The following is a 114,374-nucleotide window of genomic DNA, read 5'->3' on the forward strand; positions in this document are numbered from 1 at the left end:
CAGGGCGGCGCGGCGCGTGAAGTGCATATAGAGCTCCTTGAGGTTTGGTGCGCGGGTGGTGTCGGGCAGTCCCGCGTGCAGGCATCAGACTACGCCGGGATTGTCCGGTTCGCGTTGTTACAACTTCAATACATATAGAACTGCCGGATGGCAGGCAACTCGACATGACGCGAAAATTCCCACTAATCGATCCTACATTTCCCTCGTGTTTCAGGCGTGGGAGAACATTGTGTGTGCCAAAAGCGGGGGCTAGGGTTTGACCGTCGCTGCAAATTCAGCGACACGGGATGCTTTGTTGGACGGCTCACCATCGCCTCATCCAGTGTCTCCGTCATAGCAGAGCTGTTATTTGATTGGATTGGAAACACTCTCAAGCCAGGCCGAGATTTGTGGCGAGCGGGCTTGCCCGCGTTGGGGGGGGGGCGAAGCCCCCCTAAAACCTATGCGCGCGGTGCATCAGACATAACGCGGACTATGGTTTTACGACTGCTTCGCAGCCGAACGCGGCGGTGCGGCGTTCCGACAAGCCCGCTCGCCACAAGACCGTGCTCGGCTTCACATTGGCATCAGGGGGAGGCTCCCTCCGCTACCCTGCGCCGATGTTTGCCAGCTGTGGCGGTTTGCCGCAGATTCGCCTGTCCGAGCCCCGGCTTGGTTATACTCCTGGCGATCCGCCTGGAGCGCTCATCAGGAGAGCTCATGCTCGCCCCCGTCCAATTGCTGTCTGCGACTCGCCAGAATCTCTGGCGCCTGACCTTTATCCGCATTCTGGTCCTGGCGGCCCAGGCCGGCTCCGTGGGTATCGCCTACTGGTTCCAGCTGCTGCCGCTGCCCTGGCTGCAACTGGCGATCACCTTGGGCTGCTCTATGGTGCTCTGTGCCTTCACGGTGGTACGCCTGCGCACCACCTGGCCGGTCACCGAACTCGAATACGCCGTGCAACTGGCCTGCGACCTGTTTATCCACAGCGCCTTGCTGTATTTCTCCGGCGGCTCGACCAACCCCTTCGTCTCCTATTACCTGGTGCCCCTGACCATCGCCGCGGTGACCCTGCCCTGGCGCTATTCGGTGGTTCTCTCCGGCGCGGCGCTGGTGCTGTACACCTTGCTGCTGGTGCAGTTCTACCCGCTGGAAACCTTCCCGATCTCCCGCGAGAAACTGCAGATCTACGGCATGTGGCTGAGCTTTGCCCTGGCCGCCGCGGTGATCACCTTCTTCGCCGCGAAAATGGCCGAGGAACTGCGCCGCCAGGAAGAGTTGCGCGCCTTGCGTCGCGAAGAGGGCCTGCGTGACCAGCAACTGCTGGCCGTGGCCACCCAGGCCGCTGGCGCCGCCCACGAACTGGGCACGCCCCTGGCGACCATGAGCGTGTTGCTCAAGGAGATGCGCCAGGATCATCCGGACCCGCTGCTCCAGGACGACCTGAGCGTGCTCCAGGACCAGGTCAAGCTGTGCAAGCAGACCCTGCAGCAACTGGTCCGCGCCGCCGAAGCCAATCGCCGGCTGGCGGTGGAGATGCAGGACGTCACGGTCTGGCTCGACGAAGCATTGAACCGTTGGCACCTGATGCGTCCGGAAGCCAGTTACCGCTTCCAGCGCCTGGGGCAGGGCGAGGTGCCGCGCCTGGCGCCACCGCCGGACCTGACCCAGGCCTTGCTCAACTTGCTGAACAACGCCGCCGATGCTTGTCCGGATGGCCTGGAGGTCAAGCTGGACTGGACCATCGAGACCCTGACCATCAGCATTCGTGACCACGGCGCCGGTGTGCCGCTGGCCATCGCCGAGCAGATCGGCAAACCGTTTTTTACCACCAAGGGCAAAGGTTTCGGCCTCGGCCTGTTCTTGAGCAAGGCCAGCGTGACACGCGCCGGCGGCTCGGTGAAACTCTACAGTCATGAGGACGGCGGCACGCTCACCGAGCTGCGCCTGCCCCGTGTTGCCCGAGGAGAAGAAGCATGAGTGACGAGATCCAGGTCGAAGGCGAGGAACTGCCGCACCTGTTGCTGGTGGACGACGACGCCACCTTTACCCGCGTGATGGCGCGAGCCATGAGCCGCCGCGGTTTTCGCGTCAGCACCGCCGGTTCCGCCGAAGAGGGCCTGATCCTGGCCCAGCAGGACTTGCCGGACTATGCCGCGCTGGACCTGAAGATGGACGGCGATTCCGGCCTGGTGCTGCTGCCCAAGCTGTTGGAACTCGATCCGGAGATGCGCGTGCTGATCCTCACCGGCTATTCGAGCATCGCCACGGCGGTGGAAGCGATCAAGCGCGGCGCCTGCAACTACCTGTGCAAGCCGGCGGATGCCGACGATGTGCTGGCGGCTTTGCTTTCCGAGCATGCCGACCTCGATACCCTGGTGCCGGAAAACCCGATGTCGGTGGATCGCCTGCAATGGGAGCATATCCAGCGCGTGCTGACCGAGCACGAAGGCAATATCTCCGCCACCGCCCGCGCCCTGGGCATGCATCGGCGGACCTTGCAGCGCAAATTGCAGAAACGGCCGGTACGGCGCTGAACCGGCGCTGAACAGAATCCTTTCAATTCGCACGATATCCCGTGCGAATCATCTATGATCGGCTGGTGAAATTTCTTACGCCAACCGAGCCTTAGAATGACTAAGAACGCTGAATATTCCGTGGTCAACGATGCAGTAAAAGGGCATTTTTTTCGTAGGGTCTGGCAACTGGCCTCGCCTTACTGGCGTAGCGAGGAGAAGGGCAAGGCCTGGTTGTTGCTGATCAGTGTCGTGGCCCTGTCGCTATTCAGCGTCGGCATTTCGGTCTGGTTCAACAATTGGTACAAGGATTTCTACAACGCCTTGCAGGAGAAAAACAGTGAGGCCTTCTGGCACCTGATCCTGTATTTCTGCGGTATTGCCGCGGTTGCCATCCTCGGGGCGGTCTATCGGCTGTACCTGACCCAGATGCTGACCATCAGTTGGCGCCGCTGGCTGACCGAGCAGCATTTCAAACGCTGGCTCGAACACAAGAACTACTACCAGATGGAGGCGAGCGGAAACACCGATAACCCGGACCAGCGACTGAGCGAAGACCTCAACAGCTTTACCAGCGACACCTTGACCCTGGGCTTGGGGCTGTTTCGCACGGTGGTCAGCCTGGTGTCGTTCTCCATCATTCTCTGGGGGATATCGGGAAGCATCGAAGTCTTTGGCATCAGCATTCCCGGCTACATGTTCTGGTGCGCCTTCCTCTATGCGGTAATCGGCAGTTGGTTGACCCGGGTGATCGGCAGCCACTTGATCCCGCTGAATAATCAACAACAACGCTTTGAAGCCGATATGCGCTTTTCGTTGGTGCGGGTTCGTGAGAACGCCGAAAGCATTGCCCTGTATGATGGCGAGCCCAATGAGAACCAGCGTCTCAGTACACGTTTCGGCAAGGTCTGGTCCAACTACTGGGCGCTGATGCGGGTCACCAAGCGCCTGACGTTCTTCACCTCCGGTTACACTCAAATCGCGATCATCTTCCCCTTCATGGTGGCGGCGCCGCGCTATTTCGCCGGCAAGATCCAGCTCGGTGAGCTGATGCAGATCAACTCGGCTTTTGGCAATGTGCAGGAAAACTTCAGCTGGTTCATCGAGGCTTACTCCACTATCGCGGTATGGAAGGCGACCTGTGACCGATTGCTGAGTTTCCGTCAGGCCATGGACGACAATGAAGGCCGTGCGCCTGCCATTGATGTGCAGAACCAGGGCGAGACATTGCAGGTGAGCAACCTGAACCTGGATCTGGCGGACGGTCGGCATTTGCTGACCGGCGCGAGCATGAGTGTGGCCCCCGGCGAACGCTTGATGCTCAGTGGACGCTCCGGCAGTGGCAAAAGTACCCTGCTGCGCGCCATGGGCAATCTCTGGCCGCGTGGGGCCGGCAGCATTCGCTTGCCGGCCAGTCGTTCGCTGTTCCTGCCGCAGAAGCCCTACCTGCCGATCGGCAGCCTGCGTGAGGTGATGAGTTATCCACAGTCCGGCGATGTCTATCTGGATGAACGCTATCAGGAGGTATTGCACACCTGCCGCCTGCCGCATCTGGTCACGCGACTGGATGAGAGCAATCACTGGCAACGGATGTTGTCGCCGGGTGAACAGCAACGCCTCGGCTTCGCCCGTGCGCTGCTCTATGCCCCGCAATGGCTGTTCCTCGACGAGGCCACTGCGGCCATGGACGAGGAGGATGAAGCCGTGCTGTATCAGGCGCTGATCGATCAGATCCCGGGCTTGAGCATTGTCAGCGTCGGCCACCGCAGCAGCTTGAACAAGTTCCACCCGCGACATCTGCGTATCGAGCGCGGACACCTGGTCATTCAGGCGGCCGTCAGCGCATAGTCAACGGTGATCGTACAACCTGGTTGAGCTATGATGCGCGCTCAGCCGTTCAGCCGAGATAGATGTTCTATATGGAAAACCAGAGCGCCGGGCTTCGCCCGACCCGAAAGCGCCGTAGTCTTGCCCAGGAGTTGGTCACGGTGCTCTCCGAGCAGATCCGCGATGGCCAGCTCAAGCGCGGGGACAAGTTGCCCACCGAGTCGGCGATCATGGAGACCCATGGTGTCAGCCGTACCGTGGTGCGCGAGGCAATCTCGCGCCTGCAGGCGGCCGGGCAGGTGGAAACCCGCCACGGTATCGGCACCTTTGTGCTGGATACGCCGAGCCCCAGCGGTTTTCGTATCGATCCGGCGACGGTGGTGACCTTGCGCGATGTGCTGGCGATCCTGGAGTTGCGTATCAGCCTGGAAGTCGAGTCGGCGGGGTTGGCGGCGCAGCGCCGCAGCGTCGAGCAGTTGGCGGCGATGCGCGCGGCACTGGACGCGTTGAATGAAAGCGCGGCCCATGCCAGCGATGCGGTGGCTTCGGATTTCCAGTTCCACCTGCAGATCGCGCTGTCCACCGGCAACCGTTACTTCACCGATATCATGACTCACCTGGGCACCAGCATCATTCCCCGGACCCGCTTGAATTCGGCGCGGCTGGCCCATGATGACCAGCAGCACTACATGAATCGGCTGGGGCGCGAGCACGAAGAAATCTATGAAGCGATAGCGCGCCAGGATTCCGATGCGGCGCGGGCGGCGATGCGCCTGCACCTGACCAACAGCCGCGAGCGGCTGCGCCAGGCCCATGAAGAGGCCGAGGCGCAGAAGGGCTAGTCAGTGATCAAAGCCTGAAATACGGACATTGTGGGAGCGGAGCTTGCCCGCGAAGCTTTTGGCGGCTTCAAGGCCGCCTTCGCGGGCAAGCACCGCTCCCACACAAGCACCACTCTCACATTGCAGGTGCTCTATGCGCTTTTCAGGAGTGTGCGATCCACACGCACCGCCCATTTTGCTGCTTTTGCCCGCACATCAAACACGACTTTGCCGGTCGCATCCGCCTTCGCCCGGGCAACTGCCACGCCATCGGCCAGCAGTTCCAGCGGCATATCCTTGAGTGACTGAGCGGAAGCCAGTTCGAGTTTTACGGTAAAGGTCATGACTGATCTCCCTGTCACTGATGGTTGTCGATAAAGGTGCCGGCCTGGCCGTCCAACGTGCCGATCAGCTCCGGCGAACCTCCACGGAACTGCCGGAACACATTCCGTCCCGTCGCCCCCACTGAGCCATCCATCGGCACGGTCAAGGTCGGCTGAAAGCGCTCGGTCAGTTCGGCATAGGCCGTCCACGGGCCGATATAGGACTCATCCAGGCTCCTGGTGTAGCTGAAGGCATAACGCACGGCATTGCCCGGCAGCCAGTTGGGTTCGCTGGGAGTTTGGCTCTGCCAGCCATCGACCTTGATCGCCGGCGCCACGCCGGGCGGATTGAGGTAGCCCGTCGGTTTGTTCGGCTGGTAGTCCTTGAGCAGCAGGTAGGTACTCCAACCCCACCAACTGTCGCTCTGGCTGCGCTCGTTGAGGTTGTTGACGTCGTTGCGGCGCAGCACGGTCTTGCCCTTGAGGGCGAACAAGGGGGCGAAATTCAGGCTGTCCTGGCTATTTTCCACCTTCGCCAGGTCAGGCACCGAACGCAGCGCGGCATAGGCTTCGGCGGGGACGACGGCGCCGCTGAGAAACACCGCGAACACCTCATCCACCGATTGCTGCACCGCCTGTTTGACCAGTCGCCGATTGCTGCTGTCCAGCGTGTCGAAGTAGCGCTTGTCACCGTAGCAGTTCCACTTGTCGCCCCGGCCATTGCTGACTTTCAGGCCGAACTTGCTGTCTTCGTCGTGCATGAAGCGAGAGATCAGCGAACCGACGTCGCTGGGTGTCACGCTGTCGGCCAGTTGCTTGCGCGGCACGCGCAGATGACCGCTGGAGAACAGGTCGGTGAGGAAATGATCGGCAAAGGCGTTCATGGCATAAGCCAGTTCCAGGTCCTGGTCGGCACCGCTCTTGTGGGCCAGGACCGCCTGTTGCAGAGCGGCGGCGTGGCCGGCCTGGTAGGCCAGCAAGGCCCACTCGCCGAAGTGGTCCCAGTTGCTCGCGGCCAGTTTCAGGTAGCGGCCGAGGGGGAACAGCGGCGAGGCAAAGCTGCCGCCTCCGGTGATCTTGTTCCACTCGCCGGACAGGCTATCGCCCAGTTCGTCGTAGGCTTCATGAGGTTGCTTGCCGTCCTTGATCGCCTGGTTGGCGGCGTTGATCTCGGTTTTCATCACCTGGAGGATTTTCTGCGCTTCCTCGCGGGAAGCGGGCAGCACCGCCAGCGAGTTGAAGGCTGCGGTAAAGCGCGCCTGACGGTCCGCCGGGGTGCCGCCATCGGCGATCGGCCGGTCCGGGATACCGTAGAAGTCGCCGCCCAGGGCGACGATCTGGCCGTAGGTCAAGGCCAGGCCGTTGGTCAGATGGAGTTCGACCTGCCAGGCCGGAATGGCCGGTGCGTCCTTGGCAAAACGCAGCAGGGCGCTGTCGCCGATGGCGCTGTGTTCGCCGCCTTCGAAGCGTGCCTGTGGCTTGCCCTTGAGTGCGCTGTCGAACGCTGTTGGTTGGTGATACTTGAGAGTGTGGTGACCTTCGGCGAGAAGGATCAGCGCCGCGCCATCGCCCGGAATGGCAATACCTTGTTCAGTGAAGAGGCTGTCCAGTTCGGCAATGACCTTGCCGTCGTGCAGCAGGAAATCCCGCGCGCGTTGTTGAGTGGCTGACATGTCTGGCTCCTTGATATGTCGTCTTTTTCGTTCAAGCTAGCTGTATGTATATACAGTTAAAATTGATCTTAGATGAAAAATTTCCTACGTCAAGGAGGGAAAACTTGTGGGATCTGTTGAGCGATTCCTGTTGACCTTTGTTATTTAAGTTGTACGATGACGTACGACATCAGCCAGCCTGCGCTGTCTCTTTCATCACAACGTGCTTTCCAGGGTGTTCGAATAATGAATCCACAAGAACTGAAGTCCATCCTCTCTTCCGGTCTGCTGTCCTTCCCGGTGACCGATTTCAATGCCCAGGGCGATTTCCATCGCGCCGGCTACGTCAAGCGCCTGGAATGGCTGGCCCCTTACGGCGCCACCGCGCTGTTTGCTGCCGGCGGTACCGGTGAGTTCTTCTCCCTGGCGGCCAGTGAATATTCCGAAGTCGTCAAAACCGCCGTCGATACCTGTGCCGGCAGCGTGCCGATCCTCGCCGGTGTCGGTGGTGCGACCCGCCAGGCCATCGAGTACGCCCAGGAAGCCGAACGCCTGGGGGCCAAGGGCCTGCTGTTGCTGCCGCACTATCTGACCGAAGCCAGCCAGGAAGGGGTTGCCGCCCACGTTGAAGCGGTGTGCAAGTCGGTGAAGATCGGGGTGGTGGTGTACAACCGCAACGTCTGCCGCCTGACTGCTCCTCTGCTGGAACGTCTGGCCGAGCGCTGCCCGAACCTGATCGGCTACAAGGATGGCCTTGGTGATATCGAACTGATGGTGTCGATCCGTCACCGTCTCGGTGATCGTTTCAGCTACCTCGGCGGCCTGCCCACCGCGGAAGTCTACGCCGCGGCCTACAAGGCCCTGGGTGTACCGGTCTACTCCTCGGCGGTGTTCAACTTCATCCCGAAAACCGCGATGGATTTCTACCACGCCATTGCCCGGGACGATCACGCCACCGTCGGCAAGATCATCGACGACTTCTTCCTGCCGTATCTGGATATCCGCAACCGTCGCGCCGGCTACGCTGTGAGCATCGTCAAGGCCGGGGCGAAGATCGTCGGTTATGACGCCGGCCCCGTGCGCACGCCGCTGACCGACCTGCTGCCGGACGAATACGACGCCCTGGCCGCGCTGATTGACAAGCAAGGCGCACAGTAAGAGCGAACAAACCAGGCCGCTGAGCAATCAGCGGCTTTTTCGGTTCAGGAGGTTTTCCGTGGCAGATGCAAAACGTTTCGACAACTACATCGGCGGCCAGTGGGTCGCCGGTGCCGAGTACTCGGCCAATATCAACCCGTCGGATTTGTCCGATGTCATTGGCCAGTACGCCAAGGCTGACCTGGCCCAGGTACAGTCGGCCATCGACGCCGCCCGTGAGGCCTTTCCCGCCTGGTCCACCTCCGGCATCCAGGCCCGTAGCGATGCGCTGGACAAGGTCGGTTCGGAAATTCTCGCCCGTCGTGAAGAGCTGGGAAACCTGCTGGCCCGGGAAGAGGGCAAGACCCTGCCCGAAGCCATTGGCGAAGTCAGCCGCGCCGGTAATATCTTCAAGTTCTTCGCCGGCGAATGCCTGCGTCTGTCTGGCGACTACCTGCCGTCGGTGCGACCGGGCGTCAATGTTGAAGTGACCCGTGAAGCGCTGGGCGTGGTCGGCCTGATCACCCCGTGGAACTTCCCGATCGCGATTCCGGCCTGGAAGATCGCCCCGGCCCTGGCCTACGGTAACTGCGTGGTGCTCAAACCGGCCGAACTGGTGCCGGGTTGTGCCTGGGCCCTGGCGGAAATCATTTCCCGCGCCGGCTTCCCGGCCGGTGTGTTCAACCTGGTGATGGGCAGCGGCCGGCTGGTCGGTGACGCCATGGTCAACAGCCCGAAAGTCGACGGTATCAGCTTCACCGGCTCGGTTGGCGTCGGTCGGCAGATCGCGGTCAACTGTGTGTCACGCCAAGCCAAGGTGCAGTTGGAGATGGGCGGCAAGAACCCGCAGGTCATCCTCGATGACGCCGACCTCAAGCAGGCCGTCGAGCTGGCGGTGCAGAGTGCGTTCTACTCCACCGGCCAACGCTGCACGGCGTCCAGCCGCTTGATCGTTACCGCCGGGATTCACGACAAGTTCGTCGAAGCCATGGCCGAGCGCATGCGTTCGATCAAGGTCGGCCACGCCCTCAAGAGTGCTACCGACATCGGTCCGGTGGTGTCCCAGGCGCAACTGGAGCAGGATCTGAGCTATATCAACATCGGCCAGTCCGAAGGCGCACGGCTGGTCTCCGGCGGCGGCCTGGTGACCTGCGATACCGAAGGCTATTTCCTCGCGCCGACATTGTTTGCCGACAGCGAAGCCTCGATGCGCATCAGCCGCGAAGAGATCTTCGGCCCGGTGGCCAATATCGTCCGCGTCGCCGATTACGAAGCCGCGCTGGCCATGGCCAACGATACCGAGTTTGGCCTCTCCGCCGGTATCGCCACGACCTCGCTGAAGTATGCCAACCACTTCAAGCGTCACTCCCAGGCCGGGATGGTGATGGTCAACCTGCCGACCGCGGGCGTGGATTATCACGTGCCGTTCGGTGGGCGCAAAGGTTCGTCCTACGGCTCCCGTGAGCAGGGTCGCTACGCCCAGGAGTTCTACACCGTGGTCAAGACCAGCTACATCGGTTCGTAACCCGCTTTACCCGCACGGGGCCCTTGCCTGAAGCCCCGTGCGGTACATAACTGAATGTTTTACCCGCGTAAAAAAATAAAGAGTGGGAGTACATCTACATGCAAGCGACCAAGCAGACACACGTCCGCTATTTGATACTGTTCATGCTGTTCCTGGTGACCACGATCAACTACGCCGACCGTGCCACCATCGCCATTGCCGGCTCCAGCCTGCAAAAAAGCCTCGGCATCGACGCCGTCACCCTCGGTTATATCTTCTCCGCCTTCGGCTGGGCCTATGTGCTCGGGCAGATTCCCGGCGGCTGGCTGCTCGACCGTTTCGGCTCGAAAAAAGTCTATGCCCTGAGCATCTTCACCTGGTCGCTGTTCACCGCGCTGCAAGGTTATGTCGGCGAGTTCGGCGTCTCCACCGCGGTGGTCGCGCTGTTCATGTTGCGCTTCCTGGTGGGCCTGGCCGAAGCGCCATCCTTTCCCGGTAACGCCCGTATCGTCGCGGCCTGGTTCCCCACGGCCGAACGCGGTACCGCCTCGGCGATCTTCAACTCCGCGCAATACTTCGCCACCGTGCTCTTCGCACCGCTGATGGGCTGGATCGTGTTCAGCTTCGGCTGGCAGCACGTGTTCCTGGTGATGGGCGCCCTGGGCGTGGTGTTTTCGCTGATCTGGCTGAAAGTTATCCACAGTCCGCGCCAGCACCCGATGATCAACGACGCCGAGTTCAACCATATCGCCGAAAACGGCGGTATGGTCGACATGGACCAGGGCAAGGCCGCCGGTGGCGGTCCGAAATGGGACTACGTGCGCCAACTGCTGACCAACCGCATGATGCTCGGCGTCTACCTGGGCCAGTACTGCATCAACGGCATCACCTATTTCTTCCTGACCTGGTTCCCGGTGTACTTGGTGCAGGAACGCGGCATGACCATCCTCAAGGCCGGCTTCATCGCCTCCTTGCCGGCGATCTGCGGCTTTATCGGTGGTGTGCTGGGCGGGATCATCTCCGACTACCTGCTGCGTCGCGGCCACACCCTGACGTTTGCCCGCAAGGCGCCGATCATTGGCGGCCTGTTGCTCTCGACCACCATCGTCGCCTGCAACTATGTGGACATCGAATGGATGGTGGTGGGCTTCATGGCCCTGGCCTTCTTCGGCAAGGGCGTCGGCGCGCTGGGTTGGGCAGTGGTTTCCGATACCTCGCCGAAGCAGATCGCCGGCCTGAGTGGCGGCCTGTTCAACATGTTCGGCAATATCGCTTCCATCACCACGCCGATCGTGATCGGCTACATCATCAGTTCCACCGGTTCGTTCAAGTGGGCCCTGGTGTTTGTCGGCGCCAACGCGCTGTTGGCGGTGATCAGCTATGTGGTGATCGTCGGTGAGATCAAGCGCGTCGAACTGCGCGAGCCACCGGCCGGCCCCAAGCATAGTAACGAGCCCCGTCTGTCCCAAGCCCATTCCTGAGGAGCGGCGTCATGCAGTTGATTGAACATTCCGACTCGCCGCGCTACATCCGCCTGCACGAGCGGGACAATGTAGTGATCGTGGTCAATGACCAGGGCGTGCCGGCCGGTACCGCGTTCGCGGACGGCCTGGTGACCCGCGAGCACATTCCCCAGAGTCACAAGGTGACGCTGGTGGATATCGCCGAGGGCGGCGAAGTGATCCGCTACGGCCAGGTCATCGGTTATGCGTTGCTGCCGATTCCCCGGGGCAGTTGGGTCAAGGAAGATCAACTGCGCATGCCGACCGCGCCGCCGCTCGACAGCCTGCCGCTGTCCACCGATGTGCCGGCGGCCCAGGCGCCGCTTGAGGGCTTCACCTTCGAAGGTTATCGCAATGCCGACGGCACCGTCGGCACGCGCAATATCCTCGGCATCACCACCACGGTGCAGTGCGTCACCGGTGTGCTGGACCATGCGGTCAAGCGCATCAAGGACGAGCTGCTGCCCAAGTACCCACATGTCGATGACGTGGTGGCGTTGACCCATAGCTACGGTTGCGGCGTGGCAATTACCGCGACCGATGCCTATATCCCGATCCGTACCGTGCGCAACCTGGCCCGCAACCCGAACCTGGGCGGCGAAGCCTTGGTGATCAGCCTGGGCTGCGAGAAGTTGCAGGCCGGGCAGGTGATGCACGAGGGCGACAGTTCGGTGGACCTGAGTGAGCCGTGGTTGTATCGGCTGCAGGATTCCAGCCACGGGTTTACCGAGATGATCGAGCAGATCATGGCGTTGGCGGAAATCCGTTTGAAGAAGCTCGATCAGCGGCGTCGGGAAACCGTGCCGGCGTCGGAGCTGATCCTCGGCATGCAATGCGGTGGCAGCGATGCGTTTTCCGGGATCACCGCCAACCCGGCCTTGGGGTATGCGTCTGACCTGTTGTTGCGGGCCGGGGCGACGGTGATGTTTTCCGAAGTGACCGAAGTGCGCGATGCGATCTACCTGCTGACTTCGCGGGCGGAGAGCCTGCCGGTGGCCGAGGCGCTGGTGCGCGAGATGGACTGGTACGACCGCTACCTGGCCAAGGGCGAGGCCGACCGCAGCGCCAATACCACGCCGGGGAACAAGAAGGGCGGGTTGTCGAATATCGTCGAGAAGTCCCTGGGTTCCATCGTCAAGTCCGGCAGCAGCGCGATCAACGGTGTGCTCGGCCCGGGCGAGCGTTTCACGCGCAAGGGCCTGATCTTCTGCGCGACGCCGGCCAGTGACTTTGTCTGCGGCACCTTGCAACTGGCGGCCGGGATGAACCTGCATGTGTTCACCACCGGGCGTGGCACGCCTTATGGGCTGGCGATGGCACCGGTGGTCAAGGTTTCGACCCGTACCGAGCTGGCCCAGCGCTGGCCGGACCTGATCGACATCGATGCCGGGCGGATTGCCACGGGGCGGGCTTCCATCGAGGACCTGGGTTGGGAGTTGTTCAACTACTACCTGGATGTCGCCAGCGGGCGGAAAAAGACCTGGGCCGAGCAGCACAAGCTGCACAACGACATTACCTTGTTCAATCCGGCGCCGATTACCTGAGTCTCAGGGCCGGCACCGGATCTTGCGGGTGCCGAGGTCGTGTGGGAGCGGAGCTTGCCCGCGAAAGGGTCCCTGAGGGCGCCAAAAGCTTCGCGGGCAAGCTCCGCTCCCACATACATCGCATTGCCACACAAACCGGTCTCCACAAAGTTTGTGATCAGAACACCGACCAACCAATCCGCTCGCTCAGCAGTTCCAGCGCTGCCATCCCCACCAGCGAGTTGCCGGCCACATTCAGCTCCGGTGCCCAGACGCACACGGTAAAGCGCCCCGGCACCACCGCGACAATCCCGCCACCCACGCCGCTCTTGCCCGGCAAACCGACCCGATAGGCAAAGTTCCCGGCCTCGTCGTACAGCCCGCTGGTGGCCATGATCGAGTTGACCTGCTGGGTCTGGCGCCGGGTCAGGATCTGTTCGCCGCTGTGCTTGCAGAACCCGTCGTTGGCCAGGAAGCCGAACGCCCGCGCCAGGTCGATGCAGTTCATACGCAGGGCACAGTGACTGAAATAGCTGCGCAGGACGGCTTCCACATCGTTGTGAAAGTTGCCGAACGACTGCATCAGATAGGCCATGGCCGCGTTGCGTGCCCGGTGCTGGTATTCCGACTCGGCCACCTTGCCGTCGACCATGACCTGCATATTGCCCGACAGGCGCCGGGCAAAATCGCGCATCGACAGCGCCGGAGCGGCGAAGCGCGATTGATTGATGTCGCAGATCACCAGGGCCCCGGCATTGATAAACGGGTTACGTGGACGGCCGCGTTCGAACTCCAGCTGCACCAGCGAGTTGAACGGCTGCCCGGAGGGTTCATGGCCCAGCCGTTCCCAGATCGCCTCGCCGGAGTGGTTGATCGCCTGCACCAGGCTGAAGACCTTGGAAATACTCTGGATCGAGAACGGTGTCTGCGCGTCGCCGGCACAGAACATTTCGCCGTCATTGCCATACACGGCAATGCCCAGTTGATTGGCCGGCACATCCGCCAGCGCCGGAATGTAATTGGCCACCTTGCCCTGGCCGATCAATGGCCGGACTTCATCGAGGATCTCGTTCAACAGCGCTTGCATGCTCGGGCTCGCAGTCACTTCCCGCCGGGTTGCGGGGCTACATGCTGCTAGACGCTGCGTGCGGGCTTCGGAGCACAGTTTTTACTGTCAGGTTTGCTTCGTTGGCAGACGTATGGAGCGGATCAGTTAGTACTCGTTGAGACCGGAGCAGAGGCGGGGGTAAACTGCCTGCCCCGTGTAATGTCTGTTGGCTGGAGCCGGTAATGCGCAAAGATAAGAAACAGGTGATTGGTGACGAGATCGGCGATGCGCAGATCAAGTTGTTTCTCGATTTCGAGCCGGTCGACGCCACTTCGCCGTCCCTGCACAAACTGATCAAGGCCTACCGCGGCCTGCGTATCGACGATTTCGAGCGCTTCCTGGGGTTCTTCAAGGAAGCCGGTTACGACCTCGATGGCAAGGACGAGCACGGCCAGGACTTCGTGAGCCTGATCCGCGATCAGCGCAACGCTGGCGACTATATCGAGCTGATCGATAACGCTCGCGGCTGATCCGAACCTTTGTGGCGAGCGAGCTTGTTGTGGCGAGCGGGCTTGCCCGCGCTGGGCTGCGAAGCAGCCCTAAAGCCAGCGACCTCATAGTGTCAGGCAGAACGCAATCACAGGTTTTGCGACTGCTTCGCAGCCCAGCGCGGGCGAGCCCGCTCGCCACTTTTTGCGGTTCTGATCCATAAAAAACGCCCCGCTCTTCAACCGAAGGGCGGGGCGTTTTTGTCAGCGATCAGCTCAAGCGTAGCTTTCGGTCTCGCTGCTCGGCTCAACCAGTTCCAGACGCAGGTTGTTCTGTGCGTTGATCTGGTGATACAACTGCGCATCCGTCTCCAGGACCTTTTCCCGTGCCGGGAAGATCTCATGGAGCTTGGTCGCCCACTCACCCTTGGCTTTTTCCGGGAAGCAGCGTTCGATCAGTTCGAGCATGATCGACACCGTTACCGATGCGCCCGGCGAGGCGCCGAGCAGGGCGGCCAACGAGCCGTCCTTCGCCGCCACCAGTTCGGTACCGAACTGCAGGACGCCGCCTTTCTTCGGGTCCTTCTTGATGATCTGCACCCGCTGGCCGGCCGTTTCCAGGCGCCAGTCCTCGGCTTTCACCTCCGGATAGAAGCGGCGCAGGGATTCCAGGCGCTGTTCCATGGACTGCATCACTTCGCTGATCAGGTACTTGGTCAGGTCCATGTTGTCGCGGGCCACGGCCAGCATCGGGCCGATGTTGCCGGCACGTACCGAGAGCGGCAGGTCCATCAGCGAACCGTGCTTGAGGAACTTGGTGGTGAAACCGGCATAAGGCCCGAACAGCAGGGATTTCTGGCCGTCGACCACACGGGTGTCCAGGTGCGGCACGGACATCGGCGGCGAACCCACGGCAGCCTGGCTGTAGACCTTGGCCTGGTGGTGCTTGACCACTTCCGGGTTGTCGCAACGCAGCCACTGGCCGCTCACCGGGAAACCGCCGAAGCCTTTGCTTTCCTCGATACCCGACGCTTGCAGCAACGGCAACGCCGCGCCGCCGGCGCCGAGGAAGACGAACTTGGCATCGACGTCACGGCTGTTGCCGCTGTTCACGTCCTTGATGCTCACGGTCCAGCCGGTGCCGTTGCGCTTGAGGCCGGTGACGCGCTTGCAGTACTTGACCTGGGCGTCGGGCGCACTGGTCAGGTGCTTGAGCAACTGATTGGTCAGGGCGCCGAAGTTGACGTCGGTGCCTTTCATCACGCGGGTCGCGGCAATCGCCTCGTCGGCCGTACGACCCGGCATCATCAGCGGCATCCACTCGGCCATCTTCGCGCGGTCTTCGGTGTATTCCATCTCGGCGAAGGCGTGGTGCGGATGCAAGGTTTCAAAGCGCTTCTTGAGGAAGGCCACGCCCTTGTCGCCCTGGACGAAGCTCAGGTGCGGCACCGGACTGATGAAGGACTTGCACGAACCGAAGGTGCCTTTCTGCGCCAGATAGGCCCAGAACTGCTTCGACACCTCGAACTGGGTGTTGATGTGCACGGCTTTCTTGATGTCGATGGAGCCGTCAGCCGCCTGCGGCGTGTAGTTCAGCTCGCACAGCCCGGCATGGCCGGTACCGGCGTTGTTCCACGGGTTGGAACTCTCCGCGGCACCGGAATCCATCAGCTCGACGACTTCCAGCTTGATCGTCGGGTCGAGCTCCTTGAGCAGCACCGCAAGGGTGGCACTCATGATGCCGGCCCCAACCAGGACCACATCAACTGCTTCGTTATGCGCCATTAACGCGTCTCCAAAATCTGCAGCACCACATTGACGGCATGGCTGCCGGGCATGGGCGGGGCTCGTTTGACGTTAGCCCAGCAATGACCCGACCAGGATGGCCATGTCCGATTCTTCGCAATTTCTTGCAACTTCAGCGGACGCTGCCGGTGGGCCCAAGGTGCGTATGAACGCATGTGCGGGCAACACGGGCAATTCGACTTATGGTCAAGAGCGTCCGATTCGTGCAACCAAATCCGTAAGCGAACAGGCGTCAAGCACCTGTCGGGGTGTATCGGGTCCTGTGTGATGAGGCCGTTGGGGACGCTGATGGTGCCTGTTCAGACGCGAAACTATTCATTTGTTCGCCACACTCTCGTGAAGTTGTGAAAACCCGTTTTTTCACGCTCTTTTGAAGACGTGAACCTCAAAAAAGGGCTGCCGCGGTCTGTCACCGGGCCCGCGGTGCGAATACCCGCCGGGAAGGGCAGGCGGCACGGGCCAACAACTCAGTGAGCGAGCACAAGGGCAGCTCTGGCAGATTCGCTGAAAACGGTGGTTTGCGCAGGTAACGGCAAGCTCGCCGGCTTCACTCGATCTGTGTGGGCGGCTCTCTGTGGGCAGTACGAAGGTGCCGATGCAAGCGCATTGGCGGTGCTGCGAGGCCCGATCAGGAGACGTCCTTATAATCGGGGGGAGATTGTAACTAAGAAACGCGGAAAAATGGTCGTGTTTAATGACTTTTATTCGACATCTGGTCAGATGCCGGGCAGCGGCGTCGATCAGCGGCTGTGCGCGGGGGCGCTGGCCGGTGTGACAGGCATGTGACGGGAACGCTGGCTGGGCGTACTGGTCAGACTTTTCAGCAAGCACTGGTGGCGCTGGTGAGCGACGCCCGGGCCCCGCTATACTCAGCGCCTGAATGATGCCTGGTCCTTGGAGAGATGAGCATGTTGCAACGCCTGTTGTTCGGTTTGATCACTGTAACCAGTTTGACGCTTGTCGGCTGTGCCAACAGCCCGCAACAACTCAGCCCGCAACCCACGCTCACCACTCAGTTGGCGCCGGTCGGCCATGGTCAGCCGGTGGTGGTGCGGGTGGTGGACGGTCGTCGTTCGCCGGTGTTGGGCACGCGGGGCGGCCTGTACCCTGAAACCAGCGCGATTACCGTGCAAGGGGCCGACCTGGTCCCGAAACTGCAGGCCCAGGCTGATGCGGCGGTACGCCTGCTGGGCTTTACCCCTTCGCCCAATGCCATGAATGCGCCGACCCTGACCGTGACCTTGTCCGATCTGACCTACCAGTCGCCGAAAGAGGGTGTCTATGTGACCGAGGCGACCATCGGCGCCAACTTCCGTTCTGACGTGACCAATGCCAACCGTCGTTACAGCGGTAGCTACGGGGCGTCGTTGAACCAGCGCTTCGGCATGGCGCCGAACGAAGAGGCGAACACCAAGTTGATCAGCGACGTGTTGAGCGATGCGCTGACCCGGGTGTTCAAGGACCCGAAAATCGGCCAGGTACTGGGCGAATAACCCGTAGGGACAGGCTTGCCGGCGATGGGGCCCTCAAGGGCAGCCAAAGGCTTGGCGTGGCAGCCTCACGCCGCCTCCACATAAAGATCCAGCATGCTGACCCCGGTCAGCAGATCGGCTTCCGGCAGGTCGGCGTGCTGGTGCCCGCCCAGGGCGCAATACACCAGCCAGTGGCGGTCCTGGACGTTGAACGACATGGCGTCCACCAGGGCCTCCTGTTCGTCGCTGGGGGCGATCAGATAAAGACGATCCTGGTTCTCTGCGTGCAGCATGACAAGCTCCGTGGGCTATCGAGGGGCGACAGACTGGCTTGTTAAGGTGACGTTCCGGTGACAATGGAAATTAACCCGACCAACAGAAACAACAACGGCGCCCATGGGCGCCGTTGTTGTTTATAAGCGTTGCTATTAAAGCTAAAGCGCCAGGCCGGCCTTGACCCGGTACTGATTGCGCACCGGCGTCGCGTATTGCTGCACCAGGTAGGGCCGGTGCTCGGCCGGGCAGGCATCCAGGCGGCTGCGCCATTGCGTCTCGGCCTTGGCCAGTTCGTCGGCGGCAAACACCTGGGCGGCGGCAGGTACCTGCAACTGCGGATCGGCGCCGCTCCATTGGGCATACGCCAGGTAGTGCACCGGGAACAGGCGATAACCTTCGAGGATCTGCCGGTCCATTTCCGTGGCCAGGACCTTGGTGTCCTCGAACTCGCCGGTCAGGGGCGCGGCGAAGTTCACATGCACCCGGCCCTTGTAGCCGGTGATGCCCTTGGCGATGCTGACGTCATCCTCGCCCGGCGCCTTGGTGTAGTGGCCAGTGGTGGCGCGGATATACAGCTCGCGAGCCTTGGCCTGGTCGCAGGGGTCGTACTCGTAGCTGATGGACACCGGCGTCAGGTTCAGCGAGCGGATAACCTCGGCGAACGGCTCGTCCTTGCGGCTCATGTGGAACATTTTCAGGATCGCCGACTCGGTACGGTCGTCGCCATCCTTGGCCCGGCCTTCGGCCTGGGCGATCCAGATCGACTGGCAGTCGTGGCGGATCGAATGGTTGATATAGGCCGAGAGCAACTGATAGGCGGCCATCTTTTCCCGCCGTCCGGCGATCGAGCGGTGCACGATAAAGCTCTTGTTCAGGCGCATCAGGTCGCTGACAAAGGGCTTTTGCAGCAGGTTGTCGCCGATGGCGATGCGCGGTGTGGGCAGACCGGCGTGATACACGGCATAGTTGACGAACGCCGGGTCCATCACGATGTCCCGGTGGTTGGCCAGGAACAGGTAGGCCTGGCCTGACTTGAACTGTTCGACGCCGGTGTAGGTGACGCCGTCGGTGGCGCGTTCGATGGTCTGGTCGACGTAGACCTCGACCTTGTCCTGCAAGGTGGCGACCGAAGTGACGCCGGCGAATTCACGACGCAGGCGGTAGGCGATCAGTGGTCTGAGCAGCCAGCCAAAGGCGCCGGCCAGGCGCGGGAAGCGGAAGTGGGTGAGGATATCCAGAAACGCCTGGTCGCGGAACAGCCGGGCCATGACGGCCGGTACTTCACTGTCGTCGTAAGGTCGGATGGCATCGAATTCGCCCATCATGCTCTCTTGTTGGAAACGGCTAGGGTAAGTAGAGGTTTGAGTGATAAATAACAAAGCCCGGTCTGGAAAATAAAGCCCAGACATAAAATAGCCTTGCAAATAGACCGGCGATTATACGCACAAGTCACTTCGGAGGCCGCGATGCTGGAAACTGAGCGTTACGAATGTCCTTATTGTGGTGAAATCGGTGAGGCGGTACTGGATCTGTCCGGCGGCGACCAGACCTATATCGAGGACTGCGCGGTGTGCTGTCGACCGATTACCTTTGTCCTGCAGACCGATGGCGAGGAATGGATGCTCGACGTTTACAGCGAGAACGAGTGATGAGGGCCTTTCCATGCAGCGTATCTACGAGCCGGAAAACCTGATGGAAGGCGAGTTGTTGCAGGGCATGCTCGCCAGCGAAGGGATTCAGGCGCACCTGGTGGGACGTGACCTGCTGGGTGGGGTGGGGGAGTTGCCGGTCTTCGGCTTGCTGGCCCTGGCGGTGGACAATGACCAGGCGCAATGCGCGCGGGAGCTGATCGCCGCGTACAATGCGGCGCTGCCGCTGGCCGGCGATGAGCCGGAGAGTTTCCCGGATGTGCTGGTCTGTTAGCCTGGGTGGGCAAGATTGGATGCGCCGCGCACCTTGTAGGAGCTGGCGACGTCCGTCAGCGCACTGCAAGGCTTAAGGGGCTCATTGCTGGCAAGCCTGGCGAGGGTGATGTTTGCCTTGATGAAAAACCAAAGCGATTACACACCTAACCCATGCTTGGGGGTTCCCCCCCCCAAAAAAAACATAGAATCTCCCACAGGGATCGTGTTGCGCCTTGGCCAACTTTGATATGAAGTCTCTTGTTGGCCCTTGTCCCGAGTTTTTGAAAAGAGCCGTATTGCCCCATGTGTGGACGTTATGCCCTGTTTCGCTGGAACCCCACCTTCGCGGCCTTGCCCGGCTTTCCCGCCGACCAGCAGGCGCAATGGAACATCTCGCCGAATGATTCGGTGCTGATCCTGCGTGCTGCCGCGGGGCAGCGGGAGTTGGCCCGGGCCCGTTGGGGACTGACCCCGGCCTGGCTGACCGATCTGTCGAAGACGCCGGCGCATGCCCGGGCGGAAACCCTGGCCGAGCAGCCGATGTTTCGCCAGGCGTTCCGCGAGCGCCGTTGCCTGCTGCCGGCCAACGGTTTCTACGAATGGCGCGGCACCCAGCGCAAACGACCTTATTGGCTGACCCCGGCGGAAGGTTCGAGCCTGTTTTTCGCGGCGATCTGGGAAGCCTATCCGGTGGATGGGCATGTCTGGTTGAGTACCGCGGTGGTGACCCAGGCGGCGTCGAATCAGCGCCGCCCATTGATCCTGGATGCGGCGGGGCAGGAAGCCTGGTTGTCCGCGGACACCTCGCTGGCGGATTTGCAGGCTTTGCTGGCCAGTCCCCAGGCGCCTTTGCGCGAGCGGGTGCTGGCCAATCTGGTGAATGATCCGAAGCTCAATGCGCCGGAGTGTTTGACCCCGGGTTGAGGCACACTGCGGTTCAAGGCCGAACGCGGTTCCGTGGCGAGCGGGCTTGCCCGCGTTGGGGGCGAAGCCCCCCTGGATCCAGAAAACTGGGTGTGTCAGGTTGACCGAGATCGCTGGTTTTGCGACTGCTGCGCAGCCGAACAGGGCGGTGCGGCGTCCCGACAATCCCCCTCGCCACAGGTATGCCTCTGCTCACGGGCCGTATGCTGCAACTCGCCTACACCCTGAACTGATTGATCAACCGCCGCTGCTGCTCCGCCAGCTTGGTCAACTGCGCACTGGCCGCGCTCGACTCGTCGGCACCGCCCGCCACTTCGTTGGCCACCTGGCCGATGTTGATCACGTTGCGGTTGATATCGTCGGCCACCGCGCTCTGTTCCTCGGCGGCGCTGGCGATCTGGGTGTTCATGTCGTTGATCACCGATACCGCCTGGGTAATGCTTTCCAGCGCCTGGGCCGCCTTGGCCGCGTGCTGCACGCTTTCGTCGGTCTTGGCCTGGCTGTCTTCCATGACCTTGACCACGTCGCGGGTGCCTTGCTGCAACTGCTGGATCATCGACTGGATTTCTTCCGTCGCCTTCTGGGTTTTCTGCGCCAGGTTGCGCACTTCGTCGGCCACCACCGCAAAGCCCCGGCCCTGCTCGCCGGCCCGGGCCGCTTCGATGGCGGCGTTGAGCGCCAGCAGGTTGGTCTGTTCGGCAATGCCGCGGATGGCCGTGAGGATCGCGTTGATGTTCTCGCTGTCCTTGGCCAGGGTCTGCACCACGCTGACCGCGCGGCCGATCTCTAGCGCCAGGGCGCCAATGGAGGTCGAGGTGTCCTTGACGATGCGCATGCCGTCGCTGGCGGCCAGGTCGGCATGGCTGGCGGCCTGGGCCGCCTGGGTCGCGTTGCGTGCCACGTCCTGGGCGGTCGCGGTCATTTCCTGAACAGCGGTGGCTACCTGGTCGATCTCGGCCATCTGCTTGTGCACGCCCTGGTTGGTGCGGATCGCGATGTCCGCGGTGTGTTCGGAGGAGTCGCTGACACTCTGCACCGAGGTCACCACCTGACTGATCATCGCCTGCAACTTGATCAGGAAGGTGTTGAAACCCTTGGCGATCGAGCCCAGTTCGTCGGCGCGGTCGCTGCTCAGGCGACGGGTCAGGTCGCCTTCGCCCTGGGCGATGTCGTCGAGCATGGCGACCATTTGCTTGAGAGGGCGGGCGATGCCGTGGCCGACCAGCCAGATCACCAGTAGACCGAGGCCGGCGATCACCAGGCCGACCATCGCCATGCCGAAGATATCGGCCTTGCGCTGGGTGTCCAGGTCGCCCTGCAGCTTGTGCAGGTCGGCCATCACCGCGTCCAGCGGCAGTTGCAGCATCAGGGTCCAACGCGCGTCGGTCTGGCCGATGCCAAAGGGCAGGTAGAGTTCGATGATGCCTTTGTCCTTGTCGACGTTGTAGGTCACTTCGCCGCGATTGAGCTTGCCCATGGCCGCGACTTTGTCGGCCCCGAGCACGTCGCCGGCTTTCTCGCCGAACTTGCTCGAATCCTTGGTGTAGGCGACCAGGCGTCCATTGGTGCCCACCAGCGCCATGTTGCCGGCGCCGCCATAGAGTTTCTGGTTGGCGCCCAGCAGCATGTCCTGGATGAAGTTCACCGACAGGTCGGCGCCGACGATGCCCTGGAAGGCGCCGTTGAGCATGATCGGTTCGATAAAGGAGGCGAGCATGACCATCTTGTCACCGACCTTGTAGGGAGCCGGGTCGATCACGCAGGGTTTTTTGCTTTCCTTGGAGCACAGGTAGTACTCGCTGGCGCGGATACCGGTGGAGAGCAGCTTCTGGTCATCCACATCCACCAGGCTGGACTGGCCGAGGCTGCCGTCGTCGTTACGGAACCACCAGGGCAGGAAGCGCCCGTCCTTGGGGTCGATCCCGACGACCTTGGTATCGACATAGGCGGCGTCGTTGTGGTCCAGGGCATTCTTTTCCCAGCCGATATAGGTGCCGAGAATCTTCGGATTCTGCTGGACGTTTTCCTTGACCAGGCTGATCAGTTGTTCGCGGCTGAGGCTCAAGGCGGGCTTGCCGTCGGCGCCGGCGCTGCCGATCAGGCTGTTGACCCGGACCAGGCCGCCGGCAATCAGCAGCGGTGCTTCGAGTTCGCGCTGGATCTGGCTGACCTGGGTGCGCGCCAGGGCATCCAGGCGTTGCTGGATCACCTGTTCGAATTGCGCCTGGGTCCGCTGTTGCACCATGTCCTGGGTCCTGGCTCCGGAGAACAGGGCATAGACCACCAGGGCCCCGACCACGCTGAGGATAATGGCGCCGGCCAGGGCCGCGACGGAAAACTGGATTGACTTGAATTTCATGAGAGCTCCGGACGCAAGGCGTGACATCTGCCAATAGCTATCGGCCGGGATTTTTATCGACGTTAGGCGCGGACGACGAAATGACTGTTTTGAATGCGTCTGTGTCGCAAATGGATAGGTAGGAGAGCGTTATCTGTCGTGGCTTGGGCTGGTTTATGAATCTTTTCCTACGAGGAAGGTGGGATGTATCTGAAAATGATGTGCTACGTGTCGCTTGTATCTGGCGTAGATACAATTCGCCGCCTAGGATAACCGGCAGTTTTCAGGGAGAGTGTTCATGGCTAGAAGTTGGGTATTGGGTGCGTTGGGCGCGGGTTTGTTGCTGGGCGGATGCCAGGCCGTGAATACCACCAATGGTGGTGCGGTCGGGGTGGAGCGCAAGCAGTACATGTTCAGTATGTTGTCGAGCCAGCAGGTCGACCAGATGTACGCGCAGTCGTACCAGAAGACCCTGGGTGAGGCGGGTGGCAAGGGCGTGCTGGACAAGAGCAGTGCCAATGCCAAGCGGGTCCAGGCGATTGCCAGGCGCTTGATCGCCCAGGCGCCGACCTTCCGTCCGGACTCGGCGCAATGGCAATGGGAGGTCAATCTGATCAAGAGTGACGAGCTCAATGCCAATTGCGGCCCGGGCGGCAAGATCATCTTTTATAGCGGCCTGATCGATCAGCTCAAGCTGAGCGACGACGAGATTGCCGCGGTGATGGGGCATGAAATTGCCCATGCCTTGCGCGAGCACGGCCGTGAGGCGATGTCCAAGGCTTATGGGATCGAGATGGCGAAGCAGGGCGCGGGGGCCTTGTTCGGCCTGGGGCAGGACAGCCTGGCGCTGGCCGATACCGTGGCCAACTACGGCATGACCTTGCCCAATAGCCGGGCCAACGAGAACGAGGCGGACCTGATCGGCCTGGAACTGGCGGCCCGTGCCGGCTACAACCCGAACGCGGCCATCAGCCTGTGGAACAAGATGAGCAAGGCGGCTGAAGGTGCGCCGCCGGAGTTCATGAGTACCCACCCGGCGTCCGCCAGTCGGATTGCCTCGCTGGAGGCGGCGATTCCGAAGGTGATGCCATTGTACCAGCAGGCCAGGAAATCCTGAGTCACTACGCGCCTATCGGTGATGCAGCTTGTGGCGAGCGGGCTTGTCGGGACGCCGCAGCGCCCCGTTCGGCTTAAAACCAGCGACGGTGTTCTACCTGGCACTATGAAGTTGCTGATTTTAGGGCAGCTTCGCAGCCCAGCGCGGGCAAGCCCGCTCGCCACACAAACCTACTCATCCAGACGGATCTAGATCCAGCCGCTGCTCTGCATCGCCTTGTACACCGCGACCAGCGCGAGGATGAAGAACGCCGTCGCCGCCAGGCGGCGGATCAGGGTCAACGGCAGCTTGTCGGCGGCGAAGTTGCCCGCCAGCACCACCGGGACGTTGGCGATCAACATGCCCAGGGTGGTGCCGATGATCACCAGCCACAGCTCCGGATATTGCGCCGCCAGCATCACCGTGGCGATCTGGGTCTTGTCACCGATTTCGGCGAGGAAGAATGCGATCAGGGTGGTCAGGAACGGGCCGAACTTGCGCGCCGTGGTGGTCTCGTCATCGTCGATCTTGTCCGGTACCAGGGTCCACAGGGCTGTGGCGGTAAAGCTCGCCGCGAGGATCCAGTGCAATACCGCATCGGAGAAGAAACTGCCGAACCAGGCGCCTACCGCGCCGGCCGCCGCATGGTTGGCCAGGGTCGCCGCGATGATACCGGCAATGATCGGCCAGGGTTTGCGAAACCGTGCAGCCAGAATGAGTGCGAGCAGCTGCGTCTTGTCGCCGATTTCGGCCAAGGCAACGATTGCGGTGGGGACGAGCAGGGAGTCCAGCATCAGGTTTTCCTAAGGGGCGGGTCGACACGGCTATGACACGTACAGCCTTCCCGCCCCGGGTAAGGTGTGCGTGTCATAGGTCTTGTCAAACCCTGGGCCCGTCTGTGCGGACCCTGGGTCGCATGCGCCATGGTCTGTTGACCAAGTATGTTGACGCATGCCGGACGAGCGTGGCGCTCGTGGGAGACTACTCCCCTAGGACGGAGCGGATTCTGCCTAGGCAGAATCCATTGCGCAAGCCTTCTTTTTCAGCCGCGCTTGGCGCTGTAGACCCGGAAGCCCTGGCCCTCGGCCTTGGTCACGCAACGTCCGAGATGCTCTTCGATCAACGGTTGATAGCGCAGGAAGCTGTTTGCCACCAATCGTAGTTCGCCGCCGTTTTTCAGATGTTTGGCTGCTTTTCGCAACAAGTTCTCTGTCGCCAGGTAATCGGTGTGAACCCCGACATGGAACGGCGGATTGCTCAGGATCGCACTCAAGCCCATGGGTGCGGCATCGATACCGTCACCGGTCAGAACTTCGCCATCGAGGCCGTTGGCGGCCAGGGTCAGGCGACTGCTGGCAGTGGCGAACGCATCGACGTCAAGCAGGATCACGTGGTTGTGCGGGTAACGGCGCTTCACCGCCGCGCCGAGGACGCCGGCGCCACAACCGAAGTCCAGCAGGTTGCCGCTCGGCAGTTTGTCCAGATGCTCCAGCAGCAGGGCGCTGCCGCGATCGAGGCGGCCGTGGCTGAATACCCCGGGCAGGCTGACCACCTTGAGCGGTCCTTCGGCCAGGTCCAGTTCGTAGTGACGGGCCAGGCTTTCCAGCGGCTGGACAAGCGGCGCCTCGGCCACGCTGACCTGCCACAGCTGGCAGTGTCGGGCGCTGTCGAGCTTGCGCGGCTTGCCGAAGGGGTTGAGCTGCTTGGCCGCGCCTTCGATGCCGCTGCGTTTTTCCCCGACCAGGAACACCTCGCCGCCGGGCAGGCGCGAGGCCACGGCGTTGAGCAGGTAGTCGGTCAGGTCCTTGGCCTTGGGCAGGAACACCACGGCGCTGTCGAACGGGATCTCGGGGATATTCACGCCGAAATGGCTGCGGCCTTCGAAGCGCGCCTCCAGCGCCGCCTGATCGCCGGCGTGCCAGCACCAGCCGTGGGCGTTGGGCAGGCGTCCGAGCAGGTCGTCGGCGGGCAGCCCGGCGAGCAACAGCTTGCCCTGGAAATAATCGGCCTGACGAAGCAGTACTTCACTGCGCGGATCCATGGTCTGCTCCCTGAAAAAAAGTGCCGCAGTCTATCAACTGACAACCCGCAACGCTGCACCGTTGAAGAAACCCCGGGCGTTTTCCGTCAACTGGCCGACGATTCGTTGCCGGGCTTCACGGCTGCCCCAGGCGTTATGCGGGGTGACGATCAGGCGTGGGATATCGCCGGCCAGCAGCGGATTGCCGTTAGTCGGCGGTTCGACGCTCAGCACATCGGTGGCGGCCCCGCCCAGGTGGCCGCTGCGCAGGGCATCGGCCAGGGCCAGTTCATCGATCAGGCCGCCGCGGGCGGTATTGACCACCAAGGCCCCGGGCTTGAGCAACGCCAGTTCGGCGGCACCGATGAAGTGGCGGGTGTATTCGTTGAGCGGGCAGTGCAGGGTCAGCGCATCGACCTGCGGCAGCAGTTGCTCCAGCGGCACGCGATCGGCCCGGGCCGGACGCCCGGGAATCTGCCCGAGCAACACGCGCATGCCGAAGGCTTCGGCGAGGCGGGCCACCGCGCCGCCGAGTTCGCCATGGCCGAGCAGGCCGAGGGTCTTGCCTTCCAGTTCGACAATCGGGAAGTCCAGCAGGCAGAACTGCTTGGCCTGTTGCCAGCGGCCTTCGCCGACGGCTTTCTGGTAGTCGGTCAGGCGCGTGGCCAGGGCCAACAGCAGCATCAAGGTGTGCTGGGCCACCGACGGCGTGCCGTAGCCCTGGCAGTTGCTCACGGTAATGCCCTGGGCGCGGGCGGCGGCCAGGTCGACATTGTTGGTGCCGGTGGCGCTGATCAGGATCAGCTTCAGCTCGGGGCAGGCGGCCAGGGTCGCGGCGCTCAAGGGGACTTTGTTGCTGATGGCAACGCTGGCGCCTTTCAGGTGTTCGACGACAGTCTCCGGCGTGGTCGTGGCACACAGCCGCAGCTCATCGAAGCAGGCCCGCAGCGGCTCAAGGTCCAGATCGCCGAGATCCAGGGAGGGGTGATCGAGGAAGACCGCGCGGCGGGAGTTGCTCATCAACTGTACCTTTTGTGCTAGGGGGTGAAGGCGTAAGGTGACGAGCCTAACAGACATATTCAGTGACTGAGGAGCCCAGCGCCGTGTCCATCTACCTGACGGAATTCTTGACCGTTGCCCTGATTCACCTGCTGGCGGTGGCCAGTCCCGGCCCGGACTTTGCCGTGGTGGTGCGCGAGAGCGTGACCCATGGTCGACGTGCCGGCACCTGGACCGCGCTGGGCGTCGGCACGGCGATTTTCCTGCATGTGGGCTATTCGCTGCTGGGTATCGGCCTGATCGTGTCGCAATCGATCGTGCTGTTCAACGCCTTGAAATGGCTGGCGGCGGCCTACCTGCTGTACATCGGCTTCAAGGCTATCCGCGCCAAGCCGGCGAAGCCCGCGACCGACGACCTGGCCTTGCAGGTGGGCGAGCGTACTGCCCGTGGCGCCTTTACCTCGGGCTTTGTGACCAATGGCCTGAATCCCAAGGCCACGCTGTTTTTCCTCTCGCTGTTCACCGTGGTGATCAACCCGCACACGCCGCTGTTGGTCCAGGCCGGCTACGGCGTGTATCTGGCCGTGGCCACCGCGCTGTGGTTCTGTCTGGTGGCGATGCTGTTCAGCCAGCAGCGTGTACGCGCCGGTTTCGCCCGCATGGGCCACTGGTTCGACCGGACCATGGGCGCGGTGTTGATCGCCATCGGGGTCAAGCTGGCCTTCACCGAGATGCATTGATCGAGCTGAACTGATTCAAGGCATTCAGGTAGTCCCGCGGGTTGTCGCCGAGCAGGCGCCGAAACATCGAACTGAAAGCCCGGGCGCTGCCATAGCCCAGGACCTTGGCCACGTGCTGCACGCTTTCCCCGGCGATCAGGCGTGGCAAGGCTTCCATCAGGCGTAGTTGCTGGCGCCAGGCATTGAAATTCATCCGCACTTGCTGCTGGAACAATCGCGCCAGGGTCCGGGTACTGGCGCCGACCTGCTGCGCCCAGTCCTCCAGGCTGTTGGGGTGATCCGGGGTTTCCAGCAGGGCCAGGCAGATCCGTTGCAGGCGCCGGTCGGTCGGCATCGGGATATGCAGCGGCAGATTCTCCAGGGCAGCCAGTTCTTCCAGCATAAGCTGCTGGATCAGCGGGTTCTTCGCCTGTTCCGGCCCTTGTACCGCGCGCACGATCAACTCCCGCAGCAACGGCGTCACCGCCAGTACACAGCAGCCGCGCAGGTTGGCCGGGGAATACTCGGCGGCGATAAATAACGAGCGCATGCGTACCTCGCCGCTCATGAAAATCTCATGCTCGACCCAGGGCGGAATCCACACCGCGCGGGTCGGCGGGATGATCCACGCACCTTCGGCGGTGACCAGGCGCATCACCCCGCACACGGCATAGAGCAACTGCGCTTCCTGATGGACGTGCAGTTCCTGGTGCGCGCCATCGGCATAATCGCGGGGATAGGCGCTGACCGGGCCGTGCAGGAAATGGCTGATTAACATGTCCGATTCCACAAGTCTGTCTGGTTTGATGAGTTTGTTGGCAGAAATGCGTTTTGTCGCCAATTTAGCATAACGGACCGCTAACCTTCCTGACGTGTGTGCCGTGATGAACCAAGCCCGAAACGTAATCCGCTACATCAACGCAGCCCATGTGATCGACCACATGTTCATGCTGATTTACCCTGCCGCCGTGCTTGGCATGGGGCAGGCCTTCGGCCTCGACTTCGCCCGGATGATCGGCCTGTCCCTGGGCGGCTTCATTGCCTTCGGCGCCTGTTCGCTGCCGGCCGGCTGGCTGGGGGACCGCTGGAGCCGGCGCAGCATGATGCTGCTGTTCTTCTTCGGGATCGGCGCCGCGTCGATCTTTACCGGCCTGAGCAGCACGGCGCCGATGCTGACCCTGGGGCTGACCCTGGTGGGTGTGTTCGCCGCGATCTACCACCCGGTGGGCACCGCGATGCTGGTCAGCTACGCGCGCAACCGGGGGCGTGAAATCGGCGTCAACGGCATGTGGGGCAACCTGGGCGTGGCGTTTTCGGCGCTGGTCACCGGCTTTCTGGTGGCGCAGTTCGGCTGGCGTTCGGCGTTTATCCTGCCGGGGGCGGTATCGATCCTGCTCGGTGTGCTGTTTGCCTGGCAGGTGCGCGAAGAACCGATCCCGCAGTTGCCCCATGTGAAACTGCGCAACGCCAGCGGCCAGCAGATCTCCATGATCATGGTCTTCAGTGTCCTGGCGCTGGTCACGGCCACCGGCGGGGTGGTGTTCAATGCCACCACCATGACCTACCCGAAACTGTTCCAGGAGCGCCTGTATGAGTGGCTCGCCTCGCCGCAGTTGCTCGGCGTGATCGTCAGCCTGGCCTATGCCTTTGGCGCGGTGGCGCAATTGAGCATCGGCCGGGTGCTCGACCGCATGAGCCTGAAGTGGCCGTTCGTGGTGCTGACCCTGTGCCAGGCGCCGTTGCTGTTCGGCCTGGCCTACGTCGACGGCCTGGCGGTGATGCTCCTGGGCGCGGCGCTGATGTTCGTGGTGTTCGGCCAGGTGACGGTGAATGATGCGATGGTCGCCAATTTTGTCGCGCCGCAGTGGCAATCGCGGGTCTTTGCCTTGCGCTACTGCCTGTCGTTCGGGGCCAGCGCGACGGCGATCCCGTTGATCGCCTTTGTCGAGCCGCGCCAGGGCTTTGCCGGCCTGTACCTGATCCTCGCGGGCTTCGCCGCGCTGACTTTTGTCGCCGCGCTGGTGTTCCCGCGCACTCCGGCCCAGCAGCCCGCGGGGCAGCCGGCCTGAGCCTTGGCGGAGGTTTGTGTGGGTGCTGGCTGTGAGCTAGCACTCACGTTCGTCTGCAAATCATTCCTTTGGGTGATTTAGTGAGTGCGCGACGGCTCTAGAGTGCCTATCTTTAGCCACGACCGTGCAGTCAGACCAAGGAAGTTCCATGTTGCAGACTCGTATCATTCCGCCCGCCGAAGGGGCTTATCAATACCCTCTGTTGATCAAGCGCTTGCTGATGTCCGGCAGCCGCTACGAGAAAACCCGCGAGATCGTCTATCGCGACAAGCTGCGCTACAGCTATCCGACCTTGAGCGAGCGGGTCGCGCGCCTGGCCAACGTGCTCACGGCGGCGGGGGTCAAGGCCGGCGATACCGTCGCGGTGATGGACTGGGACAGCCATCGCTACCTGGAATGCATGTTCGCCATCCCGATGATCGGCGCGGTGATCCACACCATCAACGTGCGCCTCTCCCCCGAGCAGATCCTCTACACCATGAACCACGCCGAGGACCGCTTCGTGCTGGTCAACAGCGAGTTCGTCGGCCTGTACCAGGCGATTGCCGGGCACCTGACCACGGTGGACAAGACCCTGCTGCTCAGCGACACCGAGGACAAGAGCGCCGAGCTGCCGAACCTGGTGGGCGAATACGAGCAACTACTGGCGGCGGCGAGCCCGGTCTACGAGTTCGAGGATTTCGACGAGAATTCGGTCGCCACCACCTTCTACACCACCGGGACCACCGGCAATCCGAAGGGCGTCTACTTCACCCATCGCCAGCTGGTGCTGCACACCCTGGGCGAGGCGACCATCATGGGCTGCATCGACAGCGTGCGTCTGCTCGGCACCAACGACGTCTACATGCCGATCACCCCGATGTTCCACGTGCATGCCTGGGGTCTGCCCTATGTGGCGACCATGCTCGGGCTCAAGCAGGTCTATCCCGGCCGCTACGACCCGGAGCTGCTGGTGGAGCTGTGGCGCAAGGAAAAGGTCACGTTCTCCCATTGCGTGCCGACCATCCTGCAGATGGTGCTCAACGCCAAGGCGGCCCAGGGCACCGACTTCAAGGGCTGGAAGATGGTGATCGGCGGCAGTGCGTTGAACCGCACGCTGTATGAGACCGCCAAGAGCAAGGGTATTCAACTGACCGCCGCCTATGGCATGTCGGAGACCGGCCCGCTGGTGTCCTGTGCCCACCTCAGCGAAGAGTTGATGGCCTGCAGCGAGGACGAGCGCACCACCTACCGGATCAAGGCCGGGGTGCCCGGGCCGCTGGTGGAGGCGGCAATTGTCGACGAAGACGGCAATTTCCTCCCGGCGGACGGCGAGACCCAGGGCGAACTGGTGCTGCGCGCGCCCTGGCTGACCGAGGGCTATTACAACGAACCGCAGAAGGGCGCCGAGCTCTGGGCCGGCGGCTGGCTGCACACCGGCGACGTGGCGACCCTCGACAGCCTGGGGGTGATCGACATCCGCGACCGGATCAAGGACGTGATCAAGACCGGTGGCGAATGGATCTCCTCCCTGGCCCTGGAAGACCTGGTCAGTCGTCATCCGGCGGTACGTGAAGTAGCGGTAGTGGGCATTGCCGATCCGCAATGGGGTGAGCGGCCGTTTGCCCTGCTGGTCTTGCGCGAAGGCCATGAGATCGGCGCCCGCGAGCTCAAGGAGCACCTCAAGCCCTTCGTCGAGCAGGGGCACCTGAGCAAGTGGGCGATCCCGAGCCAGATCGCCCTTGTTACGGAAATTCCCAAGACCAGTGTCGGCAAACTGGACAAGAAGCGCATCCGCGTCGATATCATCCAATGGCAGGCCAGCAACAGCAGCTTCCTCTCGACCCTTTGAGGTGTCCCCGCCACGCCCGAAAGGGCGTGGCAGCCCCACCAAGCAAGTGCTTGGCTGGTCGAATCCGAATTTTCAGTCATTCTTGCCCGCCGCTTTTCAACGGCTTGGCGAACGCATTGTTTGTGCAGTGACCCCAGGGTGCAAATCACACTTTAGAGGGATCAAGCGGTACTACCTGCTGGCTATAGTCCGCTGACGGATTTTCAGGAGTGGGACTGGCAGGCGCTACGCCGCGCCGCCACTTCGGGCGATGGATGGGAGTGTCTGCTTCCCTTTCGTCCGGAGCGTTCCTGAAGGTACTCACTGCCAAAACAATAAAGCACATGGAGTATGTCGATGATCGAGTTAAACCCGTTCTGGCGCCGGGCGAAGTTGCCCTTGGCCGTCAGCCTCGCCTCTACGCTCGCCGGTCCCGCCTTTGGCGTCAGCTTCAATGTCGGTGAAATCGAGGGCAGCTTCGACTCGTCCCTGTCGCTGGGGGCCAGTTGGTCGACACAGAATCCCAACAAGAATCTGATCGGCGTCAACAATGGCGGCGCGGGGCTGTCGCAGACCTCGGATGACGGGCACCAGAACTTCAAGGCCGGCGACACCTTTTCGAAGATCTTCAAGGGGGTGCATGACCTTGAATTGAAATACGGTGATACCGGCGTGTTCGTGCGCGGCAAGTATTGGTACGACTTTGCCTTGCAGAACCAGGACCTCGACTTCAAGAACGTCAGCAACGACGGCCGTCAGGAAGGCGCCCGCTCTTCCGGTGCGGAGATCCTCGATGCCTTCGTCTATCACAACTACAGCATTGCCGACCTGCCGGGCACGGTGCGCCTGGGCAAACAGGTGGTGAGCTGGGGCGAAAGTACCTTTATCGGTGGCGGCATCAATTCGATCAACCCGATCGATGTATCCGCGTTCCGTCGTCCAGGGGCCGAGATCAAGGAGGGCCTGATTCCGGTCAACATGTTCTACATGAACCAGAGCCTCACCGATAACCTCTCGGCGGAAGGCTTCTACCAGATTGGCTGGGATTCGACGGTCACCGACAACTGCGGCACGTTTTTCTCGCAGTCGGACATTTCCTCGCATGGCTGTAACAATAACCTGCGGGTCTTGAGCTCGACTGCGACGATCAGTCCGGCCCAGCAAGCGGCGCTACGTCCGCTGGGTGTCGATATCAATGGCGAGGGTGTCCTGGTTCGCCGCTCGCCGGACCAGGATCCAAGCAGTGGCGGCCAGTTCGGCCTGGCCATGCATTACAACTTCGAGCCGCTGGATACCGAGTTCGGCGCCTATTTCATGAACTACCACAGTCGCGCGCCGATCTTCAGTGCCAAGGGCGCTTCCCAGGCGGTTTTCAATAGTGCTCCGTTCCTCGGTGCGGCGGCCCCCCTGGTGGTGGCGGGTAACTCCAGCTACTTCATGGAGTACCCGGAGAACATCCGCCTGTATGGCCTGAGCTTCTCCACCACCTTGCCCACCGGTACTGCCTGGAGCGGTGAGTTGAGTTATCGGCCGAATGCGCCGGTGCAGATCAGTACCACCGATATCCTCTATGCGGGTGTCACGCCATTGCCCGGCCTGGGCAATGCCTCGATCATCAAGGGCTCGCCGGGTCAGACGGTCAACGGCTATAACCGCAAGGAAATCACCCAGTTCCAGACCACCTTCACGCATTTCTTCGACCAGGTCATGGGCGCCAGCCGCCTGACCCTCGTCGGTGAAGCCGGGATCACCTATGTGGGCGGCCTGGAAAGCCGCGACAAGGTTCGCTACGGCCGCGACCCGGTCTATGGCCCTGGCACCTTGCCCAACGGTTTTTGCCCAACCCTCAATGGCAACACCATCGCTGGCGCGGGGGCCGGCGCGGACGCCAGCAACCGCAGCAGCAACTGCAATAACGACGGCTTCACCACCGCCACGTCCTGGGGCTATCGCGCCCGGGCCATCTGGGAATACCCGGATGTCTTCGCCGGGGTGAACCTCAAGCCCAACGTGGCCTGGTCCCATGACGTGAAAGGTTATTCGCCGGGTCCTGGCGGCAACTTCGAGCAGGGGCGCAAGGCCGTCAGCCTGGGCCTCGATGCCGAGTACCAGAACACCTACACCGCTAGCCTGAACTACACCAACTTCTTCGGTGGCGACTACAGCACGGTGGATGACCGTGACTTCGTGGCACTGAGCGTTGGCATGAACTTCTAAGACCGTTGCACTTGAAGGAATAACAACAAGATGAAAATCACCAAGAATCTGCTTCAGGTCGGTGTACTGGGATTGTCGTTGCTGGCCACCGGTGTGATGGCTGCGGTGTCCGCCGATGAAGCGGCGAAACTGGGCACGAGCCTGACCCCGATGGGCGCGGAAAAGGCCGGCAATGCCGCCGGCACCATCCCGGCCTGGGCGCCGATGGCGAAGACCATCGGTACTGCCGACAGCAAGGGCTTCCTCTCCGACCCGTACGCCAGTGAAAAGCCGCTGTTCATCATCACCGCGCAGAACGTCGAGCAATACAAGGACAAGCTGGCCCCCGGGCAATACGCGATGTTCAAGCGTTACCCGGAGACCTTCAAGATGCCGGTCTACCCGTCCCACCGTGGTGCCACCGTGCCGGATGAGGTGTTCGCGGCGATCAGGGAAAACGCTACCAAGACCAACCTGGTCAGCGGCGGCAACGGCCTGGAAAACTTCAGGACGGCCGTGCCGTTCCCGATCCCGAAAAGCGGCGTGGAAGTGATCTGGAACCACATCACCCGCTATCGCGGCGGCAGCGTGACCCGCCTGGTGACCCAGGCCACGCCCCAGGCCAATGGCTCGTACAGCCTGGTGTACTTCCAGGACCAGTTCGTCTTCCGTGACAAGATGAAGGACTACGATCCGGCCAACCCCGGCAATATTCTCTTCTACTTCAAGCAGAAAGTGACCGCGCCGGCACGCCTGGCCGGTGGCGTGCTGCTGGTCCACGAAACCCTCGACCAGGTCAAGGAACCACGTTCGGCCTGGGTCTACAATGCCGGCCAGCGCCGCGTGCGACGTGCCCCGCAGGTCTCCTATGACGGTCCGGGTACCGCCGCCGACGGCCTGCGCACCTCCGACAACCTGGACATGTACAACGGCGCGCCGGACCGCTACGACTGGAAGCTCGAAGGCAAGAAGGAGATGTACATCGCCTCCGACAGCTACAAGCTCGATTCGCCGCAACTCAAGTACGCCGACATCATCAAGGCCGGGCACATCAACCAGGACCTGGCGCGCTATGAGCTGCGCCGCGTCTGGCACGTGGTCGCGACCCTGAAGGAGGGCCAACGCCACATCTACGCCAAACGTGACTTCTATATCGACGAAGACACCTGGCAGGCGGCGGTGATCGACCATTACGACGGTCGCGGCCAGCTCTGGCGTGTCGCCGAGGCCCATGCCGAGAACTACTACGACAAGCAAGTGCCGTGGTACGCCCTGGAAACCCTCTACGACCTGCAGTCCGGCCGCTACCTGGCGTTGGGTATGAAGAACGAAGAGAAACAGGCGTATGACTTCGGCTTCACCGCCACCACCAGCGACTTCACCCCGGCCGCCTTGCGCCAGGACGGCGTTCGCTGACACTGTGGGAGCACCGCTCCCACAAAAGCTCTGCTCCTAAATAGGCATCGCTCTCACATGCAACCCGTTACAAGCGCAGGCCGCATCCTGCGTTGAAACGCCCCGGCTGATTCGGGGCGTTTTTTTGCCTGCGGGATTTGTATGGCTAAATATTTCAAGGTCGATGCTTTTCGACAAAATTAAGACAATAAGCCTTCAATATGACGCTTTTTACCGCTAGTCTGCGGACAGCTGCCTGCCGATAACAGTCCTTCAACAAGAGCCGGCCATGACTGATCTGTCCCGTATGCAAGGTCCCGTGGGCCAGGCCATACCTGCCCTGGAAGGACGCTTCTACCGTCCGCCACTGCCGGACGGCTATGTGTTGCGCCCGCGCCTGTGCGAACGTCTCGGCGCCGGGTTGCACGGTCGTCTGTTGCTGGTCAGCGCGCCGGCCGGTTTCGGCAAGAGTTCACTGGCGGTGGAGTTCTGCCAGAGCCTGCCCGGGCATTGGCAAAGCCTGTGGCTGGGGCTCAGTCCGCGGGACAATGATCCTGGGCGTTTCCTCGAACGCTTGCTCGCCGGCCTGCAACACTACTTTCCGGGCCTCGGCAGCCAGGCACTGGGGCTGTTGAAAATGCGCCAGCGCCATCAACCCTTCGCGTTCGAGGAGTGGCTGGATGGCCTGCTCGACGAACTGGCGCTGCACCTGTCCGGCACCACGCCATTGTTGCTGGTGCTCGACGACTACCATCTGGCCCAGGGACCGGTGCTGGATCGTTGCCTGCAGTTCTTCCTCAACCACCTGCCTGCCGGTCTGCTGGTGATGGTCACCAGCCGGCAGCGGCCGGAGTGGCACCTGGCGCGCCTGCGGTTGTCCCGGCAGTTGCTGGAACTGAGCGAGCAGGACCTGCGCCTGACCCACGACGAATCCCTGGACCTGTTCGAGCGCCACAGCAGTTCCTTGCGTGGCGAGGCGCTGAACACCCTGATCGAACGCAGCGAGGGCTGGGTGGCCGGCTTGCGCTTCTGGTTGCTGGCCGCCGCGCAGGCCAGCAGCGATACGGCGTTGCCCCAGGTCCTGCAAGGTGGCACCGGGCTGATTCGCGACTACCTGCTGGAAGAGGTGATCGACTGCCTGCCGCCCGAGGTCCAGGCCTTCCTCTACGATACCGCGCCCCAGGAGCGCTTTTGCGGCGAACTGTGCGATGCCATTCGCGAGTCCCATGACAGCGCGCGGATTCTCGGCTACCTGCAATCGCACCAGGTGTTCCTGGTACCGCTGGACGAACACGGCCACTGGTTCCGTTATCACCACCTGTTTTCCGATCTGCTGCGCAGCCGTCCGCCGAGCAATGCCCTGGTCCCGGCCGCCAGCCTGCACCTGCGGGCCTGCCGCTGGTTCAGTTCCCAGGGCCTGCTCGACGAGGCGGTGGAGCAGGCCCTGCGGGCCGGGCACCTGGATGTGGCGGCCAACCTGGTGCAGAACCTCTCGGAAGAGCAACTGCTGGCCGAGCAGAACGTCGGCATGTTGCTGCGCTGGAAAACCGACTTGCCCGATCGCCTGCTGGCCAGCACGCCACGTCTGATCGTGCTCTACGCCTGGGCCTTGGGCCTGGCCTGCCAACTGGATGCGGCCGAGGAGTTGGCCAGCCACTTGAGCCGTTTCCTGCCTGCGCCCTCGGCCACGGCGCAGAAGTCCATGCTCGCGCAATGGCTGGCCCTGAGCGGGATCATTGCCCGTGGCCGCGGCGATCGCCAGAAGACCCAGGACTATTGCGGCGAAGCCTTGCTCAGCCTGCCGCACAAGCGCTACGGCCAGCGCCTGGTGTGCCTGTCGACCCTGTCCAACCTGGCGATTGCCGACGGCGACCTGTGGCGCGCGCGTGGCCTGAATCGCGAGTCGCTGGAGCTGGCCCAACGGGTCGGCAACCCTTTGTTCGAAGCCTTGGCCCATTACGACCGGGCGCGAGTGCTCCAGGCCCGTGGCGAGGTCTTGCGCGCACTGGATGAGGTTCGCCAGGGCTTGCAGCGGCTGGAGGGTTTGCCCGCCCAACGGCTGTACGCCGCCCGCGCCCGGTTGACGCTGTACGAGGGGTACCTGCTGACCCTGCGCCTGCAACCCGAGGCCGGGCGCATTCGCCTGTTGGCGGGGCTCCACGAGGCGCGGGCCTGCCGTGATATCAGCGTTCTGGTGGGGCATTGCGTGATTGCCGGCCAGGAAGGGCGCGACGGCGAGTTCGCCAAGGCCTTTGCCGAGCTGGCCGAGGCCGAGCGCCTGATGCATATCTGGGATGTGCCGCCGATTTATTACCTGGCGATGATCACCCTGATGAAGTGCCAACTGTGGCTGGCCCAGGGTCGCATCGACCTCGCCGAAGCCTGGCTGGGGCGCCTGGAACAGACCTATAACGGCGATCAGCCGGCGGCGGCGCCGGAGTTCCACCCGCAATTGCCCCTGCATATCCAGCTGCAGCAGGCATTGCTCGAGGCGTTGCGGGGCAAACCCGCGGCGGCGCGGCAACGCCTGGCGAAACTGGTGGAGCAGGGCCAGGCCAGTGGCGGCCAACTGCTCAGCGTAATGGCCTGGAACCAGTGGGTGCTGGTGTTGCTGGCGACGTCCCGGGAGGCCGAAGCCCGGCCGCTGTTCGCCCATGCGGTGGAGGCCACCACCGGTGGCGCGTTGTTGCCGTTCCAGGCCCTGGCGAAGGCCCATCCGGAGTGGATGCGCGAGCAACTGTTGCAAGGTCCCGACACATCGTTGCGACAAAGCCTGCTGGCGTTGCTGCCGGTCCAGGCGGTACGCGAGACGGCGGAGCTGGCGCAGCCGGTCGAGAGTCTGAGCACCCGCGAACTGGCGGTCCTGCATTTGATCGCCCAGGGTTGTTCGAACCAGGAGATCAGCGATCAGTTGTTCATTTCCCTGCATACGGTGAAAACCCACGCCAGCCATATCAACAGCAAACTGGGGGTCGAACGGCGCACCCAGGCCGTGGCACGGGCGCAGGAGCTGGGATTGCTGGGCGATTCCCGCTGAGGGTGCGGTCGGGGCGGCATGCACCATGCAACCTGTATGAGCCGACTTGCCGGCGCTGGGGAGGATATCCAGCCCGTCATCTGTGCGTCGTGCATCGCAATCGCCAGCAAACCGGTTCCTACGGCTCCGTGTTGGTCTGGATGTCTACCGTTCGGCCAGCGATCTGCCGAAGAATCCGCGACGGGGTGGCTATGTGCTTTGCGTCAGCTATAACCAATAGACGTCTGCTCTCCCTTTTAACGCCGATGGGCGAGGGTGTGAGGGACGGGGGCCACGTCAGCGCTCTTTGGTCATGAATTACAAGGGAATTGCCGGGAGCAAGGAATGCGCGAGTCCACATTTAGCCCCGCTCCAGTCGTCCTGATCGTCGACGACCAAGCGACCGACGCGCTGATTCTCCGCGAGTCGGTGCGCGATCTGGCACAGGTGCATGTCGCTACCAGCGGCGAAGAAGCGCTGCGAGTGGCGCGTCAATGTCGTCCCGATGTGGTCCTGCTCGATATCGAGATGCCCGGCATGAACGGCTTCGAGGTCTGCAAGGCGCTGAAGGCCGACCCCAAGCTGTCCGACGCCGCGGTGATATTCGTCACCTCCCATGCCCAGGCTGACTACGAGCTCCAGGCCCTGGGTTACGGTGGCATCGACTTTATCCAGAAACCCCTGAATATCCCGGTGGCCAGGGCCCATATCAACGCCCATATCACCCTGCGCAACGAGGCCAAGCGCCTGGCCAACCATGACGCCCTGACCGGCTTGCCCAACCGCATGTTGTTGCAGGATCGTGCCGAGCAGGCGCTGAAAATGGCCCGGCGCAATCACGGGCGGTTGGCGATGCTGTTGCTGGACCTGGACAACTTCAAATCCATCAACGATTCCATGGGGCATTCGGTCGGCGACCAGATGCTCAAGTATGTGGCGACGCGTTTGTCGATGCTGCTGCGTGGCATGGATACCCTCAGTCGCCAGGGCGGCGACGAGTTCATCATCCTGTTGTCGGAGGTGGACGGTTTCGAGGCGGTGGGTGATTTTGCCGAGCAGGTGCTGACGGCCATTTCCAGCCCGTTTTCGTTGCAGGGCACGCGCTACGACCTGAGTGCCAGCATCGGCATCGGGGTATTCCCGGAAGACAGCGACGACCTCGAATCGCTCTACCGGCACGCCGACGCCGCGATGTATCAGGCCAAGCAGGCGGGGCGCAACCGCTACCTGTTCTTTTCTCCCGGTATCGAAAGCGGCATGCGTGCCCGCCACCTGCTTGAACGGCATATGCGCGCGGCCATCGAGGACGGGGTGTTCGAGGTGTTCTACCAGGCCAAGGTCGATGCCCGGGACCACCGTGTGGTCGGCATGGAGGCGCTGATCCGCTGGCGCGACGGCGACGGCAACCTGGTCTCGCCGGCGGACTTCATTCCCCTGGCCGAAGAAACCGGGTTGATCATCCCTATCGGCAAATACGTATTGCTCCAGGCCTGCAAGGACACCTGCAAACTCCACGAGCTGGGCCATCTGGTCTGTGTCAGCGTGAACATCAGTGCGGTGCAGTTTCGCGAAGAGTCGTTCCTCGGCATGGTCAAGGGCATCCTGCGTGACTCCGGCCTGGCGCCGCAATGGCTGGAGCTGGAAATCACCGAAGGGGTCCTGGCCCGGGACATCGACAATGCCCGCGAAACCCTGATGGCGCTCAAGGAACTGGGCGTGCACGTGGCCATCGACGATTTCGGCACGGGTTATTCGAGCCTGGCCTACCTCAAGCGTTTTCCCATCGATGTGCTGAAAATCGACCAGAGCTTCGTGCGCGACATGCTTCTCGACAAGAGCGACCTGGCCATCGTCGAGGCGATCATCAAGTTGGGGCAGGCACTGGGCCTTGAACTGGTGGCCGAAGGCGTGGAGACCCCGCAACAGGCCGCTCTCCTGCTGGAACAGGGGTGTCGGATCATGCAGGGCTATCTGTATTGTCGTCCGGTTCCGTTCAGCCAGATATGCTCCTTCCTGTCTTCATGGCCAACGGCATGAGGGCGGCAAGGCAAGTCGCCGAAGATCGACATCCCGGCCCAGGGATAGCCATATTGTTCAAGGGAGTCTGTGTTGAAACAAATTAGCCTGTCTGCGCTGAATGGGCGCGCTGCAATGATCCTGGCCCTTGGGCTGGTGGCGACTGTCGTGGGATGCCTGATCCTGCAGAACAGTAATGAGCAACGCACCCGCGAAGCCCTCGCGGTCACTGCCGAAACCGCGCTGCAGTCGGTGGTGACCCGGTTGCAGTTGTATCAGTACGGCTTGCGCGGTACCCGTGGCGCGATTATCACCGCCGGCGAAGATGGCATGACGCGGGAGATCTTCCATCGTTACAGCCAGATGCGCGACGTGCCCAGGGAGTTTCCCGGGGCCCGCGGGTTCGGCTTTGTTCGCCGGGTGCCGGCTCAGGAGCTGGATGCGTTTGTGCGGCGGGCCCGGGCCGATGGTGCGCCGAACTTCAGTATTCACCAGTTCGCCCCCCATGACGGCGACCTCTATGTGATCCAGTATCTGGAGCCGAACGCCGGCGACTCGGCGGCATTCGGCCTGGACATCGCCTCGGAGTCCGATCGGGCCGAGGCGGCCCGATCGGCCGCACGTTCGGGAGAGACGCGGCTCACCTCGCCGATCACGCTGGTGCAGTCGGTGGGCAATCCGGAACAGTCGTTCCTGATTCTGTTGCCGATCTACAAGAACGGTATTGTGCCGTCCACCGAGTCGGAGCGCGAAGCCGCGGTGGTTGGCTGGGGTTATGCGCCGTTGCTGATCGAGAGTGTGCTGAGCGGCCTGTTGCCGGAAAGCGAGGCCGTCAACCTGCGGCTCAGCGATATCACCGTGCCGGGGAATGCGGAGCAGTTCTACCAGACGACTTATAAGTCGGGGGCGCAACCGGCCGGCCTGATGAGCCATACCCTGGAGCGCGACATCTTCGGCCGGCGCTGGCAGGTCGAACTGGAGGCGTTGCCTCTGTTCGCCCAGCGCTTGCACCTGGTACCACCGACGCTGGTGTTTTTTCTCGGAGTCCTCGCGAGCGTGCTGCTGGCCGCGCTCGCCGCCATTGCCGGGATCAGTTCCCAGCGGCGTCTGCAGGTGATCGCCGAGCAGGCGCGGTTGGCCTCGATCGTCGAAGGTTCGGCGGACGCGATCATCGGCAAGACCCTGGACGGTGTCGTGACCAGCTGGAACAAAGGCGCGCAGAACCTGCTGGGCTTTAGCGCGGAGGAAGCGGTGGGCCAGCCGCTGGTGAAGCTGATCGTGCCGCCTGAGCTGGTCTCGGAAGATATCGAGATCCTGAAGGGGATCGCGACCGGCAGGGCGATTACCAATTTCGACACTCTGCGGCGCTGCAAGGATGGTCGCAGCATCCATGTTTCGGTGAACGTTTCACCCATCTGCGATGAAAGTGGCCGGGTGATCGGCGCGTCGAAGACTCTGCGTGATATCAGTGCGCAGAAGGCCGCCGAGGCGCGGATTCTCGAACTCAACTCCAGTCTCGAAGAGCAGGTGGCGGCGCGGACTTCGGAGCTGCGGCGGATCAACCTGTTGTTCAGCAGTGTGCTGCGTTCGGCCTCCGAGGTGTCGATCATCGCCACTGATCTGGAGGGGGTGATCAGTGTGTTCAACGAGGGTGCCGAGCATATGCTCGGTTATCGTGCCGAAGAAGTGCTGGGCAAGGCCACCCCGACGATCCTCCATGTCGCCCAGGAGCTCATCGATCGTGGGGTCGAGCTCAGCGCGGAGTATGCGCGGGTCATCGAGGGTTTCAGGGTCCTTGCTCACAAGCCGGAGTTCGAACATTCGGAAACCCGCGAGTGGACCTATGTGCGCAAGGATGGCTCCCATGTGCCGGTCAGCCTGGTGGTAACCGCCCTGCGCGACGACGAGGGGCAACTGAGTGGCTATCTGGGCATCGCTATCGATATCGCCCAGCGTAAGGCCGCCGAGCATCAACTGGAAGTGAGCCTGCAGGCCAGCCGGGTGATCCGCGACCAGTTGCTGATGGCCGCCGATGTGGCCGAGTTGGGCATCTGGACCTGGACCCTGGCGGACAACGGGTTGCAATGGAACGACCGGATGTTCGAGTTCTACAGCCAGCCGCTGAGCTTGCGCGATCACGGCCTGAACTATGCGCACTGGTATGAGCGGGTTCACCCTGAAGATGTCGAGGTGGCCGCGGCGCAGTTGGCGGCAGCCGTGGTCGGGGAGGGTGTGTATGACCCGATTTTCCGTGTGCAGGGGCCGGACGGGCGGATACGTTTCATCCAGGCCGGTGCCCAGGTCGAGCGTGATGCCCAGGGGCAGGCCCTGCGGGTGACCGGTATCAACCGCGATATCACCGCCCAGCGCGAGCTGGAGTCACACTTGCTGCGGGCCAAGAACCGGGCCGACAGCGCCAGTGCGGCGAAGTCGTTCTTCCTGGCCAATATGAGCCATGAAATCCGCACACCGATGAACGCGGTATTGGGAATGTTGCAGTTGGTCCAGCACACCGACCTCAATGCCCGCCAGCGTGACTACGTGGTCAAGGCCCAGACGGCGGCCACGTCACTGCTGGGCCTGCTCAACGACATCCTCGACTACTCCAAGATCGAGGCCGGCAAGCTGCGCCTGGACCCGCACCCCTTCGAGCTCGAACCGCTGATGCGCGACCTGGCGGTGGTATTGGCGGGCAACCAGGGCAGCAAGGAGGTCGAGGTGATGTTCGACCTCGACTCCGACCTGCCCGGCAGCCTGGTGGGCGACAGCCTGCGCTTGCAGCAGGTGTTGATCAACCTGGCCGGCAACGCCCTGAAGTTCACCCAGCAGGGCCAGGTGGTGGTCAGTATCCGGCAATTGCAGCGCTTGCCGGGCTCGGTGAAGATCCGGGTCGAGATTTGCGACACGGGCATCGGCATCAGTGCCGAACAGTTGCAGCGCGTGTTTGACGGCTTCACCCAGGCGGAAGCCTCGACCAGCCGCCGTTTCGGCGGTACCGGGCTGGGCCTGGTGATCTGCAAGCGGCTGGTCGGCCTGATGGGGGGGGAGTTACGGGTCGAGAGCGAGGTGGGGGTTGGCAGCCGGTTCTGGTTTGATATCAGCCTGGACGTGGCCCGCGAGGAAGCCCTGCGCCTTTCCTGTCCGGGTGTCGATTCGACCATGCGCCTGTTGGTGGCCGACGACAACTCCATGGCCTGTGAGCTGCTGTTGAGGACCGTGCGCTCCCTGGGCTGGACCGCCGACACGGTGAACGGCGGCACCCTGGCGGTCGAGAGCGTACGCAAGGCGCAAATGCGCGGCGAGCCCTACGACGTGGTGTTGATGGACTGGCGCATGCCCGACATGGACGGCCTCAGTGCCGCCCGCTTGATCAGCTTGCAGGAGCAGGCCGCGCCGCCGCCGATGGTGATCATGATTACCGCCTACGGGCGCGAAGTCCTGGCGGATGTACACCACGAGGGCGATGCGCCATTTGTGGGGTTCCTCACCAAACCGGTGACGCCGCGACAGTTGGCCGATGCGGTGCAGCGCGCCTTCAGCACCAGCGAGCCGCTGCCCGAGACCTTGCCCGGACCTGCCCGTCCCCGGCGCCTGGCCGGCTTGCGCTTGCTGGTGGTGGAGGACAATGCCCTCAACCGCCAGGTCGCCGACGAGCTGCTGAGGGGCGAGGGCGCCCAGGTCAGCCTGGCGGAAGGCGGGCTGGAGGGCGTCAGCCAGGTCATGTCGGCGTCGACCCCGTTCGATGCGGTGTTGATGGATATCCAGATGCCGGATATCGATGGCCTGGAGGCGACGCGACGAATTCGCCGCCATCCGCATTTTGCCCTGTTGCCGATCCTCGCGATGACCGCCAACGCCTCCAGCAGCGACCGTGAAGCCTGCATGGCGGCGGGTATGAACGATCATGTGAGCAAACCCATCGACCTCGAGCAACTGGTGCGGACATTGCGCGTCCAGACCGGGCGCGAGGCCCCGCAGCCACTGATGATGAGCGAGGTGCACGAGTATTCGAGCGATAGCGTGATCGAAGCGCGCGCTTCGATCATGAGCCGCTTCGGCGGCAATCTCGAACTGATCTGCACCGTTTTGTACAGCTTCGGTTCCGAACTGGAAAAGCAGCTGGCGTTGCTCCCGGCGCACCTGCAAGACCGTGATGGGCCGGCGGTGGCGGCGGTGCTGCATGCGATCAAGGGCAGCTCCGGCACCCTGGGGGCGCAGGCCTTGTCACTGCGCGCCAGTGCCTTGGAGCGTGAGCTGTTGTATGGTGATGCGGCGGCGGTCGGGCGTGTGCTGGAGGACCCGCAATGGTTGCCGGAGCTCAAGGAGCTGTTGGTGCGCAGTGTCGAGCAAATGAAGGCGGCGTTTGGGGCCGGGTATCGAGGGGATGCGTCCCGGGAGGCGGCTTCGGGGCCGTTCTCTTGAAACCGGGGTTGCATCTGTAGAGGGATTGGACCCGCATGTTCGATGAAACTGTTTAGGCCGCTGCTGCAGCGACCGGTGGCGTTGTTGTGGGGAGGGCTGGCGCTCTCGGCCATCGGCGATGAGCTGTTCGCGATCGCCGTGGCCTGGATGGCGGTGCAGGTCGCCGGCAGCGATGCCAGTTGGCTCGGGGCGTTACGCGGCGCCGCCGCGTTGGCGGGGGCGTTGCTGGGCGGGATCTGGGCCGAACGCTGGGATCATCGACGCACGATGATCGGTGCCGACCTGGTGCGCGCCGGGCTGGCCCTGATTCCGCTACTGGCCTGGGCGCTGGGCTGCATGAGCCTGTGGAGCCTGGCGGTGCCGGTCATGTTGATGATGATCGTCAACTCCCTGTTCGAACCGGCCTTGCGCGCCAGCCTGCCACGTCTTGCCGCGGCGCCGGAGCAGTTGCAGGCGCTCAACGCACTGTTCGACGCGATCATCCGGGTGGCGCGGGTGATCGGGCCGATGCTGGCGGCGGCCATCACCCTGCTGATTCCATTGCAGCAGCTGTTTACCCTCAATAGCCTGACGTTCCTGATCTCGGCCTGGGCGCTGATGAAGCTGGGCAAGGCATTGCCGCGGCAACCTATCAAGCTGACCAGCCGGCGTGCCGCCTTTACCGCCGGTTGGCTCAGCCTGGTGGGTCGGCGGCGGATGCAGGCGGTGTATGTGTGCGCCGGGTTGGGCAACGTCGCCTGGAGCCTGGGTATTTCCATCGGCATGGCGCTGGCCGTGGTCAAGTACGACATCCAGGGCTTCGGCGTGCACGGCTTTGCCGCCTATGGCCTGATCATGGCGGCCTATGGCGCGGGCAACCTGATCGGCATCTTTGTCGTCGGCAACCTGCAACTGCGCCGCCTGTATGGCGGTTTCAGTTTCGGCTCGGTGGTCAACGGCCTGGGCATCGCGATCATCGGTGCGGCGGTGCTGTACCTGCCGGCGGAGCACGTCCTGGCCGGTATGATGTTTGGCGCCGGGCTGGCCGCCCTTGGCGGTCCGGTGATCGATATCTCGTTTATCCTGCTGATTCAAACCACCTTCAGGCAGAGCGAAATCGCTGGTCTGGCCCGGCTGCGTTTTGCCGCGCTGGGGGCTTCGATCCTGATTGCCGGGGCTTGTGGCGCGGCGCTGTATGCCCGTTTCGAAGCGGGCACGGTTATCGCTGGTAGTGGGATTTTTGAAATCATCGCCGGTACCCTGGTGTTGCTCGTGCCCAATGGTAATGAGCACGCTGTTGCGAACAACGATGAATCCAGTCAGAGGGAGTATCGTCCCCGGCCGCAGGGATAAGCCGTTAACTTCACAGGAATATGTATGGACGTTGCAAAACCCGCGCTTATTCGCGAAACCTTCCCCGTCGGCCCCTTGCAGTGCAACTGCACCCTGATCGGCGACCCGGTCACGAAAAAGGCCATCGTTGTCGACCCGGGCGGCAACCCGGAGCTGATCCTCGCCCGGCTCGCCGCCCACGGGCTGAAACTGGTCAGCATCATCCATACCCACGCGCACCTGGACCATTTCCTGGCCTCCGGCCAACTCAAGGAAAAAACCGGAGCGACCCTGCACCTGCACAAGGACGACCAGTTCCTCTGGGACAACCTGGAAATGCAATGCAACCTGTTCGGCGTGCCTTACGTGCCGGTGCCACCGCCGGACCAATGGTTGGCCGATGATGAAGAACTGGCCTGCGGCTGCGGGGTGGCCTTGCACACCCTGGGGCATACCCCAGGCTCCATGAGCTTCTGGTTTGCCGAGGCCAAGCTGCTGATTGCCGGTGATACGCTGTTTCGTCGCGGGATTGGTCGCACCGATCTGTGGGGTGGCGACCAGGCCACGATCCTGCGTTCGATCAAGCAGCGCCTGTACACCCTGGACGAAGAGGCGACGGTGATCACCGGACACGGCCCCGACACCCGCCTGGGCGAGGAAATGCGCGAGAACCCTTTTATTCGTGCTTGAGAAGTTTCATGGAATTTTTACCATTCGTCATGTTCCAAGGCCGGCAGGGGTCTATTGTCATCGACTGTTGCACCTTAAATGAGTAGGAGCTTGATTCATGTTCACCTCGCGTCGCTTGATTATCGTCGCTACCACCGTCGCCCTCGTGTCCGGCTGTGCATCGCAAACCCCCAACCCCTATGACAACCAGGGACAGGCACAGCAGCAACAAAGCTCGGGGGGCATGAGCAACACCGCCAAGTACGGCGGTATCGGCGTGCTGGCCGGGGCCGCGGCCGGTGCGCTGATCGACCACAAGAACCATGGCAAGGGCGCACTGATCGGTGGTGCGCTGGCCGGCCTGGCCGGTGCCGGTTATGGCTACTACGCCGACCAGCAGGAAAAGAAACTGCGTGAGAGCATGGCCAACACGGGGGTCCAGGTGCAGCGCCAGGGTGATCAGATCAAGTTGATCATGCCCGGCAGCATTACCTTCGCCACCAACTCCGATGCAATCGCCAGCAGCTTCTATCAGCCGCTGAACAACCTGGCCAACTCGCTGAAGGAGTTCAGCCAGAACCAGATCGAAATCGTCGGCTACACCGACAGCACCGGCAGCCGCCAGTTGAACATGGACCTGTCCCAGCGCCGCGCCCAGAGCGTTGCCAACTACCTGACTTCCCAGGGCGTCAGCGGTGCCAACCTCTCGGCCCGCGGTGCCGGCCCGGACAATCCGGTGGCCAGCAACGCCGACGTCAACGGTCGGGCGCAGAACCGTCGGGTGGAGGTCAACCTGAAGGCGATTCCCGGCCAGCAGTACGGCCAGCCACAAGGTCAACAGCAAGGCCAGCCGCAGTATCAGCAGCAGGGTCAGCCCCAGTACCAACAGCAAGGCCAACCGCAATACCAGCAGGGCCAGCAGTACGGTCAACCGGTGCAGCAGTACCCGTGATCGCCTGACTGAACCCCAGGCATGAAAAAGCCCGCCCGATCATTGATCGGGCGGGCTTTTTACTGACGCGGGAAACCGGCTTATTTTTTCAGGCCGTAGTGCTCATCCAGCATGCCGGGCGCATTCGGCGCCTTGGGCGCGTAGTCGCGCGGCGGCTCCTGGCTGCGCGGTGGCGTCAGGCGCTCCCGTGGACCCGGTACCGCATCGGCGTGCAGGGCGGCGAGCAGGCGTTGGCGAGTCAGTTCGTCAAGGGCCAGGCGGTTGGCGCCCTCGGCGAGATGGTCTTGCACTTCCTGGTAGCTCTGGGTGAGCTTCTTCACCAGGTTCGCGGTGCTGTTGAAGTGGGTGACCACTTCGTTCTGATAACTGTCGAAACGTTCCTGGATATCGTCCAACTGGCGCTGCGTGCTGCTCGGGGCGGCACTCGGTACCAGACGGGCGACCAGGAAACCAATGGCGACACCGGCAACCAGGGCAAGAGTCGGCAACAACCAAACTAAGAGCGAGTGTTCCACGAGTCCTTCCTCTATAAACGGCTTTGCTTTACGTTAACGGCTCGGACCTGCGCTGTATACCGCGATCTTAAGGTCGCAGTCATGTCAGGCACAGACTTTAAGCTAGACGAGTCGACCCCTTGAGAGGTCACGGAGTTCCTTCCTTGCTGATGCGTGAAACCCCTGTAATGATCGATGGCCCTGTCGGCCAACTGGAAGCCTTGTACCTGGACATGCCCGAAGCGCGTGGCCTGGCGCTGATCTGCCACCCCAACCCGGTGCAGGGTGGGACCATGCTCAACAAGGTCGTCTCGACCCTGCAACGCACCGCCCGCGATGCCGGGTTGATCACCCTGCGCTTCAATTATCGCGGTGTCGGCGCCAGCGCCGGCAGCCACGACATGGGCAGTGGCGAAGTCGATGACGCCGAGGCCGCCGCGCAATGGCTGCGCGCCCGGCACCCGGATTTGCCCCTGACCCTGTTCGGTTTTTCCTTTGGCGGTTACGTCGCGGCGAGCCTCGGCGGTCGCCTGGAAGCCCAGGGCCAGACCTTGCAGCACCTGTTCCTGGTGGCGGCGGCGGTCATGCGCTTGCAGGCGGTCGACCGCCTGCCGGAAAACTGTCCGCTGACCCTGATCCAGCCGGAAACCGACGAAGTGATCGATCCGCAGCTTGTCTATGATTGGTCCGCCGCGCTGGAACGTCCCCATGAGCTGCTGAAAGTGGCAGAATGCGGACACTTTTTCCACGGCAAGCTGACCGATCTCAAGGATCTGATCCTGCCGCGCCTCTCGAATTGAACAAGCGATCATCCATGACCACACGTACGCGCATCCTCACCGGTATCACCACCACGGGCACGCCGCACCTGGGCAACTACGCCGGCGCGATCCGCCCGGCGATCCTCGCCAGCCGTGACAGCAACGCCGATTCGTTCTACTTCCTGGCCGACTATCACGCCCTGATCAAGTGCGACGATCCGCTGCGCATCCAGCGTTCGCGCCTGGAAATCGCCGCGACCTGGCTGGCCGGTGGCCTGGATGTGGACCGCGTGACCTTCTATCGCCAGTCGGATATCCCGGAAATCCCCGAGCTGACCTGGCTGCTGACCTGTGTCGCGGCCAAGGGCCTGCTCAACCGCGCGCACGCCTACAAGGCCTCGGTGGACAAGAACGTCGAGAACGGCGAAGACCCGGATGCCGGGATCACCATGGGCCTGTACAGCTACCCGGTGTTGATGGCCGCGGACATCCTGATGTTCAACGCCCACCAGGTACCGGTCGGTCGCGACCAGATCCAGCACGTGGAAATGGCCCGTGATATCGGCCAGCGTTTCAACCACCTGTTCGGCCAGGGCAAGGAATTCTTTGTCATGCCCGAAGCGCTGATCGAGGAAAGCGTCGCCACGCTGCCGGGCCTCGACGGGCGGAAAATGTCCAAGAGCTACGACAACACCATCCCGTTGTTCAGCAGCGCCAAGGAGATGAAGGACGCCATCTCGCGCATCGTCACCGATTCCCGTGCGCCGGGCGAAGCCAAGGACCCGGACAACTCGCACCTGTTCACCCTGTTCCAGGCCTTTTCCACGCCGGCGCAGGCCGCTGAGTTCCGTGGCGAGCTGCTGGCGGGCCTGGGTTGGGGCGAAGCCAAGAGCCGCTTGTTCACCTTGCTCGACAATGACCTGGGCGAGGCCCGCGAGCGTTATCACGAACTGATCAGCCGTCCGGCGGACCTGGAAGACATCCTCCAGGCCGGGGCGAAGAAGGCCCGCGGCGTGGCCACCCCGTTCCTCGGCGAGCTGCGCGAGGCGGTAGGCCTGCGCTCGTTCGTCAACCCGACCCAGGTGGCCGCGAGCAGCAAGAAGAAAGCCGCCAAGGCCGCGCGGTTTGTCAGCTTCCGTGAAGACGACGGCAGTTTCCGTTTCCGCCTGTTGGCTGCCGATGGTGAGCAACTGCTGCTGTCGCGGCACTTTGCCGATGGCAAGGCCGCCGGCGCGGTGACCAAGCAATTGCAGTCCGGCCAGGCCCTGGACATTCGCAGTGAGGCCGGGCGTTTCAACGTCTGGCTGGAAGGCGAGCGCGTGGCCGACAGCGCCGAGTTCGCCGACGAAGTGTCGCGTGACGCGGCCATCGCGGCGTTGCGAGTCGCTTTGACGCCGGCGCAAGACTGATCCGAGGCCTTCCCCGACCAAGGGTTGATTGCCATTCCCCCGGGCCGTCGCTAAAGTGACGGCCCGTTTTTGTTACCTTGCTAACGAAATTATGACGCCCCTAGAACGATATCAAGCTGATCTGCAACGCCCCGAGTTCTTTCACGACGCGGCCCAGGAAACGGCAGTGCGCCATTTGCAGCGCCTGTACGACGACTTGATCGCGGCTTCGCAGAACAAGCCGGGCCTGCTCGGCAAACTGTTCGGCAAGAAGGACCAGGCACCGGTCAAGGGCCTGTATTTCTGGGGCGGTGTTGGCCGTGGCAAGACCTACCTGGTGGACACCTTCTTCGAAGCGCTGCCGTTCAAGGAAAAGACCCGCACGCACTTCCACCGCTTCATGAAGCGGGTGCACGAGGAAATGAAGACCCTGACCGGCGAGAAAAACCCGCTGACCCTGATTGCCAAGCGGTTTGCCGCTGAGACCCGGGTGATCTGTTTCGACGAGTTCTTTGTCTCCGATATCACCGACGCGATGATTCTCGGCACCTTGATGGAGGAGCTGTTCAAGAACGGCGTAACCCTGGTGGCGACCTCGAACATCGTGCCGGACGGCTTGTACAAGGACGGCCTGCAGCGTGCGCGCTTCCTGCCGGCGATCGCCCTGATCAAGCAGAACACCGAGATCGTCAACGTCGACAGTGGCGTCGACTATCGCCTGCGTCACCTGGAACAGGCCGAACTGTTCCACTATCCGCTGGACGAAGCGGCCCACGAGAGCCTGCGCAAGAGCTTCCGCGCGTTGACGCCGGAATGCACCCAGGCCATCGAGAACGACGTACTGATGATCGAGAATCGCGAGATTCGGGCGATCCGTACCTGTGACGACGTGGCCTGGTTCGACTTCCGCGAACTGTGCGATGGCCCGCGTAGCCAGAACGACTACATCGAACTGGGCAAGATCTTCCATGCCGTGCTGCTCAGCGGTGTCGAGCAGATGAGCGTCACCACCGACGACATCGCCCGGCGCTTTATCAACATGGTCGACGAATTCTACGACCGCAACGTCAAGCTGATCATCTCCGCGCAAGTGGAACTCAAGGACCTCTACACCGGCGGGCGTTTGAACTTCGAGTTCCAGCGCACCTTGAGCCGGTTGCTGGAAATGCAGTCCCACGAGTTCCTGTCGCGAGCGCACAAGCCTTAAGCAGGATACCCGGCGCGGTCCTCGAACCGCGCGGTGTTCAGGGCTGCCCGGTGGCGCGGAAGTCCAGCACTTCGCCGTCGCCGGGGATCAGCAGGCGCGCTTCGACGCCGGCCAACCGCGCGGCGTCGGCCAGCGCGCGACGTGTCACCGGGCAGTGGCTGAGGGCTTCCAGGTGATTGGCGATCACCAGGCCCGCTGACTGCCGGGTGAACTCGATCACTTCTTCAACGCCCATGATGATGTCCCCACCCAGGTCAAAGTGCGCGCCTCCCGCCGGCACGACGGACAGCTGTGGTCGATGCTCGGCGATGAAGGCCCTGACGGTCGGCGTGAGCAGGGTATCGCCGCTCAGGTAGAGGCTGGGCTCACCAGGCATTTCGATCAGATAGCCCACCCCATGTTCCATCAGCTTGCCCACCAGTCCCAGGCCGTGGGTACAGCGGACCGTGCGAATCCGCCCGCCAAGGAAAGGGCTGGGCTGTTCGTGGTCGCTTGGCAATGGCTGCACATTCAGGTCGTGGGTGGCCAGATAGGCCGCGTCGTGGGGCGTGCAGATCACTGGCGTGCCAGTGTCGCGCAGCCATTTTTTCGCGGCGCGATCGAGGTGATCGAAGTGGCCTTTCTGGCAGTGGGTGATCAGGCAATGGGTGACCGACTCGAGCGCCGCTGTTGCCGACGCCGGTAGATCTACCAGCGGGTTGCGCTGCCTGGCGCTGAATACCCGCAGGGGGGGCAAGGAGAGTTTTCGCGCCAGCATCGGGTCGACCAGAATACGCTGGTGGCCGAACTCCAGGATCATCGTCGCATTGCGTAGCTGATGGATGTGCATGCTCATACCTCTGGGAAGAGGCTGCATTGTGTTCGACCGGGCGGTCACGCAGAATGGCAGGATTGGACATAATGGATTCTGTTTCTGCCATGAGACGCCCCTTTCGAATCGGTTTGCTGCTTTACCCGGGTTGCCTGCCCGCGGGGTTGCTGGCCTTTGCCGATTTGCTGCATGCGGCCAATCGGCGCGCCGGAGAAACGCTCTTCGAAACGCAGTTTGTCGCCTTGCAGGCCGGCGCGGTGGCCTGTGCCCAGGGGCTGTCGTTGCAGGTCTCCAAGGCCTTGTCGGAGGCTGACCTCGACGCCTTGCTGATCGCCGGTTTCTGGGCCGAGTCGTCGCGTCAGGTCGAGAAGGCCGTGAGTGCTAACCAGGCATTGGTGTCAGCCCTGGCGGCTTGTTCGAAACAGCTGCAGTTGTGGAGTTACTGCACGGGTGTCTGCCTGATCGCCGCCAGCGGGCGGCTGGAGGGGCAGGTGGCTACGGTGACCTGGTGGCTGGCGGGGACCATGGCCCAGCGTTATCCAAAGGTGAACTGGCAGAGCCAGCGTCACTGGGTGATCAACCCGTTGACCGCGACCGCGTCCGGGGTCAATGGTTATCTGCCGATTGCACAGGCGCTGATCGAGCGAGCGGTTGGCCAGGATATGTTTCACGACCTGGCGAAGCTGATGGTACTGGCGCGCCCGGTCCAGGCACATCCGGCGTTTGCGGCCATGAGTCTGATCGAGCAGTCCAGTTCGCTGCTGCGCCAGTTGCATCGCTGTGTCGAACAAGCGCCGGCGGAGCAGATCACCGTGCAGCGACTGGCGGAGCAGCTCGGCCTGTCTCCGCGCACGTTGGCGCGCAGGGTGAGTGCGGAAACCGGGGTCGCTGTGGCGGCTTATGCGCGCTGTATCAAGCTCAACCAGGTCAGTGAGCGGCTGATGCTGACGTCCACGGCGGTCAATACCATCAGCGCCGACCTGGGGTTCAGCAGCGATTCGAACCTGCGGCGGATGTTCAAGGAACTGACCGATTTGACTCCGCTTGAGTACCGCCAGCAGTTTGGGCGACGTTGATAAATAACGGGGCGAGGCCAATGCCCGTCAAATTTGAAACCAGGCACGGTCTTGTGGCGAGACTCGTATTGCTTACTCGCCAAAGTGTCGGAGATAGTCAGGCAGCTCAGCGGTCCGCTGGCAGCCGATCAGCAGCCACAACAGAATCCTCGCCTTGCGCGGACACAGAAAACCAGCCATCCGCGCGCCGCGCTGGATCAGGTCGATTTCGCTGCCGACAAAACCATAGGAGTGGCTCGCCGTTGAACCGGCTCCGGTGCGTGTGGCGATCACCACCGGTATTTTCAACGCCAACGGCGTGAGTGCCTTGGCCCAGCCTTCGCTGACATGACCGGCGCCGAAACCGGCGATCACCAGGCCGTCGTAGCCCAATTCCAGCAGCTTCTCCAGCATCAGCGTATCGGCCGACAGCGCCGCTTCCAGCAGGGCAACCCGTTGCCCACTGCGCGTCGGTGGCGGCAAGGTTCTTCTCGGGAACGGGGCGTGCAGATAACGCACGGCATTTTCGATGATCAGGCCGTTGGGGCCGAACACCGCTGAGCTGAAGGCTTCCAGCGCCAGGGCATCGCTCTTGCGCACATGGCTCGCACCATGGATCTGGCCATTGATCACCACCTGCACGCCACGTCCGCGACTGGCGCTCGCCAGGGCGGCCAACCCCGCATGCAGCAGATTCGCCGGGCCGTCGGCACTGATCTCGGCGGCCGAACGCATGGCGCCGGTCAGCACCAGCGGTTCCTCGCGGTCCCAGAGCAGCTCGAAAAAAAACGCGGACTCCTCCAGGGTGTCGGTGCCCTGGGTGATCACCACGCCGCTGGCACCTTGTTCTACCTGGCGCCTGGCCCAGTCGAGAACGCCGAGCAGAAACTCGAAGTCCAGCGAGGCGCTGGGTTGCAGGCACAAGGTTTCGACGTGAACCTGGGCCAGAGTCTTCAGTAGTGGTACCTGTTCCAGCAGGGCTCGGCCATTGACGCTGGGCACCACGCCCTGGTCCGGGTTGGCGGCTTGCATGCTGACAGTGCCGCCCAGGGCGGCGATGGAAAGTTGGGGCAGGGACATGGAACTCTCGCTGATAAAGGTCGGGAAGAGGCGATGCCGGCGGCACCAGAGTACCGCCGGGTTGAGGGAAAAGCGCGCTCGATGGTGTCCGAGGCGGCGCAAGGCTTGCAGCGCCATCGCTGACAAGCCAGCGCCTACAGGACCCGTGTCAGCCAGCCGATCAGGGGCACGATCAGGACCGTACTGAGCGCCATCGACAGCACATTGCCGATATACGGGTGCATATGCCCGGGGACCCGTCGCGACAGTGCCACGGCCAGCGGCGGTGCGAGCAAGGCCCCGAGCAGGGCGCTGGCGATCACCACCAGCGTGCCGCCGCCATGGACCAGCACGGCGGCCGGGGCGACCGAGACAATCGGGATGTAAGTCGGGTACCAGCCCCGCGCAATCCATTGCCGCCGCCAGACTCCCACGCCGATGGCCGACGCCAGGGCCTGGGCCGCGAGTATCGGCAACAGCAGGTCCGAACCGTAGACCGGCCCGGCCGGGTTGAGCCCGTAGGCCAGTAATACCCCCAGGAGTAATCCCAGGCTCGCCCACTCGTTACCGAAGAACGGCGCTTCGGAAAAGTCGGCGAGTACCCGGCGCATGCCCCAGGTCAGCCCGTGTTTGCCGGCTTTCGGCGCAGACACCGAGGCAGCCGTCATCATCGGCGGTTCGGGTTTCACCAGCGCCGGCCAGCGTCGATAGAAGGTAAAGGCCATTATGCTGCCGCCGGCCATCCCCAGCACATTGCCGATGACCGCCGGCAGATCCAATGGGTTGCAGACAAAGTTGACCAGCAGCAGGCACAACGGCGTGACCAGCAGCGCGCCCATGACTGCACCGCTGACGGCGATGCGCTTGCCCGCGCCGAACAGCAGCACAGTCGCGGCGGGCACGGAGACGAAGGCGGCAAAAGTTGGTTGCCAGCCATAACGCGGTACGCTCCAGCCCCACAGCAGGTTGCTCAACAGCAGCCCCAGCAGCGCACTGCCGGTCAGCCAGGGCCACAGGCCGCTACCATAACAAATGGCAAAGCCTTGCCAGGCCTTGCCCCGGCGGTGGGCCCAATGGGCCAGGCCGGCACCGACCAGCAGGCCCAGCGAGGCCAGCTCATGTTTGTAGAAGGCCATTTCGCTGATATCGCCGAGCACCCAGCGTAGCCAGGCACCGGGGGCGGGCAGGTTTTCCAGCATATGCAGGTAGCCGGAGCCGCCGAAGGGGCCGCCGGGCAGGTTCAGCCAGGCCAGCAGCAGGATGGCGGCGATCAGGCCCAGGCTGAACCGGCCGGCGAGCCGGCCCAGGTTGGAGGCATTGTTCATCTCTCCCCCCCCTTTCAGCGCGGCAGGCCAGGGTGTCGGGTGTAGCCGAGCATTTCGTCGTAGAGGTCGGTCCGGCGATCCCTGGGCAGGTCGTTCAGGCTGTTCCAGATCGGCGCGCCACGGGCGCTGACCAGATCGATATCGGCGTACAGCACGGTTTCATCGACGGGTGACGCCACCTCGCTGATTGGCCAGCCGTTGGTCCCGGCGATCAGCGAGCAGCCGAGGAAACGTTCGCCGCGATCGCTGCCGACGCGATTGGCGGCGGCGATAAACACGTTGTTGACGTGAGCGGCGGTGATGGTCAGGTACGAGGCCATGCATTTGCCGGTTTCGTCGAACAGCGGTGGCGGGGTCCAGACCCAGTTGTTCAGGCTGCAGATGATATCCGCGCCCTGCTGGCTCAACAGGCGCGGTACTTCGGGAAACCAGATATCCCAGCAGATCAGCAGGCCGATCCGCCCGATGGGCGTGTCGAAGACCGGAAAGCCCAGGTCGCCCGGGGTGAACCAGAGTTTCTCCTCGTTCCACAGATGCGCCTTGCGGTACTTGCCGATAAAGCCGTCCGGGCCCACCAGCACCGCGGTGTCGAACAACTGCACTCCATCACATTCGGCGACACCGGCTGCCAGGTAAATCCGATGTTCCTGTGCGAAATTTACCCAGGTCTGCACGCTGGGCCCTGTCGGTACCGCTTCGGCATGGCTGAAAGCTTCCTGGTGGTTCTGGAAGCTGTAACCGGTATTGGCCAGTTCCGGCAGCACGATCAGGTCGGCGCCAGCGCGCACGGCCTGGCCCGCCAGCGCGAGGCTGCGGTCCAGGTTATACGGGGTGTGGGCAACGCCGGCCTGGGGATCGAACTGCACAACGGCAACGCGTACGGGACTGATGGCGGGGCGAGATTCATTCATTTGAGGTGCTCTCATTCTTGTTATTCAACCCGAATGGATTGATATGACTATGAGAAGCAATTCAAAGAGTGGTGTATGTCGGTGGCCCTCTCGAAAATCAGTCGGGTATTTCCTAGAGCCGCCTGGGAATGCTGAGCGCTACCGGTGGGGTGTTGGCGGGCGGTCGTCCGCAATATTCGGGGTAGTGCTTCAGGCTGAAGCCGCCATTGAAGACGGCACCGGTACGCTGGCACAGATGGATGGTGGCATCGAGGGCGCCGCGCAGGCAGGGCTCGGTCCAGCCGGCGTCGACCGAAAAGGATTCGCCGCACAGGTAGAGCCCGGAGTGGGCGGAATAGTTGCGGTTGTAGTTCATCAGGTCGATGGCCTCGTAATAGGTGCCGGGGCGATAGAGCTTGGCGGCGCCGAGGGCATTGCGATCACTCATCCAGCGATGCACCGCGGCCTTTTGCGTGTCGATGTAAGGCGAGATCCGCCGATTGATATTGCGTGCGTGCAGCAGTATTCGATCGAGTTCGCCGACACACTTGTCCACCAGTTCCTGGTCCGAGAACAGCGCGAGTTTGGTCGCATCGTCCTCCCAGGTGTAACTCAGCAGGATGCAGTCATACGGGTAGCTGTCGTTGTAGCGGTAGGTGTACATGTCATGGATCAGGCTGTCGGTGACCAGCGCCTGGGGGATGCCGTGGGGCTCGTCGAAAAAGCTTTTTTTCAGCGGCGCAAACACCTTGCAGCTGGTTTCCCAGTGGGCGGTCTTGTAGGCGCTGCGGATGTGGAATGGCAGCATTCGCTCGTCGAACCCCCTGAGTTCGACGGTGGTTTCGATCAGCCAGGACGGCAGGGTGAGAATCACCGAGTCGAAGACATCGCTGCGCTGTTCGCGGCGTTGTGGATCGTTCCATTGCCAGGCGTAGTCGACGCGAATCCGCTGGTCGGGCAGTTTGCTCAGGCCGTTGACCTGGGCCTGGGTGGTGAACCCGGCGCCGCGCTGTCGGCAATGGTCGTAGAAGGACAGGCCGCGTCCTTCGACCGGCATGAACAACAGGCATTCGTCCAGCGCGGCAACGCCCAGGTAGCGCGGGCCGTCGAAGGCCAGGCCGTTGCAGTCGAGCAGTGTGCCGGCCCGCAGGTGTGGCGACGGCAGTGGGTTGCCGCGCTCATCGACCCGACCGTGGATCAATTGCAGGCGGTTGCTGAAACCGAAGATCGCGGTGCGGATCGGGTACAGGCTGCAGGCGTCATAGAAGGCGCCCCAACTGCCGTCGCCGATGCCGATGGCATAGAAGATCGCCGACTCTTCGGCGCTCATGCCCACGCCACCGAAATTCCCCGGCTCGTCCGCTTGCCAGTGGCTGATGGCTGGCAGTGTGACCAGGTTGCGAAACGACAAGCTCTCGTAACGTTGGACAATCGCCGACCAGAAGCCTTCCCACTCTGCACTGGCGTAGTGGGCCTCGACCTGGCGGGTCATGCGTTCGGCGAAGCGGCGCCATTTGTCGTGGACCTGTTTCAGCAGTTTCCCCGGTGGTGGGGTCTGGCCGTCGCGGTTGTCCCAGATCAGCATGCGCGGGGTGTCCTGGCCCTCGAGCAGGCCCTCACGGAGGAAAATCCCGGTGCTCCGGACCTGGGCGCTGCCCGGGTTGGCGAAGTCGGAAAGGCGCAGGTCGAACCGTTCGCTGTAGTGGGCGAGCACGGAGCGTCCCTGCTGTGGCGTTTCATCGGCACGGTTGAAATACGGCAGGCGCATCGCGCCCATTTCGAAGGGGGTGGAACCGCTGGTGGCGGGCTGGCTTTTGTCGATCACCGTCAGGTGCCGGCCGCCGATCCGCCGGGACTGTTCGAGCAGGGTGATGTCGGTGAAGCCGCAGCGCAGCAGCTCGTGGGCCGCGCTGAGGCCGGTGACGCCGGCGCCGATGATGCAGATCCGGTGGCCAGTATCGGTGGCGCGGGCCACGCCGCCGGCTTGCTCGACCAGTCGGCGATAGTCGAAGCAGAGGTCCGGCGGATTGGGGAAGCGGGCGCGCCAGGCGCGGCTGGGCTCCACCGTCGGTGTCGGGAAAGAGGGCTGCTGTTGAGCCAATCCAATAGGCATGTACGACGCTCCTTGTCAGTGGCAATCGGTAGTGATTGCCGGAGCGAGTCTACGAAGGCGAGGGCAGGGCGCTGTGGTAATTAATTATGCAAGGTCGCGCGCCTGTGTCAGCTAGTGTCGAAACAGGCGCACGGGCTTCATGCCGCTTGCTGGAACTGCTGGCGATACTGGTTGGGGGACAACTCGGTGTGCTGGCGGAACAGGCGTGCGAAGAAGCTGGCGTCGTCATAACCGACTTCGTAGCTGATGGTCTTGATGCTCTTGCGGGTGCCCGACAACAGGCCCTTGGCGGTCTCGATACGCAGGCGCTGCAGGTAGTGCAATGGCTTGTCGCCGGTGGCGGTCTGGAAGCGGCGCATGAAGTTGCGAATGCTCATGCCGTGTTCCCGGGCGACATCCTCGAAGCGGAACTTGTCGGAGAAATGTTCTTCGAGCCATTGCTGGATCTGCAGGATGATCACGTCCTGGTGCAGCTTCTGCCCGCCGAAACCGATACGTCCCGGGGCGTAGCTGCGCTGGACCTCATAGAGGATATCGCGGGCCACGGCCTGGGCGACATTGGCCCCGCAGAAGCGCTCGATCAGGTAGATATAGAGGTCGCAGGCCGAGGTGGTGCCGCCGGCGCAGTAGAGGTTGTCGGCGTCGGTCAGGTGCTTGTCCTGGTTCAGCTGGACGTTGGGGTAGCGCTCGCTGAAGGCGTTGAAGAAGCGCCAGTAGGTGGTTGCCTCCTTGCCATCGAGCAGGCCGGCCTCGGCCAGCCAGAACACCCCGGTGGCCTCGCCGCAGAGCACGGCGCCGCGGGCATGTTGTTCGCGCAGCCAGGGCATGACCTGTGGATAACGCCGACAGAGGGTGTCGAAGTCGTCCCAGAAGGCCGGCAGGATGATCACATCGGCATTTTCCAGGCCTCCGTCCACCGGCAGGATCACATCGCTGAAGCTGCATACCGGTTTGCCGTCGGGGCTGACCAGGCGGGTTTCGAAGGCCTTGGTGAGGCCTTGGCCGAGCTGCTTGCCATAACGCAGGCTGGCCAGGTGGAAGAAGTCCTTGGCTTGCATGAGGGTGGAAGCGAATACCCGGTCGATAGCCAGGATGCTGACGCGCCGCAAGGGCGTGGAGAGTGGATTAGCCATAATTCCATTGTTCTTATTAGCGGAAAGTTCTTATAGGGGAAAGTGGTCAACAGACGGCTGGATCGTCTTATTTTTTGGCGTATGTGTCCAGTGTTACCCGGCAAAACACTGGCATAGGCTCTACGGGCCAATCCCGGCTTCAGTGTCTTTGCAGGTGCTCCCCCATGATCCCCAGAACCCTGTTCAGTTCCGAGCACGAGCTGTTTCGCGGCAGTGTGCGCAAGTTTCTCGAGCAGGAAGCGGCGCCCTTCCATGCCCAGTGGGAGAAGCGTGGCTATATCGACCGCGAGTTGTGGAACAAGGCCGGGGCCCAGGGAATGCTCTGCTCCCATCTGCCGGAGGCCTATGGCGGCATGGCCGCGGACTTTCTCTATAGCGCCGTGGTGATCGAGGAAATCAGTCGGCTGGGCCTGAGCGGCATCGGTTTTTCCCTGCATTCGGACATAGTCGCGCCGTATATCCTGCATTACGGCAGCGAGGCGCTGAAGCTCAAGTACCTGCCCAAGCTGGTCTCCGGCGAGATGGTCACGGCCATTGCGATGACCGAGCCGGGGGCCGGCTCCGACCTGCAAGGGGTGAAGACCACCGCGCGGCTGGACGGTGACGAGTATGTGCTCAACGGCTCGAAGACTTTTATCACCAACGGTTTTCTCGCCGACCTGGTGATTGTTGTCGCCAAGACCGATCCGCAAGCCGGGGCCAAGGGCACCAGCCTGTTCCTGGTCGAGGCCGATACACCAGGGTTCGCCAAGGGCAAGCGCCTGGAAAAGGTCGGCATGAAGGCCCAGGACACCTCCGAGCTGTTTTTCCAGGATGTGCGCGTGCCCAGGGAGAATCTGCTCGGGCAGGCCGGGATGGGCTTTGCCTATCTGATGCAGGAGTTGCCCCAGGAACGCCTGACGGTGGCGATAGGCGGTCTGGCCTCGGCCGAGGCGGCGTTGCAGTGGACGCTGGAATACACCCGTGAACGCAAGGCGTTCGGCAAGGCCATTGCCGACTTCCAGAATACCCGCTTCAAGCTGGCGGAAATGGCCACCGAGATCCAGATCGGCCGGGTGTTTGTCGACCGCTGTCTGGAGTTGCATCTGCAAGGCCAGCTGGATGTGCCGACGGCGGCGATGGCCAAGTACTGGGGCACCGACCTGCAATGCAAGGTGCTCGACGAGTGCGTGCAACTGCACGGTGGCTACGGGTTCATGTGGGAGTACCCGGTGGCCCGGGCCTGGGCGGATGCGCGGGTACAGCGCATCTATGCCGGGACCAATGAGATCATGAAGGAGATCATCGCCCGGTCGCTTTGACGTCTTGGATGGGGTTGCGACGTGTGGTGATAGCCTTAAGGACCTCTTCGCGGGCAAGCTCCGCTCCCACAATGTCCGGGTCGTGCTCAAGATCTGTGCACGACCGAAAGCCTGTGGGAGCGGAGCTTGTCGGGACGCCGCACCGCCGCGAAGGCGCAGGAACAGGCGCCGCCTGATCCGCAGGCCAGTTACGGAGCCGGGTTTGGATGATCCTTGTGGATCGCCTCGATCCCCGCCAGCACTTCGTCCGATAGTTTCAGGTCGGCGCTGGCAATGTTGCTGTCCAATTGCTCCAGCGTCGTCGCCCCGATGATGTTGCTGGTGACGAACGGTTGCCGGGTGACGAACGCCAGGGCCATCTGTGCCGGGTCCAGGCCGTGTTCGCGGGCCAGGGCGACATAACGGCTGCACGCCGCTTCCGATTGCGGATTGAAATACCGGCTGAAGCGGCTGTACAGGCTCAGGCGCGCCTTGTCCGGCCGTGCGCCGCCTTCATACTTGCCCGACAGGAAGCCGAACGCCATCGGCGAATAGGCCAGCAGGCCGCACTGTTCGCGCAGGGCGACTTCCGCCAGGCCCACTTCGAAGCTGCGGTTGAGCAGGTTGTAGGGGTTCTGGATCGACACCGCCCGCGGCCAGCCGCGGCGCTCGGCCTCGAGCAGGAATTTCATGGTGCCCCACGGGGTTTCGTTGGACAGGCCGATATGGCGGATCTTGCCGGCCTTGACCTGCTCGTCCAGCGCTTCGAGGATCTCCTCGATCGGCGTGAAACTTTCATCGGCCTTGTGCTTGTAGCCCAGTTGGCCGAAGTAGTTGGTGCTGCGCTCCGGCCAGTGCAACTGGTAGAGGTCGATCCAGTCGGTCTGCAGGCGCTTGAGGCTGGCATCCAGGGCTTCGACGATATGTCGGCGGTTGTGCTTGAGCTGGCCGTCGCGGATATAGCCGATGCCGTTGCCGGGGCCGGCGATCTTGCTGGCCAGGATCCAGTCGGCGCGATCGCCGCGCTGCTTGAACCAGTTGCCGATGATGCGCTCGGTGCTGGCATAGGTTTCGGCCTTGGGCGGTACCGGGTACATCTCGGCGGTGTCGAGGAAATTGATGCCGGCGCTTTTCGCCCGTTCGATCTGGGCAAAGGCCTGATCCTGGGTGTTCTGCTCGCCCCAGGTCATGGTTCCCAGGCAAATTGCGCTCACATTCAGATCGGTCTGGCCTAGCTGACGGTATTCCATTGGCGGCTCCTGTGGGAAAGCATCCATAAAAGCAGGTTGAATTTTTTTTCGCAATCTGCATAATTACGCACCTCTTTATGCAGTGGAAGTGATGCGCCGCCGCCAAAGAATCTTGCCGTTGAACGGACGCGCCGACCCGAGCCCCCGAAAGCGTCTGTATCCGGCTGCCTTTGACCTTGTCAAAGTACGCACTATTCAGTAAGATCCGCCGTCTTATTTACAGGCGGCCCCTGAGGCTATAAAGAATGAAAACTTTTACTGCTAAACCGGAAACAGTTAAGCGCGACTGGTTTATCGTCGACGCTGCTGGTCAGACCCTGGGTCGTCTGGCCACCGAAATCGCGAGCCGCCTGCGTGGCAAGCACAAAGTCGAATACACTCCGCACGTTGACACCGGTGACTACATCGTTGTTATCAATGCTGAGCAAGTACGCGTTACCGGTGCTAAAACCACCGACAAAATGTACTACTCCCACTCCGGTTTCCCGGGCGGCATCAAGTCGATCAACTTTGAAAAGCTGATCGCCAAGGCCCCTGAGCGCGTGATCGAGACCGCGGTCAAAGGCATGCTGCCTAAGAACCCGCTGGGTCGCGACATGTACCGTAAGCTGAAAGTCTATGCGGGCGCTGTTCACCCTCATACTGCTCAGCAGCCCCAAGAACTGAAGATTTAACGGAATAGTTCATTATGTCGGCGACTCAAAATTACGGCACTGGCCGTCGCAAGACTGCAACCGCACGCGTTTTCCTGCGTCCGGGTACTGGCAACATCTCCATCAACAACCGCACCCTGGACACGTTCTTCGGTCGCGAAACTGCCCGCATGGTAGTTCGCCAGCCGCTGGAACTGACTGAGACTACCGAGAAATTCGATATCTACGTCACTGTCATCGGTGGTGGTGTGAGTGGTCAAGCTGGCGCAATCCGCCACGGCATCACTCGTGCTCTGATGGACTACGACGAGACTCTGCGCGGTGCTCTGCGCAAAGCCGGCTTCGTAACCCGCGATGCTCGTGAAGTTGAACGTAAGAAAGTCGGTCTGCGTAAAGCGCGTAAGCGTCCGCAGTACTCGAAGCGTTAATTCGGTCCTCGTACCGTTTTACGTTTCAGTTCTACGTTTTAAAAAAAGCCCGGTTTCCTTGTGGAACCGGGCTTTTTTGTGGGCTAAATATTTTCCTGTGACAACTTGCCACATCCGTAGACCCCCTATACTACAAGGCCTGGGGCAGGGTAGGACTGGTAATTACCTTGTCATACGTGGGGCTTTTCATTACCATTCGGCAAAATTTATAAGTACAAAGTTTTACTTAGTAGATGCCTGATTTAACAGGCCACAAAAGCTGATGGGAGAGGACTGAATGAGTAGCAATGACGGCGTGAATGCAGGCCGGCGTCGCTTCCTCGTAGCAGCCACATCCGTGGTAGGAGCTGCAGGAGCGGTGGGGGCTGCGGTCCCGTTCGTGGGGTCATGGTTTCCCAGTGCCAAGGCGAAAGCCGCAGGGGCACCGGTGAAGGTGAACATCAGCAAGATCGAGCGTGGGCAGCAGATGATTGCTGAGTGGCGAGGTCAACCGGTGTTTATCGTTCACCGGACCCCGGAGATTCTGGGAAATCTCGCCAAGATCGAGGATCGCTTGTCCGACCCCGATTCCAAGGCATCTACGCAACCCACCTATGTCGACCCCAAGAACCGATCGATCAAGCCGGAGCTGCTGCTGCTGATCGGTATCTGCACGCACCTGGGCTGCTCGCCGACCTTCCGTCCGGAAGTTGCGCCCGCTGATCTGGGCGCCGACTGGGTTGGTGGTTATTTCTGCCCTTGCCACGGTTCTCACTACGATCTGGCTGGTCGCGTCTACAAGGCGCAACCCGCGCCTTTGAACCTGCCGGTCCCGCCGCATTCCTATGAGTCCGACACGATTATTGTGATTGGCGTCGATACGGAGAAAGCGTGATGAGCAAGTTCATGGATTGGGTCGATGCGCGCTTTCCCGCCACCAAGATGTGGGAAGACCATCTCAGCAAGTATTACGCTCCGAAGAATTTCAACTTTTTCTACTTTTTTGGCTCCCTGGCGTTGCTGGTGCTGGTCAATCAGATCGTCACCGGTGTCTGGTTGACGATGAGCTACACCCCGTCGGCGGAAGAGGCCTTCGCTTCCGTCGAGTACATCATGCGCGACGTCGAGTACGGCTCGATCCTGCGCCTGCTGCACTCCACCGGCGCTTCGGCGTTCTTTATCGTGGTCTACCTGCACATGTTCCGTGGCTTGCTTTACGGTTCGTACCAGAAGCCCCGTGAGCTGGTGTGGCTGTTCGGCATGCTGATCTACCTGGCGCTGATGGCCGAGGCCTTCATGGGCTACCTGCTGCCGTGGGGGCAGATGTCCTACTGGGGCGCCCAGGTGATCATCTCGCTGTTCGGCGCGATCCCGGTCATCGGTAACGACCTGACCCAGTGGATTCGCGGTGATTACCTGATTTCCGGGATCACCCTGAACCGCTTCTTCGCCCTGCACGTGGTGGCCCTGCCGATCGTCATCCTCGGCCTGGTGGTGCTGCACGTACTGGCGCTGCACGAAGTCGGTTCGAACAACCCGGACGGCGTCGATATCAAGAAGCACAAGGACGAGAACGGCGTACCGCTGGATGGCATCGCCTTCCACCCGTACTACACCGTGAAGGATATCGTCGGTGTGGTGGTGTTCCTGTTCATCTTCTGCTCCATCGTGTTCTTCTTCCCGGAAATGGGTGGGTATTTCCTCGAAAAACCCAACTTCGAAGTGGCCAACGCCTTCAAGACGCCTGAGCACATTGCCCCGGTCTGGTACTTCACGCCGTTCTACGCGATCCTGCGGGCCGTCCCGGATAAACTCATGGGCGTCATGGCCATGGGCGCGTCGATCGCCGTGCTGTTCGTCCTGCCGTGGCTGGACCGCAGTCCCGTCAAGTCGATGCGCTACAAGGGCTGGCTGAGCAAGATCTGGCTGTGGGTATTCTGTATCGCTTTCGTCACCCTTGGCTGGCTGGGGGTGATGCCGCCGACACCGGAGCGCACGCTGCTGTCGCGGATCTGTACGGTCCTGTATTTCGCCTACTTCATTCTGATGCCGTTCTATACCCGGCTCGAGAAGACCAAACCGGTTCCGGAAAGGGTGACTGGCTGATGAAAAAATTATTTGCAGTATTGATGCTTGCGGCCCTGCCGCTCCTGTCCTTCGCCGCCGAGCATGGTGGTCCGGAATTGGAAAAAGTCGATATCGACGTTTCCGACAAGGCGGCCATGCAGGATGGTGCGCGGACCTTTGCCAACTATTGCATGGGTTGCCACAGCGCCAAGTTCCAGCGCTATGAGCGTGTTGCCGACGACCTCGGGATTCCCCACGACCTGATGCTCAAGAGCCTCGTGTTCACCGGCGCCAAGATCGGCGACCACATGAGCATCGGCATGCAGCCGGCCGACGCCAAGGCCTGGTTCGGGGCGGCGCCGCCCGACCTGACCCTGGTGGCCCGCGTGCGCGGTACCGACTGGCTCTACGGCTACCTGCGGTCCTTCTACGAAGACCCGACGCGTCCCTGGGGCGTGAACAACAAGGTCTTCCCGAACGTCGGCATGCCCAACGTGCTGGTGGGCCTGCAGGGACGTCAGGTCGTCGGCTGCAAGCAGGTTCAAATCGTCGAGGACGGCAAGAAGCAGTATGATCCGCTGACCGGTACGCCTTTGACCCATGAAGCGTGCGACCAGCTGACCATCGTACCGAAAACCGGTGCCTTGAACGAAGAGCAATTCGACGAGAAGGTCAAGAACCTGGTGACCTTCCTGGCCTACTCGGCCAACCCGGTGAAGCTGGAACATCAGCGTATCGGTACCTACGTTTTGCTGTACCTGGCCTTCTTCTTCGTGTTCGCTTATCTGCTCAAGCGCGAATACTGGAAGGATGTGCATTGATAACGTTGTAACATAGCTGTCAATCGTGCGCGCCCAAGGGTGCCTCTGAAGATGTAGCCAGCAAGGACGGGCGGGGTGGGCCGGCAACGGTCTCACCCCTGTTCTGTTTCGTGGCTGCGGGAGGCTTGTCTTGGGCGCGCTCGTTTTTCCGTTTTCAATAATTTCAACAAGCGAGGAGGACCGCCATGGGCGTGACCAACCGGTTGGCCTGTTACTCCGACCCCGCCGACCACTATTCCCACCGGGTACGCATCGTGCTCGCAGAGAAGGGTGTCAGCGCCGAGATCATTACTGTTGAGCCGGGGCGTCAACCGCCGAAGCTGATCGAGGTGAACCCTTACGGCAGCCTGCCCACCCTGGTCGATCGTGACCTGGCGTTGTGGGAGTCGACCGTGGTGATGGAATATCTGGATGAGCGTTACCCGCATCCGCCGCTGCTGCCGGTTTATCCCGTGGCGCGAGCCAACAGTCGTTTGCTGATCCATCGCATTCAGCGCGACTGGTGTGCGCTGGTGGATGTGATCCTGGATTCGCGCAGCAAGGAGCCGGCGCGGGTGCAGGCGCGCAAGGAGTTGCGAGAGAGCCTGACAGGGGCGTCGCCGCTGTTTGCCGACAAGCCTTTTTTCCTCAGTGCCGAGCAAAGTCTGGTGGACTGCTGTCTATTACCGATACTCTGGCGTCTGCCGATTATGGGTATTGAATTGCCGCGGCCCGCAAAGCCGTTGCTCGATTATATGGAGCGCCAGTTTGCGCGTGAGGCTTTCCAGGCAAGCTTGTCTGGTGTCGAACGCGATATGCGCTAAGGAGCTGTTTTATGAACTCCAGTCGCCCTTATTTGGTTCGTGCACTGTACGAATGGATAGTGGATAACGATTGTACGCCGCACATACTGGTCAATTCCGAGTATCCCTCGGTCCAGGTGCCGCAAGGTTTTGCCAGCGACGGGCAAATTGTCTTGAACGTTTCGCCCAGTGCAGTGCGTCACTTGCACATGGACAACGAGGCGGTCAGCTTCGAAGGGCGTTTCGGTGGCGTACCGCATACGCTTTACGTGCCGATCAGTGCCATTCTCGGGATCTACGCCCGGGAGAATGGCCAGGGCATGGTGTTCGAGCTGGAAGCGCCCCTGGAGGGCGACGATGGGGCTGAGCCGGATGACGACGGCCCGCCGCCGGGTTCCGAGCCGCCGCGTCCTAGCGGGCGGCCAAGCTTGAAGGTGGTGAAGTAATAAAAAAGGCGCCTCATCCGAGGCGCCTTTTTTACATCTGTATTTCGGCAGGATCGCGATCCTGGGAGTCGGCTTGCTGGCGATGGCGGTCGATCAGGCGATGCAAGGCTCACGGGTCTCATCGTCGGCAAGCCGGCTCCCGCTGCTGGGTCAGTCGATGTACTCGAACAGTTTGACGATCTTTTGCACGCCGCCGACGCCTTGCACCAGGTTGGTGGCGCGGGTGCCTTCTGCCTGGGTGACCAGGCCCAGCAGGTAGACGATGCCGTTCTCGGTGACGACCTTGATGCGCGAGCCGGGAATGGCATTGTCGGTCAGCATCTGGGCCTTGATCTTGGTGGTCAGCCAGTTGTCGCTGCCGCGGGCCGCTATCGAGGAAGGCTCGATGACCTGCAGCTCGTTGTTGACCTTCTTCACCCGTTGGACGGCGGCGGCGGCCTGTTCGGCCTTGGCCTTGAGGTCTTCGCGCGGGGTCTGGCCGGCGAGCAGGACGATGCCGTTATAGCTGGTGACGACGATATGTGAGCCGTTTTCCAGGCCGGGGTCGGCCTTGGCGACGTTGACCGCGACCTTGGTTTCGATCAGCGAGTCATCGATCTTGCTGCCCAGGGTGCGGGTTCCGCGATCGTCGTTGATCGGGTCGTCGCGGGTGGCGGTGAGTACCGAGCTGCAGCCGCTGAGGCCCAGGCACAGGGTCAAGGCCAGCAGGCTAAGGCGATTGATGGTCATTCTTCACTCCCGAACAATTGGCTGTCGATCAGATCGCAGAGGCAATGGATCGCCAGCAGGTGGACTTCCTGGATACGTGCGGTGACATTGGCCGGGACGCGAATCTCGACATCCTCGGGCAGCAGCAGGGAAGCCATGCCGCCGCCGTCGCGTCCCGTCAAGGCTACGACAATCATTTCGCGATCATGTGCGGCCTGGATGGCCTGAATAATGTTGGCGGAGTTGCCGCTGGTGGAAATCGCCAGCAGCACGTCGCCCGGTTGGCCGAGTGCGCGGATCTGCTTGGAGAAGACTTCGTTATAGCTGTAGTCGTTGGCGATCGAGGTGAGGGTCGAGCTGTCGGTGGTCAGGGCAATGGCCGGCAGGCTCGGGCGCTCGCGCTCGAAGCGGTTGAGCAGTTCCGAGGAAAAGTGCTGGGCATCGCCGGCGGAGCCGCCGTTGCCGCAGGAGAGCATTTTGCCTTCGTTGAGCAGGGCATTGACCATGACCTGGCTGGCTTGCTCGATGTGAGGTGCAAGAACGTCCATCGCCTGTTGCTTGGTGTCGATACTGGCCTGGAAAAGCTGGCGAATTCGGGATTGCATGTCCATCTATGTGACCTTAAGTAGGGCGGCTGGTCGAGCGCAGACCGGGTTTTCCCGGTGGCTGCCCGGCACAAGAATGTGCAGCCCGCAAAGCAAAGAGCAAAAATCAGTGGGTGAAAAAAGTAACCGGGTCGACAGCCTGGATCAGCTGTCGAAGGCATTCCGTAGCCAGTTCAGCTGGGGTGTCGCGTCGACCGGGCCGTCTATGGCCACCACGTCGAAGCGGCAGGGGCAATGAGCCCAGCGTGACTCGCGTTGCAGGAAATACTGCGCGGCGAATATTACCTTCTTGCGCTTGCGGGCATCGATACTGCCCAGTGCGCCACCCCATTGGGTGTTTTTTCTGTAACGAACTTCGACGAATACTACTGTATCGCCGTCGAGCATGACCAGATCAAGCTCGCCCCGTTTACAGGCCCAGTTCTGCGCCAGCAGGCGCAGCCCCTGTTGTTCGAGATGCCGCCGCGCCAGGAGCTCGGCTTCCTTGCCGTGTTCCAGGTGGGCGGCGGGTGCCATCAGTGCGACGTATCTGGCAGGCGCTGGACCTGACCGCTGACGAACTGGGCCCAGGGCAGCTGGCGTGCGACCCGTTGTCCCGGATCCATGCTCAGGCTGCCGGAGAGGCCTTCGATGCGGCTGTCGGGCAGGGCCTTGAGCTGACCCAGGCGCGGTGCCAGGCGATAGGCGTCGACACCCATGGCGTACAGGCGACCGAGGGCGCCATTGGCTTGTGGCCATTGCGCGGCGACCTGCTTGCGCAGCGGGTCGTTGGCATCCAGCAGCCAAGGGGTTTCGCAGAAGCGAACGCCGTTCATGTCGTTGTACTGGTTCTGGTCGCCGGTGGCGCTGAACACGTGGGAAGTGGCGTACACCGGCACATCACCGGCGTACTGGAAGTTCAGGGTCGGTTTGATCTGCTGCGCCTGTTGTGGGGTCGCGGCGAGGAAGATGAACTCGATGTCCTGGCGCCGCGACGGCTGGGCGGCGACCTGGCCGCCTACGGTGTTCTGCAGGCTCTTGGCGCGACCTTCGCTCTGGCGCAGTTGGAACAGCTCGGCAATCTGCTGGGCCAGGGCCACCGGTTGATCGACGCGTTCGATACCGACCACGGTACCGCCGTTGGCTTCCCAATCCTGGCGGAAGGCCTTGAGCACACGATCGCCCCATTCGCCTTTCGGCACCATGGCGGCAGCGCGGTGCAGGCCGTCGGCGCGGGCGCGACGGGCCACTTCGCGGGCTTCGTCTTCGGCGGCGAGGCCGAACTGGAACAACTGCGCCGGGTTCTGCGCGCTTTCGCTGTAGTTCAGCGCCAGGGTGGTGATCGGCAATTGCGGGCGGGCGCTGAGTTGCTTGACCAGCGGCTTCTCCAGCGGGCCGATCACCAGTTGCACGCCGGAGGCCTGGGCCTTGCGATAGAAATCGTCCAGGGAGGCGAGGCGCGAGCTGTCGTAGAACTCGATGACCGGCGGCTTCTGGCCGGCCTGCTGGGCCTGGTAGTGAGCGGCCATGAAGCCTTCACGCAGGGCCTTGCCGACCGAGGCCAGCGGGCCGTCCTGGGGCAGCAGCAGGGCGATCTTGCTCAGTGGCTGGCTGGCCAGCTCCTTGAGTTTGACCAGGGGCAGCGGCAATTGCTGGGCCGCCGGATGCTTGGGGTTCTGCGCGCGCCAGGTATCGATGGCCGCCTGCTGTTGTTCCAGGGTGCCGGACGATTTTACCGCCAGCGCCAGGCTCAACCAGCCGCTGAGGTCGTCGTTGCCGGTGGGCTGCAACTGATCGGTCGGCAGTGCCGCGATCAGGGCCCAGATGGCTTCGTGGTTGTTCCTGGCGGCGTCGCCGCTGAGCAACGGCGCGATGAAGATCCGCTCGCGGGCGGCGGCCAGGGTCTGGCCATCGGCTTCGAGGGCGCGGGCGCGCACGGTCTGGGTGCGAATCTGCTGGTCCACCGGCAACTCGCCCAGGCGTTCCAGGCTCGGGTGGCTCAGCGCGGTCAGCGCCGCCTTGGGCTGGTTACGGGTCATGGCCAGTTCGGCCGCCAGGGTACTGGCGTACACCTGTTGCGCCGGCTTGAGGGTGTCCAGGGGCACCTGCGCGAGAATCTGCGCGGCGCGCCCGCTGTCTTTCTGGCGGTAGGCCAGATCGGCAGCGGTCAGGCGCAGCACCGCGGCTTGTTCCGGCGTCTTGCTGGAAGCCGCCTGATCGAGCAACTGCTCGATGCTGGCATTCGGGGTCCGTGGGAGTTCGCCAAGGCTGGAAGAGGGCGAGCTGGCGCAAGCCGCCAGCAAGGCAGCGAGGCAGAGGGCAGAGAACAGCCGCAGGCAAGCGATCATGTAGTGTTCCTGATACTCGATCATATGAGCGTGGAATTGTACCCAAGCACTGGCCGGGGCGCGATGTTACTGGCGTGAAACGGTCAAATTAGGTCGTACAAAGCGTGTCGCAGTGCTCGAATCGCTCGCCTTTCGGGGCCGTACTCGCCGTTGTGAAGCATATCGGCAGGACGGCTACGCGCTACAATGGCGTTTTCGTTCTTCTCGAGGTATGCGCTTTGACTGCTCCAGGTGCTTTGAATTCCGCTGTCGGCTCGCTTTATGTGGTGGCGACGCCCATTGGCAACCTGGATGACATCAGTGCGCGGGCCATGAAAGTGTTGCGCGAGGTGTCGCTGATTGCCGCGGAAGACACCCGCCATTCACTCAGGTTGTTGCAGCACTTCGGAATTGCCACACCGCTTGCGGCCTGTCACGAGCACAACGAACGTGACGAAGGCAGCCGTTTCATCGCCAGGTTGCTGGCGGGCGAGGACGTGGCCCTGATCTCCGATGCGGGCACGCCGTTGATCTCCGATCCCGGTTATCACCTGGTGCGTCAGGCGCGGGCGGCAGGTATCAGTGTAGTGCCGGTTCCCGGCGCCTGCGCGTTGATCGCCGCGCTGTCGGCGGCGGGGCTGCCGTCCGACCGTTTTATTTTCGAGGGTTTCCTGCCGGCCAAGGCGGTGGGGCGTCGGGCGCGCCTGGAGCTCTTGAAGGAGGAGCCGCGCACGCTGATTTTCTATGAGGCGCCGCATCGGATCCTTGAATGCCTGCAGGACCTGGAGACGGTCTTTGGTGCCGAGCGCCCGGCACTGCTGGCCCGTGAGCTGACCAAGACTTTCGAGACCCTCAAGGGCTTGCCGCTGAGCGAGCTGCGCGGCTTTGTCGAGGCGGACGCCAATCAGCAGCGCGGTGAGTGCGTGGTGCTTGTCGCTGGCTGGACCGCGCCGGAAAACGATGACGCAGTCGGCAGCGAGGCGCTGCGCGTCCTCGACCTGTTGCTCCAGGAGATGCCGCTCAAGCGTGCCGCGGCCCTGGCGGCAGAAATCACCGGGGTACGCAAGAACCTGCTGTATCAGGTGGCGTTGGAGCGGCAGAAAAATGCCTGACTGATTCGGCGGTAGGTTGGATCCTATCCGCGTATGGGATCCGGCCTGCCGGTGTTTGCCGGGACAATGCCTGGCGGCAAAACGCCTTTAATGCTTGTCCTCCAGGGCATGTGCCGGTAACCTTCGCGGCGGAGAGTCGATTGGACAGTCGCTGCCCCCTATGAAAATTAGGGGGGGGAGGAAAGTCCGGGCTCCATAGGGCGGAGTGCCAGGTAATGCCTGGGAGGCGTGAGCCTACGGAAAGTGCCACAGAAAATAACCGCCTAAGCGCTTCGGCGCCGGTAAGGGTGAAAAGGTGCGGTAAGAGCGCACCGCACGGCTGGCAACAGTTCGTGGCTAGGTAAACCCCACTCGGAGCAAGACCAAATAGGGTTCCAAGGCGTGGCCCGCGCTGGAACCGGGTAGGTTGCTAAAGATGTCCAGTGATGGCCATCGTAGAGGAATGACTGTCCTCGACAGAACCCGGCTTACAGATCGACTCTCCACCTCTTTCCCTCCCTGCACGCAATCGCTGGCAGAAGCGCATTTGTAATACCGAAAAAATCTTACTCTTCATAAATCACTTTAACTTCCACGCTCAAAATTCTGAGTGACTTGAAGTTCGTCTCCGGAAACACTCTCCCGATTGTCGAATTACCTCCTTTTATGCTCCTAAATCTCCGATCTGTAAGGCTTTTCCTTAAGACCGCGCCTTGACGGTGTGGTGGGCGCATTCCTATAGTGTGCGCAAGTGGAGAAAAGTGGCATGAAGTGGGTTTTTTTGACGTAAAACGCTAATATTTGGAGAAACGCAGCTGTGTTTCGCGGAGCCAACGCTATCAGTCTCGACGCAAAGGGCCGTCTCGCTATGCCGAGCCGGTACCGTGACGAGCTCGTTTCGCGTAGTTCCGGCCAGCTGATCGTGACCATTGATGCCGTGGACCCTTGCTTGTGCGTGTACCCGCTCGACGAGTGGGAGCTGATTGAAACCAAGCTGCGGGCGTTGCCGTCGTTGCGGGAAGAGAACCGTCGGTTGCAGCGTTTGCTGATTGGTAATGCCGTCGACCTCGAGCTCGATGGTAGCGGCCGTTTCCTGGTGCCGCCGCGCCTGCGCGAGTACGCGAAGCTGGACAAGCACGCGATGCTGGTGGGCCAACTGAACAAGTTTCAACTGTGGGACGAGGACGCCTGGAACGCTGTATCGGCAGCGGACCTGGCGGCTATTCAACAACCGGGCGCCATGCCTGATGAACTGCGTGATCTGATCCTGTGACTATTGATAGCGGCTTTAACCACATCACCGTACTGCTTGACGAAGCCGTCGAGGCTCTCGCCGTACGTCCTGATGGCTGCTATCTGGATGGCACCTTCGGCCGTGGCGGGCATAGCCGGCTGATTCTCAGCAAGCTCGGGCCGGGTGGCCGGCTCCTCGGATTCGACAAGGATCCACAGGCGATTGCCACCGGGCAAGCGCTAGCGGCCGAAGACGGCCGCTTTGTCGTTGTGCAGCGCAGCTTTGCCGAGCTCGGTGCGGAAATCGTCGAGCGCGACATGGCCGGCAAGGTCAACGGCATCCTGCTCGACCTCGGCGTGTCCTCGCCGCAGCTCGACGATCCGGAGCGCGGCTTCAGTTTCATGAACGACGGTCCGCTGGACATGCGCATGGACCCGTCCCGTGGCATCAGTGCTGCCGAGTTCATCGCCACCGCGCCGGTGGAAGAAATTGCCCGGGTGTTCAAGGAATACGGCGAGGAACGTTTCTCCGGGCGCATGGCCCGGGCCGTGGTCGAGCGTCGTGCAATCAAGCCTTTCGAGCGCACCGCCGACCTGGCCGAAGTGCTGAAGGTCGCCAACCCAGCCTGGGAAAAGGGCAAGAACCCGGCGACCCGTGCATTCCAGGGCCTGCGCATCCACGTCAACAACGAACTGGGCGACCTGGAAACCGGCCTCGAGGCGGCGCTTGACGCCCTGGAAGTCGGCGGCCGCCTGGTGGTGATCAGTTTCCATTCGCTGGAAGACCGCATCGTCAAGCTGTTCATGCGCCGCCTGGTCAAGGGTGAAAGCGACAACCTGCCGCGTAACCTGCCGGTCCGCCACCAGGCTTTCGAGCCGCGGATCAAAGTGCATGGCAAGGCCCGGTTCGCTTCCGAAGCGGAGCTCAAGGCCAACCCGCGTGCGCGCAGCGCCGTCATGCGCGTCGCGGAGAAGTTGCGGTGAGCAAGCTCTACGCCAAGCCACTTCCCGGCGGAAGCTTTTTCATGTTCCTGCTGTTTATCGCCGTGCTGGTCTCCGCCATCGGCGTGGCCTACAGCGCGCACTGGAATCGCCAGTTGCTCAACTCGCTCTACAACGAGCTGAGCGTGCGCGACAAGGCCCAGGCCGAATGGGGGCGCCTGATCCTCGAACAGAGCACCTGGACCGCCCACAGCCGGATCGAAACCCTGGCCACCGAACAGCTGAAGATGCGCATCCCCAGCCCATCCGAAGTCAGGATGGTGGCGCCATGATGAAACTCGAAGGCGCGCTCTATCCCTGGCGCTTCCGCGTGGTCCTCGGCGCGTTGGCGATCATGGTCGGCTATATCAGCTGGAAGATCGTCGACTTGCAGGTGATTGACCGGGCGTTCCTGATCGGCCAGGGCGATGCGCGGAGCATGCGGCATATCCCGATCCCGGCGCACCGTGGCCTGATCACCGACCGTAATGGCGAGCCCCTGGCCGTCAGTACCCCGGTGACCACGCTGTGGGCCAACGCCAAGGAAATGCAACTGGCCAAGGACCGTTGGCCGGCGCTGGCGATGGCGCTCGGGCAGGATCCGAAGCTGTTGACCGAACGCCTGGAGCAACAGGCCAATAAAGAATTCATCTACCTGGTCCGTGGCCTGACCCCGGAGCAGGGCCAGTCCGTGCTCGACCTCAAGGTCCCCGGCGTCTACGGCATCGAGGAGTTCCGGCGGTTTTATCCGGCCGGTGAAGTGGCGGCCCATATGGTCGGCTTTACCGACATCGACGACCACGGTCGCGAAGGGGTGGAGCTGGCCTACGACGAGTGGCTGGCCGGGGTGCCCGGCAAGCGACAGGTGATCAAGGACCGGCGCGGCCGGCTGATCAAGGATGTCCAGGTGACCAAAAACGCCAAGGCCGGCAAGCCCTTGGCGTTGTCCATTGACCTGCGCCTGCAATACCTGGCCAACCGCGAGTTGCGCAATGCCCTGGTGGAAAACGGCGCCAAGGCCGGCAGCCTGGTGATCATGGACGTGAAGACCGGCGAGATCCTCGCCATGGTCAACCAGCCGACCTACAACCCGAACAACCGGCGCAACCTGCAACCGGCGATGATGCGCAACCGCGCGATGATCGACGTGTTCGAGCCGGGTTCGACGATGAAGCCGATCTCCATGAGCGCGGCCCTGGAAACCGGACGCTGGAAGCCCAGCGACACGGTGGAGGTCTATCCGGGCACCCTGCAGTTGGGCAAGTACACCATTCGTGACGTGTCCAAGACCGAAGGTCCGGTGCTCGACCTGACCGGCATCCTGATCAACTCCAGTAACGTCGGCATGAGCAAGGTTGCCTTCGATATCGGTGGCGAAGCGATTTTCCGCGTGATGCAGAAAGTCGGCCTGGGCCAGGATACCGGCCTCGGCTTCCCCGGCGAGCGGGTCGGCAACCTGCCGAACTACCGCGAGTGGCGCAAGGCCGAGACCGCGACCCTGTCCTACGGCTACGGCCTGTCGGTGACCGCGATCCAGCTGGTGCACGCCTTCTCGGCGCTGGCCAACAACGGCAAGATCGTGCCGCTGACCCTGATCAAGTCCGACAAGATTCCCGACGGTACCCAGGTTATCCCGGAAAATGTCGCCAAGACCATGCAAGGTATGTTGCAACAAGTGATCGAGGCGCCGCGCGGTGTCTGGCGCGCGAAAGTCCCGGCCTATCACGTCGCCGGCAAGTCCGGTACGGCGCGCAAGACCTCGGTCGGCACCAAGGGTTATGAGGAAAACGCCTACCGTTCGCTGTTCGCCGGTTTCGGCCCGATGAGCGATCCGCGCTACGCCATCGTGGTGGTGATCGACGAGCCGAGCAAAGCCGGTTACTTCGGTGGCCTGGTCTCGGCACCGGTCTTCAGTAAAGTCATGTCCGGCACCCTGCGCCTGATGAACGTCATCCCCGACGACTTGCCGACAACGCCCCAACAGCAGGCCGTTGTCGCGCCTGCGCCGGTTAAAGGAGGGCGTGGTTAATGTCCCTGAGCCTGAACAAGATTTTTGCCCACGCCGGTCGCGATCTGCTGATTCGCGAGCTGGCGCTCGACAGTCGTAAAGTCCGTGCCGGCGACCTGTTCCTGGCGGTACCGGGCGCCAAGGTCGACGGTCGCAACCATATTGCCGACGCCTTGCAGCGTGGCGCCGCGGCGGTCGCCTATGAAGTCGAAGGCGCCACGGTGCTGCCGATTACCGATGTGCCGCTGATCCCGGTCAAGGGCCTGGCCGCGCAACTCTCCGATATCGCCGGGCGTTTCTACGGCGATCCGAGCCGTCACCTGAACCTGGTGGGGGTGACCGGGACCAATGGCAAGACCAGTGTCAGCCAGCTGATCGCCCAGGCGCTCGACCTGTTGGGCCAGCATTGCGGCATTCTCGGCACCCTCGGTACCGGTTTCCATGGTGCTCTGCAGGGCGGGGTGCTCACCACGCCGGACCCGATCGCGGTGCAGGCGAGCCTGGCCGACTTGAAGAAAGCCGGGGCCAAGGCCGTGGCCATGGAAGTGTCTTCCCACGGCCTGGAACAGGGCCGGGTGACCGCGCTGGCGTTCGACGTGGCGGTGTTTACCAACCTGTCCCGCGACCACCTGGACTACCACGGCACCATGCAGGCCTACGGCGCGGCGAAGGCCAAGCTGTTCGCCTGGGCCGACCTGAGCTGCCGGGTCATCAATATCGACGATGAGTTCGGTCGCCGGCTGGCGGCGGAAAAACACGAGTCGCGCCTGCTGACCTACAGCCAGGAAGACCCGAGTGCCTACCTGTATTGCCGCGACGCGCAATTCAGCGACGAAGGCGTACGCGCCACGCTGGTGACGCCGCAAGGCGAGCATCACCTGCGCGGCGCCCTGCTTGGACGCTTCAACCTGAGCAATCTGCTGGCGGCGGTCGGTGCCTTGCTGGGCCTGGATTACCCGCTGGATGAGATCCTGCGGGTGTTGCCGCAGCTCGACGGTCCGGCCGGCCGCATGCAACGCCTGGGGGGCGGTGCCCGGCCATTGGTGGTGGTCGACTACGCCCACACCCCGGATGCCCTGGAAAAAGTCCTGCTGGCCCTGCGTCCTCACGCCAAGGGCCAATTGCTCTGCCTGTTCGGCTGTGGCGGCGACCGCGATCGCGGCAAGCGCCCGCTGATGGCGGAAGTGGTCGAGCGCCTGGCCGACGTGGTGCTGGTCACCGATGACAATCCGCGTTCGGAAACCCCGGCGCGGATTTTCGAGGATATCCGCGCCGGCTTCGTCGCGGCGGACAAGGTCCGTTTTGTCGCCGGTCGTGGTGCGGCCATCGCCGAACTGATTGCCGCCGCCTCGGCCGGTGACGTGATCGTCCTGGCCGGTAAAGGTCATGAGGACTATCAGGAAATCAATGGCCAGCGCCATGCCTTCTCCGATCTGGTCGAGGCCACCAAGGCCCTGGACGCCTGGGAGGTCGCGCATGCTTGAAACGATGAAACTCAGCGAAGTGGCCAGTGCGTTGTCGGCGCGTCTGCTGACGGCCGATGCCAGCTTCAATGGCGTGAGCATCGACAGCCGGGCGATTCAGCCGGGCCAGTTGTTTGTCGCGCTGACCGGGCCGCGTTTCGACGGCCACGATTATCTCGCCGATGTCGCCGCCAAAGGCGCTGTCGCGGCGCTGGTCGAGCGTGAAGTGGCCGACAGCAAGCTGCCGCAGCTGTTGGTCGCCGACACTCGCTTGGCCCTGGGGCAGTTGGGCGCGTTGAATCGCGCCGCCTTTACCCGACCGGTGGCGGCCATTACCGGCTCCAGCGGCAAGACCACGGTCAAGGAACTGCTGGCCAGCATCCTGCGCACCCGTGGCCTGGTCCTGGCCACGCGCGGCAACCTGAACAATGACCTGGGTGTGCCGCTGACCCTGCTCGAACTGGCCCCGGAACACAGTGCCGCGGTTATCGAGCTGGGGGCTTCGCGCCTCGGTGAAATTGCCTACACCGTCGCCATGACCAAGCCCCAGGTGGCCGTACTGAACAATGCCGGAACCGCCCATGTCGGCGAGTTCGGTGGTCCCGAGAAGATCGTCGAGGCCAAGGGCGAGATCATTGAAGGACTGCCGGCCGATGGCGTGGCGGTGCTCAATCTGGACGACAAGGCTTTCGAACTCTGGAAAACCCGTGCCGCTGGTCGCAAAGTCCTGAGCTTTGCCCTGGAAAACAGCGCCGCCGATTTCCATGGCGGCCTGATCTCCCGTGATCCACGTGGCTGCCCAGGCTTCGAACTGCACAGTCCACTGGGCAGTGCGCGGGTGCAACTGAACCTGCTGGGCAGCCACAACGTGAGCAATGCCCTGGCCGCCGCGGCCGCCGCCCATGCCCTCGGTATTTCCCTGCCGGGCATCGTTGCCGGGTTGGAAGCGGTACAGCCGGTCAAGGGCCGTGCGGTGGCGCAATTGGCAATCAATGGCATTCGTGTCATTGACGACACCTACAACGCCAACCCTGCCTCAATCTGTGCCGCCGTTGATATACTTGCCGGCTTTTCCGGCCGCACCGTTCTGGTGCTCGGAGATATCGGCGAGTTGGGCGAGTGGGCGGAGCAAGGACATCGTGAAGTAGGCGCTTATGCCGCCGGCAAGGTTTCAGCGCTGTATGCGGTGGGACCGATGATGGTTCATGCCGTCAACGCCTTTGGCCCACATGCCCGTCATTTCGCCACCCAGGCCGATCTGATCGAGGCGCTGGGCGCCGAGCAAGAGACTGATACCACCATTTTGATCAAGGGTTCGCGCAGCGCTGCGATGGAAAACATCGTGGCGGCTTTGTGTGAGCCCGCTTCTGACGAACACAAGGGAGAGAAGCATTAATGCTGCTGCTGCTAGCGGAGTACCTGCAACAGTTCTACAAAGGCTTCGCGGTCTTTCAGTACCTGACCCTGCGCGGGATTCTCGGGGTGCTGACCGCGCTGTCTTTGTCGCTGTGCCTGGGTCCCTGGATGATCCGTACGTTGCAGAACCGTCAGATCGGCCAGGCCGTGCGTAACGATGGCCCGCAATCGCATCTGTCCAAGTCCGGTACGCCGACCATGGGCGGTGCCTTGATTCTCTCGGCCATCGGCATCAGCACCCTGCTTTGGGCCGACCTGCACAACCGTTATGTCTGGGTGGTGTTGTTGGTCACCCTGCTGTTCGGCGCCGTCGGCTGGGTCGACGATTACCGCAAGGTGATCGAGAAAAACTCCCGTGGCCTGCCGAGCCGCTGGAAATACTTCTGGCAATCGGTGTTCGGCCTCGGCGCGGCGATCTTCCTGTTCATGACCGCGCAAACCCCGGTGGAAACCACCCTGATCGTGCCGATGCTCAAGGATGTCAGCATCCCGTTGGGTGTCGGCTTCGTGGTCCTGACCTACTTCGTCATCGTCGGTTCGAGCAACGCGGTCAACCTGACCGACGGCCTCGACGGCCTGGCGATCATGCCGACGGTGATGGTCGGCGGCGCGCTGGGGATCTTCTGCTACCTGTCGGGTAACGTGAAGTTCGCCGAATACCTGCTGATTCCCTATGTCCCTGGCGCGGGCGAGTTGATTGTGTTCTGTGGCGCGCTGATCGGTGCCGGCCTCGGTTTCCTCTGGTTCAACACCTATCCGGCCCAGGTCTTCATGGGCGACGTCGGCGCACTGGCGCTGGGCGCGGCCCTGGGCACCATCGCGGTGATCGTGCGCCAGGAAATCGTCCTGTTCATCATGGGCGGGGTGTTCGTGATGGAAACCCTGTCGGTGGTGATCCAGGTCGCTTCCTTCAAATTGACTGGCCGCCGTGTGTTCCGCATGGCGCCGATCCACCACCACTTTGAACTCAAGGGTTGGCCCGAGCCACGGGTGATCGTCCGTTTCTGGATTATCACCGTGATCCTGGTGCTGGTCGGCCTTGCCACCCTGAAGCTGAGGTAGAACACGTGTCACTGATCGCTTCTGACCACTTCCGCATCGTTGTCGGCCTCGGCAAGAGCGGCATGTCCCTGGTTCGCTTCCTGGCGAACCGGGGCATTGCCTTTGCCGTGGCCGATACGCGGGACAATCCACCGGAGCTGGCCACGCTGCGTCGTGACTATCCGCAGGTGGAAGTGCGTTGTGGCGAGCTGGACGTCGAATTCCTCTGCCGTGCCGACGAGCTCTACGTGAGTCCCGGCCTGGCCCTGGCGACTCCGGCCCTGCAAGCCGCCGCCGCGCGTGGCGTGAAGCTGTCCGGCGATATCGAGCTGTTCGCGCGCCACGCGAAGGCGCCGATTGTCGCCATCAGCGGTTCCAACGCGAAAAGCACCGTTACCACCCTGGTGGGCGAGATGGCCGCGGCGGCCGGCAAGCGCGTCGCCGTCGGCGGCAACCTCGGCACCCCGGCGCTGGACCTGCTCAGCGACGACGTCGAGCTGTACGTGATGGAGTTGTCGAGCTTCCAGTTGGAAACCACCGACCACCTCGGTGCCGAAGTGGCCACCGTGCTCAATGTCAGCGAAGACCATATGGACCGCTACAGCGGCCTGCCGGCCTATCACCTGGCCAAGCACCGGATCTTCCGTGGTGCCAGGCAGGTGGTGGTCAACCGCCAGGACGCCTTGTCCCGGCCGCTGATGAGCGAGGGCCTGCCATGCTGGACCTTTGGCCTCGGCAAACCGGATTTCAAGGGTTTCGGCCTGCGCGAAGAGAACGGCGAGAAATACCTGGCCTTCGAATTCCAGAACCTGATGCCGGTGAGCGAGTTGCGCATTCGCGGCGCCCACAACCAGGCCAATGCCCTGGCGGCCCTGGCCCTGGGCCATGCGGTCGGGCTGCCGTTCGACGCGATGCTCTCGAGCCTGCGTACTTTCGCCGGTCTCGAGCATCGTTGTCAGTGGGTGCGTGAGTTGAATGGCGTGAGCTACTACAACGACTCCAAGGCCACCAATGTCGGTGCGGCCCTGGCCGCCATCGAAGGCCTCGGCGCCGACATTACCGGCAAGCTGGTGCTGATCGCCGGTGGCGACGGCAAGGGCGCGGACTTCAGCGGCCTGCGCGGCCCGGTCGCGAGCCACTGCCGTGCGGTGGTGTTGCTCGGCCGCGATGCCGAGCTGCTGGCCCAGGCCCTGGGTGACGCGGTACCGCTGGTTCGCGTGCAGAGCCTGAACGAGGCCGTGCAGCGCTGTGCCGAACTGGCCGAGCCGGGTGATGCGGTGCTGTTGTCGCCGGCCTGTGCCAGTTTCGACATGTTCAAGAACTATGAAGAACGCGGACGCCTGTTCGCCCAGGCCGTGGAGGGGTTGGTATGAATTTCAACATCATCAAACCCTATCCTTCGCCGATTATCAGCGGGCGCGGCGTCGACGTTGACTTTCCGATGCTGGCCGGCGCCCTGGGGCTGCTGGGGCTGGGCCTGGTCATGATCACCTCGGCGTCGTCGGAAGTTGCCGCCGTGCAGTCGGGCAACGCGCTGTACCACATGATTCGCCACCTGATCTACATGGTCATCGGCCTGGGGGCCTGCATCGCCACCATGATGGTGCCGATCGCCACCTGGCAGCGCATGGGCTTCATGATGCTGGTCGGCGCCTTCGGCCTGCTGGTCATGGTGCTGCTACCGGGCATCGGCCGCGAGGTGAACGGTTCGATGCGCTGGATCGGTTTCAGCTTCTTCAACGTGCAGCCCTCGGAAATCGCCAAGGTCTTCGTGGTGATCTACCTCGCCGGTTACCTGGTGCGGCGGCAGAAGGAAGTCCGCGAAAGCTGGATGGGCTTCTTCAAGCCGTTCATCGTGTTGCTGCCGATGGCCGGGCTGTTGCTGATGGAGCCGGATTTCGGCGCCACCGTGGTAATGATGGGCGCGGCGGCAGCCATGCTGTTCCTCGGCGGGGTCGGGCTATTGCGCTTCGGCCTGATGGTCATGCTCGCGGTGGTGGCGGTGGTGGTGCTGATCAAGGCGCAACCCTACCGGATGGCGCGCTTGACCACCTTTACCGACCCCTGGGCCGACCAGTTCGGCTCCGGCTACCAGTTGACCCAGGCGCTGATCGCCTTCGGTCGCGGCGAATGGCTGGGCGTGGGCCTGGGCAACAGCGTGCAGAAACAATTCTACCTGCCCGAAGCGCATACCGACTTCGTGTTCTCGGTACTGGCCGAAGAGCTGGGTGCGGTGGGTTCGCTGCTCACGGTCGCGCTGTTCGTCTTCGTCAGCGTGCGGGCCATGTACATCGGCCTGTGGGCGGAAAAGGCCAAGCAGTTCTTTGCCGCCTATATGGCCTACGGCCTGGCCTTCCTCTGGATCGGTCAATTCCTGATCAATATCGGCGTGAACGTCGGCCTGTTGCCGACCAAGGGCCTGACCCTGCCGTTCCTCAGTTACGGCGGTAGTTCGTTGGTGATCTGCTGTGCCCAGCTCGGCTTGTTGCTGCGCATCGAGTGGGAGAGTCGAACCCATCTGGGCAGTGAAGAGATGGAGTTCGATGAAAGTGACTTCGCCGAGGAGTCACCCCATGGCCGATAAAGTGCTGATCATGGCCGGCGGCACCGGCGGGCACGTGTTCCCGGCACTGGCCTGCGCGCGCGAGTTCCAGGCGCGCGGTTACGAGGTGCACTGGTTGGGCACGCCGCGGGGGATCGAAAACGACCTGGTGCCGGGCGCCGGCCTGCCGTTGCACCTGATCCAGGTCACGGGCCTGCGGGGCAAGGGCAAGCTCTCGCTGCTCAAGGCGCCGTTCGTCCTGCTCAAGGCGGTGTGGCAGGCGCGCAAGGTCATGCGTGAACTGAAGCCGGTCTGCGTGCTGGGCTTTGGCGGTTACGTGACCGGTCCCGGCGGCGTGGCCGCGCGGATGGCCGGTATCCCGGTGATCGTTCACGAACAGAACGCCGTGGCGGGTACCGCCAATCGGCTGCTGGTGCCCTTGGCGACCCGGGTCTGCGAAGCTTTCCCGAATACCTTCGGCGCTTCGAGCAAACGGCGGACCACCGGCAACCCGGTGCGCAGCGAACTGTTCCTGGAAACGCCGCGCCAGGACCTCGCCGGACGCCGCGCGCGCCTGCTGATCCTGGGCGGCAGCCTGGGGGCCGAACCGTTGAACAAGCTGTTGCCCGAAGCCCTGGCGCAAGTGCCGGCCGAGTACCGCCCGGAAGTGTTCCACCAGGCTGGGCGCAATCACGACGAAATCACCGCCGAACGCTACCAGGCGGTCGGCGTCGAGGCGCAAGTAGCGCCCTTTATCAAAGACATGGCCCAAGCCTATGGCTGGGCCGACCTGGTGGTCTGCCGCGCTGGCGCCTTGACCGTCAGTGAACTGGCCGCCGCCGGTCTGCCGTCGTTGCTGGTGCCCTTGCCCCATGCAATCGACGATCACCAGACCCGCAATGCCGAATATCTGGCCGGGGAGGGCGCTGCCTTCCTGCTGCCGCAAAGAACGACTGGCGCCGCCGACCTGGCGGCTCGCCTGACAGAGGTTTTGATGCAACCGCAACGATTGAACAGCATGGCGCGCACTGCCCGCCGCCTGGCCAAGCCAGATGCCACCCGCACCGTGGTCGAGATCTGCCTGGAGGTGGCCCATGGTTGAAAGTCAGAAAGCCATGCCGCAACCGGAAATGCGCCGTATCCGCCGTATCCACTTCGTCGGTATCGGTGGCGTGGGCATGTGCGGTATCGCCGAAGTATTGTTGAACCTGGGCTATGAAGTGTCCGGCTCCGACCTCAAGACTTCGCCGGTGACCGAGCGCCTGGAATCCTTCGGTGCGCACATCTTTATCGGCCATCGTGCCGAGAACGCCGCCAACGCTGATGTGCTGGTAGTGTCGAGTGCGGTGAACAAGTCCAACCCGGAAGTCGCCACCGCCCTGGAGCGGCGTATTCCGGTGGTGCCGCGTGCCGAGATGCTCGCCGAGCTGATGCGCTATCGCCACGGCATCGCCGTCGCCGGTACCCACGGCAAGACCACCACCACCAGCCTGATCGCCTCGGTGTTCGCCGCCGGCGGCCTCGATCCGACCTTTGTCATCGGTGGCCGCTTGAATGCCGCGGGCACCAATGCCCAGCTCGGCACCAGCCGCTACCTGATCGCCGAAGCCGATGAAAGCGACGCCAGCTTCCTGCACCTGCAACCGCTGGTCGCGGTGGTCACCAACATCGACGCCGACCATATGGACACCTATGAAGGCGACTTCAACAAACTGAAGAAAACCTTCGTCGAGTTCCTCCACAACCTGCCGTTCTACGGTCTGGCCGTGGTCTGCCTGGATGATCCGGTGGTCCGCGAAATCCTCCCGCAGATCGCCCGTCCGACCCTGACCTACGGGGTTCACGAAGACGCCGACGTGCGCGCGATCAACATTCGCCAGGCCGGCATGCAGACCCACTTCACCGTACTGCGTCGCGACCGCGAGCCGCTGAACGTGTCGGTGAACATGCCCGGCAACCACAACGTGCTCAACTCCCTGGCGACCATCGCCATCGCCAGCGACGAGGGCATCAGCGATGAAGCCATTGTCCAGGGCCTGTCGGGTTTCCAGGGTGTCGGCCGACGCTTCCAGGTCTACGGCGAACTGCCGGTGGACGGTGGCAGTGTGATGCTGGTGGACGACTACGGTCACCATCCGACCGAAGTCGCGGCGGTGATCAAGGCCGTCCGTGGCGGCTGGCCGGAGCGCCGCCTGGTGATGGTCTACCAGCCACACCGCTACACCCGGACCCGTGACCTGTACGACGATTTCGTCCAAGTGCTGGCCGACGCCAATGTCCTGCTGCTGATGGAAGTCTATCCGGCCGGCGAGGAAGCGATTCCGGGCGCCGACAGCCGTCAGCTGTGCCGCAGCATTCGCCAGCGCGGCCAGCTCGACCCGATCTATATCGAGCGCGGCGTGGAACTGGCTCCGCTGGTCAAGCCGCTGTTGCTGCCCGGCGACATCCTGCTCTGCCAGGGGGCCGGCGATATCGGTGGCCTGGCCCCGCAATTGCTCAAGAGCCCGCTGTTCGCCAGTGCCGTTGCCGGCGAAGGGGAATCGAAATGAGCGCTGCCTACGCCAACCTGTTCTCGACCGTCGAGCCGCAAGCCTTCGGCCGCGTCGCCGTGCTGTTCGGCGGCAAGAGCGCCGAGCGCGAGGTGTCGTTGAAGTCCGGCAACGCGGTGCTCGAAGCGCTGCTAAGCGCTGGTGTCGACGCCTTCGGCATCGATGTGGGCGATGATCTCCTGCAACGTCTGCTCAACGAAAAGATCGACCGCGCTTTTATCATCCTGCACGGTCGCGGCGGTGAAGACGGCAGCATGCAAGGCTTGCTCGAATGCCTGGGGATTCCCTACACCGGCAGCGGCATCCTCGCCTCGGCCCTGGCCATGGACAAGCTGCGGACCAAGCAGGTCTGGCACAGCCTGGGGATTCCGACACCGCGTCACGCCGTGTTGAGTTCCGCGGCCGATTGTATTTCCGCCGGCGCGGAACTGGGTTTCCCTTTGATCGTCAAACCTGCTCATGAAGGCTCCAGTATTGGGATGGCCAAGGTGAGCAGCGTCGATGAACTGATCGTCGCCTGGAAAGCCGCCGCTACCTACGATTCGCAAGTGTTGGTCGAACAGTGGATTCAAGGTCCTGAGTTCACCATCGCCACCCTGCGCGACCAGATCCTGCCGCCGATTGCCCTCGGCACCCCGCATTCTTTCTACGACTACGACGCCAAGTACCTGGCTTCCGATACCCAGTATCGGATTCCCTGCGGCCTCGATAGCACCAAGGAAAAACAACTGATGGACCTCACGGCCAAGGCCTGTGAGGCACTCGGTATCGCCGGTTGGGGCCGGGCCGACGTGATGCAGGACGCCGACGGGCAATTCTGGTTCCTGGAAGTCAACACCGCGCCGGGCATGACTGACCACAGTCTGGTCCCCATGGCCGCGCGGGCCGCTGGCCTGGATTTCCAGCAGTTGGTACTGGCGATCCTGGCGGCAAGCTATGCCAGTAACATAGGGACGCGAGGTTAAGACCATGCACGGCGCATCGATTCGTCATCAGCCACCCGCCCCCGGCCGTAACAAGCCGGTGCCGCGGGGTGCCAGCCGGATGGTGGCTAAAGAGCCGATGTCGGTGCGCCTGCCGAAAGCCAATTTCGGTTTTGTGAAGAGCCTGATGTGGCCGGTGCTGCTGGTGGCCCTGGGTTTCGCTACCTATGAAGGTGCCCAGCGCCTGTTGCCCTATGCCGATCGGCCGATCAGCAAGATCAACGTGCAGGGCGACCTCAGCTACATCAGCCAGCAGGCGGTGCAGCAGCGGATCGCGCCGTACGTCGCGTCGAGCTTCTTCACCATCGACCTGGCGAGCATGCGCACTGAGCTTGAGACCATGCCGTGGATCGCCCACGCCGAGGTCCGGCGCGTGTGGCCGGACCAGGTGGTGATCCGCCTGGAAGAGCAATTGCCGGTGGCCCGTTGGGGCGACGGGGCGTTGTTGAACAACCAGGGCCAGGCGTTCGCGCCACGGGAACTGGCGAACTACGAGCATCTGCCGCAGTTGTTCGGTCCCCAGCGGGCCCAGCAGCAGGTGATGCAGCAGTATCAGGTGTTGAGTCAGATGCTGCGCCCGTTGGGTTTCTCGATTGCCCGGCTGGAGCTGCGTGAGCGCGGCAGTTGGTTCCTGACCACCGGTGCGGGCAGTGCGGGGCCGGGAATCGAGCTGTTGTTGGGCCGCGACCATCTGGTCGAGAAGATGCGCCGCTTCATTGCCATTTATGAAAAAACGCTGAAAGAACAGATTACGAACATTGCCAGCATCGATCTGCGCTATTCCAACGGCCTGGCCGTCGGATGGCGGGAACCTGTGGCGCCCGTGACGGCCAAACCCGCCGTTGCGAAGAATTAAGAAGAGGCAGGACCATGGCAAACGTGCAAAGCGGCAAAATGATCGTCGGGCTGGATATCGGTACCTCCAAGGTGGTGGCGCTGGTGGGCGAGGTCGCGGCCGATGGCACGCTGGAAATCGTCGGTATCGGCACCCATCCTTCGCGCGGCCTGAAGAAGGGCGTGGTGGTGAATATCGAGTCCACCGTGCAGTCGATCCAGCGCGCGGTAGAAGAAGCGCAACTGATGGCCGGTTGCCGGATCCACTCGGCGTTCGTCGGCGTGGCGGGCAATCACATCCGCAGCCTGAACTCCCACGGCATCGTCGCGATCCGCGATCGCGAAGTCAGCGCGGCGGACCTCGAGCGCGTGCTCGATGCGGCCCAGGCCGTGGCGATCCCGGCGGACCAGCGGGTCCTGCACACCCTGCCGCAGGACTACGTGATCGACAACCAGGAAGGCGTTCGCGAGCCCCTGGGCATGTCCGGCGTACGCCTGGAAGCCAAGGTCCACGTGGTCACCTGCGCGGTGAACGCGGCACAGAACATCGAGAAGTGCGTGCGTCGCTGCGGCCTGGAAATCGACGACATCATTCTTGAGCAACTGGCTTCGGCCTACTCGGTGCTGACCGACGACGAGAAAGAACTGGGCGTGTGCCTGGTGGACATCGGCGGCGGCACCACCGACATCGCGATCTTCACCGAAGGCGCGATCCGCCACACCGCGGTGATCCCGATTGCCGGCGACCAGGTGACCAACGACATCGCCATGGCATTGCGCACCCCGACCCAGTACGCCGAAGAGATCAAGATCCGCTACGCCTGTGCCCTGGCGAAACTGGCCGGTGCCGGTGAAACCATCAAGGTCCCGAGCGTCGGCGACCGTCCGCCGCGCGAGCTGTCGCGCCAGGCCCTGGCCGAAGTGGTCGAGCCGCGCTACGACGAACTGTTCACCCTGATCCAGGCCGAACTGCGGCGCAGCGGCTACGAGGACCTGATCCCGGCCGGCATCGTGCTGACCGGCGGTACCTCGAAGATGGAAGGCGCGGTCGAACTGGCCGAAGAGATTTTCCACATGCCGGTGCGCCTGGGCGTGCCGCATACCGTCAAAGGGCTGTCGGACGTGATCCGCAACCCGATCTATTCAACTGGGGTAGGGCTGTTGCTGTACGGGCTGCAAAAGCAGTCGGACGGCATTTCCCTGTCCGGCTACAACGGCGGCAACAGAAACGACTATCGCGATGAAGAACAGAAAGCACCTGTACTGGAGCGTTTGAAGCGCTGGGTCCAGGGCAACTTTTAAAGTTTCAAAGCAGTAGAAGTAGGCGAAAAAACTAGAGAATGAAAGGAGAGGGAACATGTTCGAACTCGTAGACAACGTCCCACAAAGTCCGGTAATCAAGGTTATCGGCGTAGGCGGTGGTGGCGGCAACGCCGTTAACCATATGGTCAAGAGCAACATTGAAGGCGTCGAGTTCATCTGCGCCAACACCGATGCCCAGGCCCTGAAGAACATTGGCGCGCGGACTATCCTGCAACTGGGTACCGGCGTGACCAAGGGCCTGGGTGCCGGCGCCAATCCGGAAGTCGGTCGTCAGGCCGCGCTGGAAGATCGCGAGCGCATCGCCGAAGTGCTGCAAGGCACCAACATGGTGTTCATCACCACCGGCATGGGTGGCGGTACCGGTACCGGCGCGGCCCCGATCATTGCCGAAGTGGCGAAGGAAATGGGCATCCTCACCGTTGCGGTGGTGACCCGTCCGTTCCCGTTCGAAGGCCGCAAACGCATGCAGATCGCCGATGAAGGCATCCGCGCGCTGAGCGAAAGCGTCGACTCGTTGATCACCATTCCCAACGAGAAGCTGCTGACCATCCTGGGTAAGGACGCCAGCCTGCTGTCGGCTTTCGCCAAGGCTGACGATGTACTCGCCGGTGCCGTTCGCGGTATCTCCGACATCATCAAGCGTCCGGGCATGATCAACGTCGACTTCGCCGACGTGCGTACCGTGATGAGCGAAATGGGCATGGCGATGATGGGTACTGGCTGCGCCAGCGGTCCCAACCGTGCACGTGAAGCGACCGAGGCGGCGATCCGCAACCCGCTGCTGGAAGACGTCAACCTGCAAGGCGCGCGTGGCATCCTGGTGAACATCACCGCCGGTCCTGACCTGTCCCTGGGTGAGTACTCCGACGTGGGTAGCATCATCGAAGCCTTCGCGTCCGAGCACGCCATGGTCAAGGTCGGTACCGTTATCGATCCGGACATGCGCGACGAGCTGCACGTGACCGTGGTTGCCACCGGCCTGGGCGCGCGTATCGAGAAGCCTGTGAAGGTCATCGACAACACCCTGCAGACCAGCCAGTCGGCTGCCGCCCAGACGCAAGCGCCATCGCGTCAGGAACTGCCGTCGGTGAACTACCGTGACCTGGACCGTCCGACCGTCATGCGCAACCAGGCCCAGGCCGGTGCCGCGACTGCCGCGAAGATGAACCCGCAAGACGACCTGGACTATCTGGATATCCCGGCTTTCCTGCGTCGCCAGGCTGATTGATGGAATGTATCAGGAGTATTAGGGTGATTGGTGTTCAGCAAAGGCCTGGTCTGCTATCATCGCCAGCCTTTGTTGATACCTGTTCGCAATTTGCGCTGAAGCGGCCCATGCCATGATTAAACAACGCACCCTGAAAAATATTATCCGTGCTACAGGTGTCGGCCTGCACTCCGGTGAGAAGGTCTACCTGACCCTCAAGCCCGCGCCTGTGGACACCGGTATCGTGTTTTGTCGTGCTGACCTCGACCCTGTGGTGCAGATTCCTGCTCGCGCGGAAAATGTTGGTGAAACCACGATGTCGACCACGTTGGTCAACGGTGACGTCAAGGTGGACACGGTGGAGCACTTGCTCTCGGCCATGGCCGGCCTGGGCATCGATAACGCCTACGTCGAGCTCTCCGCGTCCGAAGTCCCGATCATGGATGGTAGCGCTGGACCCTTCGTATTCCTGATTCAATCTGCCGGCCTGGAAGAACAGGACGCAGCCAAGAAGTTCATCCGCATCCTGCGTGAAGTCACAGTGGAAGACGGCGACAAGCGCGCCACTTTCGTGCCTTTCGAAGGTTTCAAGGTGAGCTTTGAGATCGATTTCGATCACCCGGTGTTCCGTGACCGCATCCAGAGTGCCAGCGTGGATTTTTCCAGCACTTCGTTCGTAAAAGAAGTCAGCCGCGCCCGGACCTTTGGTTTCATGAGTGATATCGAGTACCTGCGCAAGCACAACCTCGCACTCGGCGGTAGCGTGGAAAACGCCATCGTGGTGGATTCGGACGGTGTACTGAACGAAGACGGCCTTCGTTACGAAGACGAATTCGTCAAGCACAAGATCCTCGACGCAATCGGTGACCTCTACCTGCTGGGCAATAGCCTGATTGGTGAGTTCAAAGGCTTCAAGTCCGGTCACGCCCTGAACAACCAGCTTCTGCGTAAGCTCATCGAGCAGAAAGATGCCTGGGAAGTGGTGACCTTCGAAGACGCCAGCACCGCGCCGATCTCTTACATGCGTCCCGTTGCGGCCGTGTAACGACTCTCTCCTTTTGTTGTATTTGAAAGCCGCCCTCGGGCGGCTTTTTTTATTCCTGTCCCCCCTGTAGGAGCAAGCTCGCTCCTATAGGGGGGCAATAGGCCTGCTTCCTACAGCCGGTTGGCGCTGGCGTGCACCGCACGGTCGCGGCCGTCGTGCTTGGCCTGGTACAGCGCCTGATCGGCGCGGCGCAGCAGTTGCTCCAGCGTGCCTTCGCCAGGCGGGAGTGCGGTGCTGGCACCGATGCTGACGGTGATCGGCCGGCGGTCGCCCTTGAAGGGTGTCAGCGCGGCCATGGCGGCCCTGATCTTTTGTGCCAGGATCATTGCTCCATGCTCATCGGTTTCCGGCAACACCACGGCAAACTCTTCACCGCCATAACGCGCCGCCATGTCGCCAGGGCGCCGGATGTTTTCGCTGATCACCCGCGCCAGCTGGCGCAAGGCCTGGTCACCGATCGGATGACCATGGCGGTCGTTGAAGGCCTTGAAGTGATCGGCATCGATCATCAGCAGCGACAGTGCCTTGCCGGCGCGCTGCGCCCGTGCCCATTCGAGCGCCAGGCTCTGATCCAGCGCCCGGCGATTGGCCAAGCCGGTCAGCGAATCGGTGGCGGCCAGTTGGGCCAATTCCTGCTCGGCCCGTTGACGTCGGCGCAGCTCCCGGGCCAACAGCCAACTGAGCCAGAGCAGGCCGATACAGAGCACGCTGGTGGCCAGGCCGATCAGGCGTGTCGTGCGCCTCCAGGCGCCATAGACCTCGTCGCTGGACTGGGCCACCACCACGACCAGCGGCAGCGTTCCCACTTGGGAAAAGGTATAGAGCCGCTCATTGCCATCGAGCTCCGAGGTGGAACTGAAGCTGCCATTGCCTTGTTTGAGCATGCGGATGAAGTTGGGGTAGCTGCTGAAATCCCGGCCGATCAGATCTTCGGGCAGCGGTGTTTGCCGGGACAGCAGCGTGCCGTCGGTACTGACCAGGCTGATGGAGCCGCCTTTGCCGACGCTCAGGTTCATGAACAGTTCGTCGAAGTAACTCAGGCGCATCCCGGCGGCGGCCACCCCGAGGAACTGGCCTTCCGGGGATGTCACCCGCCGGCTGAAACTGATCAGCCAGGGATAAGGGGCCCGACGGGACTTGAACGGGTGGCTGATCATCAGGCTCGGGTCCGGGTCGCTCTCGTGGGACCGGAAATACTCGCGATCAGAAAAATTCTCGGCCCGCGGGATCACCGATTGGGAGTCGGCGAGCACATTGCCCAGGCGGTCGAGCAACAGGATATCGCCTTTGTGCGAGGTGCTCGAAGCCCGGTCGAACAGGGCGAGATGACGGACCTCGGGGGGGACGGTCAGCAGGTCCTGGCGTTGCGAGGCCTGGATCAGACCCTGTACCGCCAGGTCGTAGAGCTCGATGTTGCGCAATACATCGGCGTCGATCAGTTGCACGATATTGCTCGCCGAGCGCGCGGCGGCTTCGGTGGCGCTGCCGCGCTCACGGATCAGCAGAAAGGTCACGATGGCAAGAATGGCGGCGACCGTCAGCCCGCTGACCAGGGTCAACAGGATTTGCGGCTTGGCGGACTTTGCCGGGGAGTGGGGAATGGTGGCACGCTCGATCGTAGGGTTTATTGGCGCATGTATAAGGCCCACGCAAGAAAAAGGCCAGTCTCAGGCGACTGGTCTTTTCCGTGCCCTTCCTGGAAAGCCTTGATCGGGGCGACCGTGGGCCGTGAGCCGTTGGGGCGGGCGCTGGTCGGGCGGGGTGGGCGATCATTGCGATCTGGGTAACGAATAAAAAAAGCCGCTGTTTCAGCGGCTTTAAAACATTCGATCCCAGTGTAGAGCGCTGGACGAATGTTGAGGGAAAATATTCGGAAGGACAGCTCAGCTGTCTTTGCCGCTGTCGGACTGGCCGAGGCTGGCGGAGGGGGGCTGCTCGGAACTGCCGTGTTGTGTCTTGGCGCTCATCTCGGCCTGGTTCTGCTGGAAGGCAGCGGCGCGGGCGGCCTGTTGGGCAACAAAAGTTTGTGATTCCTCGGCCAGGGCCAGGGGCGACAACAACAAGGTGGACAGGGCAAAAACGCTGGCCATACCCAGGGTGGTAGACATTTTCAGGACCTTCTTGCGGGGCAAGTGCTGTGTGGTGCGCGCACAGTAAAGGTCTTGGCCGGTGGGAAAAAGCACCGGAGGGGATAATAACCGTTACCAAACCGGTAACAGTGGTTCCGGCGCTTCAGGCCGGCAGGTAGAGGCCAAAGGTATTGATCCCGTCGTGACTGCGCACGAACACATCGCCGCCATGCATCAGCGCGATGGCCTTGACGATTGCCAGCCCCAGTCCGTGGTTGGCGCCGCTGTTGCTGCGCGAGGCATCGACCCGGTAGAAACGTTCGAACAGCCGGGAAAGATGCTCCGCGGCAATGGCTTCGCCAGGGTTGGACACGGCGATCGCGACTTGCTCGCCCTGGCGCTCGATACGCACCACGATCACCTGGCCTGGCGCGGTGTGCTGCACCGCATTGCTCAGCAGGTTGATCAGTGCCCGGCGCAGGTGGGCAATCTCGATCTGTACCTGGGCATCGCCGCTGACCCGCACCTGGACCTGGGCGTCTTCGAGAATGAAATCCAGATAGTCCAGGGTGGTCGCGACCTCGCCGGCCAGCGAGGTGCTGATCAGCTTGGTGGCCTTGCTGCCCTGGTCGGCACTGGCCAGGAACAGCATGTCGTTGATGATCGAGCGCAGGCGCTCGAGCTCTTCGAGGTTCGATTGCAGGACCTCGAAATAGTGCTCGGCCGAGCGCCCGCGGGTCAGGGCCACCTGGGTCTGGCCGATCAGGTTGGTCAGCGGCGAGCGCAGCTCATGGGCGACGTCGGCGTTGAACGATTCCAGTCGCGAATAGGCCTGCTCGACGCGCTCCAGGGTCGAGTTGAAGGAGTTGACGAACTGGCTGAGCTCCGGTGGTAGCGGCGACAGTTGCAGGCGCCCGGACAGTCGTGGCGGGGCCAGTTTCTGTGCCTCCTCCGAGAGCTTGATCAAGGGCTTCAGGCCGATCCGCGCGACCCAGTAACCCAACGCGGAAGCCAGGGCGATACCGAGGATGGCCAGGCCGATCAGGGCGATCAGCAGATGGTGCTGGGTCTGCCGGAAGGTTTCGGTGTCGATGGCGATCAGGAACTTCAGCGCTGGACGCTGTTCCTTGGCCGGCAGGGTGTTGAGCAGCACCTTGAACGGGTAGGCATGCCCGGGCCAGCGCAAGTCGCGCATGCCCCGAGGGCCTTCGGCGAAGGCACGGATCCGCGCGTCGGGGGCGCCGTACTCGTAGTTCGCATCGCTGCTGACCACCCAGAAGCGAATGCGCTTGTCCTCTTCGCCCAACTGCTTGAGCTTGGCGCTGACCTTGGCCCAGTGGTCCAGGTTGCCGAAGCGGTTGAGGGACGACTCGAGCACGCTGTAGCGCGCCTCCAGTTCAGCCTCCGGCAGCAGGCCGAGGCCCTTGTCCACCTGCTGGTACAAGGCCCAGCCGATCACCAGGAACACCAGCAGTGCCACGCCGCTGAACAGGCCGCTCAGGCGCAGGGCGATGCTGTTAGTCGACACCGCGACTCTCCAGTACATAACCCATGCCGCGAATGGTGTGCAGCAGTTTCTGTTCGAACGGCCCGTCGAGCTTGGCCCGCAGGCGCTTGATCGCGACTTCGACGACGTTGGCGTCGCTGTCGAAATTGATGTCCCAGACCATCTCGGCAATGGCGGTCTTGGAGAGGATTTCGCCCTGGCGCCGGGCCAGCACGCTGAGCAGCGAGAACTCCTTGGCGGTCAGGTCCAGGCGCACGCCGGCACGGCTGGCCTTGCGGCTGATCAGGTCGACCCAGAGGTCGGCGACACTGATCTGCACCGGCTCGTGGCCACCGCCGCTGCGCCGGGTCAGGGCCTGCAGGCGGGCCACCAGTTCGAGGAAGGAAAAGGGTTTGCCCAGGTAGTCGTCGGCGCCCTCGCGCAGGCCGCGAATCCGGTCTTCGACGCGCTCGCGGGCGGTGAGCATGATCACCGGGGTCTGCTTGCGCGCGCGTAGCGCCTTGAGCACGCCGAAGCCGTCCAGCTCCGGCAGCATCACGTCGAGGATGATCACCGCATAGTCGCTTTCCAGGGCCAGGTGCAGGCCGCCGACGCCATCGCGGGCGAGGTCCACGGTATAGCCCTGTTCGCTCAGGCCGCGATGCAGGTAATCGGCGGTTTTTTCTTCGTCTTCGATAATCAGGACGCGCATGGACCGGTCTCAGAGAGTGATCGCCGGCGTGGGCGCCGGGGTTGGCCGATGAAAGAGCCGTTCAAGCCACAAGTATATGACGGGGGTAGTGAACAGCGTCAGCGCCTGGCTCACCAGCAGGCCGCCGACCACGGCGATCCCCAGGGGCTGGCGCAATTCGGCACCGGTACCGTGGCCGAGCATCAGCGGCAGGGCGCCGAGCAGGGCGGCCAGGGTGGTCATGATGATCGGCCGGAACCGGGTGATACAGGCCTTGTAGATCGCGTCCTGTGGCGATAGCCCGCCACGCTGGGCCTCCAGGGCGAAGTCGATCATCAGGATGCCGTTCTTCTTGACGATGCCGATCAGCAGCACCAGGCCGATCAAGGCCATGATCGAGAAGTCCTGGCCGAGCAGCCACAACATGATCAGCGCGCCGAGACCGGCGGAGGGCAGGGTCGAAATGATCGTCAGCGGGTGCACGAAACTTTCATAGAGCACCCCGAGGATGATGTAGACCGCCACCAGTGCCGCGAGGATCAGCCATGGCTGGCTCGCCAGGGAGCTCTGGAAGGCCTGGGCCGCGCCCTGGAAGCTGCCGCTGATGGACGCCGGCATGCCGATCTCGTTCTTCGCCTGGTTGAGCTGCAGCACCGCATCGCCCAGGGCCACGCCGGGCGTCAGGTTGAATGACAGGTTGGCGGCCGGGAACATGCCGTCGTGGGCGATGGACAATGGACCGCTGGTGGGCACGTCGAAGCGCGCCAGGGCCGAGAGCGGGACCATCTCGCCGGTCAGCGGCGAGCGCAGGTAGAAGTAGTTCAGGCTTTCGGCCTTGCCGCGCTGGGCGGCATCCAGTTCGAGGATCACGTTGTACTGGTTGGTCTCGGTCTGGTACTCGTTGATCTGGCGCTGGCCGAAGGCGTCGTAGAGGGCTTCGTCGACGTCGCTGGCGGTCAGGCCGAAACGCGCGGCGGCGCTGCGGTCGATGTTGATATGGGTGATGCTGCCGCCGGTTTGCAGGTCGTTGGACAGATCTCGAAAGGCCGGATAGGTGCGCAGTTTTTCCGTCAGGCGCTGGGTCCAGGTATTGAGCGTATCGCCGTCATTGCTCTTGACCACGTACTGATACTGGGCCCGGCTCGGGCCGGAACTGAGGTTGATGTCCTGGCCCGCCCGCAGGTAGAGGACGATGCCGGGAATCTTCATCAATTGCGGACGAATGCGGTCGATGAATGCACTGGCCGAGACGTCCCGCTGGTCCTGTGGCTTGAGGGCGATCCAGAAGCGGCCGTTGGCGATGGTCTGGTTGCTGCCTGACACCCCGACCGAGTGGGAGAAGGCCTGCACCGCCGGGTCGGCGGCGACGATCTCGGCCAGGGCCTTGTGCTTGGCCACCATGTCATTGAAGGAAACGTCGGCGGCGGCCTCGGTGGTGCCGAGGACGAAGCCGGTGTCCTGGATCGGGAAGAAACCCTTGGGAATGAACACGTAGCCGGCGATGGCCAGGCACAGGGTCACGCAGAACAACCCGAACATGGTTTTCTGGTGCGCCAGTGCGCGCCGCAGGCCACGCTCGTAGACGGCCAGCAGGCGTTCGCCGAAGCCGGGTTTCGAGTGTTCGTGATGTACTGGCGCGCGCATGAACAGCGCGGCCAGGGTCGGGGCCAGGGTCAGCGAGACCACCACCGAAATCAGGATGGTCGAGGTCGCGGTCAGGGCGAATTCCTTGAACAGCCGGCCGACCACGCCACCCATGAACAGCAGCGGGATGAACGCGGCGATCAGCGAGAAGCTGATGGATACCACGGTAAAGCCGATTTCCCCGGCGCCCTTGATTGCCGCTTCACGCATGCCGTCACCGGCCTCGAGATGACGGTGGATGTTTTCCACCACGACAATCGCGTCGTCGACCACAAAGCCCACGGCGATGACGATCGCTACCAGGGTCAGGTTGTTCAGACTGAAGCCCATCACATACATCAGGGCAAAGCTGGCCACCAGGGACACGCCGAGCACCGAAGAAACGATCAGGGTCGCCGACAACTGGCGCAGGAATAGCGCCATTACCGCCACCACCAGCAGGATGGCGATCAGCAGGGTCATTTCCACTTCGTGCAGCGAGGCGCGGATGGTCTGGGTCCGGTCGATCAGTACCTTGACCTGCACCGAGGCCGGCAGCATGGCTTCGAGGCCCGGCAGGGCGGCCTGGATACGGTCCACGGTTTCGACGATGTTGGCCCCCGGTTGGCGGGAGATCACCAGGTTCACCCCGGGTTCGTCACCGGACCAGGCTTGTACATAGGCGTCCTCGGAACCGCGGATGACCCGGGCGACATCCTTGAGCTGGACCGGTGCGCCATTCTTGTAGGAGACGATCAACTGCTCGTATTCCTCCGGCTGGAACAACTGGTCGTTGGTCGACAGCGTGGAGATGCTCGACTTGCCGTACAGCGCGCCCTTGGCCAGGTTGAGGCTGGTCTGCTGGATCGCCTGGCGGATGTCGGCCAGGGTCAGGCCGATGGCCGCCAGCTTGTCCGCCGAGGCCTGGACCCGGATGGCCGGGCGCTGCTGGCCGGTGATGTTGATCTGGCCGACGCCGTCGATCTGGCTGAGCTGGCGGGCCAACAGGGTTTCGGCGTAGTCGCTGAGTTCGGTGCCGGGCATCTGGCTGGAGCTGACACTGAGGATCAGCACCGGGCTGTCGGCCGGGTTGACCTTGCGCCAGGTCGGCAGGGTCGGCATGTCCTTGGGCAGTTTGCCCGAGGCGGTGTTGATCGCCGCCTGGACTTCCTGGGCGGCGGTGTCGATGCTTTTACTGAGGGTGAATTGCAGCGTCAGGGTGGTGGTGCCCAGGGCGCTGCTGGAGGTCATCTGGGTCATGCCGGGGATGGCGCTGAATTGCACCTCCAGCGGCGTGGCAACCGACGACGCCATGGTTTGCGGGCTGGCGCCGGGGAGCTGGGCGGAGACCTGGATGGTCGGGAATTCGGCTTCCGGCAGCGGCGCCAGGGGCAGGCGCGGGAAAGCGATCAAACCGAGCAGCACCAGGGCGAAGGTCAGCAGGATGGTCGCCACCGGGTGGTCGATGCACCAGGCCGAAACGCCGCGACTTTCCTTGATCATGGCTTGGACTCCAGGGTGGCCTGGCGGTCAGCCAGTTTCGCCTGGCCCTGGACTTCGATCCGCGAGTTCGGCTTGAGCCGCGACTGACCGTCGCTGACCAGCACATCGCCGGCCTGCACTCCGCTGATGATGTTCAGGTCGCTGTCCTGGTAGGCCATCTGCACCGGTACCACTTCCACGCCGTTGCCTTTGACCCGATAGACGAAATAGTTGTCCAGGCCACGCTGGACCACCACCGGCGGCACCACCAGGGCGCCGCGCTCCAGGGCGGTCTGGATCTTGATGTTCACCAACTGGCCGGGCCAGAGTTTCTGGCCCTTGTTGCTGAATTCGGCCTTGGCCTTGATGGTCCCGGTGCCCGCCGCGACCTGGTTGTCGATCAGGGTCAGGTGGCCTTCGCCCAGCAGCAGGCCGCTATGCCCGTCGTCGCCGAGGAAGGCGCTGACCGGTGCCGGCAGAGAGCTGGAGAGCAAGCCTTGCAAGGTCGGCAGCATTTGCTGGGGCAGGGAGAACTCCACGGCGATCGGGTCGATCTGGGTCACCGAGAACAGGCCCTGGGCATCGCTCATGCGCAGGAAGTTGCCTTCGTCCACGGCACGAATGCCGACTCTGCCTGTGACCGGCGAGCGGATCTGGGTATAGGACAACTGGACCTGGGCCGCGCTAATCGCTGCCTGGTTGCCTTGGGCGGTGGCCTTCAATTGATTGACCAGCGCTTGTTGCTGGTCGTAGGTCTGCTTGGAAATACCGTTATCGACCGTGAGCAATTTGTAGCGCTTGAGGTCGACTTCCGCCACCTGCAACTGCGCCTGGCTTTGCGCCAGTTGGGCCTTGGCCTGCGCCAGGCTGGCCTGGATCGAGCGGTCATCGAGGGTTGCCAGCAGGTCGCCTTCCTTGACCAGTTGCCCTTCCTTGACCAGCAATTTGGTGAGGATGCCGTCGATCTGCGGGCGGATCACCACACTGTGCAACGACAGCACCGAGCCGATACCGCTGACATAACGCGGCACATCCTGCTGGATCACGCTGACCACCTTGACCGGCACAGTGATGTTGGCGCTGGGCTTGGCCTGGGGCGCGCGGGTCAGGGTCCAGGTCGCGGCGGCGGCCACGATGACCACCAGGCCAAGGATCAACGCGGTTTTCTTCGGGATACGCATGCTGTCGGGACGCCGGGACAAAGGGATAGGAAGGTGAATGCTGGCAGAACAGTAGCTCCTTTATAACCCCCCAACCGGGTCAGCAAGGTGACGGCTACCTGACAGGGCTGTCAGAAAACTGTCCGGTTTATAACACGCCGGGTTATTAAAGCGCCTATCACTTTGGCCGATAAGGTTAAAGAGTCTTATGGACAGAAAAACACTCGTGACATGTCCTACGGATAATTCTTTGGTTGCTGGTGGAGTGGCGTTTGCTGATCTTTACTGACTAATACCGGCCCGGCTTTGGGAGTGTTGGAAATGAACGGAAAGATAGTAAGTCTCGCTGTGCTGTTGTTGCTGGCGGGCAGTTTCAGCGCGCAAGCGGCGAACAACAGCGGTCAGCTCAGGTTTTCCGGACAGATCGTCGAGTCCGCTTGTGATATCGGCCGACAGACCAATAGCCAGGTCGAGCCGGGTAGCCGATTGCTCAAAGTCTCTTCCGGATTGAGCTTGAGTGTCGACACGCTGGCCAATGCCTGTCGCGATGGGCGAGTGCCGTTCAGCGCGAGTTATCAGGCGCTGGCGTCGAGTGTCGCGCCCCGGCAGGCGGTGGTCATCATCACGTACAACTGAGTTGTACGTGCGCTCATGCACCCGCGGTCGCCGGTTGCGTGTATAGACGGGCTGTCGGGACGGTAAAAATCCGGCGACCTGCCTGGGGCCGTGGGCCAGGTCCCTGGCGACCTCGAACAAACAGTGCGGTGTGCAACTATCGGGCATGGCATCAGATCAATATCAAGGTGCCCGATAGTTATGTTTTAACGATGAGGTATTTCGTTGAAATAGTTTGAATATTAAACAGTTGTTGTTCTTTTTTCTTGAGGTTTGGAATGACGCCGAGCTCTGACAGTTGCGGCGTTCTTCTTTCTAAGCGAGTTCTTAGTTAGTCAGGCGGGAACGGCTTACAGCGTAATGAAATCTTCGGGTCTATAGTGTTTGCCACCCAATTGATGGGTACAAACGAATTAACTCGAAGGATTGTGTTCGCATGAAAAAGATCTCTATGACCCTGGCTTTATTGGCGGCGACCCTGGGGGCAGTCACTACCACACACGCAGCCAACAGCGGCACGCTGAATTTTACCGGTGCCTTGACCAACACCAGTTGCGAAGTGTCTTCCGGAGGCGGTTCGGCGGATAACATCCCGGTGGACCTGGGGCGGGTGTCTTTTGCCGATATCGGCAATCGCACCGACTCGCGACTGGGCACCGCGAAAGATATCGACCTGGTGGTGACCTGCCTGCAACCGGCGGCGGAGAACACTGTGCACATGTCATTCCGGCCTTCGCAAACCGACACCAACGATCCTTACCTGTTGACTACCTCCGGTGCCGCCAAGGGCGTGGGGATCGGCCTGGTGCGTCGCGATAGCGACACCTTCCTCAATATCCAGGATCCCACCGACACCATTGACGGCGTCCTTCAACCCAGCGGTACCGGCTCACGCGGCGAGCTGGCCCTGAGGGCCGTGTTCGTCAAGAACGGCGTAGCCACGGTACCGGGTGCCGCGACGGGCACCGTGCCCTTTGTCCTGACTTATAACTAAGTGGCTTTCTTGAACGGAGCTTTACACCGCTCCGTTCTTTTCTTCATTGGAATGGGTAGTTCGCATGCGCAACGTTTTTGCTCCGGTGATCGGCATTGTCCTGGCCATGTGGATGGGCGCCGATGCGTGGGCGGGTATTGTGTTGAATACGACACGGGTGGTTTATCCGGCGCAAGACAAGGAGGCGGTGCTCAGTGTCCTGAACAATAACTCCTCGAGCATATTGCTGCAGTCCTGGCTTGAAGCCGATGGGGATGGCGCCCGGGAGTTGCCCTTCGTGGTGGTGCCGCCCCTGGTGCAATTGCCCTCGGGTGGCCGGCAGACGGTGCGGATCATCCACTCCGGGGCCGCGATGTCCGGGGACCGCGAGTCACTGTTCTGGTTGAACGTGCAGGAAATTCCCCAGGCCAGCGAGCGGGAAAATGTCCTGCAGATCGGTATCCGCCAACGTATCAAGCTGTTCTACCGCCCCGAGCGGCTCGCCGGGGATGTTGAGCTGGCGCCCGGGCAACTGCGCTGGAGCCTGCCCCGGAGGGGCGTACTGAATGTGCTCAACAGCGGTCCCTACCACGTGACGCTGGTGGACATCCAGTTGCTGTCCGGGGGGCGTCGGGTCCTGCAGCAAAAAAGTTCGATGCTGGCCCCGGGGCAGTCCGTCGATTATGACCTGCATGAACCCGCCCAGGCGCAGAGCGCCCAGTTGAATTTCAGTGTCATCAACGACCATGGGGCGCTGGTGCCTTATCGGTTGTCCTCGGGCGGCTGGAGTAAGGGCCAGGCGCAACCGCTGGACAGTTAGCCTCTTCGAGCGTCAGCCGATTTTTCTTTCGATGCCGGGACCCGCGCGCAGGTCAGGGCGTTGTGCGTGCGGAAAAGGAACCCGCCTGGAACACACTTCAAGCACTTGTATTGTGAAGGTTGCAAATGGACTGGCTTTATCAGCGAACAAAGGAAGTTCTCGCGTTATCACGTCATGGGAGCAGCAGCGGGTTGGTGCGCTCCCTGCTTGAGAAAGCACGAGGCCCATGGGGCTTCAAATGGTCATTGGGGGTGGCGCTGATTGCGCCGGGCGCTGCCTTTTCCGAGACCTCCGGGGAAGCAACCGGGCAGGGGCCACGCTTCAATACCGCCTTTATCCACGGCGGTGAACAGTCGGCGGACCTGAAGGCCTTTCTGGAAGGCAACAGCGTGGTGCCGGGCACCTACCGGGTGGATATCTACCTCAATCGCAACCTCGGCGCGCGGCGGGACCTGGTGTTTGCCCGCAATACTTCGACCGGCCAGGTCGAGCCTTGCCTGACATTGCCGATGCTTGAGGAGCTCGGGCTGGACCTGGAGCGTCTGCGCAGCCTCGGCGTCTTGACCGACGGTACCGCGCGGGAACAGTGCTTCGATTGGCGTCGCCTGGACCAGGCCAGCGTCGACTACCAACCCAACAGCCTGCAACTGAATATCAGCGTGCCGCAGATCGCCTTGCGCCGCAGCGCCCGCGGCTACATCTCGCCGCAGTTATGGGACCGTGGGGTCAACAGCGGCTTTATCGACTACAGCTTTATTGGCAACCGCCGCGAAGTGACGGGGATTCGCAGCGACAGCTACTACCTGGGCCTGAACAACGGTTTGAATCTCGGCGACTGGCGCCTGCGCAACCAGTCCTCGCTGTTGCAGGGCAGCGATCAAGCGACGCGTTGGAGCAGCAACAGCACCTTCGCCCAGCGTGACCTGAGTGCCTGGAAGAGCCAACTGACCCTGGGCGAGACCTATAGCGATTCGCGGGTTTTCGACAGTGTGCGTTTTCGCGGCGTCCAGGTGGCCACCGACGACGGCATGCTGCCGGACAGCGAACGGGTCTATGCGCCGACCATTCGCGGGGTGGCCGAGAGCAATGCGACGGTGGAGATCCGCCAGAACGGCTACCTGTTGTACAGCGCCAATGTGGCGCCCGGGCCGTTCGAAATCCGTGACTTCTACCCCAGCGGTTCGAATGGCGACCTGCTGGTGACGGTGATCGAGGCCGACGGTCGGCGCCGTACCTTTACCCAGGCGTTTGCCTCCCTGCCGATCATGGTGCCTGAAGGTACCTTCAGCTATAGCGTCGAAGCCGGGCAATACGACAGCAACAGCAATGGCTACCAGACCCCGGGCTTTGCCAGCAGCACCTTGATCTACGGCCTGAGCGAACACCTGACCGGCTACGGAGGCCTGCAACTGGCCGGGGATTACCAGGCCAGTAACCTGGGGGCGGGGCTCAATACCGGGCTGGGGGCGATTTCGGCGGACCTGACCCATTCGGTCAGTCGCCAGCCGGCCACGGACCTGGGCGGGCAGAGCGTGCGCCTGCGCTACGCGAATACCTTGAATAGCACCCGGACCACCTTTGCCATCGCCGGTTATCGCTATTCCAGCGAGCATTACCGTACCTTCGACCAGCATGTGCAGGAGCGCAGCCAGCCTGGTTTGATCCAGCAGGGGCGGGCGAGGGACCGGATCGATCTCAACCTCAGCCAACCGCTGGGCACCGGGACCTTGAGCGTTTCGGCCCTGGAGCAGCGTTTCTGGGACCTGCCCGGCACTTCCCGGCAGTACAACGTGACCTACGGCGGTTATTGGCGCGACCTCAACTACAGCCTGTCGCTGGACCGCGCCGAAGTATTGGATATCAATGGCCAGGCCGGTACCGACCATCAATTGACCCTGACCCTCTCGATGCCGTTCGGCAATCACGAGCGGGCCAGCCGCGCCTCGTTCACCGCGGTGCGTGACAGCGAGGGCAGTTCCAGTGCCCTGGCCGGCTTGAGCGGACGTCTGCCGGAGAGTCGCGACACCTTCTATTCGGTGCTGGCCGGCAATGACGGCAGCGGTGCCGGCGCGGGTTCGGCGAGCCTGAACAGCAGCACCTCCATCGGGCGTTTCGAGGCCGGCTACAGCCATGGGCGCGATTTCAACAGCTGGAACCTCGGGGCTCGCGGTTCGCTGGTGGCCCATGGCGGAGGACTCAATCTTGGCCAGTCGCTGGGCGATACCTTTGTGCTGGCACAGGTACCGGGTGTCAGCGGCGCGCGGTTCAACAATTTCAGTGGGGTCGAAACCGGCGCCAACGGCTATGCCGTGGTGCCTTATGCGCAACCCTACCGGGCTAACTGGATCAGCCTGGATACCCGTGACCTGGGCGCCGACGTCGAGGTGGATAACGCCATTGCCCAGGTGGTTCCGCGACGTGGCGCGGTGGTTCTGGCCACCTTCAAGGCCAGTGCCGGGCGACGTGTGCAGTTCGACCTGAGCCAGGCCGATGGCAGCCCGATTCCCCTCGGCGCGACTGTCCAGGACGCTGCCGGGCGGACCTTGGCGGTGGTCGACCCGAGCAGCCGCGCGCTGGTGCTCAGTGAGCAGGAGCAAGGCCTGCTGAGCGTCAACTGGTCGGATCGGCGCTGCCAGTTTTCCTTCAAATTACCGCCCAAGGACCCGCAGCGGACCTACGAACGGGTGCGCGGGGTGTGCCAGTGAAGCGGCTGGACGTGCTGGTGTTGCTGTTGGGCTTGTTGGCGGTCGGCCCGCTGCAGGCCGCGGTGTCCCTCAGCGGCACGCGGCTGGTGTTTGATGGGCGCTTTCGCGAGGTGAGCATCGAAGCCCGCAACCGTGGCCCTGAGGCGGTCCTGCTGCAGGCCTGGCTCAGCGACGCGAATCAAGGACAGGAGTCGGCGGCGGACCTGCCCTTTGTGCTGACCCCGCCATTGTCGCGGCTGGCGCCGGAGAGCCGCCAGGTCCTGCGCCTGATGTATGAGGGGCTGGGCATGCCGGCGGGCCGCGAGTCGCTGCTGCACCTGTATGTGCTGGAAATTCCTCGCAGCCGCCCGGGCGACGGGGTGCTGAACATCGCGATCCGCCAGCGCATCAATGTGCTGTTTCGCCCGCCGGGACTGCCGGGGGATCCGGCGTCCACCCCGCAGCGCCTGAACTGGACGCTGGTGCGCGATGACAGCGGCGTGCATCGGCTGCGGGTGGAGAACCCGACGGTGTTCCATGCCGCCCTGCTGAATATTCAGATCGAGGAGGACCCGCGCCAGGGTACGCCCCGGCCTCCGGGGGATGATTTGCTGGTCCCGCCGGGAGAGCGTCGGGAACTGATCCTCGCTCGTTCCCCGGCGCAGCACTTGCGGTTCAAGGCGCTGACCGACTACGGCGGCCAGCGCGCCTACCGCGCCCGGCTGGCCTACGGCACGCCGTTCAACGCCTCACTGAATACCGACCCGACCCATTCCGAACAGAAGGTTTTATCCCATGACTAAGCTTGCTTGCCGTGCTTGGCTGCGTCCGTTGTTGTGTCTCGGATTCTTCGGTCCGGCCCGCGCATTTGCCTTGACCTGCACCTTGCAGGGCACTGGTGCGACCCTGGTCAACGCTGACCTGGGCAGCACGGTCGCGATACCGGCCTCGTTGCCCAATGGCAGCGTGATCTGGCGTTCGGAACCGCTCAACCTGGCGCTCGATTGTGCCCGGGACAATCCGCAGGGCGGCGACGAGGAGGTGTTTATCCATCTCAATCCGGCCGGCCAGGTGATCGGCCAGGGTATCCGCGCCGGCTTGACCCATGACGGCGTCGATCATCGCCAGAGCAGTGGGCGCATCGCTACCGGGCGACGGGTCCCGGGATGTCTTGAGGGGACCTGTCCGGCGTTGAGTTTCAACCTGGCCTTCTCGGTGTTTATCGAAAAGTTCGGGCCGACGCCGCCTTCCGGAGTGGCGAGCAACCTGCGGGACTACCGTTTGTTCCAACTGGATGGCAGCGCTGGAGCGAGCAGCGGCGGGCGTTCGCTCAATTACGTGATCAACAACCTTGCCGGCCTGCGCTTCGTCGCCTGTGATGCCGAGTTGCAGGTGATTCCCGAGACCGTCGACTTCGGCCGGGTCGCCATCGAGCGGGTGGTCATGGGCCAGGTGGCGGCGCGTCGCCCGTTCGCCCTGCATACCAGTCGGACCTGTGACACCGCGTTCAGCCTGGACGCGCGCTTGAAGCCGGTATCTGGCAGTGTCTCCGGGGATCTGCTGATTCCCCAGGGCAATGACGGCGTGGGCATCCGGATCGTCCGGGCGGACGGTGGCCAGGGGCTTCCCTACAATCGCTCCTTTCACCTGGCCGATCTGCTGGGCGAGACCCGGGCGGCCATGGCGCGGTTCGACGCCGAGCTGGTGTGGAACAGCGACCAGCCCAAGGCCGGGCCGTTCTCGGCCGGGGTGGTGGTCGATTTGTTCTATAAATGACCGCTGGCGGCGGTGCGGGCAGGGCGCTCGCGGGTATACTGCGATCTTTCGGTTCGACCTGATCCGTCCCGTCTTTTCGGAGCTTCCATGACTTCCCCTGAACAACCGTCCGTTTCCGCCAACCCGGGTGAAGAACCCGTGGTCGAAGCCGAGCTTGCGGTCGACGAGAAACCTGCTGTCCCGGCCTTCAGCTTTCCGTTCAATCCCGCTGAGTTCGCCGCGGCGAAAAAGGCCGGCCAGACCTGGTACCAGAAAGGCGGCAAGGACGGGCATCACGAGAGACCGGGCCGCGCACCCAATGGTACGCGTCGATCCATGGGCAAACGCTGAGCTGTGCGCGGGAGCGGGCTTGCCGGCCATGGCGGGCGTCAATGCCGCGCAAGGTTCAAGGGCCTCGTCGCCGACGGATTGGCGCCAAAAAACACGGAACGTCTTTGAATTGTCATGAATATGGCTAAATGCCAGGATCATGAGCTGGATCAGTGTCTGGCTTTTTCGCGCGCTTAGAGTCGACGTCCTGTCGACTCCTCCCACTTTCGAGCGCGTTTTCCATGAAGATCAATCTCCCGATTACCGGGCGAAATCTAGACGTCGCCTTTGACGCCAACATCCTTTCGACTACCGATCTGGACAGCACGATTACCTACGCCAATCCTGACTTCGTCAGGATCAGCGGCTACAGCCGTGAGGAGCTGCTAGGTTCGCCACATAACCTGTTGCGGCATCCGGACATGCCTGCCGAGGCGTTCGCGCATATGTGGCAAACCCTCAAGGGTGGGCGTTCATGGATGGGCCTGGTGAAGAATCGCTGCAAGAATGGCGATCACTACTGGGTCAGCGCCTACGCGACACCGGTGACTCGCGATGGCCAGACGGTGGAGTACCAGTCGGTGCGGACCCGCCCCGACGCCGCGCAGGTCGAGGCCGCCGAGCGCTGGTATGGTTGGTTGCGCAATGGCCGTTTGCCCTGGCGTCAGCGCCTGCCCGGCTTGCGTTTGCAGACCCGGCTCTGGGCGCAGGCCAGTGCCGCGCTTGCGCTTGTCCTGGCGCTGGGGCATGCGCTTGGCGGGCAATCGCTGGAGGTCGGGCTGGGACTCTGGGTCCTGGGCAGCGTGCTGGTCGGTGTGCTGACCCATTGCTCCTTGCGCCCGTTTTCCCGGCTTACCGCGCGGGCCCGGGAGATCGCCGACAATCCCTTGAGCCAGGCGATCTACACCGGTCGGAGCGACGAGTTCGGCCAGATCGGCTTTGCCTTGAGCATGCTCGAGGCCCAGGTCGGTGCGGTGGTGGGGCGCATCGGCGATGCCTCGCTGCGCCTGTCCGGGCATGCCCAGGCGTTGGCCCGGCATCTTCATAGCAGTCATGACAGCACCCTGGACCAACAGGCCGAAACCGACCAGGTGGCGGCGGCCATCCAGCAGATGAGCGCCAGCGTGGCCCAGGTCGCCAGCAATGCCCAGCAGGCCTCGGAAGTGGCCGACCAGGTCGGCGGCGAAACCCATGAGGGTCATCAACTGGTGGCGGAGAGCCGCGGCGCGGTGCTGCGCCTGGCCAACGAACTGGCGCGTGCCACCGAGGTGATCCTGCATCTGGAAAGCCACAGCACGGAGATCTCCACGGTGTTGGAGGTCATTCGCGGGATTGCCGATCAGACCAACCTGCTGGCCCTGAATGCCGCCATCGAAGCCGCTCGCGCCGGGGAACAGGGCCGTGGCTTCGCGGTGGTGGCCGACGAGGTGCGTGGGCTGGCTCAGCGTACACAGCAGTCGACCAATGAGATCCAGCGAATGATCAGCAACCTGCAGGGCGGCGCGCGCAATGCGGTAGAGGTGATGCAGAACAGCAGCCAGCAGGCCGAAGACAGTGTGCGGCAGGTCCAGCAGGCGGCCGATGCCCTGGCCGGGATCAGCCAGCGGGTCAGCCGGATTACCGCGATGAGCCAGCAGATCGCTGCGGCGGTGGAAGAGCAGAGTAGCGTCAGCGAGGACATCAGCCGCAATATCGTCAGCATCCGCACTGCCTGCGAGGCGCTGGTCCATGTCGGCCAGCAGAGTCATCTCAGCTCGGGGGATGTGGCGGGGTTGGCGGATGACCTGCGTTCATTGGCCCAGGAATTCTGGCGCAAGCGTTGCTGAACACGATTCTGCCAACACCACGGGACCTTGTAGGCGCGGAGTTTGTGTGGGAGCGGAGCTTGCCCGCGAAGGGGGCCTCAAGGACGCCAAAAGCTCCGCTCCCACACAGGCACTGCTTCCACACAGACTCAGTCCTGCAGGTCTGCGTTTCGCCGTAGATCGTGCTCAGGCCGCTTGCAAGGCGATAAAGGCATAGGTGGTAGCCGCTTCGCTCACCACCCGGGCCCCCTCTGCCTGCAACTGCGCGGCGATGACCGGGCCGGAGACGTGAAAGCTCCACTCGCTCGCCGCCGGCCAGTGCGTCAGCTGTTGCACCTGGTCGATTGCCTCGGCGAACGCCGACATCAGCGGCAAGTAAGCAGTGAAACCGTCGCCCTTGAGCGCCGCGGTGTGAATCCCCAGCCGTGAGCAAATGACTTCCTTGGCCTGGATATCGTCACGATCGGCCTGGCGCGAGGCTTCGATCAGCCGGACCAGTTCCTGATCCTGCAACTGCCCGCCGACGATCAGCAGCGGGTGGCTGTCCTCCCAGGCCTGCGGCGGGCAATCCTTGGTCTCGGGGCGCAGCGGAATATGCGGATTGATTTCCATCGGATAGATCCGGCACACCAGCGGCCGCCGTTGATAGATCCGGCACAGCAGGTCTTCGTCAAGATTCCGGCAGGGGCCGACGTTGTAGGCGGCGAAGGTGATGGCGACACGGGCTTCGGCATGGCCGCTGGGCACGCCCCAGGAGCGGCGCAGCACGTGGTCGCGTTGCTGTTCCGGCTGGCCCGGGCCGTCCGCCAGGAAGGCCTCGACCAGGACGATCAACTGGCCGCCGTCCGCGGCCCATTGCCGGGCTTCGGCCAGTGTCAGGGGCACATGGTGATCGGTGCAGCATTTGCCACAACCGACGCAGGAAAAATGGGTACTCATGAGTGGGTCGACCGAAGGACAAGGGCAGGGACGGTGACGTAATTCCGTTTGGTTTCGCCGTGTGAGTTTCGGTCAAAGCAAGTTATGCGCCAGCCGTTCAGTTGCTGCGGGCGGGCATGACCGAGTCCCATTCGGTGACGACGGCGGTCTTGCTCTTCTTGTTGTACAGGCACAATTCGGTACCCGGCTGGTTCTTCATGTGCGCCTGCGGATAGCGACCGTGCAGCAGCAGGGCGGTGTAACCGACCTTGTCGTCGAATTGCGCGGGATTGCCCACGGGCTTGACGCTTTTCAGTTTGCTGGCCTTGGTGCAACTGGCAACCACGGCCTTGTGGTAGTTCGCCCAGGCGTCGGGGCTGGCGGCCTGGGCCTGGCTGGCCAGGGCGACGAGGCTGATGAAGAGCAGGGTGAAGGTTTTCATGGCAGGTCTCCTTCAAGGGCGACGGGCAAGAGGGGATTATGCCTGAGCCGGGCTGACTTCATAGCGTTCGATAAAACGCATGCCGGCGTGCTCGTACAGTTGCCTGGCGGCGCGATTGTTTTCCATGACCTTGAGGTCGACGAAGGCTTCGCCGCGCGAGGCGAACACCTTGAACGCCTGGCGTAGCAAGGCCAGGCCGAGGCCTTGGGTACGTCGGCGCGGATGCACCACCAGGTCCTTGATATAGGCGCTGGTCCAGCACAGGGCGACACCCGCCACACCCTGTTCGTCGAGGGCGATCAGGCACAGCGCGGGATCGAATTCCGCATCGGTCGTGAAGCGTCGGCGCCATTGGTCGAAGTCTTCGACGCTGCCAGCACCATCCTGGTAACCCAGCTTGAGCAAGGCATGCACCGGCTCCATCAGCTCGGCGCGCAACACGCCCACGCGGATGCCTGCCGGCCACTGGGGAATGTCCAGCAAGTCGTCGAGGTCCTTGCGCAACAACTGGCAGTGACGGTCGGGCATTTCAGATCCCTTGCTCCGTGACGGTCCGGGCCGCCTGGATCAGGCACCTGGTCAGTTCCGGCGAGGAAAACTTGGTCAGCACCGCGTTGGCCCCGGCCAGTCGCGCCTTCTCACTGTTCATGGCGCTGTCCAGGGAGGTGTGCAGGAGGATATAGAGGTCTTGGAAGTCCGGGGTTTCACGGACCGTGCGGGTAAAGGCGTAGCCGTCCATCTCGGACATCTCGATGTCCGAGACCACCACGTTGATCTGCTCGGCGGTGCCTTGCAGGTCGAGCAGGCAAGCGATCGCCTCCTTGGCGCTACGGGCGGTGTGGCAGGTCAGGCCGAGGGTGCGCAGGGTCAGCACCGATTGCTGCAGGGCCACCTGGCTGTCGTCGACCACGAGGATGCGCGCATGGCCAAGGATATCTGCTTCCTCCATGGTCAGTTCGCTCGGCGTGACTTCGATTTGCGTCGGCGCGATACCGTGGATGACCTTTTCGATATCCAGCACCTGGACCAGGGTCCCATCGACCTGGGTCACCCCGGTGATAAAGGCCTTGGGCCCGCCGGAACCGTAGGGCGGCGGGCGGATATCGGTGGTCAGGCAATGGACGATCTTGCTCACGGCCTGGACATGCAGGCCCTGTTTCGAGCGGCTGATATCGGTGACGATCAGGCAACCGCCATCCGGGTCCACCAACGGACGTTCGCCGAGGGCGCGGCTCAGATCGATCACTGACAGCGAGGTGCCGCGCAGGGTGGCGATACCTTTGACGTGGGGATGGGACTCCGGCAGCTTGGTCAGCGGCGGGCAGGGAATGATTTCACTGACTTTCAGCAGGTTGATCGCCATCAGCTTGCCGCTGCGCAAGGTAAAAAGCAGAAGTGACAGCGAGTCTGCGCGGGCTTTGTTGGAAGACATAGAAACCTTCTGTGGAAAAAGGTGGTTCAGGACAGATTAACCCTGAACGGCTATCGATGATGGGTTATCGACCCGATAGGAGCCGGCTTTAGTTTGAATATCTCGTTGGAGCGGTGCTTGTCGGATCGCCGCACCGCCGCGAAGAGGCCCTCAAGAGCGCCAGAAGCTTCGCGGGCAAGCTCCGCTCCCACAGACGCACCGTCGGCTTGAGTTGCATTTTGTCATTTCAAACCCAGTCGTTTAGCCATCCGTCCCAGGTTCGCCCGGTCCAGGCCCAGTTCCCGGGCAGCGCTCGCCCAATTGTGCTGGTGTCGTTCCAGGCAGGTGACGATCAGTTGCCGTTGGTAGCTTTCCGTGGCCTGGCGCAGATCGACAGCGGTTCCGAGCTCCGGCGCAGCGGGGACAGGCTCGTGCGAGGTCGCAGCGACGGTCGTCGGCAGGTCCAGGTCGGCCGCGCTCAGGCTGAGGATCTTCGGCCGTTCCCGGCAATTGCCCAGGGCCTTCAAGGCACTGCGCCCGATCAGGTGTTCCAGCTCGCGGACGTTGCCCGGCCAGTTGTACGCCAACAGCGCCGCCTGTGCGTCCTGGCCCAGGCGCAAGCTGCCCAGGCCCATGCGCGAGCGGTTCTGCTCCAGAAAAAAGCCGCTCAGGAGCAATACATCGCGACCGCGCTCGCGCAGGGCCGGCACTTGCAGCGGATAGACACTCAGGCGATGGTAGAAGTCGGCCCGATAGCGCCCGCTGCGCACTTCTTCGGCCAGGTCGCGGTTGGTGGCGGCGATCAGCCGGACATCCACCTGATGCTCGCGGTCCGAGCCCAGCCTTTGTAGCTGGCCGCTTTGCAGCACCCGCAGCAATTTGGCCTGGACACTCAGCGACAGCTCGCCGACCTCATCGAGAAACAGCGTGCCGCCATTGGCCAGTTCGAATTTGCCGCGGCGATCGCTTACGGCTCCGGTAAAGGCGCCGCGCACATGGCCGAACAGCTCGCTTTCCACCAGGGTGTCCGGCAGGGCCGCGCAGTTGAGGCTGATGATGGGTTTTTCCGCGCGCGCGGAGGCGGCATGGATCGCCTGGGCCACCAGTTCCTTGCCGACCCCGGTTTCGCCGGTGATCAGCACCGTCAGGTCGCTGCCCCCGACCAGCTTGATCTCTTCCACCAGGCGCTTGTGGGCTTTGCTCTGGCCGATCATTTCGCGATTGTGCCCGCCGTTGGCCTGGCGATAGAGCTCGGCGCGCTGGTGCTCGTCCTCGGCGCGCAAGGCCAGGCGCTCGATACGTTCGGCGACGTTGACCGTGGCCGCCGCCAGGCTGGCGAAAGCCTGCAGGGCGTCGAGCTCGATCCGCTCGAAGCGCTCCGGGTCGAGGGCGTCGAGGGTCAGCAGGCCCCAGGGGCGTTCGTCGATAAATAGCGGGCAGCCCAGGCAGTCATGGACCTCCAGGTGCTCGGTCAAGCCATCCACCAGGCCGTCGTAAGGATCCGGCAGATCGCTATCGCTGTCGAAACGGGTCGGCCCGTGGCTGCCGAGGAGGATCTGGAAACGCGGATGCTCGCTGACCTTGAAGCGCCGCCCGAGGGTGTCGGGGCTCAGGCCATCGACGGCCAGCGGCACCAGCCACTCGCCGTCGAGGCGCAGCAGCGCTGCGGCGTCACAGGGCAGGAGCGCGCGCATGGCTTCGAGCAGACGTCGATAGCGTTCACGTTCGGGCAGTTCCCGTGAGAGATCCGATACCAATGGCAGTAGGGTGGTCAGCAGGAGTTTTGCAGTCATATTGACTCCTATGGTGTCGGATTGACTATAAGGTGATTGTAGTCTTTATGACTAATACTATTTTAAACTATTGATTTATATAATTTTTATTTGTGGCATGAAGTGTGATTGATAAAGGTCAGTCCAGATAAGATCTCACACCCAGGAGTTGACCCATGCTGAGCGTTCAAGACCGTGCCATCGTCAAATCGACTGTCCCACTGCTGGAAAGTGGCGGCGAGGCATTGATCACGCATTTCTACCGGATGATGCTGTCCGAGTACCCGCAGGTACGTCCGCTGTTCAACCAGGCCCACCAGTCCAGCGGTGACCAGCCCCGGGCCCTGGCCAACGGCGTATTGATGTATGCCCGGCATATCGACCAGCTCGACCAGTTGGGCGACCTGGTGGCCAAGATCATCAACAAGCACGTTGCGCTGCAGATTCTCCCGGAGCACTACCCGATTGTCGGCACTTGTTTGCTGCGGGCCATTCACGAAGTGCTCGGCGAGGAAATCGCCACGCCCGAGGTGATGAGTGCCTGGGGCGCGGCCTACAACCAGCTGGCCGATATCCTGATCGGTGCCGAAACCGCTATTTACGACGAGAAGGCCCTGGCGCACGGCGGCTGGCGCGGTGCGCGGTTGTTCAAGGTGGCGGCCAAGGTCGAGGAAAGCCAGGAAATCACCTCGTTCTACTTCGAGCCGGTGGACGGCCAGCCGGTCCTGGCTTTCATCCCCGGGCAGTACATCGGTATGAAGCTGGTCATCGACGGCGAAGAGGTGCGGCGCAACTACTCGCTCTCGGCGCTGGCGAAGGCCGGGCAGTATCGGATCAGCGTCAAGCGCGAGGCCGGTGGGAAGGTCTCGAACTACCTGCATGATCAATTGGCCATCGGCGCGACCCTGGAGCTGTTCCCGCCGGCCGGAGAGTTCATCCTGGCGGCCGGCGACAAGCCCTTGGTATTGATCAGCGGCGGGGTCGGGATTACGCCGACCTTGCCGATGCTCGAGGCGGCGTTGGCGGGCGAGCGGCCGGTGCATTTCATCCACTGCGCGCGCAACGGCCAGGTGCATGCCTTCCGTGACTGGGTCGATGGCCTGGCCGAGCGTCATCCACAACTCAAGCGCTTCTATTGTTATGCCGAGGATGACGGCATCAGCCCTGCGGCGGACAAGGTCGGCCTGTTGAGCCAGGAGCAGTTGGCCGAGTGGTTGCCACAGGAGCGTGACCTGGACGCCTATTTCCTCGGGCCCAAGGGGTTCATGGGCGCGATCAAGCGTCACCTGAAAGCCCTGGGGGTGCCGGAGCAGCAGAGCCGCTATGAGTTC

At 62.6% G+C, this 114,374-nt stretch carries 98 protein-coding genes, 1 other RNA gene, 2 pseudogenes and 1 riboswitch (2 of these 102 only partly in view); of the genes and pseudogenes, 65 read left to right on the forward strand and 36 right to left on the reverse strand.

Going from position 1 to position 114,374, the window contains the following annotated elements; genetic code table 11:
* A protein-coding gene (locus M5B96_RS20695; RefSeq protein ID WP_248798822.1) for an SIMPL domain-containing protein crosses the window boundary here: on the reverse strand, positions 1–27 show its start. The gene continues 687 nt to the left of window position 1, outside the view; only the first 27 of its 714 coding nucleotides appear in the window; its start codon is at positions 25–27; the stop codon falls past the left edge of the window.
* A gap of 672 nt (positions 28–699) precedes the next feature.
* Between M5B96_RS20695 and M5B96_RS20700 the strand changes: the two genes are divergently transcribed.
* The 4 genes from M5B96_RS20700 (at position 700) to M5B96_RS20715 (ending at position 5,164) form a co-directional block, all read left to right on the forward strand.
* Positions 700–1,959 carry an ATP-binding protein gene (locus tag M5B96_RS20700; protein ID WP_248798824.1) on the forward strand — a complete coding sequence of 420 codons (1,260 nt, stop codon included), beginning with the start codon at positions 700–702 and terminating at the stop codon, positions 1,957–1,959.
* A complete protein-coding gene (locus M5B96_RS20705; RefSeq protein WP_100941240.1) occupies positions 1,956–2,516 on the forward strand; it encodes a response regulator transcription factor in 561 nt (186 codons plus the stop codon). Before M5B96_RS20700 ends, M5B96_RS20705 begins: the two co-directional genes overlap by 4 nt.
* A 96-nt stretch (positions 2,517–2,612) precedes the next feature.
* Positions 2,613–4,343: an ABC transporter ATP-binding protein/permease gene (locus M5B96_RS20710; protein ID WP_248798825.1), complete on the forward strand. Its 1,731-nt coding sequence runs from the start codon at positions 2,613–2,615 to the stop codon at positions 4,341–4,343.
* A gap of 71 nt (positions 4,344–4,414) precedes the next feature.
* A complete protein-coding gene (locus tag M5B96_RS20715) occupies positions 4,415–5,164 on the forward strand; it encodes a FadR/GntR family transcriptional regulator (protein WP_248798827.1) in 750 nt (249 codons plus the stop codon).
* A gap of 131 nt (positions 5,165–5,295) precedes the next feature.
* On the opposite strand, the gene M5B96_RS20720 is transcribed toward M5B96_RS20715, so the two are convergent.
* Both M5B96_RS20720 and M5B96_RS20725 read right to left on the reverse strand, forming a co-directional pair.
* On the reverse strand, positions 5,296–5,487 hold the full coding sequence (locus tag M5B96_RS20720) for a hypothetical protein (protein WP_248798829.1): 192 nt from the start codon (positions 5,485–5,487) through the stop codon (positions 5,296–5,298).
* Between the two features lie 14 nt (positions 5,488–5,501).
* Positions 5,502–7,139 (reverse strand): phospholipase, encoded by a 1,638-nt coding sequence (locus tag M5B96_RS20725; protein ID WP_248798831.1) that lies wholly within the window; start codon positions 7,137–7,139, stop codon positions 5,502–5,504.
* A gap of 225 nt (positions 7,140–7,364) precedes the next feature.
* Between M5B96_RS20725 and kdgD the strand changes: the two genes are divergently transcribed.
* From kdgD to garD, 4 genes are all read left to right on the forward strand, one after another.
* The gene (gene kdgD / locus M5B96_RS20730) at positions 7,365–8,276 is read left to right on the forward strand and encodes a 5-dehydro-4-deoxyglucarate dehydratase (protein WP_103494732.1); all 912 of its coding nucleotides are present in this window, start codon (positions 7,365–7,367) and stop codon (positions 8,274–8,276) included.
* 58 nt (positions 8,277–8,334) lie between these two features.
* Positions 8,335–9,780 carry an aldehyde dehydrogenase family protein gene (locus tag M5B96_RS20735; RefSeq protein WP_248798833.1) on the forward strand — a complete coding sequence of 482 codons (1,446 nt, stop codon included), beginning with the start codon at positions 8,335–8,337 and terminating at the stop codon, positions 9,778–9,780.
* Between the two features lie 98 nt (positions 9,781–9,878).
* Positions 9,879–11,240: an MFS transporter gene (locus M5B96_RS20740; RefSeq protein WP_248798834.1), complete on the forward strand. Its 1,362-nt coding sequence runs from the start codon at positions 9,879–9,881 to the stop codon at positions 11,238–11,240.
* An 11-nt stretch (positions 11,241–11,251) separates the two neighbouring features.
* Positions 11,252–12,805 (forward strand): galactarate dehydratase, encoded by a 1,554-nt coding sequence (garD, locus tag M5B96_RS20745; RefSeq protein ID WP_248798836.1) that lies wholly within the window; start codon positions 11,252–11,254, stop codon positions 12,803–12,805.
* Between the two features lie 157 nt (positions 12,806–12,962).
* On the opposite strand, the gene glsB is transcribed toward garD, so the two are convergent.
* Entirely contained in the window at positions 12,963–13,871 is a 909-nt protein-coding gene (gene glsB, locus M5B96_RS20750; protein ID WP_103494736.1) for a glutaminase B, read from the reverse strand.
* 203 nt (positions 13,872–14,074) lie between these two features.
* On the opposite strand from glsB, the gene M5B96_RS20755 reads away from it, so the two are divergent.
* A complete protein-coding gene (locus M5B96_RS20755) occupies positions 14,075–14,362 on the forward strand; it encodes a PA4642 family protein (RefSeq protein WP_100941250.1) in 288 nt (95 codons plus the stop codon).
* Positions 14,363–14,596: 234 nt separating this feature from the next.
* Here the strand turns inward: M5B96_RS20755 and mqo are convergent, their stop codons facing one another.
* Positions 14,597–16,105 carry a malate dehydrogenase (quinone) gene (mqo, locus tag M5B96_RS20760; protein ID WP_248798838.1) on the reverse strand — a complete coding sequence of 503 codons (1,509 nt, stop codon included), beginning with the start codon at positions 16,103–16,105 and terminating at the stop codon, positions 14,597–14,599.
* A 929-nt stretch (positions 16,106–17,034) separates the two neighbouring features.
* Here mqo and M5B96_RS20765 point away from each other — a divergent pair.
* Positions 17,035–17,619 (forward strand): YajG family lipoprotein, encoded by a 585-nt coding sequence (locus tag M5B96_RS20765; RefSeq protein WP_248798841.1) that lies wholly within the window; start codon positions 17,035–17,037, stop codon positions 17,617–17,619.
* A gap of 65 nt (positions 17,620–17,684) precedes the next feature.
* Here the strand turns inward: M5B96_RS20765 and M5B96_RS20770 are convergent, their stop codons facing one another.
* The gene (locus tag M5B96_RS20770; protein ID WP_121134733.1) at positions 17,685–17,891 is read right to left on the reverse strand and encodes a hypothetical protein; all 207 of its coding nucleotides are present in this window, start codon (positions 17,889–17,891) and stop codon (positions 17,685–17,687) included.
* A 141-nt stretch (positions 17,892–18,032) separates the two neighbouring features.
* Positions 18,033–19,196 carry a 1-acyl-sn-glycerol-3-phosphate acyltransferase gene (locus M5B96_RS20775; protein ID WP_248798843.1) on the reverse strand — a complete coding sequence of 388 codons (1,164 nt, stop codon included), beginning with the start codon at positions 19,194–19,196 and terminating at the stop codon, positions 18,033–18,035.
* A gap of 144 nt (positions 19,197–19,340) precedes the next feature.
* On the opposite strand from M5B96_RS20775, the gene M5B96_RS20780 reads away from it, so the two are divergent.
* From M5B96_RS20780 to M5B96_RS20790, 3 genes are all read left to right on the forward strand, one after another.
* Positions 19,341–19,523, forward strand: a complete 183-nt coding sequence (locus M5B96_RS20780; RefSeq protein WP_248798845.1) for a CPXCG motif-containing cysteine-rich protein — start codon at positions 19,341–19,343, stop codon at positions 19,521–19,523.
* 13 nt (positions 19,524–19,536) lie between these two features.
* A complete protein-coding gene (locus M5B96_RS20785; protein WP_100941256.1) occupies positions 19,537–19,797 on the forward strand; it encodes a putative signal transducing protein in 261 nt (86 codons plus the stop codon).
* Positions 19,798–20,081: 284 nt separating this feature from the next.
* On the forward strand, positions 20,082–20,702 hold the full coding sequence (locus tag M5B96_RS20790) for an SOS response-associated peptidase (RefSeq protein ID WP_248798847.1): 621 nt from the start codon (positions 20,082–20,084) through the stop codon (positions 20,700–20,702).
* A gap of 217 nt (positions 20,703–20,919) precedes the next feature.
* Here the strand turns inward: M5B96_RS20790 and M5B96_RS32780 are convergent, their stop codons facing one another.
* Both M5B96_RS32780 and M5B96_RS32785 read right to left on the reverse strand, forming a co-directional pair.
* On the reverse strand, positions 20,920–21,762 hold the full coding sequence (locus tag M5B96_RS32780; protein WP_412548634.1) for a methyl-accepting chemotaxis protein: 843 nt from the start codon (positions 21,760–21,762) through the stop codon (positions 20,920–20,922).
* Positions 21,763–21,777: 15 nt separating this feature from the next.
* Positions 21,778–23,088 (reverse strand): annotated as a pseudogene (locus M5B96_RS32785) (HAMP domain-containing protein); the annotation flags it as partial.
* 250 nt (positions 23,089–23,338) lie between these two features.
* Between M5B96_RS32785 and M5B96_RS20800 the strand changes: the two are divergent.
* The gene (locus M5B96_RS20800) at positions 23,339–24,157 is read left to right on the forward strand and encodes a M48 family metallopeptidase (RefSeq protein WP_248798851.1); all 819 of its coding nucleotides are present in this window, start codon (positions 23,339–23,341) and stop codon (positions 24,155–24,157) included.
* Positions 24,158–24,345: 188 nt separating this feature from the next.
* On the opposite strand, the gene M5B96_RS20805 is transcribed toward M5B96_RS20800, so the two are convergent.
* From M5B96_RS20805 to M5B96_RS20815, 3 genes are all read right to left on the reverse strand, one after another.
* Complete coding sequence (locus M5B96_RS20805) at positions 24,346–24,930, reverse strand: TMEM165/GDT1 family protein (protein ID WP_248798852.1); 585 nt, start codon at positions 24,928–24,930, stop codon at positions 24,346–24,348.
* Between the two features lie 88 nt (positions 24,931–25,018).
* Positions 25,019–25,138, reverse strand: a riboswitch (yybP-ykoY riboswitch).
* Between the two features lie 40 nt (positions 25,139–25,178).
* The gene (locus M5B96_RS20810; RefSeq protein ID WP_248798854.1) at positions 25,179–26,177 is read right to left on the reverse strand and encodes a class I SAM-dependent methyltransferase; all 999 of its coding nucleotides are present in this window, start codon (positions 26,175–26,177) and stop codon (positions 25,179–25,181) included.
* A gap of 33 nt (positions 26,178–26,210) precedes the next feature.
* Positions 26,211–27,176, reverse strand: a complete 966-nt coding sequence (locus tag M5B96_RS20815) for a 2-hydroxyacid dehydrogenase (protein ID WP_248798856.1) — start codon at positions 27,174–27,176, stop codon at positions 26,211–26,213.
* Between the two features lie 89 nt (positions 27,177–27,265).
* Between M5B96_RS20815 and M5B96_RS20820 the strand changes: the two genes are divergently transcribed.
* Positions 27,266–27,895, forward strand: coding sequence for a LysE family translocator (locus M5B96_RS20820; protein ID WP_248799016.1), 630 nt, complete (start codon positions 27,266–27,268; stop codon positions 27,893–27,895).
* On the opposite strand, the gene M5B96_RS20825 is transcribed toward M5B96_RS20820, so the two are convergent.
* Positions 27,879–28,652 carry an AraC family transcriptional regulator gene (locus M5B96_RS20825; protein WP_248798858.1) on the reverse strand — a complete coding sequence of 258 codons (774 nt, stop codon included), beginning with the start codon at positions 28,650–28,652 and terminating at the stop codon, positions 27,879–27,881. The two genes, M5B96_RS20820 and M5B96_RS20825, sit on opposite strands and share 17 nt — an antisense overlap.
* 106 nt (positions 28,653–28,758) lie before the next feature.
* Between M5B96_RS20825 and M5B96_RS20830 the strand changes: the two genes are divergently transcribed.
* The 10 genes from M5B96_RS20830 (at position 28,759) to M5B96_RS20875 (ending at position 47,730) form a co-directional block, all read left to right on the forward strand.
* Positions 28,759–29,943: an MFS transporter gene (locus M5B96_RS20830; RefSeq protein ID WP_248798860.1), complete on the forward strand. Its 1,185-nt coding sequence runs from the start codon at positions 28,759–28,761 to the stop codon at positions 29,941–29,943.
* Positions 29,944–30,091: 148 nt separating this feature from the next.
* Positions 30,092–31,774, forward strand: coding sequence for a fatty acid--CoA ligase (locus tag M5B96_RS20835; RefSeq protein ID WP_248798861.1), 1,683 nt, complete (start codon positions 30,092–30,094; stop codon positions 31,772–31,774).
* 336 nt (positions 31,775–32,110) lie between these two features.
* Entirely contained in the window at positions 32,111–33,970 is a 1,860-nt protein-coding gene (locus M5B96_RS20840; RefSeq protein WP_248798863.1) for a DUF1302 domain-containing protein, read from the forward strand.
* A 30-nt stretch (positions 33,971–34,000) separates the two neighbouring features.
* Positions 34,001–35,365, forward strand: a complete 1,365-nt coding sequence (locus M5B96_RS20845) for a DUF1329 domain-containing protein (RefSeq protein ID WP_248798865.1) — start codon at positions 34,001–34,003, stop codon at positions 35,363–35,365.
* Positions 35,366–35,633: 268 nt separating this feature from the next.
* On the forward strand, positions 35,634–38,381 hold the full coding sequence (locus tag M5B96_RS20850) for a LuxR C-terminal-related transcriptional regulator (protein ID WP_248798866.1): 2,748 nt from the start codon (positions 35,634–35,636) through the stop codon (positions 38,379–38,381).
* A 324-nt stretch (positions 38,382–38,705) separates the two neighbouring features.
* Positions 38,706–40,397: a putative bifunctional diguanylate cyclase/phosphodiesterase gene (locus M5B96_RS20855; protein ID WP_248798868.1), complete on the forward strand. Its 1,692-nt coding sequence runs from the start codon at positions 38,706–38,708 to the stop codon at positions 40,395–40,397.
* A gap of 114 nt (positions 40,398–40,511) precedes the next feature.
* A complete protein-coding gene (locus M5B96_RS20860) occupies positions 40,512–44,798 on the forward strand; it encodes a CHASE domain-containing protein (protein WP_248798870.1) in 4,287 nt (1,428 codons plus the stop codon).
* Between the two features lie 42 nt (positions 44,799–44,840).
* The gene (locus tag M5B96_RS20865) at positions 44,841–46,130 is read left to right on the forward strand and encodes an MFS transporter (RefSeq protein WP_248798872.1); all 1,290 of its coding nucleotides are present in this window, start codon (positions 44,841–44,843) and stop codon (positions 46,128–46,130) included.
* 24 nt (positions 46,131–46,154) lie between these two features.
* Entirely contained in the window at positions 46,155–46,799 is a 645-nt protein-coding gene (locus M5B96_RS20870; protein WP_248798874.1) for an MBL fold metallo-hydrolase, read from the forward strand.
* A 97-nt stretch (positions 46,800–46,896) separates the two neighbouring features.
* Positions 46,897–47,730, forward strand: a complete 834-nt coding sequence (locus M5B96_RS20875; protein ID WP_248798876.1) for an OmpA family protein — start codon at positions 46,897–46,899, stop codon at positions 47,728–47,730.
* Positions 47,731–47,810: 80 nt separating this feature from the next.
* On the opposite strand, the gene M5B96_RS20880 is transcribed toward M5B96_RS20875, so the two are convergent.
* Positions 47,811–48,245: a YhcB family protein gene (locus tag M5B96_RS20880; RefSeq protein WP_248798878.1), complete on the reverse strand. Its 435-nt coding sequence runs from the start codon at positions 48,243–48,245 to the stop codon at positions 47,811–47,813.
* A 149-nt stretch (positions 48,246–48,394) separates the two neighbouring features.
* Between M5B96_RS20880 and M5B96_RS20885 the strand changes: the two genes are divergently transcribed.
* The 3 genes from M5B96_RS20885 to zapE all read left to right on the forward strand — a co-directional run bounded on the left by M5B96_RS20885 (position 48,395) and on the right by zapE (position 51,580).
* Positions 48,395–49,024, forward strand: coding sequence for an alpha/beta hydrolase (locus M5B96_RS20885; RefSeq protein ID WP_248799017.1), 630 nt, complete (start codon positions 48,395–48,397; stop codon positions 49,022–49,024).
* A 14-nt stretch (positions 49,025–49,038) separates the two neighbouring features.
* Positions 49,039–50,394, forward strand: coding sequence for a tryptophan--tRNA ligase (locus M5B96_RS20890; RefSeq protein ID WP_248798880.1), 1,356 nt, complete (start codon positions 49,039–49,041; stop codon positions 50,392–50,394).
* Between the two features lie 91 nt (positions 50,395–50,485).
* Positions 50,486–51,580, forward strand: a complete 1,095-nt coding sequence (gene zapE, locus M5B96_RS20895) for a cell division protein ZapE (protein WP_248798881.1) — start codon at positions 50,486–50,488, stop codon at positions 51,578–51,580.
* 37 nt (positions 51,581–51,617) lie between these two features.
* Here the strand turns inward: zapE and M5B96_RS20900 are convergent, their stop codons facing one another.
* Positions 51,618–52,409: an MBL fold metallo-hydrolase gene (locus tag M5B96_RS20900; protein ID WP_248798882.1), complete on the reverse strand. Its 792-nt coding sequence runs from the start codon at positions 52,407–52,409 to the stop codon at positions 51,618–51,620.
* 89 nt (positions 52,410–52,498) lie between these two features.
* Between M5B96_RS20900 and M5B96_RS20905 the strand changes: the two genes are divergently transcribed.
* The gene (locus tag M5B96_RS20905; protein ID WP_248798883.1) at positions 52,499–53,467 is read left to right on the forward strand and encodes a GlxA family transcriptional regulator; all 969 of its coding nucleotides are present in this window, start codon (positions 52,499–52,501) and stop codon (positions 53,465–53,467) included.
* A 72-nt stretch (positions 53,468–53,539) separates the two neighbouring features.
* Here the strand turns inward: M5B96_RS20905 and M5B96_RS20910 are convergent, their stop codons facing one another.
* The 5 genes from M5B96_RS20910 to M5B96_RS20930 form a co-directional block, all read right to left on the reverse strand.
* The gene (locus M5B96_RS20910) at positions 53,540–54,526 is read right to left on the reverse strand and encodes an asparaginase (protein ID WP_248798884.1); all 987 of its coding nucleotides are present in this window, start codon (positions 54,524–54,526) and stop codon (positions 53,540–53,542) included.
* Positions 54,527–54,660: 134 nt separating this feature from the next.
* Complete coding sequence (locus tag M5B96_RS20915; protein ID WP_248798887.1) at positions 54,661–55,830, reverse strand: hypothetical protein; 1,170 nt, start codon at positions 55,828–55,830, stop codon at positions 54,661–54,663.
* A gap of 14 nt (positions 55,831–55,844) precedes the next feature.
* A complete protein-coding gene (locus tag M5B96_RS20920; protein ID WP_248798890.1) occupies positions 55,845–56,741 on the reverse strand; it encodes a nitrilase family protein in 897 nt (298 codons plus the stop codon).
* Between the two features lie 112 nt (positions 56,742–56,853).
* A complete protein-coding gene (locus M5B96_RS20925) occupies positions 56,854–58,833 on the reverse strand; it encodes a flavin monoamine oxidase family protein (protein WP_248798892.1) in 1,980 nt (659 codons plus the stop codon).
* 137 nt (positions 58,834–58,970) lie between these two features.
* Entirely contained in the window at positions 58,971–59,867 is an 897-nt protein-coding gene (locus tag M5B96_RS20930) for a GlxA family transcriptional regulator (RefSeq protein ID WP_248799018.1), read from the reverse strand.
* Between the two features lie 263 nt (positions 59,868–60,130).
* Here M5B96_RS20930 and M5B96_RS20935 point away from each other — a divergent pair, with 263 nt between their 5' ends.
* Positions 60,131–61,267, forward strand: coding sequence for an acyl-CoA dehydrogenase family protein (locus tag M5B96_RS20935; protein WP_248798895.1), 1,137 nt, complete (start codon positions 60,131–60,133; stop codon positions 61,265–61,267).
* Between the two features lie 188 nt (positions 61,268–61,455).
* Here M5B96_RS20935 and M5B96_RS20940 read toward each other — a convergent pair whose 3' ends face one another.
* On the reverse strand, positions 61,456–62,496 hold the full coding sequence (locus M5B96_RS20940; RefSeq protein WP_248798905.1) for an NADP(H)-dependent aldo-keto reductase: 1,041 nt from the start codon (positions 62,494–62,496) through the stop codon (positions 61,456–61,458).
* 245 nt (positions 62,497–62,741) lie between these two features.
* On the opposite strand from M5B96_RS20940, the gene rplM reads away from it, so the two are divergent.
* From rplM to M5B96_RS20975, 7 genes are all read left to right on the forward strand, one after another.
* Positions 62,742–63,170: a 50S ribosomal protein L13 gene (rplM, locus tag M5B96_RS20945; RefSeq protein WP_191486125.1), complete on the forward strand. Its 429-nt coding sequence runs from the start codon at positions 62,742–62,744 to the stop codon at positions 63,168–63,170.
* A gap of 14 nt (positions 63,171–63,184) precedes the next feature.
* Positions 63,185–63,577 (forward strand): 30S ribosomal protein S9, encoded by a 393-nt coding sequence (gene rpsI, locus M5B96_RS20950; protein ID WP_103494515.1) that lies wholly within the window; start codon positions 63,185–63,187, stop codon positions 63,575–63,577.
* Positions 63,578–63,854: 277 nt separating this feature from the next.
* Positions 63,855–64,451, forward strand: coding sequence for a ubiquinol-cytochrome c reductase iron-sulfur subunit (gene petA / locus M5B96_RS20955; RefSeq protein ID WP_248798907.1), 597 nt, complete (start codon positions 63,855–63,857; stop codon positions 64,449–64,451).
* Positions 64,451–65,662 (forward strand): cytochrome b, encoded by a 1,212-nt coding sequence (locus tag M5B96_RS20960; RefSeq protein WP_100941287.1) that lies wholly within the window; start codon positions 64,451–64,453, stop codon positions 65,660–65,662. The genes petA and M5B96_RS20960 overlap by 1 nt, the downstream gene beginning before the upstream one ends.
* Positions 65,662–66,444, forward strand: coding sequence for a cytochrome c1 (locus M5B96_RS20965; RefSeq protein ID WP_248798909.1), 783 nt, complete (start codon positions 65,662–65,664; stop codon positions 66,442–66,444). The genes M5B96_RS20960 and M5B96_RS20965 overlap by 1 nt, the downstream gene beginning before the upstream one ends.
* A gap of 185 nt (positions 66,445–66,629) precedes the next feature.
* Positions 66,630–67,247 carry a glutathione S-transferase N-terminal domain-containing protein gene (locus M5B96_RS20970; RefSeq protein ID WP_248798911.1) on the forward strand — a complete coding sequence of 206 codons (618 nt, stop codon included), beginning with the start codon at positions 66,630–66,632 and terminating at the stop codon, positions 67,245–67,247.
* Positions 67,248–67,258: 11 nt separating this feature from the next.
* Entirely contained in the window at positions 67,259–67,672 is a 414-nt protein-coding gene (locus M5B96_RS20975) for a ClpXP protease specificity-enhancing factor (protein ID WP_248798913.1), read from the forward strand.
* A gap of 150 nt (positions 67,673–67,822) precedes the next feature.
* On the opposite strand, the gene M5B96_RS20980 is transcribed toward M5B96_RS20975, so the two are convergent.
* From M5B96_RS20980 to M5B96_RS20995, 4 genes are all read right to left on the reverse strand, one after another.
* Positions 67,823–68,401: a BON domain-containing protein gene (locus M5B96_RS20980; RefSeq protein WP_248798916.1), complete on the reverse strand. Its 579-nt coding sequence runs from the start codon at positions 68,399–68,401 to the stop codon at positions 67,823–67,825.
* Positions 68,398–68,991, reverse strand: coding sequence for a phosphoheptose isomerase (locus M5B96_RS20985; RefSeq protein WP_040070768.1), 594 nt, complete (start codon positions 68,989–68,991; stop codon positions 68,398–68,400). Before M5B96_RS20985 ends, M5B96_RS20980 begins: the two co-directional genes overlap by 4 nt.
* Before the next feature lie 138 nt (positions 68,992–69,129).
* Positions 69,130–69,501 (reverse strand): YraN family protein, encoded by a 372-nt coding sequence (locus M5B96_RS20990; protein WP_248798917.1) that lies wholly within the window; start codon positions 69,499–69,501, stop codon positions 69,130–69,132.
* On the reverse strand, positions 69,501–71,312 hold the full coding sequence (locus tag M5B96_RS20995) for a penicillin-binding protein activator (RefSeq protein ID WP_248798919.1): 1,812 nt from the start codon (positions 71,310–71,312) through the stop codon (positions 69,501–69,503). The genes M5B96_RS20990 and M5B96_RS20995 overlap by 1 nt, the downstream gene beginning before the upstream one ends.
* Before the next feature lie 236 nt (positions 71,313–71,548).
* Here M5B96_RS20995 and rsmI point away from each other — a divergent pair, with 236 nt between their 5' ends.
* The 18 genes from rsmI to lpxC all read left to right on the forward strand — a co-directional run bounded on the left by rsmI (position 71,549) and on the right by lpxC (position 91,007).
* A complete protein-coding gene (gene rsmI / locus M5B96_RS21000; protein WP_248799019.1) occupies positions 71,549–72,403 on the forward strand; it encodes a 16S rRNA (cytidine(1402)-2'-O)-methyltransferase in 855 nt (284 codons plus the stop codon).
* Positions 72,404–72,535: 132 nt separating this feature from the next.
* Positions 72,536–72,889, forward strand: an RNA gene (rnpB, locus tag M5B96_RS21005) — RNase P RNA component class A.
* Positions 72,890–73,199: 310 nt separating this feature from the next.
* Entirely contained in the window at positions 73,200–73,655 is a 456-nt protein-coding gene (gene mraZ, locus M5B96_RS21010; protein WP_100941295.1) for a division/cell wall cluster transcriptional repressor MraZ, read from the forward strand.
* Complete coding sequence (gene rsmH, locus M5B96_RS21015; protein WP_412548630.1) at positions 73,652–74,599, forward strand: 16S rRNA (cytosine(1402)-N(4))-methyltransferase RsmH; 948 nt, start codon at positions 73,652–73,654, stop codon at positions 74,597–74,599. The genes mraZ and rsmH overlap by 4 nt, the downstream gene beginning before the upstream one ends.
* Positions 74,596–74,889 carry a cell division protein FtsL gene (gene ftsL, locus M5B96_RS21020; RefSeq protein ID WP_040070760.1) on the forward strand — a complete coding sequence of 98 codons (294 nt, stop codon included), beginning with the start codon at positions 74,596–74,598 and terminating at the stop codon, positions 74,887–74,889. Before rsmH ends, ftsL begins: the two co-directional genes overlap by 4 nt.
* Positions 74,889–76,625: a peptidoglycan D,D-transpeptidase FtsI family protein gene (locus M5B96_RS21025; protein WP_248799021.1), complete on the forward strand. Its 1,737-nt coding sequence runs from the start codon at positions 74,889–74,891 to the stop codon at positions 76,623–76,625. The genes ftsL and M5B96_RS21025 overlap by 1 nt, the downstream gene beginning before the upstream one ends.
* Positions 76,625–78,088: a UDP-N-acetylmuramoyl-L-alanyl-D-glutamate--2,6-diaminopimelate ligase gene (locus M5B96_RS21030; RefSeq protein WP_248798922.1), complete on the forward strand. Its 1,464-nt coding sequence runs from the start codon at positions 76,625–76,627 to the stop codon at positions 78,086–78,088. Before M5B96_RS21025 ends, M5B96_RS21030 begins: the two co-directional genes overlap by 1 nt.
* Positions 78,081–79,463: a UDP-N-acetylmuramoyl-tripeptide--D-alanyl-D-alanine ligase gene (locus M5B96_RS21035; RefSeq protein WP_248798924.1), complete on the forward strand. Its 1,383-nt coding sequence runs from the start codon at positions 78,081–78,083 to the stop codon at positions 79,461–79,463. The genes M5B96_RS21030 and M5B96_RS21035 overlap by 8 nt, the downstream gene beginning before the upstream one ends.
* On the forward strand, positions 79,463–80,545 hold the full coding sequence (gene mraY / locus M5B96_RS21040; RefSeq protein ID WP_248798926.1) for a phospho-N-acetylmuramoyl-pentapeptide-transferase: 1,083 nt from the start codon (positions 79,463–79,465) through the stop codon (positions 80,543–80,545). The genes M5B96_RS21035 and mraY overlap by 1 nt, the downstream gene beginning before the upstream one ends.
* 5 nt (positions 80,546–80,550) lie before the next feature.
* The gene (gene murD / locus M5B96_RS21045; protein WP_248798927.1) at positions 80,551–81,897 is read left to right on the forward strand and encodes a UDP-N-acetylmuramoyl-L-alanine--D-glutamate ligase; all 1,347 of its coding nucleotides are present in this window, start codon (positions 80,551–80,553) and stop codon (positions 81,895–81,897) included.
* Positions 81,894–83,108 (forward strand): putative lipid II flippase FtsW, encoded by a 1,215-nt coding sequence (ftsW, locus tag M5B96_RS21050; protein WP_103494529.1) that lies wholly within the window; start codon positions 81,894–81,896, stop codon positions 83,106–83,108. The genes murD and ftsW overlap by 4 nt, the downstream gene beginning before the upstream one ends.
* Positions 83,098–84,168 (forward strand): undecaprenyldiphospho-muramoylpentapeptide beta-N-acetylglucosaminyltransferase, encoded by a 1,071-nt coding sequence (gene murG, locus M5B96_RS21055; RefSeq protein WP_248798928.1) that lies wholly within the window; start codon positions 83,098–83,100, stop codon positions 84,166–84,168. The genes ftsW and murG overlap by 11 nt, the downstream gene beginning before the upstream one ends.
* On the forward strand, positions 84,161–85,615 hold the full coding sequence (gene murC, locus M5B96_RS21060; protein WP_248798932.1) for a UDP-N-acetylmuramate--L-alanine ligase: 1,455 nt from the start codon (positions 84,161–84,163) through the stop codon (positions 85,613–85,615). The genes murG and murC overlap by 8 nt, the downstream gene beginning before the upstream one ends.
* Positions 85,612–86,580: a D-alanine--D-alanine ligase gene (locus M5B96_RS21065; protein ID WP_248798933.1), complete on the forward strand. Its 969-nt coding sequence runs from the start codon at positions 85,612–85,614 to the stop codon at positions 86,578–86,580. The genes murC and M5B96_RS21065 overlap by 4 nt, the downstream gene beginning before the upstream one ends.
* 4 nt (positions 86,581–86,584) lie before the next feature.
* Positions 86,585–87,454 (forward strand): cell division protein FtsQ/DivIB, encoded by an 870-nt coding sequence (locus M5B96_RS21070; protein WP_248798934.1) that lies wholly within the window; start codon positions 86,585–86,587, stop codon positions 87,452–87,454.
* Between the two features lie 14 nt (positions 87,455–87,468).
* On the forward strand, positions 87,469–88,734 hold the full coding sequence (ftsA, locus tag M5B96_RS21075; protein WP_248798936.1) for a cell division protein FtsA: 1,266 nt from the start codon (positions 87,469–87,471) through the stop codon (positions 88,732–88,734).
* Between the two features lie 55 nt (positions 88,735–88,789).
* Positions 88,790–89,983, forward strand: coding sequence for a cell division protein FtsZ (gene ftsZ, locus M5B96_RS21080; protein ID WP_103494534.1), 1,194 nt, complete (start codon positions 88,790–88,792; stop codon positions 89,981–89,983).
* 112 nt (positions 89,984–90,095) lie between these two features.
* Positions 90,096–91,007, forward strand: coding sequence for a UDP-3-O-acyl-N-acetylglucosamine deacetylase (gene lpxC, locus M5B96_RS21085; protein ID WP_040070738.1), 912 nt, complete (start codon positions 90,096–90,098; stop codon positions 91,005–91,007).
* A 110-nt stretch (positions 91,008–91,117) separates the two neighbouring features.
* Here lpxC and M5B96_RS21090 read toward each other — a convergent pair whose 3' ends face one another.
* The 6 genes from M5B96_RS21090 to M5B96_RS21115 form a co-directional block, all read right to left on the reverse strand.
* A complete protein-coding gene (locus M5B96_RS21090; protein WP_248799022.1) occupies positions 91,118–92,569 on the reverse strand; it encodes a sensor domain-containing diguanylate cyclase in 1,452 nt (483 codons plus the stop codon).
* 321 nt (positions 92,570–92,890) lie between these two features.
* A complete protein-coding gene (locus M5B96_RS21095; protein WP_248798939.1) occupies positions 92,891–93,115 on the reverse strand; it encodes a hypothetical protein in 225 nt (74 codons plus the stop codon).
* A 124-nt stretch (positions 93,116–93,239) separates the two neighbouring features.
* Positions 93,240–94,604, reverse strand: coding sequence for a heavy metal sensor histidine kinase (locus M5B96_RS21100; protein WP_248798942.1), 1,365 nt, complete (start codon positions 94,602–94,604; stop codon positions 93,240–93,242).
* On the reverse strand, positions 94,594–95,274 hold the full coding sequence (locus tag M5B96_RS21105; protein ID WP_248798946.1) for a heavy metal response regulator transcription factor: 681 nt from the start codon (positions 95,272–95,274) through the stop codon (positions 94,594–94,596). The genes M5B96_RS21100 and M5B96_RS21105 overlap by 11 nt, the downstream gene beginning before the upstream one ends.
* Positions 95,275–95,283: 9 nt before the next feature.
* Positions 95,284–98,379: a multidrug efflux RND transporter permease subunit gene (locus M5B96_RS21110; protein ID WP_248798950.1), complete on the reverse strand. Its 3,096-nt coding sequence runs from the start codon at positions 98,377–98,379 to the stop codon at positions 95,284–95,286.
* A complete protein-coding gene (locus M5B96_RS21115; protein ID WP_248798953.1) occupies positions 98,376–99,539 on the reverse strand; it encodes an efflux RND transporter periplasmic adaptor subunit in 1,164 nt (387 codons plus the stop codon). Before M5B96_RS21115 ends, M5B96_RS21110 begins: the two co-directional genes overlap by 4 nt.
* 300 nt (positions 99,540–99,839) lie before the next feature.
* Between M5B96_RS21115 and M5B96_RS21120 the strand changes: the two genes are divergently transcribed.
* The 9 genes and pseudogenes from M5B96_RS21120 (at position 99,840) to M5B96_RS21155 (ending at position 108,521) form a co-directional block, all read left to right on the forward strand.
* Positions 99,840–100,154 (forward strand): type 1 fimbrial protein, encoded by a 315-nt coding sequence (locus tag M5B96_RS21120; RefSeq protein WP_248798955.1) that lies wholly within the window; start codon positions 99,840–99,842, stop codon positions 100,152–100,154.
* Positions 100,155–100,569: 415 nt separating this feature from the next.
* Entirely contained in the window at positions 100,570–101,127 is a 558-nt protein-coding gene (locus M5B96_RS21125; protein ID WP_248798956.1) for a fimbrial protein, read from the forward strand.
* Between the two features lie 64 nt (positions 101,128–101,191).
* Complete coding sequence (locus M5B96_RS21130) at positions 101,192–101,926, forward strand: molecular chaperone (protein ID WP_248798957.1); 735 nt, start codon at positions 101,192–101,194, stop codon at positions 101,924–101,926.
* Positions 101,927–102,051: 125 nt separating this feature from the next.
* Positions 102,052–104,631, forward strand: a complete 2,580-nt coding sequence (locus M5B96_RS21135; protein ID WP_412548631.1) for a fimbria/pilus outer membrane usher protein — start codon at positions 102,052–102,054, stop codon at positions 104,629–104,631.
* Entirely contained in the window at positions 104,628–105,413 is a 786-nt protein-coding gene (locus M5B96_RS21140; protein ID WP_412548635.1) for a molecular chaperone, read from the forward strand. Before M5B96_RS21135 ends, M5B96_RS21140 begins: the two co-directional genes overlap by 4 nt.
* Positions 105,406–106,386, forward strand: a complete 981-nt coding sequence (locus M5B96_RS21145; protein WP_248798960.1) for a fimbrial protein — start codon at positions 105,406–105,408, stop codon at positions 106,384–106,386. Before M5B96_RS21140 ends, M5B96_RS21145 begins: the two co-directional genes overlap by 8 nt.
* An 87-nt stretch (positions 106,387–106,473) precedes the next feature.
* A complete protein-coding gene (locus M5B96_RS21150) occupies positions 106,474–106,716 on the forward strand; it encodes a hypothetical protein (RefSeq protein ID WP_248798961.1) in 243 nt (80 codons plus the stop codon).
* Positions 106,717–106,937: 221 nt separating this feature from the next.
* Positions 106,938–107,219, forward strand: a pseudogene (locus tag M5B96_RS32790) (PAS domain-containing protein); the annotation flags it as partial.
* A gap of 255 nt (positions 107,220–107,474) precedes the next feature.
* A complete protein-coding gene (locus tag M5B96_RS21155; protein ID WP_412548636.1) occupies positions 107,475–108,521 on the forward strand; it encodes a methyl-accepting chemotaxis protein in 1,047 nt (348 codons plus the stop codon).
* A gap of 165 nt (positions 108,522–108,686) precedes the next feature.
* Here the strand turns inward: M5B96_RS21155 and M5B96_RS21160 are convergent, their stop codons facing one another.
* The 5 genes from M5B96_RS21160 to norR all read right to left on the reverse strand — a co-directional run bounded on the left by M5B96_RS21160 (position 108,687) and on the right by norR (position 113,064).
* Positions 108,687–109,439: a YkgJ family cysteine cluster protein gene (locus M5B96_RS21160; protein ID WP_248798963.1), complete on the reverse strand. Its 753-nt coding sequence runs from the start codon at positions 109,437–109,439 to the stop codon at positions 108,687–108,689.
* 97 nt (positions 109,440–109,536) lie between these two features.
* Positions 109,537–109,860, reverse strand: a complete 324-nt coding sequence (locus M5B96_RS21165) for a hypothetical protein (RefSeq protein WP_248798964.1) — start codon at positions 109,858–109,860, stop codon at positions 109,537–109,539.
* Positions 109,861–109,896: 36 nt separating this feature from the next.
* A complete protein-coding gene (locus M5B96_RS21170) occupies positions 109,897–110,388 on the reverse strand; it encodes a GNAT family N-acetyltransferase (RefSeq protein ID WP_248798965.1) in 492 nt (163 codons plus the stop codon).
* A gap of 1 nt (position 110,389) precedes the next feature.
* Complete coding sequence (locus tag M5B96_RS21175) at positions 110,390–111,292, reverse strand: chemotaxis protein CheV (protein WP_248798966.1); 903 nt, start codon at positions 111,290–111,292, stop codon at positions 110,390–110,392.
* Between the two features lie 221 nt (positions 111,293–111,513).
* A complete protein-coding gene (norR, locus tag M5B96_RS21180; protein WP_248798967.1) occupies positions 111,514–113,064 on the reverse strand; it encodes a nitric oxide reductase transcriptional regulator NorR in 1,551 nt (516 codons plus the stop codon).
* Positions 113,065–113,219: 155 nt separating this feature from the next.
* Here norR and hmpA point away from each other — a divergent pair, with 155 nt between their 5' ends.
* Positions 113,220–114,374, forward strand: partial view of an NO-inducible flavohemoprotein gene (hmpA, locus tag M5B96_RS21185; protein WP_248798968.1) — the 5' portion only. 27 nt of this gene lie beyond the right edge of the window; 1,155 of the gene's 1,182 nt are visible here — the first part of the coding sequence; the start codon lies at positions 113,220–113,222; its stop codon lies beyond the right edge, outside the window.

This window comes from Pseudomonas sp. MWU13-2105, from assembly GCF_023242315.1.
Taxonomy (GTDB): Bacteria; Pseudomonadota; Gammaproteobacteria; order Pseudomonadales; family Pseudomonadaceae; genus Aquipseudomonas.

What these genes read in the sequence shown, in the direction of transcription:
- M5B96_RS21120 (WP_248798955.1), top strand. Translation starts at nt 99,840, where the DNA reads ATGAACGGAAAGATAGTAAGTCTCGCTGTGCTGTTGTTGCTGGCGGGC.
- M5B96_RS20855 (WP_248798868.1), top strand. Translation starts at nt 38,706, where the DNA reads ATGCGCGAGTCCACATTTAGCCCCGCTCCAGTCGTCCTGATCGTCGAC.
- M5B96_RS20910 (WP_248798884.1), bottom strand. Translation starts at nt 54,526, where the DNA reads ATGTCCCTGCCCCAACTTTCCATCGCCGCCCTGGGCGGCACTGTCAGC.
- M5B96_RS20925 (WP_248798892.1), bottom strand. Translation starts at nt 58,833, where the DNA reads ATGCCTATTGGATTGGCTCAACAGCAGCCCTCTTTCCCGACACCGACG.
- murG (WP_248798928.1), top strand. Translation starts at nt 83,098, where the DNA reads ATGGCCGATAAAGTGCTGATCATGGCCGGCGGCACCGGCGGGCACGTG.
- garD (WP_248798836.1), top strand. Translation starts at nt 11,252, where the DNA reads ATGCAGTTGATTGAACATTCCGACTCGCCGCGCTACATCCGCCTGCAC.
- M5B96_RS32780 (WP_412548634.1), bottom strand. Translation starts at nt 21,762, where the DNA reads ATGATCAGTCAGGTGGTGACCTCGGTGCAGAGTGTCAGCGACTCCTCC.
- M5B96_RS20865 (WP_248798872.1), top strand. Translation starts at nt 44,841, where the DNA reads ATGAAACTGTTTAGGCCGCTGCTGCAGCGACCGGTGGCGTTGTTGTGG.
- M5B96_RS21130 (WP_248798957.1), top strand. Translation starts at nt 101,192, where the DNA reads ATGCGCAACGTTTTTGCTCCGGTGATCGGCATTGTCCTGGCCATGTGG.
- M5B96_RS21025 (WP_248799021.1), top strand. Translation starts at nt 74,889, where the DNA reads ATGAAACTCGAAGGCGCGCTCTATCCCTGGCGCTTCCGCGTGGTCCTC.
- M5B96_RS20715 (WP_248798827.1), top strand. Translation starts at nt 4,415, where the DNA reads ATGGAAAACCAGAGCGCCGGGCTTCGCCCGACCCGAAAGCGCCGTAGT.
- M5B96_RS21035 (WP_248798924.1), top strand. Translation starts at nt 78,081, where the DNA reads ATGCTTGAAACGATGAAACTCAGCGAAGTGGCCAGTGCGTTGTCGGCG.
- M5B96_RS20805 (WP_248798852.1), bottom strand. Translation starts at nt 24,930, where the DNA reads ATGCTGGACTCCCTGCTCGTCCCCACCGCAATCGTTGCCTTGGCCGAA.
- M5B96_RS21175 (WP_248798966.1), bottom strand. Translation starts at nt 111,292, where the DNA reads ATGTCTTCCAACAAAGCCCGCGCAGACTCGCTGTCACTTCTGCTTTTT.
- M5B96_RS20960 (WP_100941287.1), top strand. Translation starts at nt 64,451, where the DNA reads ATGAGCAAGTTCATGGATTGGGTCGATGCGCGCTTTCCCGCCACCAAG.
- M5B96_RS20845 (WP_248798865.1), top strand. Translation starts at nt 34,001, where the DNA reads ATGAAAATCACCAAGAATCTGCTTCAGGTCGGTGTACTGGGATTGTCG.
- M5B96_RS21030 (WP_248798922.1), top strand. Translation starts at nt 76,625, where the DNA reads ATGTCCCTGAGCCTGAACAAGATTTTTGCCCACGCCGGTCGCGATCTG.
- ftsA (WP_248798936.1), top strand. Translation starts at nt 87,469, where the DNA reads ATGGCAAACGTGCAAAGCGGCAAAATGATCGTCGGGCTGGATATCGGT.
- M5B96_RS21125 (WP_248798956.1), top strand. Translation starts at nt 100,570, where the DNA reads ATGAAAAAGATCTCTATGACCCTGGCTTTATTGGCGGCGACCCTGGGG.
- M5B96_RS20965 (WP_248798909.1), top strand. Translation starts at nt 65,662, where the DNA reads ATGAAAAAATTATTTGCAGTATTGATGCTTGCGGCCCTGCCGCTCCTG.
- petA (WP_248798907.1), top strand. Translation starts at nt 63,855, where the DNA reads ATGAGTAGCAATGACGGCGTGAATGCAGGCCGGCGTCGCTTCCTCGTA.
- M5B96_RS20830 (WP_248798860.1), top strand. Translation starts at nt 28,759, where the DNA reads ATGAACCAAGCCCGAAACGTAATCCGCTACATCAACGCAGCCCATGTG.
- M5B96_RS20915 (WP_248798887.1), bottom strand. Translation starts at nt 55,830, where the DNA reads ATGAACAATGCCTCCAACCTGGGCCGGCTCGCCGGCCGGTTCAGCCTG.
- M5B96_RS20775 (WP_248798843.1), bottom strand. Translation starts at nt 19,196, where the DNA reads ATGGGCGAATTCGATGCCATCCGACCTTACGACGACAGTGAAGTACCG.
- zapE (WP_248798881.1), top strand. Translation starts at nt 50,486, where the DNA reads ATGACGCCCCTAGAACGATATCAAGCTGATCTGCAACGCCCCGAGTTC.
- M5B96_RS20975 (WP_248798913.1), top strand. Translation starts at nt 67,259, where the DNA reads ATGAACTCCAGTCGCCCTTATTTGGTTCGTGCACTGTACGAATGGATA.
- M5B96_RS20840 (WP_248798863.1), top strand. Translation starts at nt 32,111, where the DNA reads ATGATCGAGTTAAACCCGTTCTGGCGCCGGGCGAAGTTGCCCTTGGCC.
- M5B96_RS20725 (WP_248798831.1), bottom strand. Translation starts at nt 7,139, where the DNA reads ATGTCAGCCACTCAACAACGCGCGCGGGATTTCCTGCTGCACGACGGC.
- M5B96_RS20815 (WP_248798856.1), bottom strand. Translation starts at nt 27,176, where the DNA reads ATGAGCAACTCCCGCCGCGCGGTCTTCCTCGATCACCCCTCCCTGGAT.
- M5B96_RS20705 (WP_100941240.1), top strand. Translation starts at nt 1,956, where the DNA reads ATGAGTGACGAGATCCAGGTCGAAGGCGAGGAACTGCCGCACCTGTTG.
- M5B96_RS20990 (WP_248798917.1), bottom strand. Translation starts at nt 69,501, where the DNA reads ATGGCACCCGCCGCCCACCTGGAACACGGCAAGGAAGCCGAGCTCCTG.
- M5B96_RS20710 (WP_248798825.1), top strand. Translation starts at nt 2,613, where the DNA reads ATGACTAAGAACGCTGAATATTCCGTGGTCAACGATGCAGTAAAAGGG.
- M5B96_RS20995 (WP_248798919.1), bottom strand. Translation starts at nt 71,312, where the DNA reads ATGATCGCTTGCCTGCGGCTGTTCTCTGCCCTCTGCCTCGCTGCCTTG.
- kdgD (WP_103494732.1), top strand. Translation starts at nt 7,365, where the DNA reads ATGAATCCACAAGAACTGAAGTCCATCCTCTCTTCCGGTCTGCTGTCC.
- M5B96_RS20850 (WP_248798866.1), top strand. Translation starts at nt 35,634, where the DNA reads ATGACTGATCTGTCCCGTATGCAAGGTCCCGTGGGCCAGGCCATACCT.
- M5B96_RS20890 (WP_248798880.1), top strand. Translation starts at nt 49,039, where the DNA reads ATGACCACACGTACGCGCATCCTCACCGGTATCACCACCACGGGCACG.
- M5B96_RS21070 (WP_248798934.1), top strand. Translation starts at nt 86,585, where the DNA reads ATGCACGGCGCATCGATTCGTCATCAGCCACCCGCCCCCGGCCGTAAC.
- mraY (WP_248798926.1), top strand. Translation starts at nt 79,463, where the DNA reads ATGCTGCTGCTGCTAGCGGAGTACCTGCAACAGTTCTACAAAGGCTTC.
- M5B96_RS20940 (WP_248798905.1), bottom strand. Translation starts at nt 62,496, where the DNA reads ATGGAATACCGTCAGCTAGGCCAGACCGATCTGAATGTGAGCGCAATT.
- M5B96_RS21165 (WP_248798964.1), bottom strand. Translation starts at nt 109,860, where the DNA reads ATGAAAACCTTCACCCTGCTCTTCATCAGCCTCGTCGCCCTGGCCAGC.
- M5B96_RS21135 (WP_412548631.1), top strand. Translation starts at nt 102,052, where the DNA reads ATGGACTGGCTTTATCAGCGAACAAAGGAAGTTCTCGCGTTATCACGT.
- M5B96_RS20740 (WP_248798834.1), top strand. Translation starts at nt 9,879, where the DNA reads ATGCAAGCGACCAAGCAGACACACGTCCGCTATTTGATACTGTTCATG.
- M5B96_RS21150 (WP_248798961.1), top strand. Translation starts at nt 106,474, where the DNA reads ATGACTTCCCCTGAACAACCGTCCGTTTCCGCCAACCCGGGTGAAGAA.
- M5B96_RS20755 (WP_100941250.1), top strand. Translation starts at nt 14,075, where the DNA reads ATGCGCAAAGATAAGAAACAGGTGATTGGTGACGAGATCGGCGATGCG.
- rplM (WP_191486125.1), top strand. Translation starts at nt 62,742, where the DNA reads ATGAAAACTTTTACTGCTAAACCGGAAACAGTTAAGCGCGACTGGTTT.
- M5B96_RS20700 (WP_248798824.1), top strand. Translation starts at nt 700, where the DNA reads ATGCTCGCCCCCGTCCAATTGCTGTCTGCGACTCGCCAGAATCTCTGG.
- norR (WP_248798967.1), bottom strand. Translation starts at nt 113,064, where the DNA reads ATGACTGCAAAACTCCTGCTGACCACCCTACTGCCATTGGTATCGGAT.
- glsB (WP_103494736.1), bottom strand. Translation starts at nt 13,871, where the DNA reads ATGCAAGCGCTGTTGAACGAGATCCTCGATGAAGTCCGGCCATTGATC.
- ftsW (WP_103494529.1), top strand. Translation starts at nt 81,894, where the DNA reads ATGAATTTCAACATCATCAAACCCTATCCTTCGCCGATTATCAGCGGG.
- ftsZ (WP_103494534.1), top strand. Translation starts at nt 88,790, where the DNA reads ATGTTCGAACTCGTAGACAACGTCCCACAAAGTCCGGTAATCAAGGTT.
- murC (WP_248798932.1), top strand. Translation starts at nt 84,161, where the DNA reads ATGGTTGAAAGTCAGAAAGCCATGCCGCAACCGGAAATGCGCCGTATC.
- M5B96_RS20770 (WP_121134733.1), bottom strand. Translation starts at nt 17,891, where the DNA reads ATGCTGCACGCAGAGAACCAGGATCGTCTTTATCTGATCGCCCCCAGC.
- M5B96_RS21110 (WP_248798950.1), bottom strand. Translation starts at nt 98,379, where the DNA reads ATGATCAAGGAAAGTCGCGGCGTTTCGGCCTGGTGCATCGACCACCCG.
- M5B96_RS20810 (WP_248798854.1), bottom strand. Translation starts at nt 26,177, where the DNA reads ATGGATCCGCGCAGTGAAGTACTGCTTCGTCAGGCCGATTATTTCCAG.
- rpsI (WP_103494515.1), top strand. Translation starts at nt 63,185, where the DNA reads ATGTCGGCGACTCAAAATTACGGCACTGGCCGTCGCAAGACTGCAACC.
- M5B96_RS20875 (WP_248798876.1), top strand. Translation starts at nt 46,897, where the DNA reads ATGTTCACCTCGCGTCGCTTGATTATCGTCGCTACCACCGTCGCCCTC.
- M5B96_RS21105 (WP_248798946.1), bottom strand. Translation starts at nt 95,274, where the DNA reads ATGCGCGTCCTGATTATCGAAGACGAAGAAAAAACCGCCGATTACCTG.
- M5B96_RS21170 (WP_248798965.1), bottom strand. Translation starts at nt 110,388, where the DNA reads ATGCCCGACCGTCACTGCCAGTTGTTGCGCAAGGACCTCGACGACTTG.
- M5B96_RS20790 (WP_248798847.1), top strand. Translation starts at nt 20,082, where the DNA reads ATGTGTGGACGTTATGCCCTGTTTCGCTGGAACCCCACCTTCGCGGCC.
- M5B96_RS20860 (WP_248798870.1), top strand. Translation starts at nt 40,512, where the DNA reads ATGATCCTGGCCCTTGGGCTGGTGGCGACTGTCGTGGGATGCCTGATC.
- M5B96_RS21145 (WP_248798960.1), top strand. Translation starts at nt 105,406, where the DNA reads ATGACTAAGCTTGCTTGCCGTGCTTGGCTGCGTCCGTTGTTGTGTCTC.
- mqo (WP_248798838.1), bottom strand. Translation starts at nt 16,105, where the DNA reads ATGGCGCATAACGAAGCAGTTGATGTGGTCCTGGTTGGGGCCGGCATC.
- M5B96_RS21160 (WP_248798963.1), bottom strand. Translation starts at nt 109,439, where the DNA reads ATGAGTACCCATTTTTCCTGCGTCGGTTGTGGCAAATGCTGCACCGAT.
- M5B96_RS20800 (WP_248798851.1), top strand. Translation starts at nt 23,339, where the DNA reads ATGGCTAGAAGTTGGGTATTGGGTGCGTTGGGCGCGGGTTTGTTGCTG.
- M5B96_RS20980 (WP_248798916.1), bottom strand. Translation starts at nt 68,401, where the DNA reads ATGACCATCAATCGCCTTAGCCTGCTGGCCTTGACCCTGTGCCTGGGC.
- lpxC (WP_040070738.1), top strand. Translation starts at nt 90,096, where the DNA reads ATGATTAAACAACGCACCCTGAAAAATATTATCCGTGCTACAGGTGTC.
- M5B96_RS20985 (WP_040070768.1), bottom strand. Translation starts at nt 68,991, where the DNA reads ATGGACATGCAATCCCGAATTCGCCAGCTTTTCCAGGCCAGTATCGAC.
- M5B96_RS20765 (WP_248798841.1), top strand. Translation starts at nt 17,035, where the DNA reads ATGTTGCAACGCCTGTTGTTCGGTTTGATCACTGTAACCAGTTTGACG.
- M5B96_RS21115 (WP_248798953.1), bottom strand. Translation starts at nt 99,539, where the DNA reads ATGCGTATCCCGAAGAAAACCGCGTTGATCCTTGGCCTGGTGGTCATC.
- M5B96_RS20835 (WP_248798861.1), top strand. Translation starts at nt 30,092, where the DNA reads ATGTTGCAGACTCGTATCATTCCGCCCGCCGAAGGGGCTTATCAATAC.
- M5B96_RS21065 (WP_248798933.1), top strand. Translation starts at nt 85,612, where the DNA reads ATGAGCGCTGCCTACGCCAACCTGTTCTCGACCGTCGAGCCGCAAGCC.
- M5B96_RS20780 (WP_248798845.1), top strand. Translation starts at nt 19,341, where the DNA reads ATGCTGGAAACTGAGCGTTACGAATGTCCTTATTGTGGTGAAATCGGT.
- M5B96_RS20870 (WP_248798874.1), top strand. Translation starts at nt 46,155, where the DNA reads ATGGACGTTGCAAAACCCGCGCTTATTCGCGAAACCTTCCCCGTCGGC.
- M5B96_RS20970 (WP_248798911.1), top strand. Translation starts at nt 66,630, where the DNA reads ATGGGCGTGACCAACCGGTTGGCCTGTTACTCCGACCCCGCCGACCAC.
- M5B96_RS20720 (WP_248798829.1), bottom strand. Translation starts at nt 5,487, where the DNA reads ATGACCTTTACCGTAAAACTCGAACTGGCTTCCGCTCAGTCACTCAAG.
- M5B96_RS20905 (WP_248798883.1), top strand. Translation starts at nt 52,499, where the DNA reads ATGAGACGCCCCTTTCGAATCGGTTTGCTGCTTTACCCGGGTTGCCTG.
- M5B96_RS20785 (WP_100941256.1), top strand. Translation starts at nt 19,537, where the DNA reads ATGCAGCGTATCTACGAGCCGGAAAACCTGATGGAAGGCGAGTTGTTG.
- M5B96_RS20920 (WP_248798890.1), bottom strand. Translation starts at nt 56,741, where the DNA reads ATGAATGAATCTCGCCCCGCCATCAGTCCCGTACGCGTTGCCGTTGTG.
- M5B96_RS20935 (WP_248798895.1), top strand. Translation starts at nt 60,131, where the DNA reads ATGATCCCCAGAACCCTGTTCAGTTCCGAGCACGAGCTGTTTCGCGGC.
- M5B96_RS20885 (WP_248799017.1), top strand. Translation starts at nt 48,395, where the DNA reads ATGCGTGAAACCCCTGTAATGATCGATGGCCCTGTCGGCCAACTGGAA.
- M5B96_RS21095 (WP_248798939.1), bottom strand. Translation starts at nt 93,115, where the DNA reads ATGTCTACCACCCTGGGTATGGCCAGCGTTTTTGCCCTGTCCACCTTG.
- M5B96_RS20900 (WP_248798882.1), bottom strand. Translation starts at nt 52,409, where the DNA reads ATGCACATCCATCAGCTACGCAATGCGACGATGATCCTGGAGTTCGGC.
- M5B96_RS20825 (WP_248798858.1), bottom strand. Translation starts at nt 28,652, where the DNA reads ATGTTAATCAGCCATTTCCTGCACGGCCCGGTCAGCGCCTATCCCCGC.